Source organism: Sphaerotilus sp. (assembly GCF_034519685.1).
In the GTDB taxonomy this organism is placed as follows: domain Bacteria; phylum Pseudomonadota; class Gammaproteobacteria; order Burkholderiales; family Burkholderiaceae_C; genus Sphaerotilus.
This window is the reverse complement of the sequence record NZ_JAXHOF010000006.1, coordinates 2,222,619-2,334,680: the sequence shown is the minus strand read 5'-3', so window position 1 is coordinate 2,334,680 and position 112,062 is coordinate 2,222,619. Positions and strand designations below refer to the sequence as shown.

Genomic DNA, 112,062 nt, shown 5'->3' with positions numbered 1-112,062 from the left:
AGCAGCACTTCCTTGGCGGCGCGGCAGGCGTGGGTCAGCGCGCGCATCTGCCACGGGTCGAGCGTCTTGCCCTCGGCGGCGAGCTTGCGCGCGACGGTGTGCGCCAGCGCCAGGTCCATGTTGTCGCCGCCGAGCAGGATGTGGTCGCCGACGGCGACGCGGGTGAGTTCGAGATTGCCCTCGCGCTCCAGCACCGCCATCAGCGAGAAGTCGCTCGTGCCGCCGCCGACATCGACCACCAGGATCACGTCACCCGGCTTCACCGCCTTGCGCCACGCGCCCTGGCTGGTCTGGATCCAGCTGTAGAGCGCCGATTGCGGCTCCTCCAGCAGCGTGACCGCGCCGTAACCGGCCTCGCGGGCGGCCTCGGCGGTCAGCTCGCGGGCGGCGGGGTCGAACGAGGCGGGGATCGTCACGGTGACGGTCTGCGCATTGAACGGCGCCTCGGGATGGGCGTGGTTCCAGGCGTCGCGCAGGTGCGCGAGGTAGCGCCGCGACGCCTCCAGCGGCGACACGCGGGCGATCTCGGCCGGCGCCTCGGCGGGCAGGATCGCGCCCCGGCGGTCCACGCCGGGGTGGCACAGCCAGCTCTTGGCGCTCGACACCAGGCGGATCGGCGTCGTCGCCCCGCGCTGGCGGGCCATGGCGCCGACCGAGCCGCCCTGCTCCTCGCCCCAGGGCAGGCTCAGGTCGCCGGCGGCGAGTTCGTCGGCGTGCGGCAGGTAGAGGAAGGACGGCAGCAGGTCGCGCGACTCGACCGTGCCGGGCGCCGTGACCTGCGGCACCGTCAGCACGCCGTGGACGGTCTGGCCGTCGTCGCGGGCGTCACTGGCCTGCAGATCGACCCAGGCCAGGGCGCAGTGCGTGGTGCCCAGGTCGATGCCCAGGCTGTAGCGGGGAGCGTTGTTCGACAGATCGGCGCTCACAGCTCCACCTCCGCCTGCGCGACGATGGCGGCGTCGTGGTGTTCGGCGCGCTGCGGCAGCCGCACCTCGGTGACGCGCCAGCCGCGGTGGCTGAGCGTGCCAGTGAACGGGGCCTGGCCGACGACATTGCCGGTCAGGCGCACGGCGCTGGCGTCGAAGCCGGCGGGCAGCGTGATGCGGCGGCCCTCTTCCTCGGGGCGCACCGGGGCAAGCGTGAAATGCGCGGCCAGCACCTTGCGGCAGCCTTCGTGGACGAGGCGAGCGGCAGCGCCGACATCGGCGTCGGCGTGGCCGGCGAGGTCTTCCTGCACGAAGTCGATCAGGCGGGCCTCGCGCTGGAGCAGGCCGAGCAACTGCAGCGCGGCGTCGGGCGTCGCCTCCTTCAGCGTGATGATCTGGGGCGGCGGAGCGACGGGAGCGGGTGGCGGCACGGGCACCGGCGCAGGTGGGGGCACAGGTGCCGGTGGCGGAGCGACCGGCTCGGGCGCGGCCGCCAGGGGTTCGTCGGCCGCGAGGTAACGCTGTGCTCGCTCGCCGCTGAACAGCACGCCGAACGCCATCGAAAGGCGGCGCAGGAAGGATGGCGGCGGACTGGAGGAACGGTTCGGGTTCGGCATCGGGACAACGGGGAGCAAGGAATCGATCGATTCTATCGATGCGGGCCGACCGCACCGGACGCACAGGGCATCCCGGGAGATTCAAGTTCAAGCTCCGCGCGGCGATGCCGATAGCGCCAGATCGTCCCCACTACCCCAGACCCGCCATGACCCCGCACCAGCCCCAGCACCTTGCGCGACAGCGTCACCAACGGATCCACCGCCTCGCCCTGGCCAGCGCCGCCGTGCTCGCCCTTGCCGCGTGCGGTGGCGGTGGCGGTGGCAGCAGCGGCACCACCGAGACCGCCCTGGCCCCGAGCCCCTCACCCGCACAGGCGGTCACCACCGCGGTGACACTGTCCGGCACGGTCGCCACCGGCGCCGCCCTGGTCGGCGCCACGCTCACCGTCACCGACGCCACCGGCGCCGAAGTCGGCCGCATCGACTCGATCGGCGCCGATGGCCAGTTCAGCGTCACGCTGAGCACCGGGGCACAGGCGCCATTCGTGCTGGTGGCCAAGCGCGACGACGTGACGCTGGTGAGCGTGCAGGACCTGCCGTCCAGCGGCACGGTGAACGTGACGCCCATCACCACGCTGGTCGCCTCGCGCCTGAGCCCCTCGGGCGACCCCACCCAGCTGGGCAAGGAGATTGCCACCCGCGCCGTCACCGTGGACACCGCTGCGGTGAACCGCAAGGTCGAGGAGGTGCGGGCGATGCTCAAGCCGGTGCTGGACGCCACCGGCACCACCTCGGACGACCTGCTGCGCGGCCGCTTCGACGCCGACGGGCGAGGACACGACAAGCTGCTCGACAGCCTGAAGATCACCATCACACCCGACAGCGCCAGCAGCGCCAACATCCAGATCACAGTGCGCCAGCAGCGCGCCGAGGGCGAGGAGCCGGCCGAGATCCGCTTCAACAGCGCGGCGGCGACCGCCGCGCCCGTCCTGCCCGCGGTGGAGCGCGCCTCGCTGGTCGAGGACGGCACCTCGCCGCTGATCGCCGACCTGATGACGCGCCTGTCGGCCTGCTACGCCCTGCCCGTCGCCGAGCGTGTCAGCAGCACCGCCACCAGCGCCACCGGCAGCGCGATCACCGCCCCCGCCTGCACCGGCCTGTTCGTGGACAACAACCCGACCGGCTACCTGCACAGCGGCCTGCGTGTCGGCACCAGCGGGGCGTTCGGCGGGATATTCCGGGCCGGTGCCACCGGGGTCGTGTTCAGCCGCGGCAGCTACGAGTTCAGCCGCGAGAACGGCGACCTCGTGGTCGGTTTCACCACGACCAACCCGACCACGCAGGCCGTGGACAGCGGCATCCTGGTAGTGCGCAAGACCGACGACGACACGGGCCGTGCCACGCTGCGCCTGATCGGCAACCAGTACGCCTACGACGGCGGCGTCTCGGCCTACCACCAGCAGCGCCACTTCATCACGCTGAACCAGTCCGGCCTCGACTACGACAGCATCGGCTACACCCTCAACGTCAGCAACACCACCGACAGCAACGGCCAGCCAATCTTCGACCGTGTCGTCGTCACCACGCCCAGGGCGACGCACCGGCTCGTGCTGAAACCGCTGGCGGGCAGTTCCTACCTCGGTCTGCTCAAGGGCAGCACCACATCCAACACGAACTTCCTGCGACTGCGCAGCACATTCGCCGACGCCACCGTGCCTGGTCACCCGTCCAGCCGCGACACCAGCCTGTTCTTTGCCGACAACGACATCAGCGACAGCGATCTGGCGGGCATGTCCGCGCATTCGGTCTGGAAGTTCGAGTACTACCTCGCCAGCAACCCCGATGCCGTGGCGGCGACCCAGCACTTCAAGACCCGCGCCCGCCCGATGACGATCGCCGAGCTGCGCCAGCGGGGCCTGGCGCAGCTGGCCGACAGCGACCTGGCCAGCGTCACGGCCGAGGCGAGTCCGATCAACGGCCGGGTGCCGCTGCCTGCCACGGGCAGCGTGACGATGAACTGGACCGTGCCGGACACCGCGCTGGCACCGACCAACATCAAGCTGTGGGGCCGCGCGCCGACGAGTGGTGCGTTCAACGACCAGGAGTCCGTGCTCTCCACCGCCCGGACGGGCAGCATCCGCTGCTCGCGCCAGACCACGGCGGATGCCCATTGCGACACCAGCGTGGCGCCACCGAACTTCGTCGGCGGCGCCACGGCAGACGGTGTGCACCTGTGGGCGCGTGATGTGAATGGCCGGGAATTTGCGCGTTTCTACGCGATGTACAAGCTCGCGGCGGTATCGCAGCCCTGACGGATCAGCGACCGCTGGCGCGCCGCTCTGCCCCGAGGCAGGACGGCGCGCACACCAGCTGCTGCCGGCCCAGGATGGCCTTGCTGTGCAGCAGCTCCCGCAGCCGCAGCTTGCCGCACACGGAACAGGTCCACGCCTGCGGGTCGAACGCGCCGGCAGTCTCCAGCGTTTGTGGCGGCAGTTCGCGCTGGGGCGGCGCAGGCAGGACAACCGGGCGGCTCATCTGAAGCCCTTCCTGTCGCCACTGATGCGCGACATCGTCAAGTCGGGGTTCCACATACACAGCGCCCTCCAATTGGTGATTTATTTCACTCTTTATACATTCTTATGTCCAGATGTACCAGCACGTAACAGCCGAGGATCAGGGGAGATTCATGCGGCCTCGGCCGCCTTGCGCCAGCCGATCCGGCCCTGGGTGGCATCCGAGAGCCGGGCCACCAAGCCCGGCGCAACATGTTCCGGCACGCTGAAGTCGAATTGCACCTGACTGCCATGGTGCACCACCAGCTGCACGGCCCCCACCGCCGCGAGTTCCCGCCGCACCACCCCTTCCGCGGCATAGGGCACTTCGCAGGCCAGCGCCTGCATCCGACACAGTGGCACCTTGTCGGCCCCCAGCAGCGCCTGCGCCACGCTGTCGGTATAGGCCCGCACGAGTCCCCCGGCGCCCAGCTTGACGCCCCCGAAGTAGCGCACCACCGTGGCCAGCACGCCGTCCAGATCCTGGTGGCGCAGGACATCCAGCATCGGCCGGCCTGCCGTTCCGCCGGGCTCCCCATCGTCCACGGCCGCAGAGTGCCCGCCCGCCATCAGCGCCCAGCAGACATGGCGCGCGCCTGGGTGGCTGCGCCACAGGGCCTCGACCACGCACAGGGCATCCGCACGGTTCGCCACGGGCTGGACACAGCCGATGAAGCGGCTCTTCTTGATGATCAGTTCACTGTGAACGGGATGGGCCAGGGTGCTGGGCATGGGTGCAGGAGCGAAAGTGACGTGGCGGCATACGAAACAAGAATTACGGAGTACGGAGTTTCTCGATTTGAACAATTCATCCGGGCGCCGCACTGCAAACGGAAAAATCTCCCTCTGTGCTCTGCTGAAACTGCGCGGAACTCCACGGGAACACCGGCACTTGGCCAAAACCCGTGCGGAATTACCGCGCGGAAGGTGCAAGGACAGGCTGTGGTTGAACGGTCGGGCACCCGAATAGCCCCCCTCGGCCAAGGACTATAAATCTGCACGGCAGTCGATAGCATCAAGGCCAGTTTCAGTGTTGCAAGTCTTGCAGCAGTTGCGATTTATACAAGTGTTGCCAGCCAAGGCAAGTCCCACCGACACCATCAGATCCATCCGAAATTCCGCAGCTTCACCGCGGCAGTTTCCCTATACAAGAGACAGGTCCACCATGCTGCTGTCCGACACACCGTACCCACTTGACAAGCCCCTTCGACGCGAGCGGTCTGATCGCCCGGCGGCGCCGGCGGTTGAAACTCAGCCCAGCGTTCTGCGCAATGCCCCTTCGATTGCCGCGCGTGTCCGGATCGAACCGGCGGGTGTGCGCGACTGGTCGAGCATCTGCAAGATGGTGGCCCGCAATTTCCCGCTGGAAACCGAGCAGAACATGGGCTACTGGCTCTGCCACCAGCTGCCCTATTTTCGTGTCGCCCGGGTCGACGGCGAGGTGGCTGGATTCCTGCACGCACAGCCGCGGCATGACACCGACACGCTGTGGGTGAACCTGCTGGCCGTGGACGAGCGCTTTCGCCACCAGGGCATCGCCCATCGGATGGTCGAACACTTCGAGTCGATCTGCCGGGACTGGCAGTGCCAGCACATCGGTCTGCAGTGCCTGACGTCGAATGTCGCGGCACTCAACCTGTACGAGCGCCACGGCTATGCGCGTCTGCACGAAGCCACCACGGAGCTGGGCCTGCAGGTGGTGGTCCACCGCAAGACCCTGTCCGTCAGTGACGCCCCGGCCAGCTGCCCGCGCCCGCAGGTCATGCTCGACGGTCGACCGCTGCGCACGCTGTACCGCCTGGTCTACCTCGCCTGGTTCCGCAGCCGCTCGCCGATGCCGCGCTGAATTCGCTCCGTCCGAGCGCCCGCCTGGCCGGGGCAGACGCCTTTGTTGTGTAATCTTTCCATTCTTGGGTGAGATGGCAACAGTGGTCGGGGTCTTGGATGTCGAGTGTGCGGGGGCGAGGACAGGGGCTGGAACCGGGGCAGCCAGCGGGACGGCGGCTGCGCATCGCCGATGTCGTGGGCGCACGGATCGAGGCCACCACCCGCTTCAAGACCAGCGACCTCAAGGAACTGGCCGCGGACACCGACAGCAGCGCCGAGCTGCTGGTCACCACCCGCCAGCGTGCAGAGCTGGACATCGAGACCAGCACCCAGCCCGGACCGCTGTCGCCCGGCACCGCACGCTGCCCGGACTCTGCGGCGCTGGATGCCACGCTGCAGCAGCAACTGGCCACCGCGGAGTCGACCGTCGCCACCCGCATCCAGCAGTGGGCCACCGAAGAGCCCGGTCGCTACCGGCGGCTGTTGTCCGGTGCTGTGCTGTTCGGCGACCAGGTGGGCGAGACCCTGGGCACCGAGTGGGGCTGTCCCCGCTGCACACAGACCGGCCGCATCGTCTGCCAGACCTGTGAAGGCCGCGGCGCGAAGACCTGCCCGGACTGCCTGGGCCGCCAGCGCTGCACCTGCCGCGACTGCCGGGGACTGGGGCGCATCGCCTGCCGCGTCTGCGAAGGGCGGGCGGTGGTCCGGGGCGTCAAGGACACGCCACCCGACGCGCTGGTGCCCTGTGCTGCCTGCAGCCAGGGCTGGCTGGCCTGCACGGCCTGCGCGGGCCAAGGCGAAACAGACTGCACACGCTGCCACGCCTCGGGCAGCATCGCCTGCGCCGACTGCCACGGCCAGCAGACACAGGACTGCCCGGATTGCCGGTCCAGCGGCTGGATGCACCGCTGGGGGCGGCTGCGGGAGCGGCTTGACGCCGAAGACCTGCTGGAGATCCACCACCCCGATCCGGCCGTGGCAGCCGCGATCGCCGCCCGCTTCGCCGATGTGGGCATGCTGGACACGGTGTGCACACTGGACCAGGTGCGCTACACGACGGCACCGCTGGCAGTGCAGGCGATCCACCGGCTGAGGCTGCCGGTGCGCCAGGGTCGGCTGCAGGTGGCGGGACAGGCGATGCAGTTTGTCGCCATCGGCCCAGCGCTGGAGGTGGTCGACCTGCAAGGGATCGCTGCGGTGCTGCTGGCACACGACCTCGCCACGCTGGAAAAGAACGCCGCGGGCACCGGCCGGCATCTGGTCGAGGCGCTGCAGCGTTTCCTGCAGTCTCCACTGAACCGCGAGATCGCCGCACGCACGCTGCAGTCCGACATCGAGCGGCAACACCCGGGTCTGGTCGACGAGGCGTATCCGCCCCGCGCGCTGGAGGCCGTGCGGTACGCCATCGAGCGCCTCTGGCTGCAGCGGGTCTGGCGTCCACGCTGGCTGGGTCTGGTGGGTGTCGGGGTGGTCGCCGCGCTGGCGGCGGGACTGGGCAGCCCGCACATGGGGCTGGCGACGGCGGCGCTGCTGGCCGTGGGCCTCGGTGCCCTGGCCTGGACGCTGGCCGAGTGGCAGGTGCGTCAGCGCCTGGCCCGGTCGCTGCAGGTGCCCGAAGCCGACCGGCTGCTGCGCCCGCTGCGGCGCTCGGCTGCGGTGCGGCGGTGGCAGCTGCACACACTCGCCGCGGCGACGCTGGTGGCGCTGGCGAGTGCGGCTGCCGTGGGCCGCCTGCCGCAGATCCAGCACCAGACCGCACAGGCCCGGGCCACCAGCGCGCTGGTCCAGCAGCTCGACGCCTGGCTGCTCACCGAAGGCAAGGACTACCAGCTGCGGCAGTACCCCGACGCAAGCACCCTGGAGCAGGCCCTCGCGCAGACACCCGTCGACCCGCGCGCGCAGCTGGTCCGCGCCTGGCAGCGGCTGCTGGGCCTGGACGGCAAGGGCCCCGATCCCCGCGCAGCAGAGCGTCTGCTGGCCGGCCTGGAGCGTGACCCCCGCCTCGCCAGCGCGGCTGTGGTCGGGCGGGCGCGGGCCACGCTCGCGCTGAACAGCCGCTCGGCGACCGCCCTGCAGGCAGCGGCCTCGACACTCGATGCCCTGCCCGATCCGCACCAGCCCGAGGCGCTCTACACCCTGGCGCTGCTCCAGCTGCAGCCGGCGCTGTCGGCACGGCTGGGTGGCGTGCAAGCGGGCCTGGCCACGCTGCAGCACGCCGCCGACCTCGGCCACGCCAGCGCCTGCTTCGAGCTGGGCCGCCGGCTCGCCAGCGGCAACGGCCTGCGCCGCGATCTCGTCGCCGCACGCCGCTATCTGGGCTATGCGCAGGCCAAGGGAGTGCCGGGCGCGGCAGACCTTGCGACACGCCTGCGCTGAGGCGGCCGGCAGGTCGCCGCCTCAGAGCGCACGCGCGCTGGCCTGCGCCAGGTAGAACCACTCCTGCCCCACCTGGGCCCGCGGGTTCGGGAACACGATCCAGCCGTCCGTCTGCGCCAGCACCGCACGGCCGTCGTCGCGGTGGCCGATCACCTCGCCGGCCTGCACCGGGTCGAAGCTCGCCCACTCGCGGGTGAACCGGTCGCCCGCATGCTCGCAGTCGACCACGTCGAACAGGCACATCACGGTGTGCGCGGTATCTGGTGCTGCCGGCACCTGTGGCGCCGGCTCGGCCACCTCCGCATCGACCATGCCCAGCAGCCGCAGCGTGCGCATCACCGCCTGGTGCGCCACGGCGGGTGCCTGCGGATCGTCATGCTGCCCGCATTCGAGCGTGACCCCGTAGCCACCACAAGCGCGCATGTACTCGGTCGTGCCGACGCCGAACTGCGGGTCCGGCATGGCCTGCGCCGCGGTGACCGGGTGCGCGCGGCGGCGCTCGACCCCGCGCGCATAGGTCTCCAGCCAGCCCTCGACGATCAGCCGCGGCCCGAGCGACGCGGCCAGCGCCGCCTCGGCCTGTTCATGCGCGAAGGGTTCGAGCAGGCCGTCGTTGTCGCGTGGTCCGACCATCACGAACGGCTCGCCCGCCGTGTGGAACGAGTGCAGGTCGAGCAGCACCTCGTGCGCCCGCAGCAGCGGACACAGCACGCGCGCCACCCGGTCCTCGAAATCCTGCGGAATCGCCGGGGGCACCAGCTTGCGGTTCAGGTTGCGCTCGCCTTCGCGGGCATGGCGAGCATGGGCCAGCGCGTTGGTGACCGGCACCAGCGTGAGCTGGCCGCGCCGCAGCGTCAGCCGGCCTTGGTCGAACGCCTCGATCACCGCATGCAGCGCCGTGGTGCCGCAGGTCTCGTTGCCATGCACGGCGCCCAGCACGATCAGCCGCGGGCCGGGCTGCAGGCCAAGGTACTGGTGAACGCGCAGGCTGGTCGGGTGGGCGGTCGGGAGGCTCATGGCTGGGAGCATAGCCGCGCACGCCCCGGGGACGGGCTCCGCGTCTTCCCTTGGTCGGTTATCCCCGGAGTCTGTGGATAACCCTGGGGACAAGCTGTGCGGAGTGCAGCCAAGTGCCTGTCACAGCGTGACATTTTCTGGAATGCTCGCGGATTGAGCAGGGGCTGCGCACGGGGGTGGATCTGAACGACCGGAGCGATCTGCTGGGTGCATAGCAAACAGGGAGAATCGGCAGCACCCGATGTCCGGGTCGATTGCCGATGAAAGCCTGCACACCCATGAACACACCCATGAACACGCCCCTGAACGACGCCGCCCTCGACCAGCTCCTGCGCAGCGCGCGCACCTTCAACAAGTTCACCGACCGCCCCGTCGACGACGCCACGCTGCAGCAGCTCTACGACCTGTTCAAGTGGGGTCCGACCTCGATGAACTGCCAGCCAGCGCGCATCGTCTTCGTGCGCAGCGCCGAGGCCAAGGCGCTGCTCAAGGCGACGCTCGCCCCGGGCAACGTGGACAAGACGATGGGCGCGCCGGTCACGGCCATCATCGCCCAGGACACCGCCTTCTTCGACCACCTGCCGACGCAGTTCCCGGTGATGCCGGCCGCGCGCGACATGTTCGCCGGGAATGCCGGGCTGGCCGCGGACACCGCCTTCCGCAACAGCTCGCTGCAGGGCGCCTACCTGATCCTGGCGGCGCGTGCGCTCGGCCTGGACGCCGGCCCGATGAGCGGCTTCAACCCAGCCGCGGTCAACGAAGCGTTTTTCCCGGACGGCCGCTTCAAGGTCAACTTCATGGTCAACCTCGGCTGGGGCGACACGTCGGGCAACTACCCGCGCGGGCCGCGGCTGGCGTTCGAGGAGGTGGTGCGGATCGCCTGATCCGCACCACGCCGAGCCGCCTGGTCAGCGCACGACGCGGAAATCGCTCCAGTCGTAGCGCGTGATCCCATTCTGGACGGTCGTGGCCCGCAGGCGGTCCGGGCAGACGTTGCCCGCGAAATTCAGGTTGCTGGCAGAAACCCGGTATGAGCCGAACTGGAATCCCACCGGCTGCGGCAGACCGTCCAGCGGTGCGGCCGTGCAATTGACCGTGGCCAGAAGTTGCAGAGCGCCCGTCGACGTCTGCCCGTGCAATTGCACGGACACGTTGTTCGCACCCGGGCGAATCACGCAACCGCCGCGCACATCCAGTTCATCCCGGTTGGCCGTGTTGCGGTTGCGGCAGTTCGCACGGGTGATGCTGGGCCGTGGATCGGTGCGCAGCAAGGCATTGGTATTGACTTCGATGCTGTAGGCGTAGAAATCGGTGCCATTGCCTGCGTAATAGCCATCGAACGACCCCAGCGAACCCACGGTGACTTGCGACAGGTCCACCCCGAAGCCCAGTTCATTGCGCGCCACCTCCACGTTCAGGGACGGCGTCAGGAACGGACCCGTTCCCGCCGGGTGGGTGCCGTTCGCGTTCCAGTAACCTGTCGCGGGCTTGTATGCGCTGATGCGGCTGTCCACCAGCGGCTGGATCACCACGCCATTGACCGCCAGCGGATTCGCCCCGGTCACGGTACCCACGACCACGTTCTCGCTGACCTCGACATAGAGATCTGTCGCCAGATAACTGCCCGGTCGTGTCGTGTCATTCCCGTCGGCCACGCACATGGCCCCGACAAAACCGACACGGGGCGCACCGGTCATCGAATTGAAACCTGCATCAGGAAACGGCTCGGTGCTGGCCAGTTGCGCCAGCGTCAATGTTCCGACCGGAGAGGTGATTCTGGTCGAGGCATTCACGAAAACACTGTGGTTGCCACACACCACACGGTATTCACCACCGACCAGGGCCGTGATCGAGCGCACGGCGCCCTCCACGCTGAAAACCTCGGCGTGTGCAGCGCTTGCGCCCCACGCGCACAGCGTGGCGACGGCCACCTTGAGGAGCGAAAGATTCTTTTGTCGCGTGTTCAGCATGAAGTCTCCAAGGGAACAGTGTTTTGCGCGGATTTGCGCGGTTTTACTCACCAGCATGCAGACAACTTGGTTTTACTTTTTTAGTAAAAATTGTTTCTACATGTAAAAAATAGTAAGGCGGAAAACTTAAAGGCAAATTAAATTTCCCGCCAAGGAATCAAAGAACGTCGCATCGGCGCTGACGTTCTGCACCAGCCAACAAGGTTTATATTGTTGTCATACAGCCCATGCAACCCATGCAGCCGCCACGGCTGGCGGCCCCAGAACCCGGACCCTGACCATGCCCTTCGCCGATCGCCCCACGGATGCCTTCAGTGGCATGCCCGCCCTGAAGGTCGGCGCGCGGCTGTCCGAGCAACTGGCGGACGCGCTGGCGGTGGGCATCCGTGACGGACAACTCCAGCCGGGCCAGCGCCTGCCGACCGAAGCGGCGCTGGTCGAGCGCTTCGGCGTGAGCCGTACGGTGGTGCGCGAGGCGCTGTCGCGGCTGAAGACACTGGGGCTGGTCGAGTCACGCCAAGGCTCCGGCGCCTTTGTCCGCGCAGTGCCCAGAACGGCACTCGACCAGCTGGTGCTGGCCCCGGACGGCTCGGTCGACGCGGTGATCCAGATGGTCGAGGTGCGCCGCGCACTGGAGGCCGAGTGCGCCGCACTGGCCGCCGCGCGCCGCACGCCGCAGGCACTCAAGCAGATCAAGGTGGCGATGCAAGCCATCGACAAGGCGGTGGCCAGTGGCGGCGACGGCGTCACGGAGGATGTGGCCTTCCACGCCGCCGTCGCGCAGGCCGCGCGCAATCCCTTCCTGCTGGCAACGCTGGGCTACCTCAACCAGTTCCTGCTCGACGCCACCCGCGTCACACGGGCCAACGAAGCCCGTCGCCAGGACCAGGAACAGGCGGTGCGCAATGAACACGCCGCCATCGTGGCCGCGATCGAGGCGGGCGATGTGAACAGGGCCCGCGCGGCCGGGGCGCTGCACATGGTCCACGCCGCCGAGCGCATCGGGCAGGCCGACCCGGCGTTCTGGGCGGCGCAAGGACTGGCGCTGGCCGATCGGCTGCGCGCCGAACTGGGCACCGCGTCGCGTCAGCGCTGAGCGATGCCTCGGCCCACTGCGCGGGAAAACCCCGCTGCACATTGGGGGGCTGGACGCCCACAATTTGTATGACAACCAGATGACGTGACAAATAAAGACCGAACCGTCCTGTGGAGACCCCCTTGAGCCAGACAACCCCTGAAATGCACCCGACGCCCATCGGCGTCATCGGCCTCGGCGCAATGGGCCGAGGCATGGCGGCCTCGCTGCGCCGGGCGGGCTACCGGGTCCACGTCTGCGATGTGCGACCGGAGGCGGCGCAGGCGTTTGCGGCCGAAGGCGGTGTGGCCTGCGCCAGCCCGGCCGAGCTGGCGGCGCACTGCGACATCCTCGTGAGCGTGGTGGTGAACGCCGCGCAGACCGAGGCGGTGCTGTTCGGCGACGGCGGCGCGGCGGCGGCGATGCGGCCGGGCAGCGTGTTCGTCATGTGCTCGACGGTAGACCCGAACTGGTCCGTCCAGCTCGAAGGCCGGCTGGCCGAGCGGGGCCTGCTCTACCTCGACGCGCCCATCTCCGGCGGCGCCGCCAAGGCCGCCGCGGGCCAGATGACGATGATGACCGCCGGCCGCCCCGAGGCGTATGCCAAGGTCGGCGGCGCGCTCGACGCGATGGCGACCAAGGTCTACCGGCTCGGCGACCAGGCCGGCAACGGCAGCAAGGTGAAGATCATCAACCAGTTGCTGGCCGGCGTTCACATCGCCGCCGCCGCCGAGGCGATGGCGCTCGGCCTGCGCGAAGGGGTGGACGCCGCCGCACTCTACGAGGTCATCACGCACAGCGCCGGCAACAGCTGGATGTTCGAGAACCGCATGGCGCATGTGCTGGCGGCCGACTACACGCCGCTGTCGGCGGTGGACATCTTCGTCAAAGACCTCGGCCTCGTGCTCGACACGGCGCGGGCGACCAAGTTCCCGCTGCCGCTCTCGGCCACGGCGCACCAGATGTTCATGCAGGCCTCCAGCGCCGGCTTCGGGCGCGAGGACGACTCGGCGGTCATCAAGATCTTCCCCGGCATCACGCTGCCGCAACCTGAGTCCAAGCCATGAGCCGCCGCCCCCTGCTCGGCTGCATCGCCGACGACTTCACCGGCGCGACCGACCTCGCCAACAACCTCGTGCGCAGCGGGATGCGCACCGTGCAGACCATCGGCGTGCCCGCGGATGCCGACGCGCCGGTGGACGCCGACGCCCTCGTGGTCGCGCTGAAGTCGCGCACCATCCCCGCGGATGAGGCCGTCGCGCAGTCGCTGGCGGCGCTGCGCTGGCTGCAGGCGCAGGGCGTGGAGCAGGTGTATTTCAAGTACTGCTCCACCTTCGACTCGACCCCGGCCGGCAACATCGGCCCGGTCACCGACGCCCTGCTCGACGCGCTGCACGGCCCCGGCCAGGGCTTCACCATCGCCTGCCCCGCCTTCCCGGACAACCAGCGCACGGTGTTCAAGGGCCACCTCTTCGTCGGCGACGTGCTGCTGTCGGACAGCGGCATGCGCCACCACCCGCTGACGCCGATGACCGACGCCAACCTCGTGCGTGTGCTGCAGGCGCAGACGCGGCGGCGCGTCGGACTCGTCGATCAGGCGGTCGTTTCGCACGGCGCCGAGGCCATCGCGCAGCGGTTCCGCGATTTACAAGCCGACGGAGTGGGCATGGCCGTGGTGGACGCGGTGAGCAATGGCGACCTGTTCTTGATCGGGCAGGCGCTGGCCGGGATGCCGCTGGTGACCGCCGGCTCGGGCATCGCCATCGGCCTGCCGCGGAACTGGCAGGCCACCGGGGTGCTCCCGGCAAGCGACGTGGCGGACCGACTGCCCGCCGCCAGCGGCCTGCGCGCCGTGGTGTCGGGCAGTTGCTCGGTGGCGACCAACGCGCAGGTGCTGCATTTCCGCCAGCATGGCGGCGCAGCCTTCGCAGTGAACCCGCTGGACATCGCCGCCGGCGAGGACGTGGCCGCTCAAGCGCTGGCCTGGGCCACACCGCGGTTGGCGCAAGGCCCGGTGCTGGTCTACGCCACGGCCGAAGCGGAAGCCGTCCGCGCCGTGCAGGCTCGCCTGGGCGTCACCGAAGCGGGCGAGCTGGTGGAGCGCACGCTGTCGCACATTGCCGCAGGGCTGGTGCAGGCCGGCGTGCGGCAACTGGTGGTCGCGGGCGGGGAAACGTCCGGCGCGGTCGTGCAGGCGCTGGGCATCACGCAGATGGCGATCGGGCCGCAGATCGACCCGGGAGTGCCGTGGACCGCGGCGCGCTCGCCGGTCTGTCCGGGCGAGGTGCTGCAGGTGGCGCTGAAGTCGGGGAATTTCGGGGGGGTGGATTTTTTTGGCAGAGCGTTGTCGCGGCTTTCAGCACAGGACAGGCCACTTCAATCTGCAAGGCCTCTTCGGACTGACGCCGTGCTCCCTGGACCATGCACAAAGTGAGTGCCTGAATCAGTCGGTGGATGGGCTTGTTACGGATAGACACGGTGGTGCTATTGCCCTGCACGTCCACCCAGTCTTCTGCCCCGCTGGCCACCCCCGCCAGTGCCACCAGCAGCAGCTCCTGCAGCGGGTAGCGGCAGCGCACGCTGTCTCTCGGGTCTGCCAGATCGGCGAACGCCGACAGATGCCCCAGCCTGTCGTGTGGCTCAATCCAGGGTGTGTCGTCAGTGCGACCGGGTCGACAGGGTCCGTTCGATGTTTGCCGTGGTGCGGTACAGGACCACCATCGAGCGGTGAAGGCGGTTAATCCACAACTGGTGCTGGCGCGTCAACGGGCGTGTATGTACAACGCCCCAGCGGAGCATCGAGCGCAGAAGCCGCAGCATGGCTCTGTGCAGTTGCTGCAGATTGCTCGGTTCGGAGTGGCATTCGAGTGCGGCACGGCCCAGGCAGTGGGACAGTTGCGCTGCGCTGTCATCGTTCATCTCGATCCGGGAAATGCGAACCATGCCACGGGACGTCGAACTGAGGGTCAGCCAGAGTCGCCCCGTGCCCGCCAGGCGCTCCACCAGCCAAGTGTCAGGGCTGCTTCCATGCATCTCGCCTGCCAACACACGGGCCAGTCGCAAGGCCTCGGTCGGTGTCAGTTCGACCGAGGCGGAATGTCCGGCGTTGTCTCGCAACGTCAACAAAACACGTTCCCTGCGCAGACATGTTGCGTCCCAAGCCAGTTCTGCATCAACTTGCATTCTTCACCCCAGCGTGTGCCAAGAAAGTTCTGACGGGAATGGCCATGGAGGCCATTTTTTTCGAATCAGGATCCACCCATGTGGGTGGGTTTCATTATCCACGACCCTTTGAATGAAGGATTGCCTGATCGTTTAAAGATCGGAACGTTTTTCGGGAGCGTGAAGGGATGTTCTGGCAAGAAGACCCAGAAATGAGGGCAAAACATGCCATTGTTTGTTCTGAAAGCGAAATAGTTGCCAAAAACGCAATTCTGTCCTGGGGCGCTCCCTCGGTACTTTATCGATCCATGTGGGGCGCAGGGCTGGAGTCCGGTGGCATCGCCAGGGATACTGGATTGGCAGTCAGAGATATTGGTGGTTCACCTATTGACGCGCAGCAGATAAATCTTCAAATGAGCTGCCCTGCGGGGACGATCGGCGAATGCTGGGAAACCGTTGTCCACTGAAGTGGCCTGACCTCCGTGGACACTCACTTGACCCAGTGACACGACGGAAAAGACGATAAAGAGAACTAAGAGCGGCTAACACAACCTGCGCAGAGTCCGCAGACAGATGATGGAACAGGCCAGGGACAAAAGAGCCACATGGGTGGTGATGCTGCGCTCGAAGCGCACCCGGAGCTTGCCGAAGGCCGCCAGCCACGCATGCGTGCGCTCGACCACCCAGCGGTGACGGCCCAGACGCTCCTTGCTCTCGATGCCCTTGCGGGCGATGCGCACCCGGATGCCCCGCCGCCTGAGATGCTGGCGACAGCGTTTGCAGTCGTAGGCCTTGTCCGCATGGAGCTTGTCGGGCCAGCGCCGGGGCCTGCCGGGCTTGCCCTTGATCGCTGGCAGCGCATCGATCATCTCCTCGAACACCACCGAGTCATGCCGGTTCGCGCCCGTGACGCAGAACATCACCGGCGTGCCGTTGGCGTCAGTCAGCACATGGCGCTTGGAGCCGAGTTTGCCCCTGTCGGTCGGGTTCGGCCCAGTGTGCGGCCCCCCCGGGGGCTGGCCACGCTGGAGCCATCGATGCACATGCGGCTGTAGTCGAGCGCGTCGTTGCGCCTGAGATGCTCCAGCAGCAGCATGTGCAGCCCGTGCCACACACCCGCCTCGTGCCACTGCTGGAGTCGTCGCCAGCACGTCATGCCGCTGCCCCAGCCCAGCGCTTGAGGCAGCTCTTCCCATGGGATGCCCGTTCGCAGAACGTACACGATGCCGTTGAGCACGAGTTCGTCGGCAATACGGGGGCGCCCTCCGCGAGGACTGGCGGGCTTGGGCTCTGGCAGCAGCGGGCGGATGTGTGAGGTAGCCTGACTTCCGTGGACACCCACTTGACCCGGTGACACGACGAGAAAGACGATGAAGAAGAACCAAAGCTACACAGCAGAGTTCAAGGCGGAAGCGGTAAAGCTGGTGCTGGAACAGAAGCTGTCACACCAGGAAGCAGCCCAGAGAGTGGGCATTCCGAAGGGCTCGCTGAGCAACTGGGTGGCGAGCAGCCAGCGCCGGGGAGCGCAGGCGCTGAAGGCGGCCGAGCCTTCGGTGGCGGAACTGAAGGCCGAGGTCAGCCGGCTGCGCCGGGAACTGGCGCGGGTGGAGATGGAGCGCGAAATCTAAAAAAAAGCGGCCGCGTACTTTGCGAGGGAGTCGCTGCAAGGTACGCGGTCATGAAGGAGCTGCAGGCTCGACACGACTATCCGGTGGCGGTGCTGTGCTCGGCGCTGGGGGTCTCGCGCAGCGGGTACTACGCCTGGTGCGAGAGGCCAGCCTCGGCCCGTCAGCGCGACGACGAGCGGCTGAAGGTGGCCATCCGAGGGGTGCATGCGGCCAGCCGCCAGACCTACGGCACGCGCCGGGTGCTGGCGGAGTTGCGGGCGCAGGGCTTCGAGGCCGGGCGGGACCGTGTGGACCGACTGCGCCGCACGATGGCGCTGCGTTGCCGGCAGAAGCGCTGCTTTCGCGTCACCACGGACTCCGAGCACCTGCTGCCCGTGGCCGACAACCTGCTGCTGCAGGACTTCACCGCCAGCGCCCCTGATCGGATCTGGCTCACCGACATCACCTACATCCGCACCGACGAGGGCTGGCTCTACCTGGCCGGACTCAAGGACATGTGTACCCGAGAGATCGTCGGCTATGCGATGGACGAGCGCATGACCCAGCAGCTCTGCCTGCGCGCGCTGGGCCACGCCCATGCCCGGCGCCGACCCCCGCCCGGGCTGATCCACCACTCCGACCGGGGCAGCCAGTATTGCGCCCGCGACTACCGCCATGCACTCGATGCACTGGGCATGCGGGCGTCGATGTCACGTCGCGGCAACTGCTACGACAACGCCCCGATGGAGAGCTTCTGGGGCAGCCTGAAGAACGAACTCGTCCACCACCGGCGCTTTGCCACCCGCGCTCAGGCCATTGCCGAAATCACCGAGTGGATCGAGGTCTTCTACAACCGCCAGCGTCGCCACAGCGCCATCGGCAACCTCCCGCCTGCCGTCTTTGCTCGGCAGTTCTATCAACAACTGCGCTCTGCGCATTAACTTCGACTGTCCACGGTTGACAGGACACCTCAGTGTTCCCACAACTGCGCACTGATTTCTTGCTGTTTCATCCCCTCAGCATCGCTCGGATCTGACGTGACGGGTGTTTGGTTTTGTTAGCCGCTCTAAAGCTACACAGCAGAGTTCAAGGCAGAAGCGGTAAAGCTGGTGCGCTGACGACACAGAGATGGATGGCAAGACAGGCATCATGGCCTCATGACGCCAAACCCCATGCCCGACGACACCGCCCTGCGCACAGAGGTCTGCCGCGTCGGCGCCTCGCTGTTCAACCGAGGCTACGTCCACGCCAGCGCCGGCAACATCAGCGTGCGCACCGAGGACGGCGGCTTCCTCATCACGCCGACAGATGCCTGCCTCGGCACACTGTCGCCCGAGCGGCTGGCCTGCGTCAATGCCGACGGCGTGCAGACCGGCGGCGAGCGCGCCTCGAAGACACTCGCGCTGCACCGCCGCATCTACGCCGCCGACCCCGAGGCGCGCTGCGTGATCCACACGCACTCGACGCACCTCGTCGCGCTGACGCTGGCCGGCGTGGCGAACCCCGATGATCTCCTACCGCCCATCACGCCCTACTTCGTGATGAAGGTCGGCCATGTGCCGCTGATGCCCTACCACCGCCCTGGCGACCCGGCCGTCGCCGCTTTGGTGGCCGAGCGCATCGTGGCCGCCCGGGCCGCTGGCCGCCCGCTGCGCGCCGTCATGCTCGACCGCCTCGGCCCCAACGTCTGGCACCGCAGCCCGGCCGAGGCCAGCGCCGTGCTGGAAGAGCTGGAGGAGACTGCGCGGCTGTGGCTGCTGACCCGCCCTGCACCGCTGACCGAGGCGCAGATCGACGAGTTGCGGCAGCATTTCGGCGCCCGCTGGTGACATTCGCTGGTGACATTGACAGCACCAGCGCCAGCCATCCCCCCCCCAGAACCCGGACCTCCCATGCCCCGTTTCGCTGCCAATCTGACGATGCTATACAACGAGCACGCCTTCCTCGACCGCTTCGCCGCCGCCGCCGCGGACGGCTTCCAGGCGGTCGAGTACCTGTTCCCCTACGCCTTCGAAGCGGGTGAGATCGCCCGGCGTCTGAAGGACCACGGTCTGCAGCAGGTGCTGTTCAACGCGCCGCCCGGTGACTGGGACGCGGGTGACTGTGGCATCGCCTGCCTGCCGGGGCGCGAAGCCGAGTTCCGTGACGGCTTCGCGCGGGCGCTGGACTATGCCGAGGCGCTCAGCTGCCCGCGGGTCCACGTGATGGCAGGTCTCGCGCCGCAGGGCGCCGACCGCGGGCGGCTGCAGGCCACCTACGAAGGGAATATCGCCTGGGCGACCGAGCGTGCCGCTGCGGCCGGACGGAACGTGCTGATCGAGCCGATCAACCTGCGCGACATGCCCGGCTACTTCCTGAACCGCCAGGACGAGGCACACCGCATCGTGCAGGCCCTCGGCGCACCGAACCTGCAAGTGCAGTTCGACCTCTACCACTGCCAGATCGTCGAAGGCGACGTGGCGATGAAGCTGCGCCAGTACCTGCCGACCGGGCGGGTCGGGCACTTGCAGATCGCCGGCGTGCCGATGCGGCATGAGCCGGACCTGGGCGAGCTGAACTACGCCTACCTGTTCGACGTGATCGACGAGGTATCCGCCGCCTGCGGCTGGCAGGGCTGGATCGGCTGCGAATACCGGCCGGCGCGTGGCGCGGTCGCGGGGGGCACATCGGACGGGCTGGGCTGGCTGCGGCGCGCCACGGCCACCTGACATCCCGACGCCGTCATTCCCCCAGCCGCCCATCCCGGAAATCGCTCAGCGCCTGGTAGATCTCCTGCTGGCTGTTCATCACGAACGGCCCGTACTGCACGATCGGCTCCTTCAGCGGCTCGCCCGCGATCAGCAGCACACGCGCCTCGGCATCGGTTTCGATGACCACGCCATCGGTGTCCGCCTCGTTGGCGAGCAGGGCCATGCGCTGCACCGGCACCACCTGCCCGTTGATCGTCACCGCGCCGCGGTAGACATAGACAAACGCATTGCGGCTGGCCGGCAGCGGCTGCACGAAGCGCGAACCGGCGGCCAGGTGCAGGTCGAGGTAGAGCGGCGCCGTAGCGTCCCGCGTCACCGCACCGGTCACGCCGTGGCTCTCGCCGGCGATCACCGTCACGGCCACGCCGTCGGACGTCACGAACTTCGGCAGCTCGTCCGCCTTGAAGTCGCGGTACCACGGCGCGTTCATCTTGTCGCGACCCGGCAGGTTCAGCCAGAGCTGGAAGCCTTCCATCCGCCCATGTTCCTGCTGCGGGATCTCCGAGTGGATGACGCCGCGGCCGGCGGTCATCCACTGCACGCCGCCGTTCTCCAACAGCCCCTCGTGCCCGGCACTGTCGCGGTGGCGCATGCAGCCGGCGATCATGTAGGTCACCGTCTCGAAGCCGCGGTGCGGATGGTCGGGGAAGCCCGCGATGTAGTCGTCCGGCTGGTCGCTGCCGAAGGCGTCGAGCATCAGGAAGGGGTCGAGCCGGCGCTGCAGCGGCTGCGTCAGCACGCGGGTCAGCTTGACGCCCGCACCGTCGGAGGTGGCCATGCCGGTGACCAGCCGCTCCACGCGGCGCGGGTGGCGGATCGTGGCGGGGGTGGTCGTGTCGGTCATGGTCGTCTCCTTGGAAGGCTGACCGTGGTCAGCGGTGCGCCGCTCAGGCCAGTGCGGCGTTCAGATCGTCCTCGGCTTGCGCAAAGCCCTTGGCGGCGGCTTCGGGGCCCATTGCCAACCCTTCGGCATAGATGAACCGCACGTCGGTCAGACCCAGGAAGCCCAGCACGCTCTTCAGGTAGGGCACCTGCGAGTCGTTCGGAGTATCGCGGTAGAGACCGCCGCGGGCCAGTGCGACATACACCGTCTTGCCCTTGAGCAGGCCTTCCGGGCCGCTGGCGGTGTAGCGGAAGGTGACGCCGGCACGGGCGATCGCGTCGATCCAGCTCTTGAGCTGCACCGGCACGCCGAAGTTGTACATCGGCACGCCCAGCACGAGGGTGTCATGGGCCTGGATCTCGGCAATCAGCGCATCGTCGAGCGCAACGCGGGCGGCCTGCTCGGGGCTGCGGGCGTCGGCCGGGGTGAACAGCGCGCCGAGGGCGGCTTCGTCGAGCAGCGGATGCGGGGTCACGGCCAGGTCGCGCAGCGTCAGCGTGGCGCCGGGGTTGGCGGCCTGCAGGCGGGCAGCGATCTGGTTGGCCAGGCGGGTGGAGTTGGCGCCGTCGCGGCGGGCACTGGCATTGATCTGGAGGATGTGCATGGCGATGTCCTGGGCGTTTGCAGAGGTGGAAGGGATGACTGCACTGTAGACATCACCAATCAGCGCTGGAATCCCTCCGAATGGATATCATTGTTCTGCCCATGGAACAATCCGAACAATCGATCGACCCGAACGACCTGCTCATCTTCGCCCGCGTGGCGGAGCTGGGCAGCTTCAGCCGCGCGGCGGAACAGCTGCATCTGCCGAAGTCGACGGTCTCGCGCCGGCTGGCGGAACTCGAACAACAGGTCGGCGAACGCCTGCTGCTGCGCACGACGCGCCGACAGACGCTCACCGAGTTCGGCAAGCAACTGCTCGAACACGCCCGCCAGGTGGCGAGCGAGGTGGCCGCCGTCACCGCGCTGCGTGCGCACCGACAGGCCGAGCCCAGCGGCCGGCTGCGCGTGTCGATGCCAAGCGACTTCGCCAATCTGCTGCTGGTCGATGCGCTGGCAGCGTTCGTCGCCATGCACCCGGCGATCTCGCTGGAGATGGACCTCTCGCCACGGCGTGTGGACTTGCTGGGCGAGGGGTTCGACCTGGCGGTCCGCATCGGCGATCTGCCCGACGACAACCTGCTGGCGGCACGCCGGCTACAGGTGTTTCCGTCCGGGCTGTACGCCGCACCGGGCTACCTCGCGGAACGGGGTGAGCCGATGGTGCCGACCGATCTGGCCCGACACGACGCAGTGCGCAGCCTCGGCAGCAACGGCGAGCCGGCCCCGTGGACGCTGATGTGCGACACGCAGCGCTGGCAAGGTGTGCCCCCCGGCCGGGTCGGCGCGAACTCACCCGAGTTGCTGATCCGGCTGGCCCGTGCAGGGGCCGGCATCGCCGCAGTGCCCGACTACTTCGCCCAGGCTGACGTGCGCAGCGGCCGGCTGCGGCGGGTGCTGCCCGCGTGGTGCCTGCCGAGCCCGACGGCGTGGGCGGTGTTTCCGGGCCGGCGGCTGATGCCGGCGAAGACGCGGGCGTTTCTGGACATGCTGCTGTGCGCGCTGGGGAACTCCCCCGCCGCGTGGCCCGTCACTTCACCGGAATCGGCTTGCCCACCGGCACCGCGGTGATGCTGTTCTTGGGCGAACCGTCGAGCAGTTTCTCCGAGTAGGTCATGTAGACCAGCGACTGCCGCTTCGCATCGACCACGCGCACGATGCGCAGGCGCTTGAACAGGATCGACAGCCGCTCGCTGAAGACATCGTCCTGCTGGGGCAGTGGCGCCTTGATGCGGATCTCGCCGACCTGGCGGCAGGCGATCGAAGCATCCGACTTGTCGGTGGCCAGCCCGACTGCACCCGTGATGCCGCCGGTCTTGGCACGCGAGACGAAGCAGGTGACACCCTCGACCATCGGATCGTCGTAGGCCTCGATGACGATCTTGTGGTTCGGGCCGATCAGCTTGAAGACGGTGCTGACTTCGCCGAGCGTTTCGGCCTGAACCGGCAAAACGACCGAGGCGGTCAGCACCAGCCCGGACAGGACACCACGGACGAGGGAGGAAATGCGCAGGAGATTCTTCATGGGGCGAGATGATGAACGAAAATCGTGACGCCATGCACACCCTGCCCGAATCCCCGCCCCCGCCCGCCGCACAGACCGTCCTCATCAGCGAGGTCGGCCCCCGTGACGGACTGCAGAGCGTGCAGGCCGTGATGTCCACCGCTCACAAGCTGGCCTGGATGGACGCGCTGCACGCCAGCGGTCTGCGCGAGGTCGAGGTCGGCTCGTTCGTGCCCGCGCGCACGCTGCCACAGATGGCCGATGTGGCCGAGGTGGTGCGCCATGCCATCACCCTGCCGGGCTGGACCGTGATGGCGCTGGTGCCCAACCTGCGCGGGGCGGCGGCGGCACTGGAGGCCGGGGTCCACAAGCTGACGATCCCCGTTTCAGCCAGCGAGGCGCATTCACTGGCCAATGTGCGCCGCAGCCGGACCGAGATGGTCGCGGTGGTGCGCGAGGTCGTCGCGCTGCGGGACGCCACCGCGCCGGGCGTGCCGGTCGAGGTCGGCATGTCCACCGCGTTCGGCTGCACGCTCCAGGGTGCCGTGCCGGAAGACGAGGTGGTCTGGCTCGCCGAGCAGCTCGCCCAGGCGGGCGTGGACGAGATCGGCCTGTCGGACACCACCGGCATGGCGAACCCGGTGCAGGTGCGGCGGCTGTTCCAGCGGGTCCGCGTGGCCATCGGCGACAGGACCGGCTCGGCACACCTGCACAACACGCGCGGCCTTGGACTGGCGAACTGCCTGGCCGCGTGGGACGTGGGCGTGCGGACCTTCGATGCGTCGCTCGGCGGGCTGGGCGGCTGTCCCTACGCGCCGGGGGCGTCGGGGAATGTGGTGACCGAGGATCTGGTGTCCATGTTCGAGGCGATGGGCGTGGCCACCGGGGTGGACCACGGGCGGCTGATCGCCGCGCGGGCAGCGCTGCAAGCGGGGCTGCCGGATGAGCCGCTGTACGGCATGACGCCCCTGTGCCGCCCATGAGCCCCACCACCGTCGCCGAGGCGCTGTTGCGCTGGCTCTGGTGCGGGCTGCTGCTGGCCGGCATGGGCCTGGGCCTGTCCGCCGCTGCAGCCGCACCCGCTACAACGCCCGCCACACCGCCCACCACGCCACCCGTCGACCTCGCCACCACGGGCATGGAGCCCGTGCTGCTGGTGACCTCCATGCAGGTGCTCAAGCAGCTCCACGAGAACGACGACACCGGGGCTGCGGATGTCCTGCACCAGCCCGGCTGGCTGGCGGCCACCGACCGCAACCGCAACTCGGCGTGGAGGCCCGCCACCGTCTGGCTGACCGGAGTGGTCCGCAACAGCAGCGCCGAGCCGCTGACGCGCTGGATCGTGGTCAAGCCGCGGCGCATCCGGGAGGTGACGCTGGAGGTGTTCGAACCGGACTCACCCGTGGCGGCCCGACCCGACCGCATCACCCGGGCCGTCGAGCCCGCGTTCGCGGTGACGGTGCCGCCAGGCGGCTCGCTGCGCCTGGTGGTCCGCACACAGGACGTGACCATACCGACCGCCACGGTCGAGGCCTGGGTGCCGGAGGCGTACAGCGATGCGACGCGCTGGACGCTGGTGCGCGAAGCGATCTGGCTCACCGTCTGCCTGCTGATGGTCGGCCTGCTGCTGTGGACCAAGGATCCCGTCAATCGGCTGCTGGCGGGCTGGCTGGGGTCTGTCCAGTTCTTCCAGGCCAGCTTCCAGGGACTGCTGCTGCCCTCGGTCTGGCCGGGCATCGCGGACGACCTGGTCCCGGCGTTCGTGGTCGCGGGGGCGCTGAGCTTCTGCTTTTCCACCCTGGCATCGCGGACCCTGCTGAACATCGGCCGTGATGGCGTATGGGCCTGGGTGCTCGGTGGTCTCAATGTACTGGCCTTGCTGGCGGCCGGCGCGACCCTGATCGTCGAGCACAGCGTGCTGCCCCGGGCCGCCGTCACGGTGCTGGGACTGGCCATCGCCCTGGTCTGGCCCGTCGTGGCCTGGCACACCCCGCTGCCCCAGTTGCCAGGTGCACGGGCCCTGCGGTGGGCCTTCCTGCTGTGCTGGCTGAACCTGCTGGTGTCGGTGCTGATGATTCGGTACGGCCACTCGATGCGGTTCGCAGGCCTCACCTTGCTGGGCATCCTGGTCATCTACACCCGCGTGCGCGCCATGGCCGCAGCGACCGATCGCCAGCTCCATGAACACCTCGCCCTGCACGACGCCCTGACGCAGTTGCCCAACCGGGTGCGGGGCCGCCAGGTGCTGGAGCAGGCGATCCAGCGGGCGACGGCCAAGCCCTCGGAGGGCGTCGGGCTGCTCTGCCTCGACCTCGACCGGTTCAAGCATGTCAACGACACCTACGGCCACGCGGCGGGCGACGCCCTGCTGCGCGCGGTGGCCCAGCGGCTCCAGGCCTGCCTGGGCCCGGGCGACACCGCCTGCCGCCTGTCCGGCGACGAATTCATGGCGGTGCTGCCGGGAGTCACCTCGCACGCCCAGGTGATCGCGCGCTGCGAGGCGGTGCTGGCGCAGTTCGCCCAGCCCTTCGACATCGAAGGCGTGCACCTCTTCATCTCGTCGTCGGTCGGCGCGGCAGTGTTCCCCGAGCACGCGGCCGACGCCGAATCCCTGATGCGCCACGCCGACACGGCGCTGTTCGAGTGCAAGCGCGGGGGTGCGAACCAGCACCGCCTGTTCAGCCCGGACATGAACGCCCGCCTGACCGCCTACGTCAACACGCGCACCGCGCTGCACCTGGCGCTGGAGCAGCGGGAGTTCGAGCTGTACTACCAGCCGCAGATCCGGCTGGAGGATGGCGCGCTGGTCGGCGTCGAGGCGCTGGTGCGCTGGAACCGGCCGGGACAGGCGCTGAACCAGCCGGGCGAGTTCATCCCGGTGGCCGAGGAAAGCGGGCTCATCGCACCGATCGGCGCCTGGGTGCTCCACGAAGCCTGCCGACAGGCGGCGGACTGGCACCGGGACGGCCTGCACGGGCTGAAGGTGGCGGTCAACGTCTCGGCGCTGCAGTTCCGCTCAGGCACGCTGGTGCAGAACGTGACCGACGCACTCGCGGCCAGCGAACTGCCCGCGCATTGTCTGGAGCTGGAGGTGACCGAGACCGTGCTGATGGGCAAGGAGGCGGTGGCGCTGCACACCGTGCAGCAGCTCAAGGCACTCGGCGTGAGCCTGTCTATCGACGACTTCGGCACCGGCTACTCCAACCTCGCCTACCTGCACCGCTTCGGTTTCGACCGGCTCAAGATCGACCGTTCCTTCATCCGGCGCCTTGGCCACGGCACGGAAGACCAGGCCATCGTGCGCGCGATCCTGCAGATGGCGCGCCACCTGAACCTGCGCACCACGGCCGAAGGCGTCGAGAACGCCGAGACCGCGCAGCGGCTGGCGCACCTCGGCTGCGACGAGGCGCAGGGCTACCACTACACGCAGCCGCTGGCGGCGGCGGCGCTAGACCGGTGGCGCAAGGGCTTTCAGCAGTTGCCAGCCGCGGCCTGAATCCCTGCGTCAGCGGCCCAGTGCCCGCGCGTGGTGCGCCACATGGTCATCGACCATGCTGGCGATGAAGTAGTAGCCGTGGTCGTAGCCCGCATGCCGCCGCAGCGTCAGCGGCTGCCCGACCGCCGCACACGCCGCATCGAACGCCTCCGGGTGCAACTGCTCGGCGAGGAACTTGTCCGCCAGCCCCTGGTCGATCAGGATGCCGTCCGGGTACGGCGCGCCCTCCTGCCGCGCCATCAGCACGCTCGCGTCGTGGTCGCCCCAGACGGATTCGTCCTGACCGAAGTAGCCAGTGAACGCCTTGTGGCCCCACGGGCATTGCGACGGCGCGCAGATCGGCGCGAACGCCGACACGCTGGCGAACCGGCCGGGATGCCGCAGCGCCAGCGTCAGCGCGCCGTGCCCGCCCATCGAGTGCCCGGAGATGCCCAGCCGCGTGCCATCCAGCCCGAACTGCGCTGCCACCGCCGGGATCAGCTCGCGCAGCAGGTAGCTCTCCATGCGCCAGTGGCCCGCCCAAGGTGCGTGGGTCGCGTCGAGGTAGAAGCCGGCGCCGACACCGAAGTCCCAGTTGTGGTCCTCGCCGACGATGCCTGCACCACGCGGGCTGGTGTCGGGCATCAGCAGCGCCAGCCCGTGGGCTGCCGCGGCGCGCTGTGCCCCCGCCTTCATCGTGAAGGTCTCTTCCGTGCAGGTCAGCCCCGCCAGGAAGGTAAGCAGCGGCACGGCTTCCCCCGCGACCGCCTGCGCCGGCAGGAACACCGCGAAGCGCATCGGCAGGCCGATCTCGCGGGAAAAGTGCTTGTAGAACCGCTGCACGCCGCCAAAACAGCCGTGCTCGCTGACGAGTTCCAGTCGCTCGAAGGTCGTCTCGGCGCTCATGCTCAGAACTCCACCACCGAGCGGATCGACTCGCCGCTCTTCATCAGCTCGAAGCCGCGGTTGATGTCCTCCAGCTTCAGCTTGTGGGTGATCAGGTCGTCGATGTTGAGCTTGCCGTCCATGTACCAGTCGACGATCTTCGGCACGTCCGTGCGGCCCCGCGCGCCGCCGAAGGCCGAGCCTTCCCACTTGCGCCCGGTGACGAGCTGGAACGGCCGGGTCGAGATCTCGGCGCCCGCCTCGGCCACGCCGATGATGATGCTGCGGCCCCAGCCCTTGTGTGTGCACTCCAACGCCTGGCGCATCACCTTGGTGTTGCCGATGCACTCGAAGCTGTAGTCGGCGCCGCCGTCGGTGAGCTGCACGATGGCGTCCACCAGGTTGCCACCGGCCGCCTCGATGTCCTTCGGGTTCAGGAAATGCGTCATGCCGAACTTGCGCGCCATCGCCTCACGCGCCGGGTTCAGGTCCACGCCGATGATCTTGTCGGCGCCGACCATCTTGGCGCCCTGGATCACGTTCAGCCCGATGCCACCCAGCCCGAAGACGACGACGTTCGCGCCCGCCTCGACCTTGGCCGTGAAGAGCACCGCGCCGACGCCGGTCGTGACGCCGCAGCCGATGTAGCAGACCTTGTCGAAGGGCGCGTCCGGGCGGATCTTGGCCAGCGCGATCTCCGGAACGACGATGTAGTTGCTGAAGGTGGAGGTGCCCATGTAGTGCAGGATGGGCTTGCCGCCCAGCGAGAAGCGGCTGGTGGCGTCCGGCATCAGGCCCTTGCCCTGCGTGCCGCGGATGAGCTGGCACAGGTTGGTCTTGCGGCTCAGGCAGAACTTGCACTGGCGGCACTCGGGCGTGTAGAGCGGGATGACGTGGTCGTCCTTGCGCAGCGAGGTGATGCCGGGGCCGACATCGACGACGACGCCCGCGCCTTCATGGCCGAGGATCGCGGGGAACAGCCCTTCCGGGTCGGCGCCCGAGAGTGTGTAGTAGTCGGTGTGGCAGATGCCGGTGGCCTTGATCTCGACGAGCACTTCGCCGAACTTCGGCCCTTCGAGGTCCACGGTTTCGATGGTGAGGGGCTGGCCTGCTTGCCAGGCGACGGCGGCGCGGGTTTTCATGCTGTGGGACTCGTCGTGATGTAGAGGCTTCATGGTAAAGCCCCATACCGCCGCTGCGCGCGCCCCGGCAGCGCGTTCAGGCTCCGGAGTTGACCTGCCTCAACCTCCGATCGCAGAGGACACCGCGTGTCACACCCCTGCGCACGCAGGCCGGGACAATGGGCCGATGCACCCTGCTCCGCCGCCCCCCTCTTCGCCCGCCGCCAGTTCCGACGACCTGCAGGTGGTCCGCCAGGCGCTCGACCGCCACCGATCCCGCCCTGAACAACTGGTGCAGATCCTGCGCGAGGTGCAGGCCGAGATCTGTTGGCTGCCCCGCCCGGTGCTCGCGGCCATCGCGGCAGGGCTGGGCTGCACGCTGGCGCATGTCGAGGCGGTGGCCGGGTTCTACCGCTTCTTCCACCTGAAGCCGGTCGGCCGCTGGCACCTGCTGTGGAGCGATGCCGTCAGCGACCGAATGCTCGGCAGCCGAGATCTGGCGCACGAACTCTGCCGGCTGCTGCGGCTGGAGCCGGGCCGTGTCAGCGAGGACGGCCGGGTGTCGGTGGGCTTCGCCTCCTGCACCGGCTGGCCGGACCAGGGGCCGGCGCTGCTCGTCAACCACCATGCCGTCATCACGCGCATGGACGCAGCAAGGGTGGTGGCGCTGGCCGATCTGGTCCGCCGGGACGTGCCGCTGGCGCAGTGGCCGGCCGAGTGGTTCCGGCTGGATGTGAACATCCAGCGGCGCGGCGTGCTGCTCGACGAGGCGACGCCAGATGAGCCGGGCCGCGCAGTGCGGGCGGCGCTGGCGCGTGGTGCGGAGGGTGTGCTGGCTGAAGTAGCCGCGTCCCGGTTGCGTGGCCGCGGTGGAGCGGGATTTTCGACGGCGACCAAATGGCGCCTCGCCCGCGCCGCCGCCGTGCCGACCGGCGGCACCCGCGTGGTCGTCTGCAACGCCGACGAGGGCGAACCCGGCACGTTCAAGGACCGCGCGCTGCTGATGACCCAGGCCGAGGCCGTGTTCGACGGGATGACCGCCGCGGCGGTGACGCTCGGCGCCGGGCTGGGCTTCATTTACCTGCGGGGCGAGTACCGCGTGCTGCTCGACGATCTGGAGGCGCGGCTGGCGCAGCGCCGCGCGGCCGGGCTGCTCGGGCCGGGGCTGGCGGCGCTGGGCGGGCCAGCGTTCGACATCGCCATCCACCTCGGCGCCGGGGCCTACGTCTGCGGCGAGGAATCGGCGCTGCTCGAATCGCTCGAAGGCCAGCGCGGCACGCCCCGCATCCGTCCGCCCTTCCCGGTCGAGTCCGGCTACCTGCACCAGCCCACCGTGGTCAACAACGTCGAGACCTTCGTGGCCATCGCGCACATCGTCGTGCACGGCGGCGCGTGGTGGGCGAACCTGGGCACGGCCGAATCGAGCGGCACCAAGCTGCACTCGGTCGCCGGCGACTGCGCCCGACCCGGCGTCTACGAGTTTGCGTTCGGCGTGACAGTGCGCGAGGTGCTGCAAGCCTGCGGCGCCGAGCGCACGCAGGCGGTGCAGGTCGGTGGCCCGTCGGGCGTGTGTCTCGCGCCGCACGAATTCGACCGCCGCCTCGGCTTCGAGGACGTGCCGACCGCGGGCGCGTTCACGGTGTTCGACGACCGCCGCGACATGTTCGACGTGGCGCGCGGGTACTCGCAGTTCTTTGCACACGAGAGCTGCGGCCTGTGTACGCCGTGCCGGGTCGGGACCGAGCTGGTGCGGCGGCGCATGGACAAGCTGGCCGCCGGGCGCGGCGCGGTGCCGGACACGGACGAGCTGGCCGAGCTGGAGGCGCTGCTGCACGGCGCCACGCACTGCGGCCTGGGCGCCACCGCCACCAACCCGCTGCGCGACACGCTGCTGCGCTTCCGGCCGGCATATGAACGGCGCGTGCAGGGCCATGCGTTCGGCCCGGCCTTCGATCTGGACGCCGAACTCGCCCCCGCCCGCCAGGCCTCCGGCCGCGACGATGCCCATGCCCACCTGACGCAGCACCCTCTGGCGCACCCCCGCGAGGACCACCAGCCATGACCACCATTTCCCGCAGCGTCCTGCTCGACGGTGTCGAGCTGCCCTACGAAGACGGCGACACGCTGATGCAGGCATCCGTGCGCGCCGGCCGCGCCATTCCCCACCTGTGCTGGCACGAGGGGCTTGGCGCCCACGCCTCATGCCGGCTGTGCGTCGTGCGGGTCGATGGCCGCATGAACGCCGCCTGCGCGACCCGGGCCGCCGCGGGTCAGGTCGTCGAGAGCGAGGTGCCGGACCTGCAGGCGCGCCGGCGCTCGATGCTGCAGATGCTGTTCGTCGAAGGCAACCACTTCTGCCCGTCGTGCGAGAGAAGCGGTTCGTGCCACCTGCAGGGCACCGCCTACGACGCCGGCATGCTCGGCCCGCACTGGGAAGAGTTCTACCCGTCACGCGAGGTCGATGCGAGCCACCCGGAGGTGCTGCTCGACCGCAACCGCTGCATCCTGTGCGGCCTGTGCGTGCGCGCCAGCCACGAGGTCGACGGCAAGGGCGTGTTCGAGATCGGCGGCCACGGCATCGGCGCGCACCTGGTCGTGAACTCGCCCGACGGCCTGCTCGGCGGGAGCACGCTGCGGCGGGACGATCTGGCCGCGCGCATCTGCCCGGTCGGCGCGCTGATGCCCAAGCGCGTCGGCTTCAGCATCCCGATCGGGCAGCGGCCTCACGACGTGGCGCCCGAAGCCGTCGCCCCACCGCCGCAACCCGCCCCTGTGCCAGCCGCTCTGCCCGACGCACCGCCACCGCCACCGCGCAAACCCCGCATCGCCACCGTCTCGCTCGCCGGCTGCTTCGGCTGCCACATGTCGCTGCTGGACATCGACGAGCGGCTGCTCGCGCTGGTGGACGTGATCGAACTCGACCGCTCGCCGCTGACCGACCTGAAGCAGGTCGGCGACCTCGGCGACTGCGACATCGGCCTGATCGAAGGCGGGCTGTGCAACAGCGAGAACGTCGAGGTGCTGCGCGAGTTCCGGGCGCGCTGCAAGGTGCTGGTGGCCGTGGGCGCCTGCGCGGTGAACGGCGGCCTGCCGGCGCAGCGCAACGCGCTGGACGTGCAGGACGTGCTGCGCAGCGTCTACCTCACCGGTCCGGGGCTGTCGCCGGGCGCACGGATCCCGGATGACCCCGAGCTGCCGCTGCTGCTGGCACAGGTGCGCCCGCTGCACGAGGTGGTGCGCATCGACCATGTCCTGCCCGGCTGTCCGCCGACCGCGGACGCGATCTGGGCCTTGCTCACCGCGCTGCTCGACGGCCGCCCGCCGCAACTGGCCCGCGCCGAACTGCGCTACGACTGAACCGAGACCCGCCCCATGCGCCTGACCCCGAGCCTGGAAACTGCCCCCCACCCCGAAGGCCTGCGCCGCGTGGTCATCGACCCGGTCAGCCGCGTCGAAGGCCACGGCAAGGTCACGCTGCTGCTCGACGCACACGACCGCGTGCAGCAAGCCCGCCTGCACATCGTCGAGTTCCGCGGCTTCGAGCGTTTCATCGAAGGCCGGCCGTACTGGGAGGTGCCGGTGATGGTGCAGCGCCTGTGCGGCATCTGCCCGGTGTCGCACCACCTGGCCGCGTGCAAGGCGATCGACGCCGCGCTCGGCCTGCGCGCGCCGCCGCTGGCGGAGCTGCTGCGCCGGTTGATGCACCACGCGCAGGTGATGCAGTCGCACGCGCTGCATTTCTTCCACCTGTCGTCGCCCGACCTGCTGTTCGGCTTCGACGCGGAGCCGACGCGCCGGAACATCCTGGCCGTCGCCAAGGCACACCCGGACATCGCACGCCAGGGCGTGCTGCTGCGCCGCTTCGGCCAGCAGGTGATCGAGCTGACCGCAGGCAAGCGCATCCACGGCACCGGCGCCATCCCCGGCGGCATGAACCGTCGGCCGGAGCGCGCCGAACGCGCCGCGCTGCTGGCCGAAGTGCCGCAGATGCTGGCCTGGGCGGAGGGCGCGGTCGATCTGGTGCAGCGCCTGCACGAAAGCGACCCGGCGCTGTACGACCACTTCGGCGAGGTGCCGGCCGCGATGCTGTCGCTGGTGGCACCGGATGGCGCGCTCGACCTCTACGACGGCGCGCTGCGCTGGCGGGACGCGCACGGTGGGGGGATGCTCGACCAGGTGCCAGTCGGGCGCTACCTGGACGTGATCGCCGAGGAGGTGCGGCCGTGGACGTACATGAAGTTCCCGCACCTGCGCTCGCTCGGGGCCGAGGCCGGCTGGTACAGGGTCGGGCCGCTGGCGCGGGTGCAGAACGCGGACCGGCTGACGACGCCGCGCGCTGAACTGCGGCGCCAGGCGTTCCTGGCGCGCTGGTCGGGACAGGTCGTGCATGCGGTGCTGGCCACCCACTGGGCGCGGATGGTCGAGATGCTGCATGCGCTCGAAGTCGTCGCCGACCTGCTGCAGCGGCTGACCGACGACGAAGCGCTGCGCACCGGCCCGCTCGCCGTCCCGCTGCCGCGGGTCGAGCCGGGCACACCTGACCGCGAAGGCGTCGGCATCCTCGAGGCGCCGCGCGGCACGCTGATCCACCACTACCGCATCGGCGCAGACGACCTGATCACGCAGTGCAACCTGATCGTCTCGACCACGCACAACAACCAGGCGATGAACGAGGCGGTGCGCGCGGTCGCGGCCGAGTATTTCGACGGGCGCACGCTGACCGAGGGCCTGTTGAACCGCATCGAGGTGGCGATCCGCGCCTACGACCCCTGCCTGTCCTGCGCCACGCACGCGCTGGGTCAGATGCCGCTGGAGGTCGATCTGCAGGCGGCGGACGGCCAGCGGCGCGACCGGCTGCTGCGCCACGGCGACGGGCGCATCGAGCGGGCCGCGCCGGCGGCCAACCGGTGATGCGGCCCGCGCTGGTGATCGGGATCGGCAACCCGAGCCGCGGGGACGATGCACTCGGTCACTGCGTGCTGGAAGCGCTGGAGATGCTGGAGACACGGCCGGACACGGCGGTCGACTGCCTGCCAGTGTTCCAGTTGCAGCCCGAGCACGCGCTGGACCTCGTCGGGCGGCCGGGCGTGCTGATCGTCGACGCGGCCCGGGCGGAGCACGCACCCGGCGTCCAACTGAAGCGGCTGCAGCCGGGCCGGGACGCGAGCTGGACCAGCCACGCGCTCAGCCCGGCGGCGTTGCTGCAACTGTGCCTGGATCTGCACGCCGGAACGCCGCAGGCGGTGCCGCCGGTGTGGCTGCTGAGCGTGGCTGGGGATCGGTTTGAACTCGGGGAAGCCTTGACCGCCGGGGCCGAGGCTCGGCTGGTCGAGGCGGTGGAGCGGGCGCGGCAGTGGTGCCGGGACGTGTCTGCCGGGATACTGCACGGATGAACCCCGACACCCCCATCCCATCGTCGCCCGTCCTCCTCATCACCGGCGGCAGCCGCGGCATCGGCGCCTCGGTCGCCCGACTGGCCGCGCAGCAAGGCCACGCGGTCTGCATCAGCTACCGCCACCGCGGCGACCTGGCCGAAGCGCTGGTCGCCGAGATCCGCGCCGACGGCGGCCGGGCGCTGGCGGTGCAGGCCGATGTGGCGGTCGAGGCCGACGTGCTGCGGCTGTTCGAGCGGGTGGCCGCCGAACTCGGCCCCCTCACCGGGCTGGTCAACAACGCCGGCATGCTGGAAACCCAGATGCGCGTGGCCGACATGGGCGCCGAGCGGCTGCGGCGCGTGTTCGACACCAACATCGTCGGCAGTTTTCTCTGCGCCCGGGAAGCGGTGCGGCGCATGTCCACGGCGCGTGGCGGCACCGGGGGCGCGATCGTCAACCTGTCGTCACGCGCCGCGCGACTGGGCGCACCGGGCGAGTTCGTCGATTACGCGGCGTCCAAGGGCGCCATCGACAGCTTCACCATTGGCCTGTCACGCGAAGTCGCCGACGAAGGCATCCGCGTCAACGCGGTCGCGCCGGGACTGATCGAGACCGAGATCCACGCCAGCGCGGGCGAGCCGGGGCGGGTCGAGCGGCTCAAGGCCGGTGTGCCAATGCGCCGGGGCGGGCACCCGGACGAGGTGGCGCGGGCGGTGCTGTGGCTGCTGTCGGCGGAGGCCTCGTACATCACCGGGACGGTGGTGGACGTGTCTGGCGGGCGCTGACCGCGTCGCCTCAGGCATCCACGAGCTGCCGCACGATCAGCGCCTTGACCGGCGGCAGGCGCTCGGCGAGGTGCAGCGTGGCCTGCCGCACACGCCGTGCCACGGGGCGGTCGTCGGTGAACAGGCGCACGATGGCGTTGGTGCCGTGGAAGATCCAGCGGGCGGTGTCGCGGTGCTCGCGGTCGTAGGCGGCCAGCGCGACGGGGTCGGCCGGGTCCGGGACCACGCCGCCCTGCGCCCGCGCCTGGATCTGGCGGGCGAGCGTCTCGGCGCTGTAGAGGCCGAGGTTGAAGCCGTGCGCGGTGACCGGGTGCATGCCGACCGCCGCGTCGCCGACCAGCGCCACCCGGTCGCTGACCAGCCGCGGCGCCCAGGTCGCCACCAGCGGGTAGAGGTGGCGGCGCGAGGCGTCGCCTGGCGCGGGGACGAGGTCACCGAGCTGTCCGCCGAGCCAGCCGGCCACCGTGCGGGCGTAGTCCTCGATCGGCTGCGCCATCCACTGCCGCGCGAGTTCGCTCGGCGCGGTGACGACGAACGACGACTGGTGCCGCGGCTGGCCAGTGCCGTCGTCGGGCGCATCGACCAGCGGCAGCACCGCCAGCGTGTGGCCGAGGTGGAAGGCTTCGCGGGCCACGGCGCCGTGCGGCCGGGTGTGGCGCAGGCGGCCGACGATGGCGCTGCGGCCGAAGTCGTGCAGGTCGGCCACCAGCCCGGCCATGCGGCGCGCGCCGGACAGCCGGCCATCGGCGGCCACCAGCAGCGCGGCGCGGACCTGCTGCGGACCATCGGGGCCGACAAGCTGCACGGTCACGCCGTCCGCGTCGCGGCGGAAGTCTTCCAGGCGGGTGCGGTCGCTCACCGTGATGTGCCCGGGGAACTCGGCGCAGCGCTGCCACAGCGCGCGGCGCAGCGCGTTCTGCGACACCAGCGTGCCGAGCCGCTCGGCGCTGGCCGCACCTGGCGCGCCCGGGCCGATCAGGTCGCGCAGGATCGGCGGCACGGGCAGGCGCGGGAATGGCGGCAATGGCGGCAGCGGCGGCAGCGGCGGCAGCGGGAACGGGAATGGCCGCGGGGCGCGGGCATGCGAAGCGTCGAGGTGCAGCGACGCGGCCTGCCCGCCCGTGCTGACCGCGGCGGCGAGCAGCGGCGCACGGGCCGCGTCCGGCAAGCGCTCCCAGACGCCCCAGTCGCGCAGCAGCGCCTCGGTGCGGTGGGTCAGCGCAAGTTCACGCCCGTCCGGCGGGGGATCGGCCAGCGTCGCGGCGTCCTGCGGATCGACCAGCCGCACGCGCAAGCCCAGCGGCGCCAGCGCCAGCGCGGTGGACAGGCCGGTCGGGCCGGCGCCAGCGATCAGCACGTCGACGCAGTCGGGGGCGGAGGAAGCGGCGGGGTCGGAAGGGGTAGCGGCAGACACGGAGTGGGGGTGCAGCAGCGACCGGGGTCGGACGCTCGGCGGGGATGGGTGGAGATGCGAGGATGGTGCTGCGCCCCGCTGCGCGAGGGTTTGTGCAGCGTCAACGCTCATGCTCGACTGAGGTGTCCTGTCAACAGGGGACAGTCGAAGTTGATGCGCAGGGCGCTCCCAGGCTCTTGCGCATCTTCTGCCAGAAGCTGCCCGCGTCGATGAGCTGCACGAACCCCCGGCGGTCCGGCGGCTTCTTGTTCGGCGCCCGCCGTGGCCATCGTCGTTCAGCTCCTGCCCGAACATCGTCAGCCGCGCCTGCGGGTTGTGCTCCAGCAGGTACTCGCCCGCCACCGACAACATGCCGCCGGTCCCCGCCGTCGGGTCATAGACCGTGCGCACCACGGCGTTGCCGGGCGTGAGCACGTCGTCGTCCTCGATGGTTTGTAGTCCCCTCGCAGCAGGTCGGCGACCGACCAGAGGAAGGACGACAGGGCTTGGTGGTTCAAGATCATTTCTCCCGCGCACAGGTGGCATTGTTTTCAGCATTCTCGCGGACCGGCATCGGCGCTCGGTCGCGCACAATCGCCCGCCCGGAACGCTGTCCTCGCGCATGTCCACCCCCGACCCCTCACCTTCGCCCGCCCCCTCGCCGCTCGACTTCCTCGCCCACGCCGACCTGCCCGCGCGCTGGCGAGGCCGCGAGCGCCATGTCGTGCTGGACCTTGGCCTCGGCGCCCCCGCCCGGTTCGACGCGCTGCGGGCCACCTGGCGCGGCGACGCGCAACGCAGCGAGCGCCTGATCGTGCTGGCGCTGGACGGGCCGGACAGCACCGATGCCGAAGGCGGGCGGGTGCAGTGGATGCGGCTGGACAGCCAGGGGGATGACGTGGAATCGGCGCTGCGCCCGCTGCAGGCGCAGGTGGACACCTTCGTGCTCGACGCGCGGTGTGCGCTGACGCCGGACCTGCTGCGCCGCCTGAACCGCTTGGCCGCGCCGGAGGCGAGGCTGGTCATCACCCAGGCGACCGCCACGGCGGCGGTCGTGCGGGAGGCACTCGCCCGCCACGGGTTCGTGGTGTCGGCTGACCGCGAAGGCCCCCCTCCCGACCGCCCCCCGCTGGGGGGAGGAGAGAAAACCCCGGGCCGTCTGGTCTTGCTCCCTCCCCCAGCGGGGGAGGGTTGGGGTGGGGGTTCAGCCCGCTTCGCCCCGCGTTTCACCCTGCCGCCACCCGCCGCGTTCCGCCCGCCGCACCGGGGACCACGCGAGGCGCTGGTCATCGGCGCCGGACTGGCCGGGTGCGCGGCGGCCTGGGCGCTGGCCCGGCAAGGCTGGGCGACGACCGTGCTCGACCGCCAGCCCGCCCCGGCGCAGGAAACCTCCGGCAACCCCGGCGGCCTGATGCACGGCACCTTCAACGCCCCCGACAGCCTGCACGCCCGCTGGTTCCGCGCCGCTTCAAAGCTCACGGCGCGGCTGGCGCGACCGGCGATCGCCTCGGGCGCGGTGGCGGGCGACCTGCGCGGCTTCGTGCGGCTGGAGCACCGCCTGGACGCCGCGCAGGCGGCCGAGCAACTGGCGCGGGTCGGCTTGCCCGACGACTATGTGCGCTGGCTCTCGGCCGACGGGGCGCGGGCGCGCACGGGCCTGCCCGTGGCCATGGGCGGCTGGTTCTACGCGCAAGCGGGCTGGCTGTCGCCGGGCGACTGGTCGCGCTGGCTGCTGGCGCAGGCGGTGTCGGCTGGGCTGGCTCGGTTTCAGGGTGACACCGCGGTCGCGGCGCTGCACCGCGATGAGGCGGGCGGCTGGCAGGCGCTGGACCGCGACGGGCGGGTGCTGGCCGAGGCGCCCGTCGTCGTGCTGGCCAATGCCAATGCCGCCGATCACCTGCTGAACCCGCTCGGCACGGCGACCGGGATGCAGGCCGTGCGCGGCCAGACCACGCTGCTGGCCGCCAACACGCCGGGGCTGCGTCCACCGCGCGCGGCGTTGTCGGGTCAGGGTTACGGCCTGACGCTGCCGGATGGCCGGGTGCTGACCGGGGCGACGAGCCAGCCCGGTGACCTCGACGCAGCCGTGCGTCTGTCCGACCATCGGCGCAATCTGGAGCGCGCAGCCCGGCTTGGCCTGTGCCGGACGACGCTGGCGGAGGCGGAGGGAGATGCGTTGAACGTCACCGGCCGGGTCGGCTGGCGCGCCACCACGCCGGACCGGCTGCCGCTGATCGGCCCGCCGATCGACCGCGCTGCCTGCGACGCCGCACGCCAGAGCGGACGGCGGCGACTGGACGGGCTGCGCCACCTGCCCCGCTGCCATGGCGAAGGCCACGGGCTCTACCTGTTCACCGGCCTGGGTTCACGCGGCCTCACCAGTGCCGCGCTCGGGGCACAGGTGCTGGCCGCGTGGGTCACCGGGGCGCCGTTTCCGGTGGACGCCGCGCTGCGCGATGCGCTGGACGCGGGGCGCTAAAAAAAAGGCGACCCCGGGTGAGGAGCCGCCTTGTCAAGCAATGGAGTCTTCAGGACCAACTACCCCATCGAATGGAAATCGATGCCGCGAAACCGGGCGCGTAGTTGATTGGAAGCCTAAGCACTTTGCCGCGCAGCGAACAGGGCTCACCCCCCTGCAATCGGCGGTCACACCATTCATTCAGGGGGGATGGCCGGCGGGTTTTCCGGCAGGGTTTGCGGGTTCTCGACCGACTCGACCGACCGCAGCTGCCGCGCCATCGCCCGCGTGCGCACCTCGGCGGATTCGATGGTCTGGCTGGCCTCGTGCAGCTTCTTGCGGGTCTTTTCCAGCACCTCGCCGAAACGCGCAAATTCCGTCTTGACCGCGCCGAGGATCTTCCAGACCTCCGCGCTGCGCTGCTCCAGCGCCAGCGTGCGAAAGCCCATCTGCAGGCTGTTGAGCATCGCCAGCAGCGTGGTCGGCCCGGCCAGCGTGACACGGTGTTCGCGCTGCAGCCGCTCGTTCAGGCCAGGGCGGCGCAGCAGCTCGGCGTACAGCCCCTCGGTCGGCAGGAACAGCACGGCGAAGTCGGTCGTGTGCGGCGGCGCGAGGTATTTCGCGGCGATGGTGCGGGCCTCGTCGCGCACGCGCAGCTCCAGCGCACGGCCGGCCTGCTCGGCGGCGGCCTTGTCGGCGCGGTCCTGCGCGTCAAGCAGGCGCTCGTAGTCCTCACGCGGAAACTTCGCGTCGATCGGCAGCCACACCGGCGCCTCCACCCCCGCCATGCCCCGCCCCGGCAGCCGGATGGCGAACTCCACCCGGTCGTTGCTGCCCGGCACGGTGGCCACATTGGTCGCGTACTGCCCGACCGTGAACACCTGCTCCAGCAGCGCCGCGAGCTGCACCTCGCCCAGCAGCCCGCGGGTCTTCACATTGCCCAGCACCCGCTTCAGGTCGCCCACGCCCTGCGCCAGCGTCTGCATCTCGCCGAGGCCGCGGTGGACCTGCTCCAGCCGATCGGCGACCTGCTTGAAGCTCTCGCCGAGGCGGGCCTCCAGCGTGGCGTGCAGCTTCTCGTCCACGGTGGCGCGCATCTGGTCGAGCTTGCGCTCGTTGTCGGCCTGCAGACTCGCCAGCCGCTGCTCGACGCTGAGCTGCACGGCGTCGAGCCGCTGCTCCATCGACTGCTGCAGCCCGGCCAGGCGGCGGTCGTTGGCTTCGGTGAGCTGGCGCAGGTGGTCGGATTGGGTGCGGCTGGCCTCGCCGGTCTGGGTCAGCAGCAGGCGCTGAAGCTGCGACAACGCGGCGCTCAGCTCCTGGCGCGTGCCACGCGCGCTGCCCTGCACCTCGGTGCGCAGCTCGCGCTCGATGCGTTCGCTGTGGGCGTGGCCGGCGTCGATGATGGCGTCGGCGGTGGCCTGCAGGCGTTCGGTGTCGTCGGCTGGCGTGGTGACATCCATCAGCCGGCGCCAGACCAGCCACGCCAGCCCGACCGCCTGCAGCGCCACCAGCGCCAGCAGGCCGATCAGCAAGCTGTGGTCAGTCACCCGAGACCAGCGCCCACCAGCGTCCGAATGGCGTCTGGCAGCGGCACCGATTTCTGCGCGGGAAAGTCCACCCACACCGTCTTGGCCCCGCCGGCCGCGTAGACCACGCCCGGATCGTCGGTGCGGCCGAGCGTGATGTAGGTGTCGAAGCTGCTGCGCCCCGGGTTGCACACGTAGTGGCGCGCCACCACGTCGCCCGGGAACTCCAGCTGCTTGTAGAAGTTGCAGAAGGCGTTGACGATCACCGGGCCGGTGCCCCGCGGGTCTGGCTGCGAACCCAGGCGCTCGAACCAGTCGATCCGCACGATCTCCAGGTAGCGGAAGTAGATGGTGTTGTTGACATGGCCCATCGCGTCCATGTCGCCCCAGCGGATCGGGAACACCATCTCGTGGGTGAAGCGCATGCTGGCTTCGTCGGGAATCTCGAATCGCATCGTCACAGCTCCACGCCCAGCGCCGCGGCGAGTCGGCCGAGCTGCCCGCGCAGCTCGTGGACTTCGGCGCGCAGCACGGCCACTTCTTCCGCCAAGCCCGCATCGACCGCGCCGGCCGACGCCGACTCGGTAGACGCCGCCTCCAGCCCCGCGTCACCGCAGAGCAGGTGCGCCCAGCGCGACTCGCGCGCCCCCGGCGCCCGCGGCAGCTTGCGCACCCGCGGCGGCTGCTTCTCGGCCAGCTCGTCGAGGAAGCCTTCGACCGACGAGACATCGGCAAAGCGGTGCAGCCGCTCGCAGTGCAGGCGCAGCTCGGCCGCCGTCTGCGGACCACGCAGCACCAGCATCGTCAGCAGCGCCGCCGCCGCGCCCGGCACCCCGAGCACCCGCGCGAGGTTGTGTTCGTAGCGCACGACCCGTGTGCCGCTCACCTCGTTGACGAGGCTCAGGCTTTTCAGCTCCTCGATCGCGGTCAGCACCTCGGCCTCGCCGAGCGTCATCACCGGCTCGCGCGCCGTCTTCTGGTTGCAGCCGGCACACAGCGCGTTCAGCGACAGCGGGTAGGAGTCGCGCACCGTCGCCTCCTTCTCCACCAGCACCGCCACGATGCGCGCCTCCATCGGCGTCAGGTTCCGTCTCATTGGCGCCCCCTGCCGCTCAGAGGCCGAAGCCATCGTCGGCCTGGATGATGGCGCCGTTGATGAAGCGGCTCTCGTTGGCGCACAGCATCATCAGCACCGCGTCCAGGTCCGCCGGCGTGCCCAGGCGCTTGCGCGGCAGCATGTGGATCAGCTTCTGGCCGGCGTCGGTCTGCCAGTGGTGGTGGTTGATCTCGGTGTCGATGTAGCCGGGACAGATGGCGTTGACGTTGATGTCGAACCGGCCCCACTCCAGCGCCATCGCGCGGGTCATGTGGATCACCGCCGCCTTGCTCATGGCGTAAGGGCCGATCTGGCTCAGCACACGCAGGCCGGCCATCGAGGCGATGTTGACGATGCGCCCGCCGGTGTAGGTTCCCGGTGCGGCGCCACGGGCGCGGGCCACCATGCGCTTGCCGACTTCCTGCGCGACGAAGAACGCGCCGCGCACGTTGGTGTCGAACACGAAGTCGAAATCATCCGGGGTGACATCGACCAGCTTCTGGGTCGTGCTGACGCCGGAGTTGTTGATCAGAATGTCGAGCACACCGACTTCGGTCTCGGCGTGGGCGACCGCCGACTTGATGCTGTCGATGTCGGTCACGTCCAGCTCGACCACATGGGCGTCACCATCGGCGGCTTCGATTTCCGCGCGCAGGGCCTTCAGCCGGTCAGTGCGCCGGCCGGCCAGGACAACGGCCGCCCCGGCCCGGGCCAGCACGCGCGCGAATTGCGCACCCAGGCCGCTGGACGCACCGGTGACAAGGGCCACGCGGCCGGACAGATCGATGGGGTAGCTCATGGACTTGCTCCTCTTCAGGTGGGGGACAACGTGCTGGACAACGTGGCGTCCACGTGATGCCCAACGATTTCTTCACCTGAAGATAGCACGGCCCCTGCAGGCCTTCTGTCACGCCTGCGCCGTCCTTTCGGCCCTCTTCAGCGCATCCACTGGCGCACCTGGGTCAGTGCAGACCGGGTGCGGTGAAGACGCGACGCGGCCGATCCGCGCCCATAGCGGGCCAGGTCGGCCAGCAGACCGCGGACGAGGCATTCGGCAGCCGCGCGCTCACCGAACAGCAGCTCGATTTCCTCGACATCCGCCTCGTCGATGTCGTAGGAGCGCAGCACCACATCCTCGCCACTGGCGGCGATCTGGCCGAACAGATCGGCATGGCGGGCGAACACCTCGGGATTGACCAGCCGGATGCGGCTGACGATGCGCGCGGCCAGCCGCTGCAGCAGTGCATGCGGCGACTGCTCGACCCGCCGCGACAGCACCTCGACCAGCACCTGCAACTGCGCCGCCGGGTAGCGATCGAGCCGGTCCTCGTCGCCACCAGAGGGCAGATCGGTGCCGAACAGGATGGCGTCCGCCACCTGCACACCGTGGTGCGACTCGACCATGTTCACGAATTCGGAAACCAGCAGACCCAACATCGGACACCCCACCCCAGATGAACCAGCGCTGCGGACAAACCCGTCTGCAGGCCGACACGACCAGCATACGGCGGCCAGATTTGAACAAAACGGACAAATATCCGCTTTCTCCCCCCTATCTTTTCTGTCGGGCAAAGACTGCGAACAGGGGCTTTGTTGCACAACCCACCCCGCCGGCCGATGGTCGAGCGGTGAGGTAGGCTGACAGGATGAGCAAGCCAGCAAAGCAGAAGTACGTGACGAAGCGGGCGCCACCGGGCGCGAGGGCCGGGCCCACCACCGGGACACGCGGCGCGCCGGCAGCGCAACCGGCACCGCGAAAGCGACGCGGCGGGCGCCCACGCCCCACCCCAGACGCGCCAGAGCGGCGGGGCGCGGGCCGCCCCGGACACACACACCCGCAAAGCCACACCCCCCCCCCCACCCCCCGCACGGGCGACGCCAAACACGCGGGACCCACCGACCGCCCCCACCCCGCCACAACACGGGGACCCCCCCCCCCCCCCCCAACCCCTCCATTCCAACAAACCCCAACAACACAGCCACTTGTCACGACGACAAAAAAGAACGGTCGTTCTTTTTTGCGCGCGAAGACCGCTAGAATCTCGTCCGCCCGCAAGATCTGCGCCCCGATATCCCTCGCAGACCAAACACCACGACAAGGACGCCCATGAGCCCCCAGGAGATCCTCGACCAGTTCGGCCCCCGCGACGCGATGGAATACGACATCGTCATCGTCGGTGCCGGCCCTGCCGGACTGGCCGCGGCCATCCGCCTCAAGCAGCTCGCCACGGAGAAGAACCACGAGCTGTCGGTCGTCGTGATCGAGAAGGGCTCGGAGCCGGGCGCGCACATCCTCTCGGGCGCCGTGATGGACCCGATCGCGCTGAACGAGCTGCTGCCCGACTGGAAGGCACTTGGCGCCCCGCTGAACCAGCCGGTGACCGCCGACGAGGTGCTGTTCCTGACCGAGACCGGCGCGACGAAGACGCCGCAGGCGCTGATCCCGGACTGCTTCCACAACCACGGCAACTACGTCATCAGCCTGGGCAACGTCGTGCGCTGGATGGGCGAGCAGGCCGAAGCCCTTGGCGTCGAGATCTTCCCCGGCTTCACCGCCGCCGAAGTGCTCTACCACGCGGACGGCAGCGTCAAGGGCATCGCCACCGGCAACCAGGGCGTCGGCAAGGACGGCGAGCCGGGCGACAGCTTCCAGATCGGCATGGAGCTGCACGGCAAGTACACGCTGTTCGCCGAAGGTGCCCGCGGCCACCTCGGCAAGCAGCTCATCGCCAAGTTCAAGCTCGACGAGGGCAAGGATCCGCAGAGCTACGGCATCGGCATCAAGGAACTCTGGGAAATCGACCCCGCCAAGCACCAGCCCGGCCTGGTGGTCCACACCGCCGGCTGGCCGATGAACGCCGACACCTACGGCGGCGGCTTCCTCTACCACCTCGAAGACAACAAGGTCACGCTCGGCTTCGTCACCGGGCTGGACTACAAGAACCCGTGGCTGAGCCCCTTCGAGGAGATGCAGCGCTGGAAGACCCATCCGTCGATCCGCCAATACCTAGAAGGCGGCAAGCGCCTGGGCTACGGTGCGCGGGCGATCACCGCGGGCGGCCTGCTGAGCCTGCCGAAGACGGTGTTCCCGGGCGGCGCACTGATCGGCTGTGACGCAGGTTACCTGAATGCCGCGCGCATCAAGGGCAGCCACGCCGCGATCAAGACCGGCATGCTCGCCGCCGACGCCGCGTTCGAGGCGGTCGTCGCCGGCCGCCAGCAGGACGAGCTGAAGACCTACCCGGCCGCGTTCGAGTCGAGCTGGCTGCACGCCGAACTCGACAAGTCGCGCAACTTCAAGCAGTGGTTCAAGAAGGGCGTGTACGTCGGCTCGGTGATGACCGGCATCGAGCAGTGGCTGCTGCCCAAGCTCGGCTTTGCCGCGCCGCCGTGGACCGTCCACCGCGACAAGCCCGACCACGCCTACCTGCGCCCGGCCGCCGAGTGCGAGAAGATCGAGTACCCGAAGCCCGACGGCGTCATCACCTTCGACCGCCTCAGCTCGGTGTTCATCTCCAACACCAACCACGAGGAACACCAGCCCGCGCACCTGACGCTCAAGGATGCGCGCGTGCCAGTGGAGATCAACCTCGCCAAGTACGCCGGCCCCGAGACGCGCTACTGCCCGGCCGGGGTATACGAGTTCGTCAAGACCGACAACGGCCACGACAAGCTCGTCATCAACGCGCAGAACTGCGTCCACTGCAAGACCTGCGACATCAAGGATCCGACGCAGAACATCGTCTGGGTGACGCCGGAAGGTGGCGGCGGGCCGAACTACGCGGGCATGTAAGGCAGCGTCTCGACCTCGAACGCCGCGAGGTTGCGCGCCTCGCGGCTGAACTCGACGCCGATCAGGTGGATCGGCTCGCCTCGGTCGCGGTACTTCTCGGCGTAGCCCTTGGCCTGGATCTGCGCCAGCGCCTTCCCCTCCGGCACGAGTTCGACCACCTTGAACTCGAAGATCCACACCGCGCCGCAGGTCAACACGACCATGTCAATGCGGCCCTTGTTCGTCGTGTCTTCGACGCGGATATCCAGGCCCAGTGCGGCGAAGTGGCTGTAGAAGATGCTGGCCCAGTAGCCCTCGTACTGCGCGATCGGGCTGTTGCGGTACCAGTCGTTCGGAATCGACGCGAAGAAGGCGTGGAACAGCTCCCGCAGCGCCAGCGGGTCTCCCGCTTCCAGCAGATCCCACAGCCGGCTGATCTGCGGCCCCGGGGCGGACAGGTCGCCTGAGAGCGACTGCAGCAGCACATCGTTCAGGCTCGCCTGTACCTCCTGGTTCGGGTACTTCAACTGGAAGTCGGTCCGCCCCGGTCGGGCGCGTTCCGACGCGATCGTCAGGTAACCCGCCTGGAACATCAGCGCTTCCGTCGGGATCGTGTCCACGTCGAAGGTCGACAGCAGCGTCTCCGGCGCCATCAGCCGCCCCAGATCGGGCGTGAACTGCCGGCGCTCGGTCAGCAGTTTCACGAGGAAGGTGGGAGTGCCCGTCTCGAACCAGTACGGCTTGAAGCGACGCTTGCGGAACAGCAGCAGCACGTCGAACGGGTTGTAGACCGACTCGCCGAGCCAGTTGTAGCCGTTGTACCAGCGGCGGATCTCGTCGCGATCCAGCCCCGGCAGCTCAGGCGCGAACACGGTGTCCAGATCCTCGTCGGTGTAGCCGCACAAGGCGCTGTACTCTGGATCGAGCGTGATGTCGGTGAGGTGGTTCAGGCCGGAGAACAGGCTGACCTTGCTGAACTTGGACACGCCAGTCAGGAACACGAATTTCAGGTGCGCGTCGGCGTCCTTGAGTACCGAGTACAGGTTCTTCAGCCCTTCGCGCATCTCCCGCGCCATCTCAGGCCGGTCGATGTTGTCCAGGATCGGCTTGTCGTACTCGTCGATCAGCACGACGACGCGCTCGCCCGACTGCGCGTGCAGCAGGCGGATCAGCTCCTCGAAGCGACCGCTCAGGCTCTGCCGGGTCAGCGTCACGTCGTGCTGCGCGGCACACACGGCGAGCAGGTCGTCAATGCGCGGCCCCAGTTCCTCGGTCTGGCGCACCACGCCACCGCCGAAGCTGATGCGGATCACCGGGTACCGCTGCGACCAGTCCCAGCGCATCTCGGCTGCCAGCCCGGTGAACAGCGCCTGGTTGCCCTCGAACAGTTCCTTGAGCGTGTCCACCAGCAGGCTCTTGCCGAAGCGCCTCGGGCGGCTGAGGAAGAACGCCTTGCCCGGCGACTCGATCAGGTCGATCGCCAAGCCCGTCTTGTCCACGTAGTAGCAGCCGTCTTCCCGGATGTGGCGGAAGGTCTGGATGCCGATCGGGAGGCGGCGCTTTGGGGGCGGGGGCAATGGGGTCATGGGTAGATGGTAGGGCTTTGCGCTTGGGTCAGCCGTCTACCCCCTCCCAGCCTCCCCCGCTGGGGGAGGAGCCATACAGGGGAGCGGCGAGACACGGGGACGCTCGAACCAACCGCAACCCCAGGAGGTTGCTGCGGTTGACGGGAGCACGCCCGGAGCGATAGGACGCACGGCAGTTGACGGAGGGGTAGTCCCACACCCCGCCGCGCACAACCCGCCGGGCCGAGCCCGTCGGGTCGCTGTTTTGAGGGTTGTCGTACTCGTTCAGACACCACTCCCAGACATTGCCCGTCATGTCCTGGACGCTTTCAGGAGTCGCCCCATTCGGGTACAGGCCCACCACAGTGGTACGTCCGATACAACGTTCGGCATTCACCAGATCAAGGTTCCACTCGTTCCCCCACGCGAACTCCCGCCCCGACCCACCACACGCCGCCCACTCCCATTGCGCCTCGGTCGGCAGCATCACCACGGCTCCCAGCTTGACTGACAACCAGCGGCAATACGCCATCGCCTCGTACCAGCTCACCGTTTCACGCGGTGCGGTTGGCTCGGACCACCGGGCCGATTGCGGTGTCATGCGTTCAGCCAGCCCGACCCACCAACGGCCATCGCCATAGCCCCCATCGTCGATGAACGCCTGCCACTGCCTATTCGTCACCAGGTACCTGCCGATCTCGAAATCACCGATTCGCACCCAGTCGATGTCCGGCACCCCGTCTGGTCGAAGTCCCGTCCCCGGCCGATGATCCAGATCCAGTGCCCCAAGCCATTCCCCGATCGCAGCGCGAGACTCGGGCGCCGGTTCGGCCTGAACGTCGGTCAAGCGGGGACACCACTGTGCTGCAATCTCCTGCCGCACCTCGGCGGGCAAGACGGGACGGTTCAGGTGCTTCCACACATCCAACGCCACCTTCGGCGTTGACGCGGACAGCCACGCGATCAGCCTGTGCTGCGCGGTCACATCCACCCCGCAGGCTTCCCCCGCGATCTCCGCCACCACCTCCCAGCCCGTGCGCTTCCAGCCGCGCTGCTCGGGCCAGAAATCGCTCGCCGGACGCTGCCCGCTGCGGCTGGCGTCGAGCAGCACGTCCGCTGCCAGCGACTCCTGAAGCAACTGGTGCGTGAAGCGCAGGTCGCCATCCACCATTTGCAACACGCTGGCGTCAATCGAGAACACCCGCATCGCCTCGTCCAGCGCCGCCGGCCAGTCCGCACGCGCCAGCGCCGTGCGGGCCCCATCGTCACCGGCCTGCCCATCGACCCGCTGCAACGCTTCCGCCACCTGTACCAGCGCCGCCCTCCACGCTCAGAGCGTCGGCACGCTGGCGCCGTCGCCGCGCTGATCGCGGGTCTTGCGCTCACGCACGTGCAGCACTTTCAGGAACCCCGCGAACAGTTGCGCCCGGTTCGGTGGGATCGCGGGCAACTGCATCATCACCGTGAGCAGGAACGGGTTTTCGGCCAGCCGGATCAGACTGCGGGCATTGCACTGCCACGGCCAACACGGTTCCTGCGACCACCAGTAAATCGAGCGGTTCACATCGGGTTCTTTAGGTACGTCCTTGGCTGTCCAGAACTGCTCGAATGTCGTCCCCGCCCGCTTATGCATCCGCCAAACCTCGCGCATCGCCTCGCCGCCCGCGATCTGCCAGAACTTCTCTTCAGCCCGCCGCTCGCCTTCGCCCTCCCCCGCCACCAGCACCAGCGACTGCCGCAGAAAGTCCCGCACCTGCAGCGGTCGCAGCGGCAACAACCGCAGCGTGTCGAACGCCAGCCGGGACTTCAGCTCCGCCTCGAAATCCCGCTGCCGGCAACTGAGCACCAGCGCCGCGATCCGCTCGTCGCCCGCCAGTTCGGCGATCGCCTGTGCCTTGGTGGCGCGCTGCCCCGGCGGGATCTCGTTGACCGCGTCGAGCAGCAGCATCAGCCGACCCTCGCGGCGCAGCGCCTGCACGTCGTCGGCCTGCAACGGGGGACTGCGCCGGACGATGAAGGCGTCGAGCGTCTCGTTCGGGTCGGTCCACGATCCGAGCGCGACCAGCAACGGCACCGGCTGCCGCGCCTCCTCACGGGCCTTCCTCGCCAGCTCGCACGCGATGCGCCCGAGCGAAAACGTCTTGCCCGCCCCCGGCTCGCCCAGCACCGCCAGCCGCCGCACCGCGCCCCGCATCGGCAAGGCCCGGTACGCCTCCAGCACGTCCTGGTACACCACCGATCGAGCCGCTGGCCCGTGGTGACACCCGAACGTCGATTCGTCCACCCCGAAGGCATCGAACACGAAGTCCGACGGCATCACCAGATCCTTCAGCACCCGCTCCAGCCGCTGCTCGGGCGTCTCTTCACCGGACAGCGGAACGTAGCGCGGCTCGTGCTGCGACAGGTGGCCGATCAGGTGGTCGAGGTGGGCGAGTTCGCGCTGGCGCCGGGTGTCTGACGGGGGTGGAGCGTCGCTCTTGTGCGGACCAATGAACTCCCGATGCAGCCAGCCCCGCAAGCCTGATCGCAACCTGTCCGCCAGATCGTCGAGATCCTTGAACGGATTGAAGCCCTCACGCAGCGTGCCATCGGGCAGGTTGTGGCGAGCGATATACCGCTTCACGCCAAGCCACCTTTCGATTGCGTCGATGCTGGTGTCAGACGGATGCCTCTGATCCTGGAACACCCACACCGCCCGCCGGGCGATCAGCCCCTGCTCGACTTCCCACTCGGAGCAGAACCACGGCTCATCACGCCCCTCCGGCACCGGGAAGCGATCCACCGGCAGCCGGCCGCCCATCGTGTGCGCAAAGATCCCGATGACCAGCTCGCAGTCGCCGGGCGAGCCGATCTGCCGGACGATGTCCTGCTGCGGATTGCCCGCGCGGTCACAGACCACCGGCCGCGCCGGATCATCCCAGCGCCGCAGCTCCAGCCGCACATGCGGCGCGTACTGCGGATCCGCGCCGATCTCGTCGACCACCTGCGCCACGCGGGCCCGCGCCTCCAGCGTGTCTGCGCTTGGCGATGCCAGAAAGATCCGAACCGTCACGGTCTCCGCCATTCCATGTCCCCTGCCTGCGCTTCTCCATCGCGCAAGCATAGGCGACACGGCCCGTCACCGACGCGGCGGCACCGTCCCCACCGGCAGCGCCTCGAACCCCGGCCGCCCGAACAGGTAGCCCTGGAACAGCGTCACCCCTTCATCGGCCAGCCAACTGAACTCGTCCACCGTCTCCACGCCCTCGGCGATGGCGTCGATGCCGAGGTCGGTGCAGGCGCTCAGGATGGCGCGGACGATGGCCTGGCGCGGGCCACTGTGCTCGATGCCGCGCAGCAGCGCCATGTCGAGCTTGAGGATGTCGGGCTGGAACTCCGCCAGCAGGTTCAGCCCGCAATAACCCGCACCAAAGTCGTCGATCGCCAGCTTCAGCCCCTGCGCCCGGTAGCGCTTGATGAGCCGGGCGAAGCGCGTCACGTCGTCGATCACCTCGCCCTCCGTGACCTCCAGCACCAGCCGGTCGGTCGGCAGGCCGCTGGCGCGCGCAGCCTCCAGCATCGGGGTCAGGAAATCGTGGTCGCTGAACAGGCTTTGCGGCAGGAAGTTGAGGTTGAGCTGGGTGCGCAGGCCCAGCCGACCCGCCAGCGCGATGGCCGCCTCGCGGCCCTGCGCATCGAAGCCGTGCAAGGCGCCGTGCGGCACGCGGCTCAGCACGCTGTGCGCCGACTCGCCGCCCGGCCCGCGGATCAGCGCCTCGTACGACACCACCTCGCCGGTGAGCGCCTGCACGATCGGCTGGAAGGCAAACGAGAAGCGGGGCAGCATGGCGGTGTCGCTCACGTCAGGTCGGCTCGCTGCAGGCCTGCACACGCCGGTGCCAGCGCCCGGCGCTGAACGCCTGCAGCAGCTTCTTGGCCCGACCTCCGTCGATCTGCGCCAGCGTGTGGCCCGCCCCGAAGAAATCGTTCAGCCCCGGCATCTGCGCCCGGTCCACATCGTCCAGCCGGGCAAATCCCATCGTCCAGGCCGGAAAACTGCGCCGGGCGATCGGCTCGTGGATGATCTCGACCACGCGGTGGTGGCGTGGATCGGTGGCGATGTGGGCGTACAGCCGTGCCACCGCCGCCTCCGGGCCTTCCAGCACCTGAAAGAAGTTGCCCCGGTCATGCAGCAGCATGCCGGTCACGCCGAGCGCGGCGTTGCACACCCGCGCCCGCGCCAGCAATGTCACCAGATCGTCTGCGCTCAGGTCGCGCGTGGCCGTGCTGGCATAGATGCAATGAACCAGATCAGACATCTTCGGACCCCCACCGATGGACAGATATCGACCGCGCTGCAGCGGAATTGAGCCGCTCGCCCGCTCGTCCGCTCACCAGTTGGGAGGCCGCTTGTCGATGAAGGCCTGCACGCCTTCGAGCGCGCTGTCGTCCATCATGTTGCAGGCCATCGTCTGCACCGCCGTCTGGTAGGCCGCCTCGACGCCCATCTCCAGTTGGCGGTAGAACAGCGCCTTGCCCATCGCCACCGCCGCGCGCGGCTTGGCGACGATGCTGGCCACCAGCCGCTCGACCTCGGCGTCCAGCGCCTCGGGTGCCACGACACGGTTCACCAGCCCGCGGGCGCGGGCCTCGTCCGCCGACAGGAACTCGCCCGTCACCAGCATCTCGAACGCCGTCTTGCGCCCGACGTTGCGCGACAGCGCCACACTCGGCGTGGCACAGAACAGGCCGAGGTTGACGCCGCTGACCGCGAACCGCGCCGTGTTCACCGCCACCGCCAGGTCACAGGTCGCCACGAGCTGGCAACCCGCCGCCGTCGCCACGCCATGCACCCGCGCGATCACCGGCACCGGCAGCCGCTGGATCGCCAGCATCACCTTGCCGCAGCGGGTGAACAGGTCGCGGTAGTAGCCCAGGCTCGGCTCGGCGCGCATCTCCTTCAGGTCGTGTCCAGCGCAATACGCCCGCCCCGCCGCCGCCAGCACGACGCAGCGCACCGAGGGGTCGTCCGCCAGCGTGTCCAGTTCGGTCTGCAGCGCGGCGAGCATCGCCTCGGACAGCGAGTTGAAGGCCTGCGGCCGGTTGAGGGTCAGGGTCACGACGCCGCGTTCGTCGCGGGCGCTCAGCAGCAGGGCGTCATGGGAGGTGTCGGGGGTGTCGGTCATGGTCTGTCTCCGGGGGTGTTTTCCGGCAGTGTGCCAAAGCGGCGACAATCGGACCATGCCTGTCCTTCGATTACTGCGCGGAAGTCTGCTCGCCGTGCTGCTGCAATCCCTGCTCTGCACCGCCTCGGCTGCGCCCCGCGCGCCAGCACCGCCGCCTGCCTACGTTCCGCCGCCCGGCTACGAAGCCCGGGCCGACGTCGCCACCTTCATCCGCGAGCTGGTGCAGCGCAACCCCGAACTCGACGAGGAAGTGGTCGCCACCATCCTGTCCGAGGCACGCTACCAGCCCCAGGTCGCCAAGTTCATCATGCCGGCGGCCAACCCGGCGGCGAAGAACTGGAAGGTCTACCGCTCGCGCTTCCTCGACACGCTGCGGGTGCGCGAAGGCGTGCGGTTCTGGCGCGACAACGAAGCGTGGCTGCAGCAGGCCGAGGCGCGCTGGGGCGTGCCGGCGCGGGTGATCGTGGCCATCATTGGCGTCGAGACGATCTACGGGCGCCAGACCGGCGGCTTCCGCGCGGTGGACGCGCTGGCGACGCTGACCTTCGACTTCCCGCGCGGACGCAGCGACCGCAGCGCCTTCTTCCGCGGCGAGCTGGAGGCCCTGTTCGCCCTGGCCTCGCGCGACAAGGTCAATCCGCTCAGCCTGAAGGGCTCCTACGCCGGCGCCCTGGGCATGCCGCAGTTCATGCCCAGCACTTGGCTGAAGTTCGCCCTCGACTTCGACGGCGACGGCCGCATCGACCTGCACCGCAGCACGCCGGACGTGATCGGCAGCGTCGCCCGCTACCTGGCCGAACACGGCTGGGTCAAGGACATGGCCACGCACTACGACGTGCTGCCGCCCACCACGGACGCCGACCGCGAAGTGCTGCTCGCGCCCGACATCCTGCCCAGCTTCACCGCCACCGAATTTGCCGAACGCGGCGCCACCCTCAGCCCCGCCGGCCAGCAACACACCGGCAAGCTCGCGCTGGTGGAGCTGCGCAACGGCGTCGAGGCGCCGAGCTTCGTGGCCGGCACCGACAATTTCTGGGCCATCACCCGCTACAACTGGTCCGCGTACTACGCCATGGCCGTGATCGACCTCTCCGAATCGCTGGCCGCGCTCAAGACCGTCGCCGACAACCGTTAACCGCCCACCGCTGACCCGCCCCGCGCGGTCCCCCATGCTCCAGTTCAAGTCCATCACGCTGCGCCGCGGCGTCAAGATCGTTCTCCAGAACGCCTCCTTCACGCTGCAGCCCGGTGAAAAAGCCTCGCTCGTCGGCCGCAACGGCGCGGGCAAGTCCTCGCTGTTCTCGCTGCTGACCGGGCGGCTGCAGTCCGACCAGGGCGAGGTCGAGATGCCTCCCCGCTGGGAAATCGCCGAAGTCGCGCAGGACATGCCCGAAACCGAGACCGGTGCCACCGAGTTCGTGCTCGAAGGCGACCGGCCGCTGATGGCCGCCCGCGCCGCGCTGGCCGCCGCCGAGGAAGCCGACGACGGCCTCGCCATCGGCGAAGCGCACGCGCTGCTCGGCGAGGTCGGCGCCTTCGATGCACCGGCCCGGGCGCAGTCGCTGCTGCTCGGCCTGGGCTTCCGCGTCAGCCAGCTCGACGCGCCGGTCAACAGCTTCTCCGGCGGCTGGCGGATGCGGCTGCAACTGGCACGGGCGCTGATGTGCCCGGGTGACCTGCTGCTGCTGGACGAGCCGACGAACCACCTGGACCTGGACGCGCTCGTCTGGCTGGAGGCGTGGCTGCTGCGCTTCGACGGCACGATGCTGGTCATCAGCCACGACCGCGAATTCCTCGATGCGGTCACCAAGGTCACGCTGCACCTCGACGAGGCCCAGGTCACCCGCTACGGCAGCAACTACAGCGGCTTCGAGATGATGCGCGCCGAGCGCATGTCGCAGCAGCAAGCTGCCTTCGCCAAGCAGCAGGAGAAAGTCGCTCACCTGCAGCGCTTCATCGACCGCTTCAAGGCCAAGGCGAGCAAGGCCAAGCAGGCCCAGAGCCGTGTCAAGGCGCTCGACCGCATGACCAAGCTGGCGCCGATCCTGACCAGCGCCGACTTCGAGTTCGAGTTCCGCGAGCCGCAAAGCCTGCCGAACCCGATGCTGGTGATGGACGAGGTATCGGTCGGCTACGGCGACAACACCATCGTCTCGAACATCAGCAAGTCCGTGCTGCCGGGCCAGCGCATCGGCATCCTCGGCGCCAACGGCCAGGGCAAGTCCACCGTGGTGAAGACGCTCGCCGGGGCGATCCAGCGCCTGGGCGGCCACATCCAGGAGGGCAAGGGCCTGTCGATCGGCTACTTCGCGCAGCAGGAACTCGACGTGCTGCGGCTGGAGGAAGGCCCGCTGCAGCACATGGTCCGGCTGGCGCGCGACGTCGGCCCGGCCGCGCGCGAACAGGAGCTGCGCGACTTCCTCGGCCGCTTTCGCTTCACCGGCGAGATGGTCGGCCAGGAGGTCGGCTCGCTGTCGGGGGGCGAGAAGGCGCGGCTGGTGCTGGCGATGCTGGTGTGGCAGCGCCCCAACCTGCTGCTGATGGACGAGCCGACCAACCACCTGGACCTGACCACCCGCGAGGCGCTGAGCATGGCGCTCAACGAGTACGAGGGCACGGTGATGCTGGTCAGCCACGACCGGGCGCTGCTGCGCGAGGTCTGCGACGAGTTCTGGCTGGTGACGGGCGGCGAGGTGCGACCCTTCGATGGCGACCTGGACGACTACCAGAAGTGGCTGCTGGAGCAGAGCAAGGAGATGGCCAAGCGCGCCCGTGAGGAAGACCGGGCGATGCTGGGCAAGCCAGTGGCGGCGGCTGCGGCGCCGGTGGCCGCGCCCGTCGCCGCCCCGGTGGCCGCACCGCCGGCGGCCATCCCCAGCCGCGACGACCGCAAGGCCCAGACCGCCGCCCGGTTCAAGCTCGCCGAGCTGACCAAGCCGCTGAAGAAACAGCAGCAGCAGGCCGAGCAGGCGCTGGAGGCCGCGCAGCAGGACCACGCCCGCGTGCTCGCTGGACTCGGCGACGCCAACCTGTCCCCGGCCGCCCGCGCCGAACAGGGCCGCAAGCTCAAGGAACTCGACGATCGCATCGCTGAGCTGGAGATGCGCTGGCTGGAGCTGGGCGAGCAGATCGAGGCGATGGGCGCGGGCTGAACGCAGGTCACGGGGACCGGTCCGGCGAGCCGGTGCCAGCCCCGCCCCGCCGCGGCGTCAGTGCATCAGCGCGTCCACGCCCGACACCGCCAGCTCGTGAGACGGCAGGTGCTGCTCCAGCCACGCGAGGTCAAGGCCCAGGTGCACCACGAGTTCGCCCTGCGTCGACAGCAGCCCTTCGGTGACCGAGAGCCCGGCTTCCCGGCAATCGGCGACCACGCTCGCCAGCCGCAGCACGGCGGCGAGCCGCGAGAACGGTCGGGTCTCCAGCGGCTCGGACGCTGCACGGAAGGCCTCGACCAGCACGGTCGGGAAATGCCAGTGCCGCGCCAGCTCGGCCGTGACCTCCGGGTGGGCGACACCGAACAGCACGGTCTCGAAACCGATGCGGCTGTCCAGATCCTTCGCCTGCAGACCCGCCTGCCGGGCATGGTCAGGGTCCACCATCCACATCAGCAACTGCCCCGTGCGCAGCATCAGCCCCCCCAGATAGGCCATGTCCTCGTCCAGGTCCAGCGACCGGGCGATGGGCTGCGCGTAGGCCGCCACCGCCATCGTGCCGCGCCAGAAATTCAGCCGATCGAAACCCTGGATCGACGGGAAGGCGCCGACCATGCTCGCCGAGAGCGTCAGGTCGCGCAGCGTGCGCATGCCCAGCGAGGCGGATGCGTCCTTGAGCGAAGCGACCGTGTGCGAGGGCGAATAGCGCGAGGAATTCGCCAGCCGCAGCACCTTGGCGGCCAGCGCTTGATCCCGGGCAATCAGACCAGCGACTTCCGGCAAGGGCAGATTGTCGTCATCAAACGAACGCAGGAGCTTGTGGGCAACCTCGGGCATGGCAGGCAAGCTGCAGGCGCGTTGAACGAAGGGCTCGATTGGGGACGGGATGGAATGGGGCACGTTCAGTTTCCTGGAGCAGCGTTGGAATCTGGGTCTTCGACGCCGAAATCCCCGACTTGAGCCGGGGAGACTACTTAGAATCCGGCCAAGGTTCTTGATGTGTTCAAGAGATCAGCGAGATCATCCAGTGACATGCCCCGAAGTTTCCATCGTGCTGCCGACCTTCAACCGCGTCGATGTGATCGGCCGGGCCATCGCCAGCATCGTCCTGCAAAGCCACGGCGGAGTCAAGTCTGAAGTGCAACAGTTTTGGCGGCAAGCGCCTGCCGCTGGGCGAGTTTTGTCTGGACGAGTTCGGTGTAGACCTCGCGAGGAGTACGGAAGCCGAGGATCTTGCGAGGGCGGTCATTGAGCATGGACTCGATGTAGGCGAGCTTCTGCGGGGTGACGGTGGACAGGTCAGTGCCCTTGGGCAGGAACTGGCGCACCAGGCCATTCATGTTCTCGTTGGAGCCGCGCTGCCAGGGGCTGTAGGGCTCGCAGAAGAAGACCGGCATGCCGGTGGCCTCGGTCAGCTCCAGGTGGCGGGCCATCTCCGAACCGCGGTCGTAGGTGAAGCTCCTGCGCAGCTCGGGGATGACGCCGTTGAAGCGCCGGGTGAAGCCGTCGAGGGCGTGGGTGGCGGTGCAGCCATTCATCTGGGTCAGCAGCACGAAGCGGCTGTGGCGTTCCACGGCGGTGCCGATGGCGCTGGCGTTGCGAGCCCCCTTGATGAAGTCGCCCTCCCAGTGGCCGGGCACCAGCCGGGCGTCCACCTCTGCGGGGCGCTCGCTCAGCGGCACGAGGTTGGCGATGTTGCCGCCCTTGCGGCTGGTGCCCCGCGCACGCGGCATGCGCTTGGTGTGGCTGCGCCGCAGCTCCCCGATCAACTCGGTGCGCAGCTCGCCACGCGGCACCATGTAGATCGCCTGGTAGATTGTCTCGTGCGAGACGCGCTGCGTCGTGTCTTCGGGGTTCATCAGCTTGAGCCTGCCTGCGATCTGTTCGGGTGACAAGGCCCGCTCAAGCTCGTGGCGCACCCACTTGCCCAGCGGCGTGTCGAACTGCTGGCCGAGCTTGCGCACCCCGGCCTTGGCCTGCACCCGGCGCCGGGCGGCCTGTTGCTGCGCAGTCGCCACCAGGTAGCCCCGCTTCGGGTGTCGATTTCGCGCCAGCTCCCGGCTGATCGTCGAGGCCGAACGCCCCAGTTGCACGGCGATCTGTCGCTGCGTCAGCTTCTGCGTGACCAGCAGCCCAAGCTGCGTGCGCTCTTCCAGACTCAGGCTTGAATACTCTTGTCCCATTGGCTCAACCTGTTGTTTTCATTGCCGTGTTGCACTTCAGTTTAGAGCGTGCCCACCGGGACTGGGAGTTGCTTGTCATCGACGACGGCTCCACCGACGGCACCATCGAGCGCCTGACCGGCCTCGACCCGAGGATCCGCTTCATCCGCCAGGCCAATCAGGGCGTGGCCGCCGCGCGCAATACCGGCATCCAGCAGGCCAGAGGCCGCTTCATCGCCTTCATGGACTCCGATGACGAGTGGCGGCCGGGGTTTCTGGCGCTGACCACCGCCTTTTTGCGCGCACACCCCGATCAGCACTGGGTGGCCACGGAATCCCACGAAGACCTGGGCGACGGATCCACCCCGATTCACCACAGCCGCCACGACATTCGCCATATTTACCTGGGGTTTGCGCGCTCCATCGGCTCCCGCTCGCTGGAATTACCGGCTGACAGCGACGACGATTATTTGAGAATTTTCGAAAATGCCGAATTGGTCGACGACTGGGGCCGGGACATACTGGCCAGCCTGGGGCGGCCCAAGGCGCTGGTCTACCACGGCTCGGTGCTGCAGCACATGCGCTGGGGGTATCTCAACTGGTTGCCGGCAACGGTGTGCACTCGCCATGCGGTGGAGGTGGCCGGTCCGTTTCCGGTCCAGTACCGCAACGCCAGTGACCTGCGGTTCTTCTCGGCCCTGGCCCGGGCGTTTGCGTTCAACCTGATCGGTGTGCCGCTGGCCATCAAGTACGACCGCGCCGCCGGCAACCAGCCGCTGACCCAGGCCCACCTCGCCACTGGCGCGGGTGCCTACCGCTTCGAGCGCAGCAAGCTGGCCTGGTACGACGACACCTTCGGTCCGTCCGCCGCACACGATCCGGAAATCGCCCTGCTGCGCCGGCACTACTGTCTGGAGGTCGCCCACCGCGCACTGGCCGCTGGACACCGCGAGGTGGCCCGAGAGCACCTGCGCCAGGCGGCTGCCTGGCGCACGCGGCTGTGGCGGGCCTGGCCCATGCAGGCCTTGTGCGGGCTCATCCAGGACGACCAGCGCCTCGCGTCCGTGTATTCACGCAGCATCCGCCTGCTCGACATCGCGGCGCGTCTGCTGACGGGTCGCCTGTCGCCGCGCACGCTGCCCACCAAGGTCTGGCACCGCGCGCTCGGCGTTTCCACGGCCGCGCTGATGGTCGGCAGTGGCCTGTCGCTCACCGACATCGCGCTGGCCGATCTGGCCAGCCTCCTCGGTTCGACGGCGCCGCACCACGAGGACTGAACAGGCACCGGCGGCGCCAGGGCCAGCGGAGAATGCACCGCCCGTTGCGTCTTCAGTCCAGCGGCCGCAGCGCCGCCAGCTCCGGCCCGGTCAGCACCCGCAGGTGCAGCTCGCCGTCGTGCGTGGCAAGCCCGTGCAGCTCGATCGACCGCTGCGTCTGCAGCAAACGGACCAGGTAGCCGAGGATGGCCGCGTCGATCACCTGCCCCGGCACCAGCACCGGAATCCCCGGCGGGTACGGGGCACGATCTGGTCACAGCAGACGCGCCCGACCAGCGCCGCATTCGGCTGGCCCGCGTCGTCCAGCAGCGGCAGCCGCTCGCCCGCCTCGTAGAACGCATCGCGCGGCAGGCAAGCCAGGCGCGTGAAATGCGGGATCTTCGGCAGCCGCGTGGTCGGGCGCGGCGTGCGGCGCTCCTTCTGCGCCTGCTTGGCCAGGCGGAGCATCGCGTCGAACAGCCGCGACACCTTGCTGCGCGTCGTGCCGATGGTCAGCAGCAGCGTGATCGTGCTGTGCGTGTTCTTCTCGATCTGGAGGTTGAAGCGCTCGATCAGCTCGTCGCGCAGCTCGTCCGCGCCCCAGCCGGAGGCCGAGATGTCGATCGTCAGCTTGGTCGGGTCGAGCCGGATGCCATCGCCGCGCACCTCGTCGGACAGCAGCTCGTCCAGCCCCAGCACCCGGAATGCCCCCGTCGCGTTGATCTTCTCGCGCAGCTCGGCGGCGAACTTCAGCGAGCGATCGAGCAGCGTGTAGCCCTCCATCACCGCCTGCTTGCGCGCCACGTCGAGGCTGGCGATCAGGCCGTATTGCGGACTGGTGGACGCGTGCATGTTGAAGTTCTCGCGGAACAGGTGCTCGTCGAAGTCCGGGTCGTTCACATGGATCATGCTGGCCTGCGAGAACGCGGACAGCACCTTGTGGGTGCTCTGCGTCACGTAGTCGGCGCCGGCCTCCAGCGCCGTCGGGCGCAGCGTGGGGTGGAACCGGGCGTGGCCGTACCAGGCTTCATCGACGATGACCTTGATTCCGGCCGCGTGCGCCGCGGCGATGATCGGCGCCAGGTCGTAGCGCAGGCCGTCGTAGGTGCAGCTCGTCAGGATCAGCACCTTCGCGTCCGGGTGGTCGGCGATCGCCTGCAGCACGCGCGCCCGCGGCACCGGTCCGAACAGCCCGTGACGCGCGTTCACGGACGAGTCCAGGTAGACAGGCCGCGCGCCCGACAGGATGACGCCGTGGTGCACCGACTTGTGGCAGTTGCGGTCCAGCAGCAGCGTGTCGCCGGGGGCGAGCAGCGTCTGGAAGATGACCTTGTTCGAGGTGGAGGTGCCGTTGGTGGCGAAGTAGGTCTTGCGCGCACCGAAGGCCTGCGCGGCCAGCCGCTGCGCCTGCGCGATCACGCCGGTCGGGTGCAGCAGCGAGTCCAGCATCGGCACCGACACCGACAGGTCGGCGCGCAGCATCTGCTCGCCCACGAAGGCGTGGAAGTCGCCGACCCAGGGACTGGCCTTGTAGGAGTCGCCACCCGCATGGCCGGGGGTGTGCCAGCTGTCCTTGGCCTGCGCGACGTAGCGGCGGAGCTGGTCGTAGAACGGCGTGGCGGCGGTCTCGGCCACCTCGGCCGCGAGGATGCGCCGCCAGCCGGCGTGGTCGGTCTCGCTGCGGAAGAAATAGCCGTCCACCGCGTCGCCGGCCAGCTCCTCCACCAGCAGCTTGGTGTCGTCGTCCTCCAGCATCAGGTAGAGCGACAGCTCCGGGCGCAGGTGGGCGATGGCCTTGGCGAGCTGGACCGCGCCGCGGTCGGCGTCGTCGTGGTGGTCGATCAGCACGATGTGCAAGTCCCCGTCGCGGCGCACGGCGTCCAGCGCCGCCTCGCCCGGGTCGCTGGCGAAGGCGATCAGGGACACCGGATCGTCCGGCCGGGCGACGGCGTTCAGGTCCGCGACGATCTGGTCGCGCCGGGGGAGGTCGTCGCTGACGACGAGGATGTGGCTGGTGGGCGGCATGGCGGACAGATCCTCACGCGGCGCCCAGCATCTCCAGCAACGTCCGCGCCACCACCTTCGTCGCCCGCCGCAGATCCTCCAGCACCAGATGCTCATCCGCCCGCTTGGCGTTGGACTCGCGCACCGTGCGCGGCCCGGCGCCGTAGATCACCGCCGGGATGCCGCGCTCGCAGTACAGGCGCACGTCGGTGTAGAGCGGCGTGCCCGACACGGGGATCTCCTCGCCGAAGACCGCTGCGCCGTGTGTCGACAGCGCGTCCACCAGCGGCTGGTTGCCCGGCAGCGGCTGCAGCGCGTGCGCCATCAGCAGGCGGCGGATGTCCACCGACACACCCGGCCGGATCAAAGCCGCCTCGGTGATGACGCGGCGGATGTCGGCCTCGACCTCGGCCGAGTGTTCCTCGGGGATCATGCGGCGGTCGAGCTTGAGCACCACCTTGCCGGGGATGACGTTGGTGTTGGTGCCGCCCTGGATCAGGCCGACGTTGATGTACGGGTAGTCGATGCCCGGCACCTTCGAGCGGATCGTCGCCTTGTAGCGCGCGTTCTCGGCGTACAGCGCGTTCAGGATCGCCACCGCGCCCTGCAGCGCATCGACGCCGCTCTCGGGGATCGCCGCGTGCGCCATCACGCCGTGGACGGTGACCTCCATCTGCAGGCAGCCGTTGTGCGCCGTGACGATCTGGTAGCTGAAGCCGGCGGCGATCTCGTAGTCCGGTTTCGTCAGGCCGTGTTTCAGCAGCCAGCCCGGGCCGAGTTCCCCGCCGAATTCCTCGTCGTAGGTGAAATGCAGCTCCACGCCGCCTTTCAGCGCCACCTCGCCCTGCGCGCGCAGCGCCTCGATGGCGCGGGTGGCGAAGGTGAAGGTCGCGAAGTCGCACTTGCTCACCGCCGAGGCGCGGCCATAGAGCTTGCCGTCGACGATCTCGCCGCCGTAGGGGTCGTGGGTCCAGCCTTCGCCGGGTGGGACCACGTCGCCGTGGGCGTTCAGCGCGATGACAGGGCCGCCAGCGTCGTAGGCGCGGCGCACGATCAGGTTGGTGATCGACTCCAGCCCGTAGTCGCGGACCTCCTGCGCGGGGACCGCGTGCTTCTCGGCATCGAAGCCGAAGCCAGCGAGCAGCTCGGCGGTGCGCTCGGCGTGCGGGGCGTTGTTGCCGGGCGGGGTGTCGGTGGGCACCTGCACCAATGCCTGCAGGAAACGCACCTCGTCGTCGAAATGGGCGTCGACCCAGGCGTCAAGCTGGGCGAAGCGGTTGGGGGCGGTGGTCATGCGGAGTGCTCCGTGTTGAGTTGTTCGAGCAGGTCGGCGAAGGCGCGCACGGCCAGTTCGGTGTCGTCGTTGGTGGTGGATTCGAGGGGGTTGTGGCTGATGCCGGCGTTCAGGCCGCGCACGAACAGCATCGCCTGCGGCATGACCTCGTGGAGCTTCATGGCGTCGTGGCCAGCGCCGCTCGGCAGGCGGTGCACGGGCAGGCCGGTCGCCGCCACCGCCCGCTCCCAGCGCGCCTGCCACGCCGGATCGCTCGGCGCCGCCGAGGCGCGCATCGTCTCGTCGAGCGCCACGGCCACGCCGCGCCGCTGGCAGATCGCCGCCAGCTCGGTGCGCACGTCGTGCAGGCAGGCGTCCCGCGCCGCGTCGGTCGTGGCGCGCAGGTCGAGGCTGAAGCGGCAGCGGCCGGGCACGACGTTGATCGAGCCGTTGGGCACCTCCAGGATGCCGACCGTGCCGACCACATCGGGCACCGCCGCCGCGCGCCGCTCGACGAACAGCGCCAGCTCGGCCACCGCCAGCGCGGCGTCGCGGCGGCGGTTCATCGGCGTCGTGCCGGCGTGGCTGGCCATGCCGGTGACCTCGCCGACGAAGCGCACGCTGCCGTTGATCGAGGTGACCACACCCAGCGGCAGGTCCAGCTCGTTGAGCACCGGCCCCTGTTCGATGTGGACCTCCACGAAGCCGAGGTAACGCGCCGGGTCACGCCGCAGCGCCGGAATGTCATCGAGGCACAGCCCCGCGTGCTGCATCGCGGCGCGCATCGTCACCCCGTCCGCGTCCGTCTGGTCGAGCCACGCCGGGTCGAACTGCCCGACCAGCGCCCCCGAGCCGAGGAAGGTCGCCTTGTAGCGCTGGCCCTCTTCCTCCGCGAAGCCGACCACCTCGATGCCAAACGGCAGCCGCCGCCCGGCGCGGTGCAGTTCCGCCACCACGGCCATCGGCACCAGGATGCCCAGGCGGCCGTCGTACTTGCCACCGTTGCGCACCGTGTCGTAGTGGCTGCCAGTGAGCAGGCGCGGTGCGGCGCTATCGGTGCCGTGGTAGACGCCGACGACATTGCCCACCGCGTCGATCTCCACGTCGTCGAAGCCGCAGTCGGCCTTCATCCAGTGCGACAGCCGCTGCGCACAGGCCCGGTGCGCGTCGGTCAGGTAGGTGACGGTCAGCTCGCCGCGCTCGGCGTAGCCGGGGTCGCTGTGCTGCGCGAGCTTCTCGGCCCAGTCCCACACCCGGTTGCCGAGGTCGGGCGACACGCCGAACTTGTCGTTCAGGCGGATCTCGGCGATGCGGTGGATGTTGCGCAGGCACTCGTCGCGCTCGACATCCACCGGGTTGCCCAGGCGACGGGCGAAAGTGGCGATGATCTCGTGCCGTCCCAGCCCCAGGCCACGCGGCCCGCGCACGGCCAGGATGAAGGGGAAGCCGAACTTCGCGTTGTAGTCGGCGTTGAGCTGCAGGAGCTGCGCGAACTCGGCCGGCGTGCAGTCGGTCAGGCCCGCCTTGCCCTGTTCGTTGGTGGACTCGGCGGTGAGCGTCTTCGACACCATCGCCTTGCCGGCCAGCTCCGGGTGGGCGCGGATCAGCGCGAGCTGCGGCTCGGTGCCCGCCTCGCGCACGACGCGGACCAGCGCATGTTTCAGGTGCGCGAGGCCCGTGAACGGGCGCAGCGCGGCGGCCCGTTCGGCGATCCACGGCGAGTGCTCGTAGGTGCCGTCCAGCAGCGCGACGAAGTCGGCGGGGGTGGCGGCGTTGAGTTGTTCGATCGTCAAGGACATGGCGTCATTCCCACACGAAGGCGGTGTCGGCGTTGAAGGGATGCACCTGCTGCCAGTGGCGAGCGATGTCGATGCGGCGGCAGACCCAGACGCGGTCATGCGCCTGCACATGGTCGAGGAAACGCTGCAGCGCCCGCATCCGCCCCGGCCGGCCGAGCAGCCGGCAGTGCATGCCGATGCTCATCATCGATGGCCGCTCGTCGCCTTCGGCGTAATGGACATCGAAGGCGTCGCGCAGGTACTGGAAGAACTCGTCGCCGTGGCTGTAGCCCTGCGGCAGCGCGAAGCGCATGTCGTTGCAGTCGAGCGTGTACGGCACCACCAGGTGCGGCGCCAGCGTGCCGTCGGTCTTCTTCACCTGCAGCCAGAACGGCAGGTCATCGCCGTAGTAGTCGCTGTCGTAGGCGAAGCCACCGAAGTCGGCCACCAGGCGGCGGGTGTTGGGGCTGTCGCGGCCGGTGTACCAGCCGAGCGCGCGCTCGCCGGTCAGCCGCTCGATGATCGCCATCGCCTCGTCCAGGTGGGCGCGCTCGGCGTCGGCGTCGATGTTCTGGTAGTGGATCCACTTCAGGCCGTGGCAGGCGATCTCGTGGCCCAGCTCGCGGAACGCCGCCGTCACCTCGGGCGAGCGCTGCAGCGCGCTCGACACGCCGAAGATGGTCAGCGGCAGGCCGCGCCGCTCGAACTCGCGCAGGATGCGCCAGACGCCGACGCGCGCCCCGTATTCGTAGATGCCCTCCATGCTCAGGTGACGCGCCGCGAAGGCAGGCGGGTTGAACATCTCGGAGAGGAACTGCTCGCTGCCGGCGTCGCCGTGCAGCACCGAGTTCTCGCCGCCCTCCTCGTAGTTCAGCACGAACTGCACGGCGACCCGGGCCTGGCCGGGCCACTGGGCGTGTGGCGGGTGGCGGCCATGGCCGAGCAGGTCGCGGGGATACCGGGGAAGAGGAAGCGGTGTGGTGGTCATGTCAGCGGGTTGGTTGACGTGTATGCCAAAGTGTATACACTTTGTCCGCCACTGCAAATACCCTCGCCGACTCCCTTGGCAACACCCTCGAAAGGACACGAATGGGCCACCTCAGCACCCACGTACTCGACACGATGAACGGCTGCCCTGCCGCGGGCATGGCCGTCCGCCTGGAGCGCATCCACGCTGACCGTGTCGAGATCATCAAGACTTTGCACCTGAACCACGACGGCCGCAATGATGGCGGGCCGCTGCTGAACGCACAGGAGATGGCGGTCGGGCGCTACCGGCTGGTGTTCGCGGTGGCAGCGTACTTCCGGGCGCGCGGCGTGGTGCTGCCGGAGCCGGCCTTCCTCGACGAGGTGCCGCTCGACTTTGGCATCGCCGATGCGGCGGGGCATTACCACGTGCCGCTGCTGGCGAGCCCGTGGGCGTATTCGACCTACCGAGGCTCCTGATCCAGCCTGGCGGCTCGGGCTTCCGGGCACGGGAAATCCCGCATCTTTTTGGTGCACAGAACTGTATACACTTTGAACACGTCGCCGCGGAGCCCCGCTTTCATGCGCGGTTGCGACGTCTGCTCCTCACAGAGCCCGCTGTGGTGAGGGGATGGCACGATGCCTGCACCGGCACTGTGTCGTCCGCCTGCTGAGGAAATCCATGGATACCACCTACCTGTTCGACTGGCTCAACCTGCTGCTGCGCTGGGCCCATGTCATCACCGCCATCGCCTGGATCGGCGCGTCGTTCTACTTCGTGATGCTGGACAACAGCCTCTCGCCGCCCACCCATGACGACCTGAAGAAGAAGGGGGTCGACGGCGAGATGTGGGCGGTCCACGGCGGCGGCTTCTACCACTCCAACAAATACATGGTGGCGCCGCGCTGGCTGCCGCTGCCACAGAACCTGCACTGGTCCTACTGGGAAAGCTATTCCACCTGGCTGACCGGCTTCGGGCTGTTCACCACGCTCTATCTCTACAACGCCGGCACCTTCCTGGTCGACAAGACGGTGTTCGACTGGACGCCGGGTGCGGCCATCGGCGCGGCGCTGGGTTTCCTGGCAGCGTTCTGGCTGATCTACGACGGCATCTGCCGCACGCTCGGCCAGAGGAAGAACGGCGACATCGTCGTCGGCACCTGCGTCTTCGTCTTCGTGGTGTTCGCGTCCTGGCTGGCCTGCCAGCTCTTCGCGGGCCGTGCGGCCTTCCTGCTGGTCGGCGCGATGCTGGCCACCGCGATGAGCGCCAACGTGTTCTTCTGGATCATCCCCGGCCAGCGCAAGGTGGTGGCCTCGCTGCGTGCCGGCGAGACGCCGGACCCGGTCCACGGCAAGCGCGGCAAGCAGCGCAGCGTGCACAACACCTATTTCACGCTGCCGGTGCTGATCGCGATGATCTCCAACCACTACGGCTGGCTCTACCAGGGTCCGAACAACTGGCTGGTGCTGGTGCTGCTGATGCTGGCCGGCGCGCTGATCCGCCACAGCTTCGTCGCGCGCCACAAGGCGCATGTGCTGGGCAAGCGCACGCCGTGGGAACACGCGGTCGCCGGCACGCTGGTGCTGCTGGGTCTGGCGATCTGGCTGGCGCCGCCGCCGCCGAGTGCCGCTGCACAGGCCGCTGCCGCCAAGCCGGTCTCCTTCGCCGAGGTCAAGGCGGTCATCGACCAGCGCTGCACGATGTGCCACAACGCGCAGGTGCAGAGCAAGAACGTCGCGCTGCACACGCCGGAGCTGATCCGGCAGCATGCCCAGGCGGTCTTCCAGCAGGCCTCGGTGCTCAAGCTGATGCCGATGAACAACGCCACCCAGATCACCGAGGACGAGCGTGCGCTGATCAAGCGCTGGTTCGAGGCCGGCGCCCCCACGGCACCCTGAACCGCACGAACGCCCCTTTCTCCGCTTCCCCCTGAATTTCCCTGACCTGCCGGGCCTCGGGCGCCCGGTGCGGCCGCCGCATGCCCGAACGACACGAGGAGACAAACACCATGTCAACAACCACAGTCCACCCGGTGGACGAGAAACTGCCCACCGGCCGTCTGGCCGCCCTGGGCCTGCAGCATGTGCTGGTGATGTATGCCGGCGCGGTCGCCGTGCCACTCATCATCGGGCGCGCCCTCAAGCTCACGCCCGAGCAGGTCGCGCTGCTGATCTCGGCCGACCTGTTCTGCTGCGGTCTGGTGACGCTGATCCAGTCGCTGGGCTTCGGGCGCCATTTCGGCATCAAGCTGCCGGTGATGATGGGCGTGACCTTCGCGGCCGTCGGGCCGATGGTGGCGATGGCCAATGCCGGCGGCGGGGTCGACGGGGCGCGGGCGATCTTCGGCGCCATCATCGGTGCGGGGCTGATCTCGCTGCTGATCGCGCCGCTGATGAGCCGGCTGCTGCGCTTTTTCCCGCCCGTGGTCACCGGCACCATCATCGCCATCATCGGCATCAGCCTGATGCGGGTCGGCGTGGGCTGGGCGCTGGGCGGGCCGGCCAACCTGGCGCAGAGCGTGGACGTGCCCAAGCTGGTGGCGATGGTCGATGTGGCCAAGGCCACGGCGGAGGCGGCCTCCGCCCCGATCAAGCTCGGCCCGATCCCGATGGCCGACAACCCGAAGTACGGCGCGCTCGACAACCTCGCCATCGCCGCCTTCGTGCTGGCGGTGATCCTGGCGCTGGCCAAGTTCGCCCGCGGCTTCATCGGCAACATCTCGGTCCTGCTGGGCATCGTCGCCGGCTGCGTCGTCGCGGTGGCAATGGGCAAGATGGGCTTCGACAAGGTCGCCAAGGCGAGCTGGTTCGAGTTCGTCACGCCCTTTGCCTTCGGCATGCCGACGTTTGATCTGGTGATGGTGCTGACCATGACGCTGGTGATGATCGTCGTGATGATCGAAAGCACGGGCATGTTCCTGGCGCTGGGTGACATCACCGGCAAGCGGGTCAGCCAGCAGGAACTGTCGGCCGGTCTGCGCGTCGACGGCCTGGGTACCGTCATCGGCGGCATCTTCAACACCTTCCCCTACACCAGCTTCTCGCAGAACGTCGGGCTGGTGGGCGTGACGGGCGTGAAGAGCCGCTGGGTTTGCGTGGCCGCGGGCGTGATCATGCTGGTGCTGGGGATGCTGCCGAAGATGGCCGCGCTGGTCGAGTCGGTGCCGACCTTCGTGCTCGGCGGCGCCGGGCTGGTGATGTTCGGCATGGTCGCCGCCACCGGCATCCGCATCCTCTCGAACGTCGATTTCAAGCGCAACCAGCACAACCTCTACATCGTGGCCATCTCGATCGGCTTCGGTCTGGTGCCGCTGGTCGCGCCGCGCTGGACGCAGCAGATGGCGCACGGCCTGCACCCGCTGCTGGAGTCCGGCATCCTGCTGACCTCGATCTCGGCGGTGGTGCTGAACCTGTACTTCAACGGCGGCCGGGGGGACACGACGGCGGAGTCGGTGGAGGCCTCGAAGTCGTTCTCGGGCGGGCATTGATGTCCGAACTGAAACACTGACCCACGCGATGCCACGCCACCACCCACCCAAGCGGGCATGAAGCCGATCGGCTGGACAACTCGTTACCATGCGGGGCCCATGTCCAGCCATCCCCCATCCGTCCCACCGGCCGCTCCCGACCATTACCAGACCTTGGGCCTGGCACGCCATGCCGAGCCCGTGGTCGTCAAGGCCGCCTACCGGGCGCTGGCGTCGCTGTACCACCCTGACCGCAACCCGGCCCCGGACGCCATCGAGCGGATCCAGCGCATCAACATCGCCCACGATGTGCTGTCCGACCCCGTGCGCCGGCAGGCCTACGACGCCACGCTGCTCGGGCACCACACGCCTGTCCCAGCCCCTGCCACACCAGACGACGACAGCCCCGATCCGCTGGCGGAACGCTGGAAACTCGCCGCCGGCTTCTTTCCCGAGATCCGCAGTCTCCATGCACGGCTGGAGCGGCTGTCGGGGCAGATGGGCGACGAGTTCCGGCTCCACCTGTTGCAGCACCAGCAGTTCGCGGAGGCCCCGGTCTTGGCCGAACGCCTGCGCACCGAGTTCATGGGCCGCCATTTCGGGACGGACGTGGCGCTGCTCGACTACGCTGAGCAGCTGCTGCTGGCCCGCGAGATCGACGCGGCGCGGTTTGTCAGCCAGGTCGTCTCGGTGCTGGGCAGCAGCGTCACGGTGGACAGCGTGCGCGAGAAGATCGAGCAGCGCTTTCCGCGCTCGGTCCAGAGCCTGCAGAAGCGGGCGCTCTACGCCCGGATCGCCCACACCACCCACACCACCCACAAGGCCGACGGCACCCCGCCCCTGCGGGAAGCCATCCAGCAACTGGTGGGCTTGTGCGGCGGTGTGGTGCAACGCCCCTTGCTGCGCGCCGGCGGCACGCTGCTGCTGGGCGTGCACGATCTGAAGTTCGAGGACGACGAGGAGCTGCGCCAGCTCGTGGTGCGCCGCCTCGCGGCCGAGTGCGGCTGAGCCAGACATGGTGGGCGGCGCATGCCGATGCGCCCGTTGCGCCACTCAACCCGGGAAGCGGAACCTGGACACCTGTTCAGCCAACAGCAGGGCCTGCACCTTCAAGGCATCGGCGGCCGTGCTCGTCTCCCGGACCAGACGGTGGTCCTGCTGGGTCACCCGGTCGAGTTCGATCACGGACTGACCGACATCCATGACGCTCTGCGCCTGCGCGCGGGTGCCGACGGCAATCCCTTCCAGCAGGGTGTTCACCCGCCGGGAGGCCTCGACGATGTCGCCCATCGCGCTACCGGCATGCTGCACCACACCGGCACCGGCATTGACCCGCTCCACGCTCTGGCCGACCAGCGTCTTGATTTCCCGTGCCGCACCCGCGCTGCGCTGGGCCAGCGAGCGCACCTCGGAGGCCACCACGGCAAACCCTCGGCCCGCCTCACCGGCGCGGGCAGCCTCCACCGCCGCGTTGAGCGCCAGGATGTTGGTCTGGAAGGCGATGCCGTCGATCACGCCGATGATTTCACCGATCTGTCTCGACGACGCATGGATGTCGTGCATCGTCGAGACCACCTGCTCGATCACACGCCCGCCCCGCTCGGCAGCCTCGACATTCAGACGCCCGATGTCGGTCGCCTGCAGCGCATGGTCGGCCGTTTCGCGCACGGTGCGCCCGATCTGGTCCATGGCACTGGCCGATCGCTGTAGCGATGCACCGGTCTGCTCGACATGGCCCGTCAACTCCGCTGCGCGGGTCGCGATCCGCTGACCATCGCTCACGATGCCTTCTGACGATTGGCGAACCTGCTGGACGATCGCGCGCAGGGCGCTCTGCATTTCGCTCAAGGTTCCCATCAGCGAAGCCGCTTCGTCCTTGCCCCAAGGACGCGGAACGGTGGTCAAGTCCCCGTCGGTCATGGCGCGCAGGTGCCGCCGCACCTCGCCCAGCCCGCCTTGGACCACAAAGGAAAATGCAACGAACATGTAGGCCACCAGCAGCAGGCTCACCGCCGTCACGGCCAGGATCAGCGTGCGCTCGACCACCATGCTGCGGACACGCGCCTGGATCAGCGCATCGAGTTCCGCCTGGACGGCGGTCTGCAGCGCGGCAGAGCGATCGGACACGGTCTGCCGTGCGGCCAGCAATGCCGACTGCTGGTCAGCCGTCCAACCCGCTTCGCCCGCGGCGGCCACCAGGTTCTGCAGCTTGTCCAGACTTTCCTGGACCGGGGCATAGGCCAGGCGCTGCACGAGCGGCGGATGCAGGGCGCCGATGTTGTCGAGCGCCTGCCGAACCTGGGCATCCAGCTGCACGCCGACGGCACGCTGGGGCAACACCATCGGGGTGGCGCCCGACGGACTTCCCTCGCGGACCGCCATGGCGAGGGCCAGGTCGGCCAGCGCCAGCGAGGACTCGACCATCCGCGGCAAATCGATCAGCCCCACCGCGATCAGGTAGTGCGGCACCAGTTCAGGGTCCATCGCGAGACCGCCACCATCCACGGCACGCGCCAGCAGGTTCAGCGCGGCCTCGACCGCCTGTGTCTGGCGCTTGTGGATCGCCAGCGGGTTCATGCCCGCTTTCGGTGCGGCCTTGTCGAGGTTGGCCTGCAGCACCCCCAGGGCTTCCGTGGAGCGCAACTGCTCGCCGTGCACGGCGTCCAGGGCGGCGATGCGCTCCCGCTGACGGGCAATGCCCTCGCCCACGGCCTTGACCTCCTCGCCCAGCGCATCGGAACCCGCCAGCGCAATGCGCTGTCGCCGCTGCTGTTGCATCAACGGCAGCAGCGCGAGCACCTCGCGCGCGTAGGCCAGCCCGATCCGTTCCCGCTCGGTCAAGGACATCTTGTCCGCCACCTGGCGCAGATAGACCGTGCTCAGCAGCACCAGCGGAATCAGGAACAGCACCGAAATCAGGATCGACTTGGAGCGAAAGCTCAACACCCGAAACAGCCGCACACCGGGCGCCCAGAGACCGTGGTGAGCGAAGAAACCGTCCCGACGACCTGCAGACCGTGCTGCCAGACGATCTGCCGTTGAGGCGAAATGCATGTCTTGTTTTCCGTAGGGTATTCAGAAGCAGCTGTACCTGCACCAGACCTGCGTGCGTAGCGCACTGGCCATCGCCATCGCTGACATTGCCATCGCTGATATCGACATCGCCGGGCAGGAATGTAGGCACGCACAGCACCTTGACGCCGCCATCAATTGCCTAAGAGCGGCTAACAAAACCAAACACCCGTCACGTCAGATCCGAGCGATGCTGAGGGGATGAAACAGCAAGAAATCAGTGCGGAGTTGTGGGAACACATCCGCCCGCTGCTGCCAGAGCCCAAGCCCGCCAGTCCTCGCGGAGGGCGCCCCCGTATTGCCGACGAACTCGCGCTCAACGGCATCGTGTACGTCCTGCGAACGGGCATCCCATGGGAAGAGCTGCCTCAAGCGCTGGGCTGGGGCAGCGGCATGACGTGCTGGCGACGACTCCAGCAGTGGCACGAGGCGGGTGTGTGGCACGGGCTGCACATGCTGCTGCTGGAGCATCTCAGGCGCAACGACGCGCTCGACTACAGCCGCATGTGCATCGATGGCTCCAGCGTGGCCAGCCCCCGGGGGGGCCGCACACTGGGCCGAACCCGACCGACAGGGGCAAACTCGGCTCCAAGCGCCATGTGCTGACTGACGCCAACGGCACGCCGGTGATGTTCTGCGTCACGGGCGCGAACCGGCATGACTCGGTGGTGTTCGAGGAGATGATCGATGCGCTGCCAGCGATCAAGGGCAAGCCCGGCAGGCCCCGGCGCTGGCCCGACAAGCTCCATGCGGACAAGGCCTACGACTGCAAACGCTGTCGCCAGCATCTCAGGCGGCGGGGCATCCGGGTGCGCATCGCCCGCAAGGGCATCGAGAGCAAGGAGCGTCTGGGCCGTCACCGCTGGGTGGTCGAGCGCACGCATGCGTGGCTGGCGGCCTTCGGCAAGCTCCGGGTGCGCTTCGAGCGCAGCATCACCACCCATGTGGCTCTTTTGTCCCTGGCCTGTTCCATCATCTGTCTGCGGACTCTGCGCAGGTTGTGTTAGCCGCTCTAAAGCTGGTGGCTTATTGACCGATAGGCACCTCAGTTGCGCCGATGCGCACCCTCACACCACCAGACAACGACATCCATGCTCCTGCGCCGCAAGCCCTCCACCGGACCCGTCAACTCCACACCGCTGCTGCGCATGGTCAGCCTGGTCAGTCTGGTCAGTTTCGCGGCCATTGCCAGCGACCAGACCTTGCCGGCCGCCACCGACGCCGACAAGGCATGGCTTCTGCCGCCCCTGCCCATCGTCGCCGGCAACCCCATCACCCCGGCCAAGGCCGAACTGGGCAAGATCCTGTTCTTCGACCCGCGTCTGTCGGCCAACGGCACCATCTCCTGTGCCTCGTGCCACAACCCCTCGCTGGGCTGGTCGGATGGCCTGAAGACCGGCATTGGCATCAATGGCACCGTGCTCAACCGTGCAACGCCCACCATCGTCAACATGGCCTACAACACCCAGTTCATGTGGGATGGCCGCAAGAGGTCACTGGAAGAGCAGGCCCTCGGTCCGATGAAGACCCCTGAAGAGATGAAGACCGATCTGAAGGAGATGGTCCGCATGATGGAATCGGTGCCGGGCTATCGGGAGATGTTCGACAAGGCCTTCCCTGGCGAACCCATCAGCGAGGACATCGTCGCCAAGGCGCTGGCGACATTCCAGCGGACAGTCGTCTCGACCAATTCGCGCTTCGACCGCTGGCTCGAAGGGGATCGACAGGCGCTGACGGTGCAGGAATGGCGTGGCTACCAGGTGTTCAAGGATCCGGCGCGTGGCAACTGTGCGGTCTGCCACTCTGGTGCCAACTTCACCGACAACGGCTTCCACAACATCGGCATAACCCAGGCGGAAGGCTCGCCGGACACGGGCCGCTTCAAGGTGCGTGCCCTGGCCGTCCTGAAAGGTGCGTTCAAGACGCCGACGCTGCGGGACGTGGCACTGACAGCGCCTTACTTCCATGACGGCTCGGCCCCCACGCTGATGGATGTGGTGGAGCACTACGACCGAGGGGGCGATGACAAGCGCAACCTCTCGAAGGACATCCGGCCGCTGCACCTGAGTCCGTTGGAAAAAGAGGATCTCGTGGCCTTCATGACCGCCCTGAACGGCCAGGGGCCGCATGTCACCCTGCCACGCCTGCCCCAGGCACTCCCCCTGCCGCACAAGGCAGCCCCCACCACGAAGACCCTCGCCCATGTGCGAACCGGAGACTGAGCATGCCTCGACATGATTTGACCCCCCCTCGCCACATCAGCACCCTGGGCCTCTGCCTGCTGGCCGCAGTGCTGGCCTCGGCACACGGCACCGCCCTGGCCGCCGAGCAGACCGTCTCCCAGAAAGGCAAGGCGTTCAGCGTCAAGAAGCTCAAGGTCAAGGTCGGGGATTCCGTGAAATTCCTCAACGAAGACCCCTTTTCGCACAACGTGTTCTCCCTGTCGGATGCGAAGAATTTCGACCTGGGCAGCTACCCGCAAGGCGGCGCCAAGAGTGTCACCTTCGACAAGGCGGGCACGATCGAGGTGGAATGCGCCATCCACCCTGACATGGCCATGGTGATCGAGGTTGAAAAATGAGCGGCGCACCACGCCGTGCACCGTGCTGGATCGGGTCGGTCATGGCCCTGATCGCCTGCGCGGGATGGCCCATGGCCGTCTCGGCCTCACCAGAGCCCATCACCCTCGGAGCCGCGAGTCCGAAGAACTCCCCTGACACCGCGATCTTCCGCGGCGGGCTGGTCTATGCCAACTACTGCGTCACCTGCCACGGCATCAACGCTGACGGCAACGGGCGGACGGCGCGCCTGTACAACCCCCGACCCGCCAATCTGCGCGCCACGGACAAGAACGCGGACTACGTCGAACTCATCGTGCGCAAAGGCGGCGAAGCCATCGGCCGTTCGGACAAGATGCCGCCGTGGGGCGAGGAATTGACGGACGAACAAATCCGGGACGTCGTGTTCTTCGTCAAGTCTTTTTCTGTCAAATCATGACCGTGGCGCCAAGCGGAGGCCCGGGCGGGCGACTGGGCCGGCGGTCAGTCCTGTTCGCCCTGGGGGGCAGCACGTTCTCCGGCCTCGGTCTTGGCAGTCCGACACCTGCACCACGTGGACTGGTGGTGCCACGGCAACCCCCACCGGACTGGCTGCTGACCGACCACCGTGGCCGGCGCGCCCGCCTGACAACCCGGCTCCAGGGGCAGGTCACCGCGGTGCAGCTCATGTTCACCGGCTGCTCCAGCACCTGCCCGGTCCAGGGTGCGGTGTTCGCCGATGTGGCCGGTCGGATCCGCGCCAAGGACATCAGACTGCTGTCGCTGAGCGTCGACCCGCTGGGGGATGACCCGAAAGCCCTGGACGCCTGGCTCGACCGATTCGGCCGGCCGCAGTGCTGGTCGGCCGCCGCTCCGGGGCTTGACGATGTGGAGCCGCTGGCGAGCTTCCTGCGCGGACAGGCCCGCCCGAACAGCAGCCACTCGACCCAGGTATTCCTGTTCGACCGCCAGGCGCGGCTGGCGTTCCGCACGGTGGACCTTCCGTCAGCCGAACATGTCGCGGACCTGCTGGCACAACTGGCCCGGGCTTGATCGCGGGCAAGCCGATCACGCCGTCGGTCTCGTCGCTGGACCGCGGCGACCTGGGCCGCTACCCTGCGCACTTCCACATGAACAGCGGCAGGCGGTGATGCGATGACAGACCAGCGCAACGATTTTGGCCTCATCGGCCTGGCGGTAATGGGCCAGAACCTGGTGCTCAACGTGGAGAGCCGCGGCTTCCATGTCAGCGTCTACAACCGCACCAACGCCGTCACCAACGAGTTCGTGGCGCAGCACCCGGGCAAGCGCCTGACGGCCACCCACTCCCTGGCCGAGTTCGTACAAAGCCTCGCGCGGCCGCGCAAGGTGATGGTCATGGTCAAGGCCGGCGCGGCGGTGGACGCGGTCATCGAACAACTGATCCCGCTGCTGGAGACCGACGACATCGTCATCGACGGCGGCAACAGCCTCTACACCGACACCGAGCGCCGCGATGCGTGGCTGACGCCGCTGGGGCTGCGCTTCATCGGCGCGGGGGTCTCGGGCGGCGAGGAAGGCGCGCGCAAGGGGCCGGCGATCATGCCGGGCGGGCCGGCGTCCACCTGGGCGGTGATGCAGCCGATCTTCGAGAGCATCGCCGCGGTCGCCGAAGGCCAGCCCTGCGTGCGCCACATCGGGCCGGGCGGCGCGGGCCACTACGTCAAGATGATCCACAACGGCATCGAGTACGGCGACATGCAGCTCATCTGCGAGGCCTACCACCTGATGCAGTCGGCGGGCATGGCGACGCTGGAGATCGCCGAGGTCTTCAACCGCTGGAACGAAGGCGAGCTGCAGAGCTACCTGATCCAGATCACCGGCCGGGCACTGGAGCAGATCGACCCCGACACCGGCCGTCCCATCGTCGAACGCATCCTCGACAAGGCCGGCCAGAAGGGCACAGGCCAGTGGACGATCGTCAACGGCGCCGAGCAGGCGGTCGTGATCAGCACCATCAACGCGGCGGTGGAGGCGCGTGTGCTGTCGTCGCAGAAGGCGCAGCGCGTGGCGGCCAGCCAGATCCTGCACGGCCCGACCACGGCGTGGAGCGGCGACCGGGCCGCCCGCGACGCGCTCGTGGCCAAGATCCACGACGCGCTCTACGCCGCCAAGGTCATCAGCTACGCGCAGGGCCTCGACCTCGTGCGCACGATGAGCCGGCACAAGGGCTGGGACATCGACCTCGGCGGGCTGGCGTCGATCTGGCGCGGCGGCTGCATCATCCGGGCGCGTTTCCTGAACCACATCACCGACGCCTACCGCACGCAGCCGGACCTCGCGCACCTGATGCTGGCGCCCTACTTCGCCGAGCTGCTCAACCGCACGCAGCAGGCGTGGCGCGAGGTGGTGGCGCACGCGGTGACGCAGGGCATTCCGGTGCCGGCGATGAGCGCCTCGCTCGGCTACTACGACAGCCTGCGCACGGCGCGCCTGCCCGCCAACCTGCTGCAGGCGCAGCGCGACTTCTTCGGCGCGCACACCTATGAGCGCACCGACCGGCCGGCGGGCGAGTGGTTCCACACCGTGTGGCCGGATGTGGTGGGCTGAGCAGCACTGGGCGTTGGCCGCGCTCAGGCGCCCGGCGCGGCCCACCACGCGCCGTCCAGCGCCTGCTGCAGGTACGCGATGAAGCTCGTCACCTTCGACGGCACGAACTTCGGCGACGGGAACACGGCATGCACCTCCTGCGCCGGCAGGCCGTGGTCGGTCATCACCGGCTGCACCGCGCCCGCCGCCACCGACGGGTGCGCGACATACCACGGCAGCACCGCCAGCCCCATCCCCGCCCGCGCCGCCGCCAGCACCGCCGAGAGGTTGTTCGAGCGCAGCGCGCCCTGCACCGGCACCGACACCTCGCGCCCGTCCGGTGCGGTCAGGCTCCAGCGGTCGTCGCCCTGCACGCTGCTGTAGACGAGGCAGGCGTGCGCCGGCAGGTCGGCCGTGGTCTGCGGCGTGCCCCGCTCGCGCAGGTAATCGGGTGAGGCCACCATCACCCACGGGTTCGTGCCGAGGTAACGCGCCCCGAGCGACGAGTCCGCCAGCCGGCCCATGCGGATCGCGAGGTCCACGCCCTGCGCGACCAGATCGACATAGCGGTCGTCGAAGCTCAGGTCGATCGTCACCTCCGGATGTGCCCGCATGTAGCGCAGCACCAGCGGCACCAGCACCCGCCGCCCGAACGCCACCGAGGTGCTGATGCGCAGCGTGCCGCCCACCGTGCTCTGCAGCAGCGTGGCGAGGTGGTCGGCGGCGTCCATCTCGCGGGCGATGAGCTTGCATTTTTCGTAGTACAGCGCGCCGACCTCGGTGGGCGTCACGCCGCGTGTCGAGCGGTGCAGCAGCCGCGCGCCCAGCCGCTGCTCGGTGGCGGCGACCGACTTGGTGGCGGTGGGCTGGGTGATGCCGAGGTCGGCAGCGGCCTTGCTGAAGCTGCCGGTCTCGACGATGCGGAGGAAGAGCTGCACGCCCGTGATGCGGTCCATGCACCGACTGTAGCGAGCCCGCAGGCCGGGCGGGGTATTCCGCCAGGGAATAGGCGTTATCGGCACGCTGGGATTCTCGCCAGGACAGGCCGCCACGACCATGCAGCCATCGCAACACAGTCCCCCGAGGAGTCCCCGATGCCCAAGATGAAGGCCGCCATGGCCGCCGTGCTGGTGATGGAAAAGGAAGGCGTGACGCAGGCGTTCGGCGTGCCGGGTGCGGCGATCAACCCGCTGTACGGTGCAATGCGCGAACACGGCGGCATCGGGCACATCCTGGCCCGCCATGTCGAAGGTGCTTCGCACATGGCCGAGGGCTACACCCGCGCCGTGGCCGGCAACATCGGCGTGTGCATCGGCACCAGCGGCCCGGCCGGCACCGACATGATCACCGGCCTGTATTCGGCGCAGGCGGACTCGATCCCCATTCTCTGCATCACTGGCCAGGCGCCGCGGGCGCGGCTGCACAAGGAAGACTTCCAGGCGGTGGACATCGCCTCCATCGCCAAGCCGGTGACCAAGTGGGCGACCACCGTGATGGAGCCGGCGCAGGTGCCGCGCGCCTTCCAGCAGGCCTTCCACCTGATGCGCTCGGGGCGGCCGGGCCCCGTGCTGATCGACCTGCCGTTCGACGTGCAGATGGCCGAGATCGAGTTCGACATCGACACCTACGAGCCGCTGCCGGTCTACAAGCCCGCCGCGCACCGGCACCAGATCGAGCGCGTGCTGGAGATGCTCGATGGCGCCGAGCGCCCGCTGATCGTGGCCGGCGGCGGGATCCTCAACGCGGACGCGGCCGACCTGCTGGTCGCGTTCGCCGAGCTGACCGGCATCCCCGTGATCCCGACGCTGATGGGCTGGGGCGCGATCCCCGACGACCACCCGCTGATGGCCGGCATGGTCGGCCTGCAGACCAGCCACCGCTACGGCAACGCCACGATGCTCGCCAGCGACTTCGTGCTCGGCATCGGCAACCGCTGGGCGAACCGCCACACCGGCTCGCCGGAGGTCTACTGCAAGGGTCGCCAGTTCATCCACATCGACATCGAGCCGACCCAGATCGGCCGCGTCTTCGCCCCCGACTACGGCATCGTCTCGGACGCCAAGGCTGCGCTCGCCCTGCTGGTCGAGGTGGCGCGCGACTGGCGGGACAGCGGCCGGCTGCGCGACCGCAGCGGCTGGGCGCTCGAATGCCTGGGGCGCAAGTCGGACGTGCGCTACCTGCGCAAGACCAACTTCGACAGCGTGCCGATGAAGCCGCAGCGGGTCTACCAGTGCATGACCCGCGCCTTCGGGCGGGATGTCTGCTACGTCTCGACCATCGGCCTGAGCCAGATCGCCGGGGCGCAGTTCCTGCACGTCCACCACCCACGCCACTGGATCAACTGCGGACAGGCGGGGCCGCTCGGCTGGACGGTGCCGGCCGCGCTCGGCGTGCGCGCCGCAGACCCGACGCGCCGCATCGTCGCGCTGTCCGGCGACTACGACTTCCAGTTCATGCTGGAAGAACTCGCGGTGGGCGCGCAGTTCAAGCTGCCGTATCTGCACGTCGTCGTGAACAACAGCTACCTCGGCCTGATCCGCCAGAGCCAGCGCGGCTTCTCGATGGACTACTGCGTGCAGCTCGGTTTCGACAACATCAACACGCCGACGGATGCGCCCTCGCACGGCTACGGCGTCGACCACCTGAAGGTGGTGGAAGGTCTCGGCTGCAAGGCGATCCGCGTCCACCGCCAGGAAGAACTGGCGCCCGCCATCGCGCAGGCCGAGGCCTGGATGGCCGAGTTCCGCGTGCCGGTGGTGATCGAGGTGATCCTGGAGCGGGTCACCAACATCGCCATGGGCACCGAGATCGACAACATCACCGAGTTCGAGGAACTCGCCCACGACCTGCAGGACGCACCGACCGCCATCGCGTCGATGCTCGACTGAGCCGCCCCGGAGATCCCGCCATGCCCCGCTTTTCCGCCAACCTCTCGATGCTCTTCACGGAGGTGCCCTTCCTCGACCGTTTCATCCGCGCCCGCCGCGCAGGGTTCGAGGCGGTGGAGTTCCTTTTCCCCTATGACCACCCGGCCCACCATATCCGCGAGCGGCTGGACGATGCCGGCCTGCAACTGGTGCTGCACAACCTGCCAGCCGGCGACTGGGAGGCCGGCGAGCGCGGCATCGCCTGCCACCCGGACCGGGTGGACGAGTTCCGCGCCGGGGTCGGGCGGGCGATCGAGTACGCGACCGCGCTCGGCGTGCCGCGCCTGAACTGCCTGGCGGGCAAGGCGCCGGCCGGGGTGCCGGACGCGGTGCTGCGCCAGACCTTCGTCGACAACCTGCGCTACGCCGCCGCCGAGCTGAAGGCGGCCGGGCTGACACTGCTGATCGAGCCGATCAACACCTTCGACATCCCCGGCTTCTGGCTGAGTCGCACAGCGCAGGCGCTCGGCGTGATGGACGAGGTGGACGTCGGCAACCTGCTGCTGCAGTTCGACCTTTACCACGCCCAGCGCATGGACGGCGAACTCGCCGGCACGCTGACCCGCCACCTGCACCGCATCGGCCACCTCCAACTGGCCGACAACCCCGGCCGCCACGAGCCCGGCACCGGCGAGATCCACTACCCCTTCCTGTTCCAGCACCTCGACCGCCTCGGCTGGAACGGCTGGGTCGGCTGCGAATACAAGCCCGCGACCACGACCGAGATGGGCCTGGGCTGGTTCCGTCCCTTTGCCAAGGAAACCGCATGACCTCCGACACCCTGACGACCGCCGACACCGGCTCGACCGTCCAGCCACTGCGCCTGGGCTTCATCGGCCTGGGCATCATGGGCGCACCGATGGCCGGCCACCTGGTCGCCGCTGGCCACACCGTGTTCGTCCACACCCGTGGCCGCGTGCCGCCCGCGATCGGCGACAGCCGCGCCACGCTCTGCACCACCGCCCGCGGCGTGGCCGAGCGCGCCGACATCGTCTTCACGATGGTGCCGGACACGCCGGACGTGGAGGCCGCGCTGTTCGGCCCGGACGGCGTCGCGGCAGGCCTGAGCGCGGGCAAGACCGTCGTGGACATGAGTTCCATCTCCCCGATCGCCACCAAGGCGTTCGCCGAGCGCATCGCCGCGCTCGGCTGCGACTACCTCGATGCGCCCGTGTCCGGCGGCGAGGTCGGCGCGAAGAACGCCACGCTGTCGATCATGGTCGGCGGCAGCGCAGCGGCCTTCGAGCGTGTGCGGCCGCTGTTCGCGCTGATGGGCAAGAACATCACCCACGTCGGCAGCGTCGGCGACGGCCAGACCGCCAAGGTCGCCAACCAGATCATCGTCGCGCTGAACATCGAGGCCGTCGCCGAAGCGCTGGTCTTCGCGGCCAAGGCGGGTGCCGATCCGGCGCGGGTGCGGGCGGCGCTGATGGGCGGCTTCGCGTCGTCGAAGATCCTCGAAGTCCACGGCCAGCGCATGATCGACCGGACGTTCAACCCCGGCTTCCGCATCGAGCTGCACCAGAAAGACCTGAACCTGGCGCTGTCCACCGCGCGCAGCCTCGGCGTCGCGCTGCCGAACACCGCCACGGCGCAGGAGCTGTTCAACACCTGCGTGGCCCACGGCGGCCGGGCCTGGGACCACTCGGCGATGGTGCGGGCGCTGGAGACGCTGTCCAATGTCGAGATCGGCCCGCCCGCCACCTGACCGGACCGGACCAGGCCCCGCACACCCCCCGTCATTCCCGCGCAAGCGGGAACCCACGCACACCACCATGCCCCTGCCAGACGCCCCCGCCTTCCTGCGCCGCCTCTTCGACGCCGCCATCGCCAGCGCACAGCCCGCCCTGTGCATCCCACCGCACCTGCCCGACCCGGCCACGGTGCGCGGCCGGCTGGTCGTCATCGGCGCGGGCAAGGCGTCCGCCGCGATGGCGCAGGCGGTCGAGCAGCACTGGCCCGGCCCGCTCACCGGCCTGGTCGTCACGCGCTACGGCTACGGCGCGCCCTGCGCGCGCATCGAGATCGTCGAGGCGGCGCACCCAGTCCCGGACGAGGCCGGCCTGCGCGCCGCCCAGCGCCTGCTGGCCTTCGTCGCCGGCCTGACGGCGGACGACGTGGTGCTGTGCCTGATCTCGGGCGGCGGCTCGTCGCTGCTGCCGCTGCCGCTCGACGGCATCACGCTGGCGGACAAGCAGGCGATCAACCGCGCCCTGCTCGCCTCGGGCGCCACGATCACCGAGATGAACTGCGTGCGCCGCCACCTCTCGGCGGTCAAGGGCGGGCGCCTGGCCGCCGCCTGCCACCCGGCGCGGGTGCGGACGCTGCTGATCTCGGATGTGCCGGGGGATGACCCGATCGACATTGCCTCCGGCCCAACGGTGGCGGACCCGACGACCTGTGCCGACGCGCTCGACATCGTGCGCCGCTACGGCATCGCGCTGCCGCCCGCGGCCCGCGACGTACTCGAAAGCGGCCGGGGCGAATCGGTCAAGCCGGGTGACCCGCGCCTGGCGGGCATCGAGACACGCATCGTCGCCGCGCCGCAGCAGGCACTCGAAGCCGCCGCCGCCGTGGCCCGCGAGGCCGGCGTCACGGCGCACATCCTCGGCGATGCGATCGAGGGCGAGGCGCGCGATGTGGGCAAGGTGCTCGCCGGGCTGGCGCTGCAGGTGGCCGGGCGCGGGCAGCCGTTCACGGCGCCGTGCGTGCTGCTGTCCGGCGGCGAGACGACGGTCACCGTGCGCGGCACCGGGCGCGGTGGGCGCAACGTCGAGTGCCTGCTGTCGCTGGGCATCGCGCTGGGCGGCCATCCGCGCATCCACGCGCTGGCTGGCGACACGGACGGTGTGGACGGGCAGGAGGAGATCGCCGGCGCCGTCTGGACGCCGGACACGCTGCGCCGCGCCTGGGCGCTCGGCCTGCGCCCGAAGGACCGACTCGCCGACAACGACGGCCACGGCTTCTTCGAGGCGCTGGGCGATCAGGTCATCACCGGGCCGACGCGCACGAATGTCAACGACTTCCGGGCGGTGCTGGTCGGCGGCGGTTGAACGCAGCGCGCTGGCCGGGTCGACAGGGCCAGGCATTCAAGTCGGCCCAGTGGACGTCGAAAACGACGGCAACCACCTCGTCGGAGACCCCCATGGCCAGCCCCACCCGTCCGCATCCCCTGAAACTCGCCGCACTGGCATCCGCCATGCTGCTCAGCCCATGGGCTGTCGCCGCCGATGGCCATGCAGCGCCTGCGGCGGCGGCACCCGCCAAGCCCGCAGTCATCAAGCCGGCCCCGGTTGCCGCACCCGCGGCCCACGCGGCGGCCCCTGCAGCACCGGCCAAGCCGATGGCCGAAGCGCCGACCGCCCTGCCGGCGGACGAGCTGGCGCGCCGACTGCAGGAGCGCATCGCACGGGTGCGCGCCGCCCAGGCACAGGCGCAGAAGGCCAAGCCGGCGGGCGGACACCACGGCAGCAAACCCGCGCACGCCGCCGCACCGGCCGTGAAGATGGGCATCGTCAGCACCGCAGCCCATGCGCCGGATGGACACGGTGCCTCCGATGTGGAGCCCACCGCACACGCCGCCCATGTGGCGCACTGGTCCTACGGCGGCGAAGGCGGCCCGGCCGAGTGGGGCAAGCTGCGCCCGGACTTCTCGACCTGCGCCAAGGGCCAGCGCCAGAGCCCGATCGACATCCGCGGCGGCGTCAAGGTCGATCTGGAGCCGATCAAGTTCAACTACCGCTCGACCGGCTTCAACGTGCTGGACAACGGCCACACCGTGCAGGCCAACCTGGGCTACGGCAACAGCATCGAGGTCGCCGGCCGCCGCTACGACCTGGTGCAGTTCCACTTCCACCGCCCGTCGGAAGAGCGCATCAACGGCCGGCAGTTCGACATGGTCGCGCACCTGGTCCACAAGGATCCGGAGGGCCGGCTCGCCGTGGTCGCCGTGCTGATGGACCAGGGCAAGCAGCACCCGATGGTGCAGCTGGTGTGGAACAGCCTGCCGCTGGAGAAGAACGACGAGCTGCAGTCGCCGGTGCCGCTCGACATGAACCTGATGCTGCCGGAAGACCGCCGCTACTACACCTACATGGGCTCGCTGACCACGCCGCCGTGCAGCGAGGGCGTGCTGTGGCTGGTGCTGAAGCAGCCGGCGCAGCTCTCGGCCGACCAGCTCGCGGTGTTCACCAAGCTCTACCCGATGAACGCCCGCCCGATCCAGCAGGCCAGCGGCCGGATGGTCAAGGAATCGAACTGACCCCGCGCGTGCGCTCGGCGATCTCGGTCGCCAGCGCCTGCAGCGCGGCTTCGTCCAGCGCAGCCGCCTCGACCTGCACCGCAGACCGCAGCCGCTGGTAGTGGCCGTTCTGCGAGCGCAGGTAGAGCGGGTCGTAGTGCAGCGCCATCAGCTCCGCGAACAGCGGGCGCAGTGCCCCGGCCACAGCCCAGGCCTGCCAGCGGGTGATCGTCTCGTTCGCCTGCAGGCCGTGCAGCTGGCCAAGCGTCTGCGCCAGCCGCGGGCCGTCATCCCCCAGGTAGGCATAGTCGCGCAGCAGGTAGTCCAGCCGCGCCTCGGGTGACGCGACGATCTCGATGCAGGGACTTGCGCGCAGCCGCTCCAGCAGCGGCGTGGGCAGCGAGATCTGGCCGATCTTGCGGCTCTCCGCTTCGACAAACACCGGCCGGGTCAGGTCAAAGGCCTCCAGCTGCAGCGCCAGCTGGGTCTCGAAGCGTTTCTGTGACGGCTGCGCCGCCCCAGGCACCTTGCCCAGCACGGAGCCCTTGTGCACCGCCAGCCCCTCCAGATCGAGCACCTGCGCGCCCTGCGCGGCCAGCGCCTGCAGCAGTGCGGTCTTGGCGCTGCCGGTCGGCCCGCACAGCACCTGCAGCGGCAGCTGCGGCGAGATCGCCTCGATCTGCGCGATGACATGGCCCCTGAACCGCTTGTAGCCGCCCGCCAGCTGCTGCGCATCCCAGCCGACCAGGCGCAGCCACTGCACCATCGAGCCGCTGCGCATGCCACCGCGCCAGCAGTAGACCAGCGGGCGCCAGCTCGCCGGCCGGTCATGGAAACACTCGCGCAGGTGCCGCGCCAGGTTGGCCGCGACCATCGCGCCACCCACGCGCCGGGCTTCGAAGGCGCCTTGCTGCTTGTAGAGGGTACCGACGATGCGGCGCTCCTCGTCGTCCAGCACGGGGCAGTTGATGGCGCCGGGCAGGTGGTCGAGTGCGTACTCGGATGGGGAACGGGCGTCGATGACGGTGTCGAACGCGGCGATCTGGTCGACGCCGACGGGGCGGTTGTGGCTCATGGGGGACAGGGGTCTCGGCAGTCGCAGGCAAAATCGGCGGGTTCGGCCAGATGGTCACGTCCGGCCCCCGAGTCCCCGATTGTCTCGCCTTCTCCACCGACCCTGCCCATGACCCTCCCGGCCACCTCCTCGCCCGCCCTGACCCAGCTCGCCCACGGCGGCGGCTGCGGCTGCAAGATCGCCCCGGGCGTGCTCAGCGACATCCTGGCGCGCAACACGCCGGGCCTGATCCCGCCCGAGCTGATGGTCGGCATCGAGACCAGCGACGACGCCGCCGTCTGGCGCCTGAACGACGAGCAGGCGCTGGTCGCGACCACCGACTTCTTCACGCCGATCGTCGACGACCCGTTCGACTTCGGCCGCATCGCGGCAACCAACGCGCTGTCGGATGTCTACGCCATGGGCGGCCGGCCGATCATGGCGCTGGCCATCGTCGGCATGCCGATCGGCAAGCTCTCGCCCGAGGTGATCGGGCGCATCCTCGAAGGCGGCGCCAGCGTCTGCCGCGAGGCCGGCATCCCGATCGCGGGCGGGCACTCGATCGACGTGGTCGAGCCGATCTACGGGCTGGTGGCGATAGGGCTGGTCCACCCGAAGCGCGTGCGGCGCAATGCGGATGCGCAGGCCGGAGATGTGCTGGTGCTGGGCAAACCGCTGGGGGTGGGCGTGCTGTCGGCGGCGCTGAAGAAGGGCCTGCTGGACGCCGACGGCTATGCCAAGATGCTGCGCCACACGACCCAGCTGAACCGCGTCGGCGCCGACCTGGCCGGACTGGACGCGGTGCATGCGATCACCGACGTGACCGGCTTCGGGCTGGCCGGGCACCTGCTGGAGATCTGCCGTGGCTCGAAGCTCGCGGCCGAGGTGCGCTGGGACGCGCTGCCGCTGATCGCCAGCGCGGTCGGGCATGCACAGCGCGGCGTCTGGACCGGCGCCTCGACGCGCAACTGGGCCAGCTACGGCCATGACGTGACATTGCCCGAAGGCTTCGCGGACTGGCAGCGGGCACTGGTGACCGATCCGCAGACGAGCGGCGGCTTGCTGGTCAGCGTCGCGCCGGACGGTGTGGACGCGGTGCTGGCGATGTTCCGCGAGGCGGGGTTCGGCGAGGCGGCGATCGTCGGCGCGCTGACCGCCGGCACGCCGCGTGTCACCGTGGCCTGAACCTCTTCCATTTCTGCCCAACGCATCGAATCGAGTCCCCGCATGTTCACCGGCATCGTCCAATCCATCGCCACCGTCGCGGCCATCACCGACCGCCCCGGCCTGCGCAGCTTCACGCTCGAATTCCCGCCCGGCTTCCTCGACGGCCAGGAGATCGGCGCCAGCGTCGCCTGTGACGGCACTTGCCTGACCGTCACGGCGCACCGCGACGCCTGCCACGCCGACTTCGACGTCATGCAGCAGAGCCTGAACCTGACCACGCTCGGCACGCTGCAGGTCGGCAGCCGGCTCAACGTCGAGCGCGCCGCCCGCGATGGCGTGGAGATCGGCGGCCATCCGCTGTCGGGCCACATCGACTTCCAGGCGACGATTGCCGAGATCCGCCAGCCCGAGAACAACCATGTGCTGCGCATCAGCGTGCCGGCGCCGTGGATGCGCTATGTGTTCCCGAAGGGCTACATCGCCGTCAACGGCGCCAGCCTGACCATCGCCGAAGCCGACCGGCGCGCCGGCTGGTTCGAGGTCTGGCTGATCCCGGAGACGCTGCGCCAGACGACATTCGGCGACAAGCAGGTCGGTGATGCGCTGAACATCGAGATCGAGCGGCAGACGCAGGTCATGGTCGACACCGTGCGCGACACGCTGGAAGAACGCCTCGGGCCCTTGCTGCCCGCCCTGAAAGACCTGCTGCGCGAGCGCGGCGTGGAGATCGATGCATGAACCAGAACACCAACCCCACCGCCCCGACCGACACCCAGGTGATCGCTGACACGGTGGAGTGGCTCGAAAAAGCCGTCATCGGTCTGAACCTGTGCCCCTTCGCCAAGGCGGTGCATGTGAAGCAGCAGATCCGCTACGTGGTCAGCGCAGCCACCACGCCGGAAGCCCTGCTGCAAGACCTGGTGCAGGAGCTGGAGCTGCTGGCCGAAGCCTCGCCCGAGAAGATCGAGACCACGCTGCTGATCCACCCACAGGTGCTGGGTGACTTCATGGACTACAACGATTTCCTCGATGTCGCCGACGCGGCGGTGGAGGAATTGCAGCTCGACGGCGTCCTGCAGGTGGCCAGCTTCCACCCCGACTACCAGTTCGACGAGACCCACATCGACGACATCGAGAACTTCAGCAACCGCGCGCCCTACCCCACGCTGCACCTGCTGCGCGAGGACAGCATCGACGCCGCGGTGGCCGCGTTTCCGGATGCGGGCGACATCTATGAGCGCAACATCGAGACGCTGAAGGCCCTCGGACACGCCGGCTGGAAGCGCCTGTTCACGGCCTGATCCGACCCGCGCGCGGTGCGTCCAGGCCATGCAAGTGCGCGCCGCGATTGAATAATTCGATTGGTACCCGCGCTTATCCCTGTTTCACGCTGCTTGCAGATGCCGTTAGACTGCGCTCCCAATTGCACCCCGGACGGAGATCTACATTGATTGCACGCACCGTGAAAGTCCACCTGCATGGCCTGAGCCTCGCCCTCGCGCTGACCACTTTTGTGTGCACCAGCCACGCCGCTGAGGAACAAGCCACCAGCGAGGCTCCACGGGCACCGGCCGCAGCATCCGCAGCCGCAGCGGAGCTGCCCGAGCGTGCGGCCTCCGCTGTGACGTCGTTCGAGCGCCTGGTCGAGCGACCCATCGGACGTGTCACCAGCGCTGCCGGCGCGGTGGTCACGGGCGCGGCGACCGCGGCCACGAATGTCGCCACCACCGCGGCCAGCACGGCCAGCACGGCCGCCATGGACGCCGCCACCGCGGCCACGGCAGCCGTGTTCAGCGTCGCCAACGTCGCCACCACCACGGCCGTGAGCGCCGCGACGGCCGCCGCCACGCTGTTCCAGACCGGGCGCATCTCGTTCTACGCCGACAAGTTCCACGGTCGCCCCACCGCCAGCGGCGCGCTCTACGACGCGGGCGAGATGACCATGGCGCACCGCACGCTGCCGATCGGCACCAAGGTGATGATCACCAACACGGCCAACCAGCAAAGCGTGGTCGTGACGGTCAATGACCGCGGCCCCTTCATCGGCGGACGTGTGGCCGATCTCTCGCGTGCCGCGGCGGAGAAGCTCAACATGATCCGCTCCGGCATCGTCGAGGCCACGCTGCATGTGCTGCCGAACGCCAGCCACAAGCAGGACAGCAAGGCAAAGCCCAAGACCCGCTGACACCGCAGGCGACAGCTGCTGCGGCCCCCTGCGGCGATCTTGCCCCTAGCGCCGGGCCAGCAACGCGCGCGCAGCCCGCGAACCCGAGGCCCGCCCCAGCTCCGCGCTGATCCAGGCGCCACAGTCGACCAGCGCCTCCAGGTCCACGCCCGTGCGCGCACCCAGCCCGTGCAGCAGCCACACGATGTCCTCGGTGGCGACATTGCCGGTGGCGCCCTTCGCATACGGACAGCCGCCGAGCCCGGCGATCGAGCTGTCGAACACCCGCACACCCATCGCGTAGCTCGCGTAGACATTGGCCGCACCCATGCCGTAGGTGTCGTGGAAATGCCCGGCCAGCAAGCCCATGGGTACCCGCGCGGCCACGGCATCGAGCATCCGGCCCACGCTCGCCGGGTTGCCCACACCGATCGTGTCGCCCAGCGAGACCTCGTAGCACCCCAGATCGCGCAGCCGCCACGCCACGTCGGCAACGGCCTGTGGCGCAACCGCTCCCTCGTAGGGACAGCCGACCACACAGGAGATATAGCCCCGCACGCGCACGCCTGCGGCCTGCGCCGCCGCCAGGATCGGCTCGAAGCGGGTGATGGACTCGGCAATCGAGCAGTTGATGTTCTTCTGCGAGAACGCCTCGGAGGCCGCGGCAAACACCGCCACCTCCTTCGCGCCAGCCGCCACCGCCGCCTCGAAGCCCTTCAGGTTCGGCGTGAGGACCGGGTAGTTCACGCCCGGGAACTCGGCCTCGGACGGCAACCCCGCCATCACCTCGGCATGGTCGGCCATCTGCGGCACCCATTTCGGCGAGACGAAGGAAGTCGCCTCGATGTCGCACAGGCCGGCGGCGGCCAGGCGGCGGATCAGCGCCAGCTTGGTCGCCGTCGGGATGGGCTGCTTCTCGTTCTGCAGGCCGTCACGCGGGCCGACTTCGACGATGCGAACCGTCTCGACGGGGTTCATGGCTGCACCTCGACTTCAAAGTCCACCAGCTCGACCCCGTCCGTGACCTGGTCGCCGGCCGCGAAGTGGAAGGCCTTCACCAGCCCCTTGGCGGGGGCGCTGATGGTGTGCTCCATCTTCATGGCTTCGAGCACCAGCAGCGGCGCGCCCTTCTCGACCACGCTGCCGACCGCCGCGATCAATGCGATCACCTTGCCCGGCATCGGCGCCTTCAGGCCACCGGCGTGGTCCTCGCCCCCGCCGCCCGCGCTGAGCGCCCCGACCACGGTGATCGGCCACGAGCGGCCCTCGAAGAACACCTGGCGCCGCTCGCCGCTGGTGACGACCGCCGCGCTGACGCGGCGCTCACCGAGCTGCGCATGGACCGTGCCGCTCGGGCCGAACTGGCCGCGCACGGTCAGCGACTGGCCGCCGACCGTCAGCACATGGCCCCCACCGACGCAGGCCACGCCGACCGGCTGCACCGCGTCGCCGCAGCGCAGCGTCAGCGTGCGCTGCGCGGTCGAGTTCAGGCGCCAGCCGTCGAGCACCGACCACGGCGAGTCGTCGCGCACACCGGCCACCTCGCGCTGCAACTCGGCCAGCGCCGCCAGCGCCCAGACCGCCTGCGGCACCGGCTGCGGCGCGGGGAACAGCACGGCGTGCTCGCGCTCGATCAGCGCGGTGTCCAGATCGGCCTGGGCAAAGGCCGGCGCGTTGACCAGCCGCTGCAGGAACTCGACGTTGTTCGACACGCCCACCACGCGGTACTGCGCCAGCGCCGCCCGCATGCGTGCCAGCGCCCGCGGCCGGTCGCGGTCCCAGACGATGAGCTTGGCGATCATCGGGTCGTAGTGCGGCGTGATCTCGTCGCCCTGCTCGACGCCGGTGTCGACGCGCACATGGTCGCTCTCGGCCGGCGGCACGAGGTGGACCAGCCGCCCGGTCGACGGCAGGAAACCGCGGTCCGGGTCTTCGGCGTAGATGCGGGCCTCCAGCGCGTGGCCGTCCAGCGTGAGCTGCGCCTGTGTCAGCGGCAGCGGCTCGCCGGAGGCGACACGCAGTTGCCACTCGACCAGATCGAGGCCGGTGATCATCTCGGTGACCGGGTGCTCGACCTGCAGCCGGGTGTTCATCTCCATGAAGTAGAACGAGCCGTCCTGGTTGGCGATGAACTCGACCGTGCCGGCGCCGACGTAGCCGACCGCCTTGGCCGCCTCCACCGCCGCCCGGCCCATCGCGGCGCGGCGCTCGGGCGTCATGCCGGGCGCGGGGGCCTCTTCGAGCACCTTCTGGTGGCGGCGCTGCACCGAGCAGTCGCGCTCGAACAGGTAGACGCAGTCGCCCTGCGTGTCGCCGAAGACCTGGATCTCGATGTGGCGCGGCCGGAGCACGTACTTCTCGACCAGCACATGGTCGTCGCCGAAGGCGTTGATCGCCTCGCGCTTGCACGAGGCCAGCGCGGCTTCGAACTCGGCAGGCGCATCGACGCGGCGCATGCCCTTGCCGCCACCGCCCGCGCTGGCCTTGATGAGCACGGGATAGCCGATGCGTTCGGCCTGCTCGGCGAGGAAGGCCGGAGCCTGCTCGTCGCCGTGGTAGCCGGGGGTCAGCGGCACGCCGGCTTTTTCCATCAGCGCCTTGGCGGCGGACTTGCTGCCCATCGCCCGGATCGCCGAAGCCGGCGGGCCGATGAAGACGATGCCCGCTTCGGCGCAGGCGTCGGCGAAGGCGTCGTTCTCGGACAGGAAGCCGTAGCCGGGGTGGACCGCCTGCGCGCCGGTGGCGCGGGCGACGTCGAGGATCTTGTCGGCGCGCAGGTAGCTCTCGCGCGCCGCGGCCGGGCCGATCAGCACCGCCTCGTCGGCCAGCCGGACATGGCGGGCGTTGGCGTCGGCTTCGGAATACACCGCGACGGTCGCGATGCCCATGCGCCGCGCCGTCTTGATGACGCGGCAGGCGATCTCGCCGCGGTTGGCGATCAGGATCTTGGTGAACATGTCAGTGTCCCGTCGTGGGGTTCGGTGCGGGCGCGGAAACCATCCACGCAGCCTGTCGTTTGTCGAGGAAAGCGCTCAAGCCCTCACGCGCTTCCGGCGTGGCGCGCAGCGTGGCGATGCGGCGGGCGGTGTCGTCCACCACGTCATCGGTCACCGGCTTGTTTGCCACTGCCCGGATCAGATCGGTCGCCGCCGCCTGCGCGTTCGGGCCACCGGCGAGCAAGGCCTCGACGATCGTCTCGATCTGCGGGTCCAGCCCGCCTTCGCTGTCGGTGACCTCGTGGACGAGGCCGATCTCGCGGGCGCGCGCCGCCGTGATGCGCTCGGCGGTCTGGAAGTAGCGATACGCCTGCCGCTCGCCGATGGCGCGGATCACATAGGGGCTGATGGCGGACGGGATGATCCCGAACTTGACCTCGGAGGTGGCGAACACCGCCCGGTCGCTCGCCACGCAGATGTCGCAGGCCGCCGCCAGCCCCATGCCGCCGCCAAGCGCCGCGCCGTGGACACGGGCGATCGTCGGCTTGGCCAAGGTGGACAGTGTGCGGAACAGCTCGGCGAGTCGGCGTGCGTCGGCGAGGTTCTCTTCGACGGACGCCGCGCCCTGGCGCTGCATCCACGTCAGGTCGGCGCCCGCCGAGAAGCTCTTGCCCTCGCCCGCCAGCACGATCACGCGCACGGCGGGGTCAGCATCCAGCGCCAGCAGCGTGGCGGTCAGCTCGGCGATCAGCGTTTCGTCGAAGGCGTTGTGGACGGCGGGCTTGGCCATCCAGACCCAGGCGACCGCGCGGCCGGGTTCGCCTCGGTGTTCGAGGCGCAAGGTGTGCAGGGTGTCGGTCATGGTGTCCCCCGGCTCACATGCGGAACAGGCCGAACTTCGTCGGCGCGATCGGCGCGTTCAGCGCCGCCGACAGCGACAGCCCGAGCGTGCGCCGCGTCTGCGCCGGATCGAGCACGCCGTCGTCCCACAGGCGGGCCGTCGCGTAGTAGGGATGGCCCTGATCCTCGTACTGCTGGCGGATCGGCGACTTGAACGCCGCTTCGTCGTCCGCCGACCACGCGCCGCCCTTGGCCTCGATGCCGTCGCGCTTGACAGTGGCGAGCACGCTGGCGGCCTGCTCGCCGCCCATCACGCTGATGCGCGAGTTCGGCCACATCCACAGGAAGCGCGGCGAATACGCCCGGCCGCACATGCCGTAGTTGCCGGCGCCGAACGAGCCGCCGATCAGCACCGTGAGCTTGGGCACCTGGGCGGTGGCGACGGCGGTGACCATCTTGGCGCCGTCCTTGGCGATGCCGGCGCTCTCGACCTTGCGGCCGACCATGAAGCCGGTGATGTTCTGCAGGAAGACCAGCGGGATGCCGCGCTGCGCGCACAGCTCGATGAAGTGCGCGCCCTTCTGGGCCGACTCGCCGAACAGGATGCCATTGTTGGCGATGATGCCGACCGGCATGCCGTGCAGGTAGGCGAAGCCGGTGATGAGCGTCGTGCCGTAGCGGGCCTTGAACTCGTCGAAGCGCGAGCCGTCCACCACGCGGGCGATGATCTCGCGCACGTCGTAGGGCTTGCGCGGATCGGCCGAGACGATGCCGTAGATCTCCTCGGGGTCGTAGAGCGGCGCCTCGCTCGGCGCCAGCACGACCGTGCTGGGCTTGCGGCGGTTCAGGTTGGCGACGATGCGGCGGCAGATGAACAGCGCGTGGCTGTCGTTCTCGGCCAGGTGGTCGGCCACGCCGGAGACGCGGGTGTGGACATCGCCGCCGCCGAGGTCTTCCGCGCTGACGACTTCGCCGGTGGCGGCCTTCACCAGCGGCGGGCCGCCCAGAAAGATCGTGCCCTGGTTCTTGACGATGATGGTCTCGTCGCTCATCGCCGGCACATACGCGCCGCCCGCCGTGCAGGAGCCCATGACGACGGCGATCTGCGCGATGCCCATCGCCGACATCGTGGCCTGGTTGAAGAAGATGCGGCCGAAGTGGTCACGGTCCGGGAAGACCTCGTCCTGCTTGGGCAGGAAGGCGCCGCCCGAATCGACGAGGTAGATGCACGGCAGGTGGTTCTGCATCGCGATCTCCTGCGCGCGCAGGTGCTTCTTGACCGTCATCGGGTAGTAGGTGCCGCCCTTCACCGTCGCGTCGTTGGCGACGATCATGCATTCCACGCCCTGCACCCGGCCGATGCCGGCGATCATCCCCGCCGCCGGCGCGTCGTTGTCGTACAGGCCGAGCGCGGCGAGCTGGCCGATTTCGAGGAAGGGCGTGCCGGGGTCGAGCAACTGGTCGACACGCTCACGCGGCAGCAGCTTGCCGCGCGCCGTGTGCTTGGCGCGGGCGGACTCGCCGCCGCCGAGGGCGACCCGGGCCGCCTGCACGCGCAGATCCTCGACCAGGGCTTTCATGTGGGCCGCGTTGGCGCGGAAGTCGTCCGAGCGCGGGTTGATCTTGCTTTGTAGGGCTTGCATGGTGTCGCTCGGTTCGGGCTCAGCAGGTCTCGCTGAACAGCTCGCGCCCGATCAGCATCCGGCGAATCTCGCTGGTGCCGGCGCCGATCTCGTAGAGCTTGGCGTCACGCCAGAGGCGGCCGGTGGGGTACTCGTTGGTGTAGCCGACGCCGCCGAGCGCCTGGATCGCCTCGCCCGCCATCCACGTCGCCTTCTCGGCGGTGTAGAGGATGACGCCGGCCGCGTCCTTGCGCAGCGTGCGGCTGTGGTCGCCGCGGTCGCAGGCGCCGGCCACCGCGTAGCCGTAGGCGCGGCAGGCCTGGAACGTGGAGTACATGTCGGCCAGCTTGCCCTGCATGAGCTGGAATTCGCCGATCGACTGGCCGAACTGCTTGCGCTCATGGACAAACGGCACCACCACGTCCAGACACGCCGCCATGATCCCCAGCGGCCCGCCCGACAGCACGATGCGCTCGTAGTCGAGGCCCGACATCAGCACCTTGGCGCCGTTGCCCTCGCCGCCGAGCACGTTTTCCTCGGGTACTTCGCAGTTGTCGAAGAACAGCGGCCAGGTGTTCGAGCCGCGCATGCCGAGCTTGTCGAGGTGGTGGCCGTGGGTGAAGCCGGCCATGCCCTTCTCGACGATGAAGGCCGTCATGCCGCGCGCGCCCATCTCCGGCTCGGTCTTGGCGTAGACGACCAGCGTGTCGGCGTCGCCGCCGTTGGTGATCCACATCTTCGAGCCGTTGAGCACGTAGCGGTCGCCGCGCTTCTCCGCCTTGAGCTTCATGCTCACCACGTCCGAGCCCGCGCCCGGCTCGCTCATCGCCAGCGCGCCGATGTGCTCGCCGCTGATGAGCTTGGGCAGGTATTTCTGCTTCTGGGCTTCGCTGCCGTTGCGCTTGAGCTGGTTGATGCACAGGTTCGAGTGCGCGCCGTAGCTCAAGCCCACCGAGGCGCTGGCGCGGCTGATCTCCTCCATCGCCACCATGTGGGCGACGTAGCCCATGCTCATGCCGCCGTATTCCTCTGCGACCGTCAGGCCGTGGACACCGAGGTCGCCGAGCTTCTTCCACAGCGCGTGCGGGAACAGGTTGTCGCGGTCGATGTCGGCGGCGCGCGGGGCGATCTCGTGCTGCGCGAAGTCGCGCACGGCTTCGCGCAGGGCGGCCACGTCGTCGCCGAGGGGGAACTGGAAGGTGGATTCGAACATGGGGGATTCCTGGGCTGGAAAGGGTTCAGACGGTCGGGTTCAGGCGGTCTTGTCTTCGGCACGCTGCAGGGCGTCGGCCATGGCGCGGCGCATCAGGTACTTCTGCACCTTGCCGGTGATGGTCATGGGCATCTCGGCGGCGTCCACGAAGCGGATGTGCCGGGGCACCTTGTAATGGGCGATCTGGTCGCGGCAGAACGCCTGGACCTCCTCGGCGGTGCAGGTCTCGCCCGGGCGCAGCACGATCCAGGCGCAGACCTCTTCGCCGTACTTCTTGTCCGGCACGCCGAAGACCTGCACCGACTGCACCTTCGGGTGGCGGAACAGGAACTCCTCGATCTCACGCGGGTAGACGTTCTCGCCGCCGCGGATCAGCATGTCCTTCACGCGGCCGACGATGTTGCAGTAGCCCTCGGCATCGAGCGTGGCAAGGTCGCCGGTGCGCATCCAGCCGCCGTCGACGATCGCCTCGCGGGTCTTGGCCTCGTCGCCCCAGTAGCCTTGCATCACGAGGTAGCCGCGGGTCCACAGCTCGCCGGGCGTGCCGACCGGGACGGTGTTGAACTCGGCATCGACCACCTTGGCCTCGACGTGCGGCTGGACCCGGCCGACGGTGGTCACGCGGCGGTCGAGCGGGTCATCAAAGCTGCTCTGGAACGACACCGGGCTGGTCTCGGTCATGCCGTAGGCGATGGTGATCTCGGCGAGGTGCATCTGTGCGACGACCTTCTTCATCGTCTCGATCGGGCACGGCGAGCCAGCCATGATCCCGGTACGCAGCCGGCTCAGGTCGAAGCAGGCGAACTCGGGATGGTCCAGCTCGGCGATGAACATCGTCGGCACGCCGTGCAGTGCGGTGCAGCCCTCGTCCGACACCGCCGACAGCGTCGCGCCCGCATCGAACACCTCACCCGGGAACACCATCGCCGCCCCCGTCGCCACGCAGGCCAGCACCGCCAGCACCATGCCGAAGCAGTGGTACAGCGGCACGGGGATGCAGAGCTTGTCGGCTTCGGTCAGGCGCATCGCCGCCGCGACCGCGATGGCGTTGTTGACGACGTTGTGGTGGGTGAGCGTGGCGCCCTTGGGGTGGCCGGTGGTGCCGCTGGTGAACTGGATGTTGATCGGGTCATGGCAGCCGAGCGTGGCCTCGATGGTGTCCAGCGCTGCGACATCGACCGCCTCCGGTGCGGCCAGCACGTCGGCGTAGCGCAGCATGCCCGCCGTCTCGCCCTCGCCCATGCGGAGGATGAAGTCGAGCGCCGGCAGCTTCGACGCCACCGTCTGCAGCATCGCCAGGTAGTCCGCCGTGCGCAGCCGCTCGGCGGCGATCACCGCCCGACAGCCGGCGAGCTGCAGCGCGTATTCCAGCTCCGAGAGCCGGTACGCCGGGTTGATGTTGACCAGCACGATCCCGATGCGCGCGGAGGCGAACTGCGTGACGAGCCACTCGACGCGGTTCGGTGACCAGATGCCCAAGCGGTCACCGCGGCGCAGCCCCAGCGCCAGCAGCCCCGCCGCCAGCCGATCGACCTCGACCGAGAACTGGCGCCACGTCCAGCGCACGCCCTGTTCGCGGAACACGACGGCCTCGCGGTCGCCGAAGCGTGTCACCGTCTCACGGAGCAAACCAGGAATGGTGCGCACGGACAGGGGCGGCTGCGCCGACCCACGGACATGGCTGAGGCCATGCAGCGGAAGCACTCCCAGATCTTGAGGCGTCATGTGTGTCTCCAGTCGGAACCGGTGACAATTATTGAGCTTTACTCAAAACTAGGGTTGCGGGTAAACCCTGGATGGCCTTGCATTCGTTGGTTGACCCAGCACAACCAGGAACCGTTCCAGCTACACGCTGAAGGCTATCCATCAAATTTGAGCATTACTCAATTCAATGCCGCCACAGCCCGTGCCAAGTCGTTCACCAGGTCCTCGACCGCCTCCAGACCCACAGCCAGACGCACCCACCCGCCTCGTCCCGCCAACCCAGGAAAGGTCAGCGCCCGGCTCACTGGACCGCCCCAGCCGTCATCCAGCCGGAAGGTCTTCAGCGCTGCGGCGAAGGTGTCGAGTCGGTCCGAGCCGCCGCCAGCATCGAACTGGAGCGTGACCAGACCGGCCGCCGATCCGCAGAGAGTCGCCCAGTGTGCATGGCCCAGCGAGTCCGGACTGGCCGGATGCCCCACGCTGGCAATCGCTGGCTGCGCTCGGCACCACTGCGCAATCTGCCGTGCCGCAGCGTCCTGCGCGGCATGGCGCAAGGCCAGCGAGGGCAAGGCCCGCAGCGCCGACTCGACCTCGTTCATGCCGACGCCCAGCCCCAGCCGCGTGTGGCCCCACAGCAGGCGCCGGTACAGCGCCTCATCGCGACAGGCCACCGATCCCAGACACGCCTGGCCGTCCGACACCTGCGGGCCCAGATCCTGGACCGACAGATCGACCGCCAGCCCCTCCCCGAGATCGAAGGCACAGAACGCAACTCCGGCGCCCCAGGTGTTGTCGAGCGCGACCAAGGCCCCCGGTGCCCGCTCGCGCACAGCATGCACCAATCCGCGCAGGTCCGGGAAGGCCAGCGTCATCGGATCGGGCGCGACCAGCCAGACCAGGCGCGTGGCCGGCGTCACCGCCTCGGCCAGCGAGGCGACGGACATCGGGTCATAGCCCCGGACGCCGACGCCCCAGCGAACCAGATCCTCCCGCGCAAACGCATGGCCGGCGGCGCCCAGACCCACAGAGGGAAGCACCACGGCATCCCCGGTCTGGAGCGCGACCACCTCGACCAGCGTGACCGCCGCCCGACCGCTCGGCGCGAGCAACACCCGGCGCGCACCTTCGAGCGTGGCCAGTCGCTCCTCCAGCACAAAGCTGGTCGGCGTGCCCTGCAGCCCGTAGGTGTAGCTGGTCTTGTCGATCCACCCGTCCGTGCGCGAAGCCGCCACGTTCGGGAAATACACCGTTGCCGCCTTGAATACCCCGGGCAACACACCGTCGAACCCCTCCGGTGGCCGGTAGGGGTGGTGGATCAGACGGGTGGTCAGCGCATCAGGCATGTTCAGCAGCAGCGCGCAGCAGGGCCATTTGGGTTTCTATTGCGAAATTGACCTGATCATTCAATGGTCTTCGATTTGCATGGCATGGCGTGCTGGCGCATTGTCAGCAGGTGTTCAAGTCGATTGGCTGGGAACAGCAGGCTCAGATTGGTGGATCTGACATCATGGGTACCGAACACCTTGTCCCAGAATCCCTGAATGCCATAGTTGACCCGGAAGCGGGTATGGTGGCGATCATGGAAATCAGACCCGATATAAAAAATCGACAAGGCGCTGTGCCCCTCGATGTTGTAGGCATTGCCTATCACCGACCATGCGCACAACTGCGTGATGTCGCGACCAAATACCAGGAACCAGGCCAGGTCTGTCAGAGACGTCAGCACATATTCCGACAAGCTCTTGTGCGAACTGACAAAGCTCGACGTGTCTCGAAACTCGTGGTGTTTCCTGTGGATCTTGAAAAGATTTTTTCGGTGCAGCCATCGATGCTGGACGTAAAACAGCAGGTCTGCCCTGCCGACAGGATGGCCCCCAGAAACCAGAAGAAATTGCGCCAAAAATCATTCCCATGATCAACCTGTCGGGTGACGGCGATCACCACCACGGCCGACAGAACAGCCTTGCATTCACCCAGGAGGATGCCGGAAAAGCTGAACGCAGGGTAAGGCTGATGCGGCACGGAATCCTTGCGGATACAGAACCTGTCGAACCAGTTCGGCCGGCTCTTGATGCCGCGCTCGACCAGCCACCCAAAAAGATAATGACTGGAGGATGTCAGGATCCAGTACACCAGAACCTGCTCCATGAAAGAAAGTTTTCGGCCCGCCAGCAGATATATAAAAACCTGCTGCAGCAAGGCGCAGGATAATGCGACCTTGCAGAAAAACTCAAGGTCCACCAGCAGAGACGCCAACTTCTTCAAGTTCATGCCAAGTTCTGTCTGCTATCTGGTGCGAAGGAGGTGAACGCTGAAATACTTCCGCTCATCAAGCCAGACCTTCTCGCCCGCCCAGCCAGCGTCCCAGGCGAGCTGGCGAAACTCGTCCGGCGTGTATTTGTAGGAATTCTCGGTGTGGATGGACTCGCCGGCCTGGAAGTCGAAGCTGTTGCCGTTGACGCGCACACGTTGGTCCTCGCGGCTGACCAGGTGCATCTCGATGCGGCCGAGCCGCTCGTTGTAGAAGGCGCGGTGCTCGAAGCGGTCCAGATCGATGTCGGAGGCCAGCTCCTTGCGCAGCCGCTCCAGCAGGTTCAGGTTGAAGGCGGCCGTGACGCCGGCGGGGTCGTTGTATGCGAGGTTCAGCACTTCAGCCGGCTTCTTCGTGTCGATGCCGATCAGCAGCCGACCGTCATCGCCCGCCTTGGTGCGCAGATCGCGCAGGAAGCGGATCGCCTCGCCGGGATCAAAGTTGCCCAGGCTGGAGCCCGGGTAGAAGAAGACGCGCCGCGGCATCGGGATCTCGGCCGGGAGCGTGTACGGCTGCGTGTGATCGACACAGACCGCATGCACCGTGAGCGCGGGGTACTCGCGCGCCAGCCGCTGCGCCGAGGCACGCAGGTGCTCGGCCGAGATGTCCATCGGCACATACATCGCCGGGCGTGCCCGGTCGAGCACGAAGCGCACCTTGACGCTGCTGCCGGCGCCGGGCTCGATCAGGTGGCAGCCATCTGCACCGATGCTGGCGAGGATGTCGTCCGCGTGGGTCTCGTAGATGCTGCGCTCCACTGTCGGCACGTAGTACTCGGGCTGGTCGCAGATCGCATCGAAGATCTTCGAGCCGACCTCGTCGTAGAAGAACTTCGGTGCGATCTGTTTCGGATGGGCCGACAGGCCGTCGAGGACGCTGTGGTGAAAATCAGCGAAGACGGGAGCGCAGTCGTGGAAGTGCAGAGGCATCGGAGGGATCCTTGAGCGTGGTGGATGGAAGGGCGAAGCGAAACCAGGCGAAACGAAGCGCGCAGTGCCTCAGGGCGTGCGGGCCAGGCGGATACCGGTGTAGGCCCAGCGATCCGGTGGGCAGAAGAAATTGCGGTAACTCGCACGCATGTGGTCGATGGAAGTGGCGCAGCAGCCCCCGCGCAGCACCATCTGGTTGCACATGAACTTGCCGTTGTATTCACCGGCCGAGCCTTCGAGGGGACGGAAACCCGGGTACGGCAGGTAGGCCGAGCCTGTCCAGGTCCACAGGTCACCCCACCACTGGCCATCGGGGCCTGCGGGCATCGGCTGCAGGAAACCCTGGTCGAAGAAGTTGCCCCGCAGTGGCTGGCGGGCTTGCACGACCTCGATCTCCGCCTCGGTGGGCAAACGGGCACCAGCCCAGCGGGCAAAGGCCTCGGCTTCGTAGTAGCTGACATGGCACACGGGCGCATGCACGTCCAGCTTGCGCCAGCCACCCAGCGTCATCTCCAGCCAACCGCCCTCGCCGTCGCGCACCCAATACAGCGGGTGCTGCCAGCCATGGCGGCGAATGTGCGCCCAGCCGTCGGACAACCACCAGCGGGCCTGGCTGTAACCCCCGGCCTCGATGAAGGCCAGGTACTCGCCGTTGGTCACCAGGCGATCGGCGAGCTGGTAGCCGTCCAGCCAGACGCGGTGACGCGGCGACTCGTTGTCGAAGGCGAACCCGCTGCCCGGCGCGTGGCCGATCTCGTGCAGACCCTCGCCCTGTTCGACCCAGCGCATCGGGACCGTGGCCTCGACCGTGTGCCGTGGCAGGTCCGCGCGGTAAACCGGGCGCAGCGGGTTGGCGGCGAAGTGCGCCTTGATGTCCATGCACAGCAGTTCCTGGTGCTGCTGCTCGTGGTGCAGACCGAGTTCGATGAAGCCTTCGATCGTGGTGTCGGGCTCGCGGTCGAGCCGGTCGAACAACGCCTCCATGCCCGCGTCGATGGCCCGGCGGTAACGGTAGACCTCCTCGACGGACGGACGCGCCAGCAGGCCGCGCTGGTCGCGCGGGTGGAACTGGCCGATCGACTCGTAGTAGGAGTTGAACAGCACGTCAAAGCCGGCGAAGCGGAGTTCGTGTCCCGGCAGGTGCGTGCGCAGCAGGAAGGTCTCGAAGAACCACGTCACGTGCGCGATGTGCCATTTCGGCGGACTGGCCTCCAGGCGGGACTGCGTCTGGTAGTCCTCGGTCAGCAACGGTGCACAGAGCGACTCGGTGACTGCACGGACCGCACGGTAGCGTCGGCGCAGTTCGGACGGGGTGAGGGCAAGACTGGGCATGGCTCAGGCCGGTCGAAGCCGCGACGGCGTCGGACGAATAGCCACGCGCGTGGCCGCCGGGACGTGACGCCCATCCAGCGGCAGCGCCATGCGCAGGCCCGCGCACATCAACCACTGTCTCAGCGGATTCCCAAAGTCAGTTGCATCCATGTGCCTCACCCAAAACGCCAAGAATTCCTGCTGTTCGTGACAATGATCATAGTCAAGTGTGTATTTTTAGCATTACGGGTACTATTTATTACAATCCACCCAGGTGAGTCCGCACGCTCCACCTCGAAACACTGCAGCCTGCCGGGCCACTAAGAGCGGCTAACACAACCTGCGCAGAGTCCGCAGACAGATGATGGAACAGGCCAGGGACAAAAGAGCCACATGGGTGGTGATGCTGCGCTCGAAGCGCACCCGGAGCTTGCCGAAGGCCGCCAGCCACGCATGCGTGCGCTCGACCACCCAGCGGTGACGGCCCAGACGCTCCTTGCTCTCGATGCCCTTGCGGGCGATGCGCACCCGGATGCCCCGCCGCCTGAGATGCTGGCGACAGCGTTTGCAGTCGTAGGCCTTGTCCGCATGGAGCTTGTCGGGCCAGCGCCGGGGCCTGCCGGGCTTGCCCTTGATCGCTGGCAGCGCATCGATCATCTCCTCGAACACCACCGAGTCATGCCGGTTCGCGCCCGTGACGCAGAACATCACCGGCGTGCCGTTGGCGTCAGTCAGCACATGGCGCTTGGAGCCGAGTTTGCCCCTGTCGGTCGGGTTCGGCCCAGTGTGCGGCCCCCCCGGGGGCTGGCCACGCTGGAGCCATCGATGCACATGCGGCTGTAGTCGAGCGCGTCGTTGCGCCTGAGATGCTCCAGCAGCAGCATGTGCAGCCCGTGCCACACACCCGCCTCGTGCCACTGCTGGAGTCGTCGCCAGCACGTCATGCCGCTGCCCCAGCCCAGCGCTTGAGGCAGCTCTTCCCATGGGATGCCCGTTCGCAGGACGTACACGATGCCGTTGAGCGCGAGTTCGTCGGCAATACGGGGGCGCCCTCCGCGAGGACTGGCGGGCTTGGGCTCTGGCAGCAGCGGGCGGATGTGTTCCCACAACTCCGCACTGATTTCTTGCTGTTTCATCCCCTCAGCATCGCTCGGATCTGACGTGACGGGTGTTTGGTTTTGTTAGCCGCTCTAAGATCGCCCCATGCGCAGCAGCCCCTCCCCCGACTCCAACGACTCCCGCAGCCCCCGGCGCCGCGCCCCGGCCAGCGCCAAGTCCGAGCAACGCATTCGCGACCTGCTGCGCGTGGGCCGCGAGGTGTTCGCGGAAAAAGGCTACGAGCACGCCACCACCACCGAGATCGCCCAGCGCCTGGGCATCAGCGAGGCCACCGTCTTCACCTACTTCCGCGGCAAGCGGGAGCTGTGCGTGCGGGTCATCAGCGACTGGTACGACGAGATCATCGCGACGATGGAAGCCGGCCTGCCGCGCGAGCAACCCATCCGGGCTCAGCTGCATTACCTGATCCAGACGCACCTGCGGCTGTTCCTGGTGCAGGGCACCGGGCTGTGTGCGCTGGTGCTGTCGGAGGGGCGATCGAAGGGGCAGGCGCTGGGCGAGAGCTTCCTGCCGCTGCAGCGCCGCTACACCGCGCCGCTGATGGACCTGCTGGCGCGCGGGCAGGCCTCGGGCGAGCTGCGGCGCGACGTGCCGCTGCGGCTGCTGCGCTCGATGGTGCTCGGGCCGATGGAGCACATCCTGTGGGAGGTCATCGCGCAGGACAAGCCGACCGACATCGACGCGGTCTCGGCCGATCTGGTGGCGCTGCTGTGGTCGGCGCTGCAGGCGCCGAGCGAGGAGCTGGCGGGGCTGCGCCGGCTGCGGGCGGAGGTCGCGGATGCCCTCCAGCGCACGCCAGGCTGAGCGCACGGCGCGGCGCCGGCTGCGCCGGGGGCTGGCTTATGCGTGGGTCGCGCCGGTGACGCTGGTCGGGCTGGTGCTCGCGCTGGTGGCGCTGCTGGGCGGCGCGCGGGCGCACTGGGTGGAGGCACAGCTCGAAGTCGCCGGCGCGCACCGGCTGCGGGCGGTCGGGCGCTGGCCGCACATCCGCCACTTCGGCGCGATCACGCTCGGCCACGTCATCCTCGGCCGCGACGATGCCACGCTGCGGCGCTGGCGGCGCCACGAGCAGGTGCATGTGCGGCAGTACGAGCGCTGGGGCCTGCTGTTCTGGCCGCTCTATCTGGCGGCCAGCGGCTGGTGCTGGCTGCGAGGCCGGGACGCCTACCTCGACAACCCGTTCGAGATCGAGGCCCGCCAGACGGACGGCTCCTGAACGGTGGACCGCCGCCGAGGACCACCGGGCGAGGCCAGCAGCCGCTCCAGCCCCCACCCGGTCAGCAGCGCCAGCCCCCACGCCACCAGCAAGCCGACAAGGTGCATCGCCGGCGAGGCCGGCCACAGGCGGTAGACCAGCGCGCCCACCACCAGCATCACCGGGTAGTGGAGCAGGAAGACGGTGTAGGAAATCCGGGACAGGAAGGCCAGCAGCCGCTGCAGCGGCCCCACACAGAGCCAGCGCCAGGTGCGGCCGAGATCCAGCGCCAGCACCAGCGCCACGGTGCCCGCCAGTGCCAGCCGGCTGCGCCACTCCACCAGCAGCGCCAGCCCGGTCAGCCCCACGATGAGCGCGGACCACCACACGCGGTGGGCGGTTGCCTGCGCCCACTGCGCCAGGATGCCCAGACCGTAGGCGCCGAAAAAATAGAGGGCCCAGACGTCGAGTGTCCGGTCACGGTTGAACACCAGCAGCGCACCCGCGGTCAGCAGCAGCACGGCCAGCGCCGTGGCAGCCCCCCGCCATGCCCCGCCGCCCGCCAGGACGGCCCGCCCCGCACACAGCAGCGCCAGCATCGTGTAGAGCTGCAGGTCGATCGCGACATACCAGAACCCGGCCGACAGCGCCTGCTCGCCCAGCACGTCCTGCAGCATCAGCGCGTTGGCGATGAACTGCCCGGCGGTCGGTGCTTCGGGGATGCCCGGGGACGCGCCCAGCTGCCGCGCGAACAGCGCACAGGCCACCGCCGCCAGCAAGGCCACCGCATAGGGCGGCACCAGGCGCTGCAACCGGCGCATCAGCGCGCCGGGCAAGGCCGCGGGAAAGCGACCAGCCGGGGCATCCGGGGTGGGCAGCAGGCCCCGGGCGGCGAGAAATCCGCCGATCACCAGGAAGACCTGCACGGCCAGCCGGGCCTGGTCGACCAGCCATTCCTGCAGGTCGCCCGCGCGCACGCCAACGACATCGGACATCGGCCAATAGAGCGCCAAGTGGTGCAGGACGATGAGTTGGGAGGCGACTGCCTTGCCCAGATCGACCATCGGCAGCGATGGTCCGGGACGGTTCCGAGGAGAAAACTGCATCGCCGGCATCCTAGCCGGCGACGCTTGTGCGGAGGTTATCTCAGGCGAACGAGCGGACCGGCCGCGTGTGGCGGGGCCGGCGGCGCAGACCAGCGCACAGGCTCCAGCGGGCACGACCGTGGCGGGCCCGGGTGTCGACACGTTCGGCCGTGCAGGTGATCAGCCAGGCGTTGGCCCCGATGGTCCGGACGGGGACCACGGGGCGTTCGCGGGCGGATGATGGGAATGCGGACATGCACTGACTCCTGTAGCAGAACCGAACGCGATGCAGACAACTGCTTGCGACTTCTTTCAGTTCAGGCCAGGAAGTCTGCCGGAGCCGAGCGGCGAACACCACCACGCGCGCCCCCTCGGTCACGGGCCGAGGGGACAGGTCAACGTGCAGATGACGCGCTTTGAAGCGTGTAGATGACACGATCCCCCCGGTTCCCTGGATAAGCGATTCACGCCCGCCGGTTGCGCCTCCCAGAATGAATTTCAGCAAAGAGGCCACCACACATGACCCGCAAGAACAGCACCCACCCCTTCCGCATTTGTAACTTCGCCCGCTGGATCGGCGCCACGCTGCTGCTGGGCCTGTTGAGCGCCTGCAACCTGGGTGGCGACGAGGATTCCGTCCAGGCCACCACCAGCGTGCTGCTCGCCACCAGCAGCGCCAGCCCTGCGCCGACGGCCACCTCGGTGGCAACGAGCACCCAGACACCCGCCACCACCTGCAGCATCACCGCCTTCCAGGCCGCGGTCGTGGCGGAGGTCAACCGCCGCCGCGCCAGCGCCCAGTCCTGCGGCAGCCGGGGCGGCTTCGCGGCCACGGGCAGCCTGCGCTGGAGCGACCCCCTGTTCCGCGCCGCGGCGGGCCACGCCAAGGACATGGTGGCGAACCAGTTCTTCGCGCACACCGGCAGCGACGGCAGCAGCGTCAGCGCCCGGATCAACGCGATCGGCTATGCCTGGGCCAGCGTCGGCGAGAACATCGCCGCCGGCCAGCCCACGGTGGCCCGTGTCGTCGAGGCCTGGATGGCCAGCGACGGCCACTGCGCGAACCTGATGAACCCGGCGATGGAGGAGTTCGCCGTGGCCTGCGTCTACAACACGGCCAACCGTTCGAACTACTGGGTGATGGAGCTGGCGAAGCCGCGGTGAACGGCTGCGCACGGAGGTTCGATGTTCGGATGGGCATCGAATGCCGGCACGTGGGACGCTCGGGGCGCTGCGCTGGCAACCCGTACGCACCGAACTGCATCGGTGCGCAGGATTCGTTTCCGCGACGATTGCCTCGGATCTGGTCACGCCAGTGTGCAGAATGCCCGCCTGGAAACCGCGCACTTCGCGGCGATGGGCAACGGGCGATCACGCCTCCCATGACCACCCAGGCCGCCTCGAAGCGGCCGACCACAAGGGACTTCCCACATGATCACTGGCGAACTTCGCAACCAGGTCGATTCGATCTGGAACGCTTTCTGGTCCGGCGGCATCGCCAACCCGATCGAGGTGCTCGAACAGATCACCTACCTGCTGTTCATGCGCCGACTGGACGACGCCCAAACGGCCGAGGAGAACAAGGCGATTCGCACGGGCAAGCCGATCGAGCGGCCGATCTTTCCGTTTGGCAAGGATGCGCTCGGGCGAGACAACGGCGCGCTGCGCTGGTCGCGCTTCAAGCACTTCGCCCCGGCCGAGATGTTCAGCGTGGTCGGCGAGCGGGTGTTTCCCTTCCTGCGCAACCTGGGCGGGGAAGGCTCGACGCTGGCGCACCACATGAAGGACGCGCGGTTCACGATCCCGACACCGGCGCTGCTGGCCAAGGTGGTGGACCTGCTCGACGGGGTGCCGATGGACGACCGGGACACCAAGGGCGACCTGTACGAGTACATGCTCGGCAAGATCGCCAGCGCGGGGCAGAACGGCCAGTTCCGCACGCCGCGGCACCTGATCCGGCTGATGGTGGAGATGAGCCGGCCGACGCCGAAGGACGTGGTCTGTGACCCGGCGAGCGGGAGTTGCGGGTTTCTGGTGGTGGCGGGCGAGGTGCTGCGGGAGCGGCATCCGGAGATCTTCCGAGATGCGGCGCTGCGGCGGCATTTTCACCACGGCATGTTCCACGGCTACGACTTCGACAACACGATGCTGCGGATCGGCAGCATGAACATGGCGCTGCACGGGGTGGACAACCCGGACATTCGCTACAAGGATTCGCTGGCGCAGGACCATGCGGGGGACGAGGAGGCGTATTCGCTGATCCTGGCGAATCCGCCGTTCGCGGGGTCGCTGGACTACGAGAATACGGCCAAGGATCTGCTGGACATCGTCAAGACGAAGAAGACGGAGCTGCTGTTTCTGGCGCTGTTCCTGCGGTTGCTGAAGCCGGGGGGGCGGGCGGCGGTGATCGTGCCGGATGGGGTGTTGTTCGGGTCGAGCAAGGCGCACAAGGAGTTGCGGGCGTTGCTGGTGGAGGGGCACAAGCTGGACGGGGTGGTGTCGCTGCCGTCGGGGGTGTTCAAGCCGTATGCGGGGGTGAGCACGGCGATCCTGTTCTTCACGAAGACGAATTCGGGCGGGACGGATCGGGTCTGGTTCTATGACATGCAGGCCGATGGCTGGAGCCTGGACGACAAGCGCCAGCCGCTGCTGGCCGAGGACCGGCTGGGGACGGCGCCGGTGGTGGCGCTGACCGAGGCCGAGCACGCGAAGAACAACCTGCCCGACGTGCTGACCCGCTGGGCGCAGCGCGACGGCACGGAACGCACTCGGCCACGCACGGCGCAGAGTTTCTGTGTGCCGAAGGCGGAGATTGCGGCGCAGGGTTATGACTTGTCGATCAATCGGTACAAGGAAGTGGTTCATGCGGCGGTGACGCATGACACGCCGAAGGAAATATTGGCAAGGCTATCGAATTTGGAGTCTGAAATTCAGAATGGGATGAAGGCGCTGGAGGCAATGTTTTGAATTCGCCGACCATGACTAACGTTGGTGCCGTCCTCAAGGCAATAATATCTGGCAAGAGCGTCAAAACACTTGAGCGGCCAGTTTCTGGTACAGAGTTTGGAATATTGAAAGTCAGCGCGGTCACTTGGGGGGAATTTCGTCCCAATGAAAACAAGGCAATGCCGCCCGAATACGATCCAGGTGACTGCCCGCGTGCGATGAACGGGGACATCCTGATTTCCCGAGCGAATACTCGTGAGCTGGTCGGTGCGCCTGTGATGGTCAAAGGCGATCATCCACACCTTCTTTTGTCCGACAAGTTACTAAAACTGATTCCTGACGAGTCGGTCATTTCACGTCGATACCTTGTATTGGCCCTTCGCTCACCCGCAGCCAAACAGCATTTTTCTCAATGTGCTGGCGGGTCAAGCGGCTCGATGACCAACATCACGCAGTCAGACATCCGTTCGACGCCAATTCCTCTCCCGTTGCTCACAGAACAACGCCGCATCGCCGCCATCCTCGACCAAGCCGATGCGCTCAGAGCCAAGCGCCGGGAAGCCTTGGCGGAGTTGGAGGGGCTGGCGCAGGCGATCTTTGTGGAGATGTTTGGGGATCCGCACAAAAACCCGAAGGGCTGGGACTGCCTCCCCATTGAAGAGATCGCCAATGTGGTAACAGGGAACACGCCACCACGCGATCGCCCCGAATATTATGGGTTCGATATTGATTGGATAAAGTCGGACAATATCAATAACCCATCCTATTACTTGACGAGATCCAGCGAAAAATTATCCGAACTAGGAAAAAAGGTCGGGCGGGTTGTTCCTGCCGGATCTGTCTTGGTAACCTGCATCGCAGGCAGCCCAGAATGCATTGGAAATTCCGGGATGGCGAACAGAGAAGTTGCATTCAACCAGCAAATCAATGCACTGGTACCGAAGACGATTGATCCTCATTTTCTTTACGGTTTAGTTCGCGCAAGCAAGAAGTTAATTCAAGCCGCATCAACGAACGGCATGAAGGGGATGGTCAGCAAATCAAAACTTGAAGCCGTTCGCCTAATAGTTCCGCCAATGGACTTACAGAAATCGTTTTCGATCCGTACCCAAGCCCTCGAATCCCTCAAGGCCACCCACCGCGCCGCCCTGACCGAACTCGACGCCCTGTTCGCCTCGCTCCAGCACCGCGCCTTTCGCGGCGAACTCTGACCCACGAGAAGAGACCACCGCCATGCTGCAACGCTTCTACGTCCACAACTACCGCTGCCTGGAGAACTTCGAGTTCAAGCCGGGTGAAGTCTCTTCGGCGCTGCTGATCGGCAAGAACGGGGCGGGCAAATCGACAGTGGCCCAAGCCCTGGGGGTGCTGCAGCGCATCGGACGAGGAGTCACGCGAACCGGAGAACTTGTTAAACCAGCGGACTGTACACGCGGGCGTACAGATGTGCCGGTGCGTTTCATCATCGAGGTAAGTCTGGAGGGTCAGTCCTATGCCTACGAACTGGCCTTGGAACTGCCCGAGCGATTCAAGGAATTTCGTGTTCTCAAAGAGTCACTTCAAGTTGATGGGCAGATCATTTACACCCGCGAGCAAGCTCAAGTGAACATGCCTCAGCGTGGGCAGAGAGCCGAGGCCCGGTTCAGCATCGACTGGCATGTCATTGCGCTGAACGTGATTCAAGACGGCACTGTTTCTGCTGCTTTATCTGGGTTTCGCCAATGGCTGGGACGCATGGTGATACTGGCCCCGGTTCCCTCCGTCATGAGAGGGGAGTCTCATGGTGAATCACTGGAGCCTGCCGCAGATGCGGGCAACTTCGTCGATTGGCTGGCGGGCTTGCTGGCTCAGCATCCGGCCGCATACACGGAGATCATGAAAAATCTGAACGACGTCATGCCTGATCTGCACCAGTTCCGCAATGTGCCGACAGGGCGTGAGGCCAAAGCCTTGATGGTCGATTTCCGTGCGTCACCATCAGGTCGGCTGGAGTTGCCGTTCGATGTGCTTTCTGATGGCGAGAAGTGTTTTTTCCTTGGCGCGGTCTTGCCGGCTGCAAACAAGGCCTACGGGCCTCTGCTGGCGTTCTGGGACGAGCCTGACAGCCATCTGTCGATGTCGGAAGTGCGGCAGTTCGCAATGGCATTGCGGCGGGCTTTCAGCGATGGCGGGCAGGTCATCATCACTTCGCACAACGCCGAGACGATCCGCAGTTTCTCCGACGACAACACCTGGGTGCTGGAACGCCAGAATCATCTGGAACCCACCGTGCTGCGACCGCTGGCCGATGTCCGCCCCAGGGGCGATCTGGTGCAGGCCATCCTGACCGGAGAGTTGGCGTCATGAGCAACAAGTTCACCTTGCATCTGCAGGTGCTGCCGGAAGACGATGCCAACCGCCAGTTCATCAACGGCCTGGAGCTCAACCCCAGGGTGCGTGCCCGCCAGTTGCAGGTGCTGCCACCGGCTGGTGGCTGGCTGGAGGTGCTGAACCGGTTGTCTGATCCGGGCACGGTTCAGGCTCTGGAGCGCCACGACAAGCGTCACCTGCTGTTGCTGATCGACTTCGACGAAAGCTACCCGGCACGCTGGCAGATTTACCAGGACAAGAAGGCATCGCTGCCCCCGGGCGTGGCTGACCGCATCTATCTGCTGGGCTGCCGCGACGAGCCGGAGAAGTTCAGGGCCGCCTGCCCGCCACGCCGATCCCTTGAAAGGCTGGGGCGAGATCTGTCGGACGACTGCGACCCGCCCCCGGCCACCAACCTCTGGCAACACGACCACCTGCAGCACAACGCCGGGGAACTGGCCCGGCTGGTGGCGCAGGTCAAGCCGTTCCTGTTCTCCCCCTGAAGAAAAAGCCCACGCCATGCTGAAGTCCATTCGTCTGAAAAACGTCGGCCTCGCGCCCGAGCTGCGGGTGGACTGGGCCGAGCGCATCAACCTCATCGCCGGGGACAACGGGCTGGGCAAGAGCTTCCTGCTCGACCTCGCCTGGTGGGCGCTGACCCGCACCTGGGCCGGCCCGCCCGCGCTGCCCGTCCCCGGCCGCCAGAAGGCCACCATCGAATACGCCGTTCAAGGCGTGCGCAACGAAACCAGGATCGAATCGACGTACCGCCGCAACGACAGCACCTGGCCCCTGGAGGCCAAGCGCCCACCGATGCCCGGCATCGTGGTCTACATCCGCATCGACGGCGGCTTCTCCGTCTGGGATCCCGCCCGCAACGACTGGCGCACCGACCCCGGCCGCCCCTCTGCCTACCACTTCCAGGCCGCGCAGGTCTGGGACGGCCTCGACCTCGACGGCCGCCGCGTCTGCGAAGGGCTGGAACGCGACTGGGTGAACTGGCAGGAAGGCCGCAAGCCGCAGTTCGAGGTGCTGGAAGCCGTGCTGCAAGTCCTCTCGCCGCCGGGCGAACGCCTGCGCGCCGGCCCGCCACAGCGCCTCTCCATCGGCGAAGGCCGCGACCGCCCCACCATGCTGATCGGCGCACAGACCGTCCCGGTGGCGCTCGCCTCCGCCGGCATCCGCCGCATCCTCGCGCTGGCCTACTTCCTCGTCTGGGCCTGGCACGAGCACCACGTCGCCGCCAAGCTGCTCGGCAAGAAGGCCGAGGAGCGCGTCGTGCTGCTGTTCGACGAGCCGGAAACCCACCTGCACCCGCGCTGGCAACGCACCGTGCTGCCCAGCCTGCTGCGCGCCATCGACACGCTGCGTGGCAGCACCACGGCCAAGACCACACGCAAGGCGCCGCTGCCCCAGTTGATCGTGGCCACCCACGCGCCGCTGGTGGCCGCCTCCCTGGAGCCGTACTTCGACCCCCAGACCGACGACCTGATCCACCTGAGCCTGCAAGACGGCCGCGTGCAGATCGACCAAGGCGGCTGGGCCAAACAGGGCGACGCCACCAACTGGCTGGTGTCGGAAACCTTCGGTCTGGAACAGGCCCGCTCGATCGAAGCCGAACAAGCCATCGAGGCCGCCGAAGCCTTCATGCGCGACGAGAAACCCGCCCGCCTCCCCGCAGGGCTGAAGACCAAGGCCGCCATCCACCAGCAGCTTCAGCGCCTGCTGCCCGCTGGCGACGTGTTCTGGCCGCGCTGGCTGGTCGCCACCAAAGCGATCGAGGGCGCTCGCCCTGCCGGTCGTCGGGGAGCCGATGCATGATCCCGGTGAAACGTGTTCGCAAGCCCAGCGGCTACGACACCAAGGTCAAGATACCCGGTGACGCCTGGCTGAAAGCCAACCCAGGGGCGCAACGACCACCCGCCCTGTGGTCGTCCTATACCGCCAAGCTCGCCGACGGCTTCGACAACCTGTGCGGCTACGCCGCGATGCACGACCCGACTGGCGGCACCGTCGATCATTTCCTCAGCTACAAGAACCACCCGCACCTGACCTATGAGTGGAGCAACTTCCGCTTCGCCTCGGGCACGCTGAACTCGTCCAAGAAGACCGCCGACGACACGGTGCTCGACCCGCACGAGGTCGGCGAAGGCTGGTTCGAGATCCTGCTGCCCTCGCTGCAGATGCGGCTGACCGACAAGGTGCCGCCCGCCCAGCGCGCCAAGGCCGAGTTCACGCTCACCCGGCTCAAGCTGCGCGACGGCGAGCGCATCCTGCGCTGGCGACAGTCGTGGTTCACCCTGTATGAGCAAGGGCAACTCACCTTGGACGGATTGCGCCAATTGGCACCGCTGATCGCCGCAGCCGTGGAGGCCCGCGACCGGATTTGATGCATGCCTGTCATACACTTGATCGTGCCGTATTACATCAGCGCGTACAGAAAGCAGAGGCCCCTCACATGCTGTCCGTCCGACTCCCCGAAGACTTGGAAGCCCAGTTCAGCGCCTACTGCGCAGCCCGGCACCTGCGCAAATCCCAGGTGGTGCAGACCGCCTTGCGGCGCTTGCTGAGCGAAGAAACCGCACAAGCGGAGGCAGACCCCTTCCTCGCCCTGGTCGGCAGCGGCAACGGCCGCTACAGCACCGAAGACATCATGCACATGTCCCGTGGCGAGGACTGGAACCAGCCATGATCCTCGTGGACACGAATGTCTGGATCGACCTGATCGAGCGCGATCCGGTGTGGCTGGACTGGTCGCTGGCGCAGGTGATGCGACTGCGCGCCGAACAGCAGCCCGTGGCCATCAACCCCGTCATCTACGCCGAACTCGCGCCGACCTACGACAGCCCGGAATCCCTGGCCCACTTCGTCCGGCTGAGCGGCGCACAGATGATGCCGTTGTCCGCCGCCAGCGCCTGGGCAGCGGGTCGGGCCTTCCTGAGCTACCGCCAGCGCAAGGGCGGCAAAACCGGCGTGTTGCCCGATTTCTTCATCGGTGCGCAGGCCCAGGCCGAAGGCTGGACGCTGCTGACCCGCGACGCCACCCGCTACCGCACCTACTTTCCCTCCGTCTCGCTGATCTGCCCGGACACCTCAGTCTAGACACCACGCCACCCGATGCACGACCACAGCAACTTCACCTTCCTGCAAGCCGAATGGCCCGCCGTCCACGAAGCGGCCAGCAAGGCGGAAACGCTGGTCCACACCGACGCCCGCGCCGCCTGCTTCTACACGCGGCGGGCGCTGGAGCTGGCGGTGAACTGGCTCTACCAGCACGACAGCGCCCTGA

At 68.6% G+C, this 112,062-nt stretch carries 104 protein-coding genes and 1 pseudogene (2 of these 105 running past the window's edge); 55 read left to right on the top strand and 50 right to left on the bottom strand.

The window, feature by feature from the left end; translation table 11 throughout:
- Nucleotides 1-926, bottom strand: the beginning of a protein-coding gene (locus U5O44_RS21550) for an Hsp70 family protein (RefSeq protein ID WP_322590422.1). Its footprint begins 952 nt before the window's first position; the window shows 926 of its 1,878 coding nt (coding positions 1-926); its start codon is at nt 924-926; the stop codon falls past the left edge of the window.
- Nucleotides 923-1,543, bottom strand: coding sequence for a DUF2760 domain-containing protein (locus U5O44_RS21545; RefSeq protein WP_322590553.1), 621 nt, complete (start codon nt 1,541-1,543; stop codon nt 923-925). The genes U5O44_RS21550 and U5O44_RS21545 overlap by 4 nt, the downstream gene beginning before the upstream one ends.
- Nucleotides 1,544-1,689: 146 nt before the next feature.
- Here U5O44_RS21545 and U5O44_RS21540 point away from each other — a divergent pair, with 146 nt between their 5' ends.
- Complete coding sequence (locus U5O44_RS21540) at nt 1,690-3,795, top strand: Ig-like domain-containing protein (protein ID WP_322590421.1); 2,106 nt, start codon at nt 1,690-1,692, stop codon at nt 3,793-3,795.
- A gap of 4 nt (nt 3,796-3,799) precedes the next feature.
- Here U5O44_RS21540 and U5O44_RS21535 read toward each other — a convergent pair whose 3' ends face one another.
- The gene (locus tag U5O44_RS21535) at nt 3,800-4,018 is read right to left on the bottom strand and encodes a hypothetical protein (RefSeq protein WP_322590420.1); all 219 of its coding nucleotides are present in this window, start codon (nt 4,016-4,018) and stop codon (nt 3,800-3,802) included.
- 149 nt (nt 4,019-4,167) lie between these two features.
- A complete protein-coding gene (locus tag U5O44_RS21530) occupies nt 4,168-4,767 on the bottom strand; it encodes an IMPACT family protein (RefSeq protein WP_322590419.1) in 600 nt (199 codons plus the stop codon).
- 610 nt (nt 4,768-5,377) lie between these two features.
- Here U5O44_RS21530 and U5O44_RS21525 point away from each other — a divergent pair.
- Entirely contained in the window at nt 5,378-5,881 is a 504-nt protein-coding gene (locus tag U5O44_RS21525; protein ID WP_322590418.1) for a GNAT family N-acetyltransferase, read from the top strand.
- A gap of 98 nt (nt 5,882-5,979) precedes the next feature.
- On the top strand, nt 5,980-8,238 hold the full coding sequence (locus tag U5O44_RS21520; protein ID WP_322590417.1) for a hypothetical protein: 2,259 nt from the start codon (nt 5,980-5,982) through the stop codon (nt 8,236-8,238).
- 21 nt (nt 8,239-8,259) lie between these two features.
- Here U5O44_RS21520 and U5O44_RS21515 read toward each other — a convergent pair whose 3' ends face one another.
- Nucleotides 8,260-9,255, bottom strand: coding sequence for a succinylglutamate desuccinylase/aspartoacylase family protein (locus U5O44_RS21515; RefSeq protein ID WP_322590416.1), 996 nt, complete (start codon nt 9,253-9,255; stop codon nt 8,260-8,262).
- 290 nt (nt 9,256-9,545) lie between these two features.
- Between U5O44_RS21515 and U5O44_RS21510 the strand changes: the two genes are divergently transcribed.
- Nucleotides 9,546-10,139 (top strand): malonic semialdehyde reductase, encoded by a 594-nt coding sequence (locus U5O44_RS21510; RefSeq protein WP_322590415.1) that lies wholly within the window; start codon nt 9,546-9,548, stop codon nt 10,137-10,139.
- Between the two features lie 24 nt (nt 10,140-10,163).
- Here the strand turns inward: U5O44_RS21510 and U5O44_RS21505 are convergent, their stop codons facing one another.
- Nucleotides 10,164-11,225, bottom strand: a complete 1,062-nt coding sequence (locus U5O44_RS21505) for a hypothetical protein (RefSeq protein WP_322590414.1) — start codon at nt 11,223-11,225, stop codon at nt 10,164-10,166.
- Nucleotides 11,226-11,505: 280 nt separating this feature from the next.
- Between U5O44_RS21505 and U5O44_RS21500 the strand changes: the two genes are divergently transcribed.
- The 3 genes from U5O44_RS21500 (at nt 11,506) to otnK (ending at nt 14,734) form a co-directional block, all read left to right on the top strand.
- Complete coding sequence (locus tag U5O44_RS21500) at nt 11,506-12,321, top strand: FadR/GntR family transcriptional regulator (RefSeq protein WP_322590413.1); 816 nt, start codon at nt 11,506-11,508, stop codon at nt 12,319-12,321.
- Between the two features lie 143 nt (nt 12,322-12,464).
- Nucleotides 12,465-13,367 carry an L-threonate dehydrogenase gene (gene ltnD / locus U5O44_RS21495; protein WP_322590552.1) on the top strand — a complete coding sequence of 301 codons (903 nt, stop codon included), beginning with the start codon at nt 12,465-12,467 and terminating at the stop codon, nt 13,365-13,367.
- Nucleotides 13,364-14,734 (top strand): 3-oxo-tetronate kinase, encoded by a 1,371-nt coding sequence (gene otnK / locus U5O44_RS21490; protein ID WP_322590412.1) that lies wholly within the window; start codon nt 13,364-13,366, stop codon nt 14,732-14,734. Before ltnD ends, otnK begins: the two co-directional genes overlap by 4 nt.
- A 70-nt stretch (nt 14,735-14,804) precedes the next feature.
- Here the strand turns inward: otnK and U5O44_RS23090 are convergent.
- Both U5O44_RS23090 and U5O44_RS21485 read right to left on the bottom strand, forming a co-directional pair.
- Nucleotides 14,805-14,918, bottom strand: a pseudogene (locus U5O44_RS23090) (transposase family protein); the annotation flags it as partial.
- A gap of 40 nt (nt 14,919-14,958) precedes the next feature.
- The gene (locus tag U5O44_RS21485) at nt 14,959-15,483 is read right to left on the bottom strand and encodes a hypothetical protein (RefSeq protein WP_322590411.1); all 525 of its coding nucleotides are present in this window, start codon (nt 15,481-15,483) and stop codon (nt 14,959-14,961) included.
- Nucleotides 15,484-15,650: 167 nt separating this feature from the next.
- Here U5O44_RS21485 and U5O44_RS21480 point away from each other — a divergent pair, with 167 nt between their 5' ends.
- Entirely contained in the window at nt 15,651-15,929 is a 279-nt protein-coding gene (locus U5O44_RS21480) for a hypothetical protein (protein WP_322590410.1), read from the top strand.
- A 75-nt stretch (nt 15,930-16,004) separates the two neighbouring features.
- Here the strand turns inward: U5O44_RS21480 and U5O44_RS21475 are convergent.
- Nucleotides 16,005-16,804, bottom strand: a protein-coding gene (locus tag U5O44_RS21475; protein WP_416222209.1) for an IS5 family transposase whose coding sequence is annotated in 2 segments (ribosomal slippage) — nt 16,005-16,462 and nt 16,462-16,804 — 801 coding nt in all. Because the reading frame shifts where the segments join, the coding sequence is not laid out codon by codon here.
- Nucleotides 16,805-16,832: 28 nt separating this feature from the next.
- Between U5O44_RS21475 and U5O44_RS21470 the strand changes: the two genes are divergently transcribed.
- The 3 genes from U5O44_RS21470 (at nt 16,833) to otnI (ending at nt 19,777) form a co-directional block, all read left to right on the top strand.
- Nucleotides 16,833-18,010, top strand: a protein-coding gene (locus U5O44_RS21470) for an IS3 family transposase (RefSeq protein WP_322590408.1) whose coding sequence is annotated in 2 segments (ribosomal slippage) — nt 16,833-17,088 and nt 17,088-18,010 — 1,179 coding nt in all. Because the reading frame shifts where the segments join, the coding sequence is not laid out codon by codon here.
- Between the two features lie 231 nt (nt 18,011-18,241).
- Nucleotides 18,242-18,898, top strand: coding sequence for a class II aldolase/adducin family protein (locus U5O44_RS21465; protein WP_322590407.1), 657 nt, complete (start codon nt 18,242-18,244; stop codon nt 18,896-18,898).
- 63 nt (nt 18,899-18,961) lie between these two features.
- On the top strand, nt 18,962-19,777 hold the full coding sequence (otnI, locus tag U5O44_RS21460; protein WP_322590406.1) for a 2-oxo-tetronate isomerase: 816 nt from the start codon (nt 18,962-18,964) through the stop codon (nt 19,775-19,777).
- Between the two features lie 13 nt (nt 19,778-19,790).
- Here otnI and U5O44_RS21455 read toward each other — a convergent pair whose 3' ends face one another.
- Entirely contained in the window at nt 19,791-20,663 is an 873-nt protein-coding gene (locus tag U5O44_RS21455) for a pirin family protein (RefSeq protein WP_322590405.1), read from the bottom strand.
- A 43-nt stretch (nt 20,664-20,706) separates the two neighbouring features.
- Nucleotides 20,707-21,306, bottom strand: a complete 600-nt coding sequence (locus U5O44_RS21450; RefSeq protein WP_322590404.1) for an FMN-dependent NADH-azoreductase — start codon at nt 21,304-21,306, stop codon at nt 20,707-20,709.
- Nucleotides 21,307-21,407: 101 nt separating this feature from the next.
- Between U5O44_RS21450 and U5O44_RS21445 the strand changes: the two genes are divergently transcribed.
- Nucleotides 21,408-22,373: a LysR family transcriptional regulator gene (locus U5O44_RS21445; RefSeq protein WP_322590403.1), complete on the top strand. Its 966-nt coding sequence runs from the start codon at nt 21,408-21,410 to the stop codon at nt 22,371-22,373.
- Here the strand turns inward: U5O44_RS21445 and U5O44_RS21440 are convergent.
- Entirely contained in the window at nt 22,333-22,827 is a 495-nt protein-coding gene (locus U5O44_RS21440; protein ID WP_322590402.1) for a CreA family protein, read from the bottom strand. The genes U5O44_RS21445 and U5O44_RS21440 overlap by 41 nt on opposite strands.
- Before the next feature lie 32 nt (nt 22,828-22,859).
- Here U5O44_RS21440 and U5O44_RS21435 point away from each other — a divergent pair, with 32 nt between their 5' ends.
- Nucleotides 22,860-23,789 (top strand): hydroxymethylglutaryl-CoA lyase, encoded by a 930-nt coding sequence (locus U5O44_RS21435; protein WP_322590401.1) that lies wholly within the window; start codon nt 22,860-22,862, stop codon nt 23,787-23,789.
- Nucleotides 23,786-26,302 (top strand): putative bifunctional diguanylate cyclase/phosphodiesterase, encoded by a 2,517-nt coding sequence (locus U5O44_RS21430; protein WP_322590400.1) that lies wholly within the window; start codon nt 23,786-23,788, stop codon nt 26,300-26,302. Before U5O44_RS21435 ends, U5O44_RS21430 begins: the two co-directional genes overlap by 4 nt.
- Before the next feature lie 9 nt (nt 26,303-26,311).
- On the opposite strand, the gene fghA is transcribed toward U5O44_RS21430, so the two are convergent.
- Together fghA and U5O44_RS21420 are read right to left on the bottom strand one after the other, a co-directional pair.
- Nucleotides 26,312-27,187: an S-formylglutathione hydrolase gene (fghA, locus tag U5O44_RS21425; RefSeq protein ID WP_322590399.1), complete on the bottom strand. Its 876-nt coding sequence runs from the start codon at nt 27,185-27,187 to the stop codon at nt 26,312-26,314.
- A gap of 2 nt (nt 27,188-27,189) precedes the next feature.
- A complete protein-coding gene (locus U5O44_RS21420; protein ID WP_322590398.1) occupies nt 27,190-28,308 on the bottom strand; it encodes an S-(hydroxymethyl)glutathione dehydrogenase/class III alcohol dehydrogenase in 1,119 nt (372 codons plus the stop codon).
- A gap of 166 nt (nt 28,309-28,474) precedes the next feature.
- On the opposite strand from U5O44_RS21420, the gene U5O44_RS21415 reads away from it, so the two are divergent.
- The 5 genes from U5O44_RS21415 to U5O44_RS21395 are packed head-to-tail and all read left to right on the top strand — an operon-like array spanning nt 28,475 to nt 34,447.
- On the top strand, nt 28,475-30,349 hold the full coding sequence (locus tag U5O44_RS21415; RefSeq protein WP_322590397.1) for an NAD(P)H-dependent oxidoreductase subunit E: 1,875 nt from the start codon (nt 28,475-28,477) through the stop codon (nt 30,347-30,349).
- Nucleotides 30,346-31,644 (top strand): NADH-quinone oxidoreductase subunit B family protein, encoded by a 1,299-nt coding sequence (locus tag U5O44_RS21410; RefSeq protein WP_322590396.1) that lies wholly within the window; start codon nt 30,346-30,348, stop codon nt 31,642-31,644. Before U5O44_RS21415 ends, U5O44_RS21410 begins: the two co-directional genes overlap by 4 nt.
- 15 nt (nt 31,645-31,659) lie before the next feature.
- Nucleotides 31,660-33,198 (top strand): Ni/Fe hydrogenase subunit alpha, encoded by a 1,539-nt coding sequence (locus U5O44_RS21405; RefSeq protein WP_322590395.1) that lies wholly within the window; start codon nt 31,660-31,662, stop codon nt 33,196-33,198.
- A complete protein-coding gene (locus tag U5O44_RS21400) occupies nt 33,198-33,680 on the top strand; it encodes a hydrogenase maturation protease (RefSeq protein WP_322590394.1) in 483 nt (160 codons plus the stop codon). Before U5O44_RS21405 ends, U5O44_RS21400 begins: the two co-directional genes overlap by 1 nt.
- On the top strand, nt 33,677-34,447 hold the full coding sequence (locus tag U5O44_RS21395; RefSeq protein ID WP_322590393.1) for an SDR family oxidoreductase: 771 nt from the start codon (nt 33,677-33,679) through the stop codon (nt 34,445-34,447). Before U5O44_RS21400 ends, U5O44_RS21395 begins: the two co-directional genes overlap by 4 nt.
- A 10-nt stretch (nt 34,448-34,457) precedes the next feature.
- On the opposite strand, the gene U5O44_RS21390 is transcribed toward U5O44_RS21395, so the two are convergent.
- On the bottom strand, nt 34,458-35,861 hold the full coding sequence (locus U5O44_RS21390; RefSeq protein WP_322590392.1) for an FAD-dependent monooxygenase: 1,404 nt from the start codon (nt 35,859-35,861) through the stop codon (nt 34,458-34,460).
- Nucleotides 35,862-36,462: 601 nt separating this feature from the next.
- On the opposite strand from U5O44_RS21390, the gene mnmC1 reads away from it, so the two are divergent.
- Nucleotides 36,463-38,319 carry an FAD-dependent 5-carboxymethylaminomethyl-2-thiouridine(34) oxidoreductase MnmC1 gene (mnmC1, locus tag U5O44_RS21385; RefSeq protein ID WP_322590391.1) on the top strand — a complete coding sequence of 619 codons (1,857 nt, stop codon included), beginning with the start codon at nt 36,463-36,465 and terminating at the stop codon, nt 38,317-38,319.
- A 176-nt stretch (nt 38,320-38,495) separates the two neighbouring features.
- Here the strand turns inward: mnmC1 and U5O44_RS21380 are convergent, their stop codons facing one another.
- The 5 genes from U5O44_RS21380 to U5O44_RS21360 all read right to left on the bottom strand — a co-directional run bounded on the left by U5O44_RS21380 (nt 38,496) and on the right by U5O44_RS21360 (nt 42,360).
- Entirely contained in the window at nt 38,496-39,848 is a 1,353-nt protein-coding gene (locus tag U5O44_RS21380) for a DNA recombination protein RmuC (protein ID WP_322590390.1), read from the bottom strand.
- Nucleotides 39,845-40,282: an acyl-CoA thioesterase gene (locus tag U5O44_RS21375; RefSeq protein WP_322590389.1), complete on the bottom strand. Its 438-nt coding sequence runs from the start codon at nt 40,280-40,282 to the stop codon at nt 39,845-39,847. The genes U5O44_RS21380 and U5O44_RS21375 overlap by 4 nt, the downstream gene beginning before the upstream one ends.
- Before the next feature lie 2 nt (nt 40,283-40,284).
- Complete coding sequence (locus tag U5O44_RS21370; RefSeq protein ID WP_416222208.1) at nt 40,285-40,956, bottom strand: YceH family protein; 672 nt, start codon at nt 40,954-40,956, stop codon at nt 40,285-40,287.
- Nucleotides 40,940-41,722: an SDR family oxidoreductase gene (locus tag U5O44_RS21365; protein ID WP_322590387.1), complete on the bottom strand. Its 783-nt coding sequence runs from the start codon at nt 41,720-41,722 to the stop codon at nt 40,940-40,942. Before U5O44_RS21365 ends, U5O44_RS21370 begins: the two co-directional genes overlap by 17 nt.
- 137 nt (nt 41,723-41,859) lie before the next feature.
- Nucleotides 41,860-42,360, bottom strand: a complete 501-nt coding sequence (locus tag U5O44_RS21360; RefSeq protein ID WP_322590386.1) for a hypothetical protein — start codon at nt 42,358-42,360, stop codon at nt 41,860-41,862.
- 670 nt (nt 42,361-43,030) lie between these two features.
- On the opposite strand from U5O44_RS21360, the gene U5O44_RS21355 reads away from it, so the two are divergent.
- Nucleotides 43,031-44,716 (top strand): electron transfer flavoprotein-ubiquinone oxidoreductase, encoded by a 1,686-nt coding sequence (locus U5O44_RS21355; RefSeq protein ID WP_322590385.1) that lies wholly within the window; start codon nt 43,031-43,033, stop codon nt 44,714-44,716.
- Here U5O44_RS21355 and U5O44_RS21350 read toward each other — a convergent pair.
- The 6 genes from U5O44_RS21350 to U5O44_RS21325 form a co-directional block, all read right to left on the bottom strand.
- Nucleotides 44,701-46,281, bottom strand: coding sequence for an ATP-binding protein (locus U5O44_RS21350; RefSeq protein WP_322590384.1), 1,581 nt, complete (start codon nt 46,279-46,281; stop codon nt 44,701-44,703). The genes U5O44_RS21355 and U5O44_RS21350 overlap by 16 nt on opposite strands.
- A gap of 28 nt (nt 46,282-46,309) precedes the next feature.
- Nucleotides 46,310-47,566, bottom strand: coding sequence for a formylglycine-generating enzyme family protein (locus U5O44_RS21345; protein ID WP_322590383.1), 1,257 nt, complete (start codon nt 47,564-47,566; stop codon nt 46,310-46,312).
- A gap of 24 nt (nt 47,567-47,590) precedes the next feature.
- A complete protein-coding gene (locus tag U5O44_RS21340; RefSeq protein WP_322590382.1) occupies nt 47,591-49,312 on the bottom strand; it encodes an NACHT domain-containing protein in 1,722 nt (573 codons plus the stop codon).
- Nucleotides 49,313-49,378: 66 nt separating this feature from the next.
- Nucleotides 49,379-50,101 (bottom strand): EAL domain-containing protein, encoded by a 723-nt coding sequence (locus U5O44_RS21335; protein WP_322590381.1) that lies wholly within the window; start codon nt 50,099-50,101, stop codon nt 49,379-49,381.
- Nucleotide 50,102: 1 nt separating this feature from the next.
- Nucleotides 50,103-50,558, bottom strand: coding sequence for a BLUF domain-containing protein (locus tag U5O44_RS21330; RefSeq protein ID WP_322590380.1), 456 nt, complete (start codon nt 50,556-50,558; stop codon nt 50,103-50,105).
- A 72-nt stretch (nt 50,559-50,630) separates the two neighbouring features.
- Nucleotides 50,631-51,425 carry an enoyl-CoA hydratase gene (locus tag U5O44_RS21325; protein ID WP_322590379.1) on the bottom strand — a complete coding sequence of 265 codons (795 nt, stop codon included), beginning with the start codon at nt 51,423-51,425 and terminating at the stop codon, nt 50,631-50,633.
- A 94-nt stretch (nt 51,426-51,519) separates the two neighbouring features.
- On the opposite strand from U5O44_RS21325, the gene mltB reads away from it, so the two are divergent.
- Both mltB and U5O44_RS21315 read left to right on the top strand, forming a co-directional pair.
- The gene (mltB, locus tag U5O44_RS21320) at nt 51,520-52,560 is read left to right on the top strand and encodes a lytic murein transglycosylase B (protein WP_322590378.1); all 1,041 of its coding nucleotides are present in this window, start codon (nt 51,520-51,522) and stop codon (nt 52,558-52,560) included.
- Nucleotides 52,561-52,594: 34 nt separating this feature from the next.
- The gene (locus U5O44_RS21315) at nt 52,595-54,577 is read left to right on the top strand and encodes an ABC-F family ATP-binding cassette domain-containing protein (RefSeq protein WP_322590377.1); all 1,983 of its coding nucleotides are present in this window, start codon (nt 52,595-52,597) and stop codon (nt 54,575-54,577) included.
- A 57-nt stretch (nt 54,578-54,634) separates the two neighbouring features.
- On the opposite strand, the gene U5O44_RS21310 is transcribed toward U5O44_RS21315, so the two are convergent.
- Together U5O44_RS21310 and U5O44_RS21305 are read right to left on the bottom strand one after the other, a co-directional pair.
- Nucleotides 54,635-55,414: an HDOD domain-containing protein gene (locus U5O44_RS21310; RefSeq protein WP_322590376.1), complete on the bottom strand. Its 780-nt coding sequence runs from the start codon at nt 55,412-55,414 to the stop codon at nt 54,635-54,637.
- A 290-nt stretch (nt 55,415-55,704) separates the two neighbouring features.
- Nucleotides 55,705-56,760, bottom strand: coding sequence for an IS30 family transposase (locus U5O44_RS21305; protein ID WP_322588856.1), 1,056 nt, complete (start codon nt 56,758-56,760; stop codon nt 55,705-55,707).
- Between the two features lie 26 nt (nt 56,761-56,786).
- On the opposite strand from U5O44_RS21305, the gene U5O44_RS21300 reads away from it, so the two are divergent.
- A complete protein-coding gene (locus U5O44_RS21300; RefSeq protein ID WP_322590375.1) occupies nt 56,787-58,016 on the top strand; it encodes a glycosyltransferase family 2 protein in 1,230 nt (409 codons plus the stop codon).
- Between the two features lie 52 nt (nt 58,017-58,068).
- Here U5O44_RS21300 and U5O44_RS21295 read toward each other — a convergent pair whose 3' ends face one another.
- The 5 genes from U5O44_RS21295 to puuE are packed head-to-tail and all read right to left on the bottom strand — an operon-like array spanning nt 58,069 to nt 64,038.
- Nucleotides 58,069-58,236, bottom strand: a complete 168-nt coding sequence (locus tag U5O44_RS21295; protein WP_322590374.1) for a hypothetical protein — start codon at nt 58,234-58,236, stop codon at nt 58,069-58,071.
- Nucleotides 58,215-60,020, bottom strand: coding sequence for an aminotransferase class I/II-fold pyridoxal phosphate-dependent enzyme (locus U5O44_RS21290; protein ID WP_322590373.1), 1,806 nt, complete (start codon nt 60,018-60,020; stop codon nt 58,215-58,217). Before U5O44_RS21290 ends, U5O44_RS21295 begins: the two co-directional genes overlap by 22 nt.
- 13 nt (nt 60,021-60,033) lie before the next feature.
- Nucleotides 60,034-61,293, bottom strand: coding sequence for a M20/M25/M40 family metallo-hydrolase (locus tag U5O44_RS21285; protein ID WP_322590372.1), 1,260 nt, complete (start codon nt 61,291-61,293; stop codon nt 60,034-60,036).
- Nucleotides 61,290-63,071: a 2-oxo-4-hydroxy-4-carboxy-5-ureidoimidazoline decarboxylase gene (gene uraD, locus U5O44_RS21280; RefSeq protein ID WP_322590371.1), complete on the bottom strand. Its 1,782-nt coding sequence runs from the start codon at nt 63,069-63,071 to the stop codon at nt 61,290-61,292. Before uraD ends, U5O44_RS21285 begins: the two co-directional genes overlap by 4 nt.
- 4 nt (nt 63,072-63,075) lie before the next feature.
- Nucleotides 63,076-64,038, bottom strand: coding sequence for an allantoinase PuuE (puuE, locus tag U5O44_RS21275; protein WP_322590370.1), 963 nt, complete (start codon nt 64,036-64,038; stop codon nt 63,076-63,078).
- Nucleotides 64,039-64,139: 101 nt separating this feature from the next.
- Here puuE and uraH point away from each other — a divergent pair, with 101 nt between their 5' ends.
- The 4 genes from uraH (at nt 64,140) to U5O44_RS21255 (ending at nt 68,492) form a co-directional block, all read left to right on the top strand.
- A complete protein-coding gene (gene uraH / locus U5O44_RS21270) occupies nt 64,140-64,496 on the top strand; it encodes a hydroxyisourate hydrolase (RefSeq protein ID WP_322590369.1) in 357 nt (118 codons plus the stop codon).
- Between the two features lie 202 nt (nt 64,497-64,698).
- On the top strand, nt 64,699-65,916 hold the full coding sequence (locus U5O44_RS21265) for a urate hydroxylase PuuD (protein ID WP_322590368.1): 1,218 nt from the start codon (nt 64,699-64,701) through the stop codon (nt 65,914-65,916).
- Nucleotides 65,917-66,026: 110 nt separating this feature from the next.
- Nucleotides 66,027-67,505, top strand: coding sequence for a nucleobase:cation symporter-2 family protein (locus U5O44_RS21260; RefSeq protein ID WP_322590367.1), 1,479 nt, complete (start codon nt 66,027-66,029; stop codon nt 67,503-67,505).
- Between the two features lie 99 nt (nt 67,506-67,604).
- A complete protein-coding gene (locus U5O44_RS21255; protein ID WP_322590366.1) occupies nt 67,605-68,492 on the top strand; it encodes a J domain-containing protein in 888 nt (295 codons plus the stop codon).
- Nucleotides 68,493-68,537: 45 nt separating this feature from the next.
- Here the strand turns inward: U5O44_RS21255 and U5O44_RS21250 are convergent, their stop codons facing one another.
- Entirely contained in the window at nt 68,538-70,430 is a 1,893-nt protein-coding gene (locus U5O44_RS21250) for a methyl-accepting chemotaxis protein (RefSeq protein ID WP_322590365.1), read from the bottom strand.
- Nucleotides 70,431-70,757: 327 nt separating this feature from the next.
- Here U5O44_RS21250 and U5O44_RS21245 point away from each other — a divergent pair.
- The 6 genes from U5O44_RS21245 to gnd all read left to right on the top strand — a co-directional run bounded on the left by U5O44_RS21245 (nt 70,758) and on the right by gnd (nt 75,682).
- A protein-coding gene (locus U5O44_RS21245; RefSeq protein ID WP_322587122.1) for an IS5 family transposase occupies nt 70,758-71,563 on the top strand; the annotation gives its coding sequence in 2 pieces (ribosomal slippage) (nt 70,758-71,088 and nt 71,088-71,563; 807 coding nt in all).
- A gap of 84 nt (nt 71,564-71,647) precedes the next feature.
- Nucleotides 71,648-72,778: a cytochrome-c peroxidase gene (locus U5O44_RS21240; protein WP_322590364.1), complete on the top strand. Its 1,131-nt coding sequence runs from the start codon at nt 71,648-71,650 to the stop codon at nt 72,776-72,778.
- A gap of 2 nt (nt 72,779-72,780) precedes the next feature.
- Nucleotides 72,781-73,137, top strand: coding sequence for a cupredoxin domain-containing protein (locus U5O44_RS21235; RefSeq protein ID WP_322590363.1), 357 nt, complete (start codon nt 72,781-72,783; stop codon nt 73,135-73,137).
- Between the two features lie 41 nt (nt 73,138-73,178).
- Nucleotides 73,179-73,553: a c-type cytochrome gene (locus U5O44_RS21230; protein WP_322590362.1), complete on the top strand. Its 375-nt coding sequence runs from the start codon at nt 73,179-73,181 to the stop codon at nt 73,551-73,553.
- A gap of 125 nt (nt 73,554-73,678) precedes the next feature.
- On the top strand, nt 73,679-74,146 hold the full coding sequence (locus U5O44_RS21225) for an SCO family protein (protein WP_322590361.1): 468 nt from the start codon (nt 73,679-73,681) through the stop codon (nt 74,144-74,146).
- 102 nt (nt 74,147-74,248) lie between these two features.
- Nucleotides 74,249-75,682, top strand: a complete 1,434-nt coding sequence (gnd, locus tag U5O44_RS21220) for a decarboxylating NADP(+)-dependent phosphogluconate dehydrogenase (protein WP_322590360.1) — start codon at nt 74,249-74,251, stop codon at nt 75,680-75,682.
- A 23-nt stretch (nt 75,683-75,705) separates the two neighbouring features.
- Here the strand turns inward: gnd and U5O44_RS21215 are convergent, their stop codons facing one another.
- Nucleotides 75,706-76,617 (bottom strand): LysR family transcriptional regulator, encoded by a 912-nt coding sequence (locus tag U5O44_RS21215; RefSeq protein ID WP_322590359.1) that lies wholly within the window; start codon nt 76,615-76,617, stop codon nt 75,706-75,708.
- Nucleotides 76,618-76,755: 138 nt separating this feature from the next.
- Here U5O44_RS21215 and gcl point away from each other — a divergent pair, with 138 nt between their 5' ends.
- The 5 genes from gcl to U5O44_RS21190 all read left to right on the top strand — a co-directional run bounded on the left by gcl (nt 76,756) and on the right by U5O44_RS21190 (nt 82,849).
- The gene (gene gcl, locus U5O44_RS21210) at nt 76,756-78,549 is read left to right on the top strand and encodes a glyoxylate carboligase (RefSeq protein ID WP_322590358.1); all 1,794 of its coding nucleotides are present in this window, start codon (nt 76,756-76,758) and stop codon (nt 78,547-78,549) included.
- A gap of 20 nt (nt 78,550-78,569) precedes the next feature.
- Nucleotides 78,570-79,358, top strand: coding sequence for a hydroxypyruvate isomerase (gene hyi, locus U5O44_RS21205; protein ID WP_322590357.1), 789 nt, complete (start codon nt 78,570-78,572; stop codon nt 79,356-79,358).
- Entirely contained in the window at nt 79,355-80,296 is a 942-nt protein-coding gene (locus tag U5O44_RS21200) for a 2-hydroxy-3-oxopropionate reductase (protein WP_322590356.1), read from the top strand. The genes hyi and U5O44_RS21200 overlap by 4 nt, the downstream gene beginning before the upstream one ends.
- A gap of 67 nt (nt 80,297-80,363) precedes the next feature.
- On the top strand, nt 80,364-81,641 hold the full coding sequence (locus U5O44_RS21195) for a glycerate kinase type-2 family protein (RefSeq protein WP_322590355.1): 1,278 nt from the start codon (nt 80,364-80,366) through the stop codon (nt 81,639-81,641).
- Between the two features lie 92 nt (nt 81,642-81,733).
- Entirely contained in the window at nt 81,734-82,849 is a 1,116-nt protein-coding gene (locus tag U5O44_RS21190; RefSeq protein ID WP_322590354.1) for a carbonic anhydrase, read from the top strand.
- Here U5O44_RS21190 and mnmH read toward each other — a convergent pair.
- A complete protein-coding gene (gene mnmH, locus U5O44_RS21185) occupies nt 82,833-83,903 on the bottom strand; it encodes a tRNA 2-selenouridine(34) synthase MnmH (RefSeq protein WP_322590353.1) in 1,071 nt (356 codons plus the stop codon). The two genes, U5O44_RS21190 and mnmH, sit on opposite strands and share 17 nt — an antisense overlap.
- 108 nt (nt 83,904-84,011) lie before the next feature.
- Between mnmH and selD the strand changes: the two genes are divergently transcribed.
- From selD to U5O44_RS21165, 4 genes are all read left to right on the top strand, one after another.
- Nucleotides 84,012-85,067 carry a selenide, water dikinase SelD gene (gene selD, locus U5O44_RS21180; RefSeq protein ID WP_322590352.1) on the top strand — a complete coding sequence of 352 codons (1,056 nt, stop codon included), beginning with the start codon at nt 84,012-84,014 and terminating at the stop codon, nt 85,065-85,067.
- Nucleotides 85,068-85,109: 42 nt separating this feature from the next.
- Entirely contained in the window at nt 85,110-85,787 is a 678-nt protein-coding gene (locus U5O44_RS21175; RefSeq protein WP_322590351.1) for a riboflavin synthase subunit alpha, read from the top strand.
- Complete coding sequence (locus U5O44_RS21170; protein WP_322590350.1) at nt 85,784-86,350, top strand: DUF1415 domain-containing protein; 567 nt, start codon at nt 85,784-85,786, stop codon at nt 86,348-86,350. The genes U5O44_RS21175 and U5O44_RS21170 overlap by 4 nt, the downstream gene beginning before the upstream one ends.
- Nucleotides 86,351-86,496: 146 nt before the next feature.
- Nucleotides 86,497-87,234: a septal ring lytic transglycosylase RlpA family protein gene (locus U5O44_RS21165; protein WP_322590349.1), complete on the top strand. Its 738-nt coding sequence runs from the start codon at nt 86,497-86,499 to the stop codon at nt 87,232-87,234.
- Nucleotides 87,235-87,279: 45 nt separating this feature from the next.
- Here the strand turns inward: U5O44_RS21165 and U5O44_RS21160 are convergent, their stop codons facing one another.
- The 12 genes from U5O44_RS21160 to U5O44_RS21105 all read right to left on the bottom strand — a co-directional run bounded on the left by U5O44_RS21160 (nt 87,280) and on the right by U5O44_RS21105 (nt 101,215).
- Nucleotides 87,280-88,191, bottom strand: a complete 912-nt coding sequence (locus U5O44_RS21160; protein ID WP_322590348.1) for a hydroxymethylglutaryl-CoA lyase — start codon at nt 88,189-88,191, stop codon at nt 87,280-87,282.
- Nucleotides 88,188-90,170: an acetyl/propionyl/methylcrotonyl-CoA carboxylase subunit alpha gene (locus U5O44_RS21155; protein ID WP_322590347.1), complete on the bottom strand. Its 1,983-nt coding sequence runs from the start codon at nt 90,168-90,170 to the stop codon at nt 88,188-88,190. Before U5O44_RS21155 ends, U5O44_RS21160 begins: the two co-directional genes overlap by 4 nt.
- A 1-nt stretch (nt 90,171) precedes the next feature.
- Entirely contained in the window at nt 90,172-91,011 is an 840-nt protein-coding gene (locus tag U5O44_RS21150) for an enoyl-CoA hydratase/isomerase family protein (RefSeq protein WP_322590346.1), read from the bottom strand.
- Nucleotides 91,012-91,024: 13 nt separating this feature from the next.
- Nucleotides 91,025-92,632 carry a carboxyl transferase domain-containing protein gene (locus U5O44_RS21145; protein WP_322590345.1) on the bottom strand — a complete coding sequence of 536 codons (1,608 nt, stop codon included), beginning with the start codon at nt 92,630-92,632 and terminating at the stop codon, nt 91,025-91,027.
- Nucleotides 92,633-92,651: 19 nt separating this feature from the next.
- Nucleotides 92,652-93,824: an isovaleryl-CoA dehydrogenase gene (locus tag U5O44_RS21140; RefSeq protein ID WP_322590344.1), complete on the bottom strand. Its 1,173-nt coding sequence runs from the start codon at nt 93,822-93,824 to the stop codon at nt 92,652-92,654.
- Nucleotides 93,825-93,863: 39 nt separating this feature from the next.
- Complete coding sequence (locus U5O44_RS21135; RefSeq protein WP_416222227.1) at nt 93,864-95,561, bottom strand: AMP-binding protein; 1,698 nt, start codon at nt 95,559-95,561, stop codon at nt 93,864-93,866.
- A 146-nt stretch (nt 95,562-95,707) separates the two neighbouring features.
- Complete coding sequence (locus tag U5O44_RS21130) at nt 95,708-96,871, bottom strand: PLP-dependent transferase (protein ID WP_322590342.1); 1,164 nt, start codon at nt 96,869-96,871, stop codon at nt 95,708-95,710.
- Between the two features lie 56 nt (nt 96,872-96,927).
- Entirely contained in the window at nt 96,928-97,326 is a 399-nt protein-coding gene (locus U5O44_RS21125) for a sterol desaturase family protein (RefSeq protein ID WP_322590551.1), read from the bottom strand.
- Nucleotides 97,248-97,799, bottom strand: coding sequence for a hypothetical protein (locus tag U5O44_RS21120; RefSeq protein WP_322590555.1), 552 nt, complete (start codon nt 97,797-97,799; stop codon nt 97,248-97,250). Before U5O44_RS21120 ends, U5O44_RS21125 begins: the two co-directional genes overlap by 79 nt.
- Before the next feature lie 15 nt (nt 97,800-97,814).
- Nucleotides 97,815-98,768, bottom strand: coding sequence for an L-histidine N(alpha)-methyltransferase (egtD, locus tag U5O44_RS21115; protein WP_322590341.1), 954 nt, complete (start codon nt 98,766-98,768; stop codon nt 97,815-97,817).
- Nucleotides 98,769-98,837: 69 nt separating this feature from the next.
- The gene (egtB, locus tag U5O44_RS21110; RefSeq protein ID WP_322590340.1) at nt 98,838-100,100 is read right to left on the bottom strand and encodes an ergothioneine biosynthesis protein EgtB; all 1,263 of its coding nucleotides are present in this window, start codon (nt 100,098-100,100) and stop codon (nt 98,838-98,840) included.
- 309 nt (nt 100,101-100,409) lie between these two features.
- A protein-coding gene (locus tag U5O44_RS21105; RefSeq protein WP_322587122.1) for an IS5 family transposase occupies nt 100,410-101,215 on the bottom strand; the annotation gives its coding sequence in 2 pieces (ribosomal slippage) (nt 100,410-100,885 and nt 100,885-101,215; 807 coding nt in all).
- 67 nt (nt 101,216-101,282) lie between these two features.
- Between U5O44_RS21105 and U5O44_RS21100 the strand changes: the two genes are divergently transcribed.
- Nucleotides 101,283-102,002 (top strand): TetR/AcrR family transcriptional regulator, encoded by a 720-nt coding sequence (locus tag U5O44_RS21100; protein ID WP_322590339.1) that lies wholly within the window; start codon nt 101,283-101,285, stop codon nt 102,000-102,002.
- Nucleotides 101,977-102,414 (top strand): signal peptide prediction, encoded by a 438-nt coding sequence (locus tag U5O44_RS21095; protein ID WP_322590338.1) that lies wholly within the window; start codon nt 101,977-101,979, stop codon nt 102,412-102,414. The genes U5O44_RS21100 and U5O44_RS21095 overlap by 26 nt, the downstream gene beginning before the upstream one ends.
- Here the strand turns inward: U5O44_RS21095 and U5O44_RS21090 are convergent.
- Nucleotides 102,363-103,499, bottom strand: a complete 1,137-nt coding sequence (locus U5O44_RS21090) for an acyltransferase family protein (RefSeq protein WP_322590337.1) — start codon at nt 103,497-103,499, stop codon at nt 102,363-102,365. The two genes, U5O44_RS21095 and U5O44_RS21090, sit on opposite strands and share 52 nt — an antisense overlap.
- A gap of 40 nt (nt 103,500-103,539) precedes the next feature.
- Complete coding sequence (locus tag U5O44_RS21085) at nt 103,540-103,734, bottom strand: hypothetical protein (protein WP_322590336.1); 195 nt, start codon at nt 103,732-103,734, stop codon at nt 103,540-103,542.
- Nucleotides 103,735-103,997: 263 nt separating this feature from the next.
- Between U5O44_RS21085 and U5O44_RS21080 the strand changes: the two genes are divergently transcribed.
- The 10 genes from U5O44_RS21080 to U5O44_RS21035 form a co-directional block, all read left to right on the top strand.
- On the top strand, nt 103,998-104,642 hold the full coding sequence (locus tag U5O44_RS21080; protein ID WP_322590335.1) for a CAP domain-containing protein: 645 nt from the start codon (nt 103,998-104,000) through the stop codon (nt 104,640-104,642).
- Nucleotides 104,643-104,909: 267 nt separating this feature from the next.
- On the top strand, nt 104,910-106,445 hold the full coding sequence (locus U5O44_RS21075; protein ID WP_322590334.1) for a type I restriction-modification system subunit M: 1,536 nt from the start codon (nt 104,910-104,912) through the stop codon (nt 106,443-106,445).
- Between the two features lie 11 nt (nt 106,446-106,456).
- Nucleotides 106,457-107,635, top strand: a complete 1,179-nt coding sequence (locus tag U5O44_RS21070; protein ID WP_322590333.1) for a restriction endonuclease subunit S — start codon at nt 106,457-106,459, stop codon at nt 107,633-107,635.
- 22 nt (nt 107,636-107,657) lie between these two features.
- Nucleotides 107,658-108,770 carry an AAA family ATPase gene (locus U5O44_RS21065; protein WP_322590332.1) on the top strand — a complete coding sequence of 371 codons (1,113 nt, stop codon included), beginning with the start codon at nt 107,658-107,660 and terminating at the stop codon, nt 108,768-108,770.
- Complete coding sequence (locus U5O44_RS21060; protein WP_322590331.1) at nt 108,767-109,276, top strand: hypothetical protein; 510 nt, start codon at nt 108,767-108,769, stop codon at nt 109,274-109,276. Before U5O44_RS21065 ends, U5O44_RS21060 begins: the two co-directional genes overlap by 4 nt.
- 16 nt (nt 109,277-109,292) lie before the next feature.
- Nucleotides 109,293-110,594 carry an AAA family ATPase gene (locus tag U5O44_RS21055; RefSeq protein ID WP_322590330.1) on the top strand — a complete coding sequence of 434 codons (1,302 nt, stop codon included), beginning with the start codon at nt 109,293-109,295 and terminating at the stop codon, nt 110,592-110,594.
- A 5-nt stretch (nt 110,595-110,599) separates the two neighbouring features.
- Nucleotides 110,600-111,163 carry an HNH endonuclease family protein gene (locus U5O44_RS21050; RefSeq protein ID WP_322590329.1) on the top strand — a complete coding sequence of 188 codons (564 nt, stop codon included), beginning with the start codon at nt 110,600-110,602 and terminating at the stop codon, nt 111,161-111,163.
- Nucleotides 111,164-111,231: 68 nt separating this feature from the next.
- Nucleotides 111,232-111,465 carry a hypothetical protein gene (locus U5O44_RS21045; RefSeq protein WP_322590328.1) on the top strand — a complete coding sequence of 78 codons (234 nt, stop codon included), beginning with the start codon at nt 111,232-111,234 and terminating at the stop codon, nt 111,463-111,465.
- On the top strand, nt 111,462-111,875 hold the full coding sequence (locus tag U5O44_RS21040; protein ID WP_322590327.1) for a type II toxin-antitoxin system VapC family toxin: 414 nt from the start codon (nt 111,462-111,464) through the stop codon (nt 111,873-111,875). The genes U5O44_RS21045 and U5O44_RS21040 overlap by 4 nt, the downstream gene beginning before the upstream one ends.
- Nucleotides 111,876-111,890: 15 nt before the next feature.
- Nucleotides 111,891-112,062: the 5' end (the start) of a DEAD/DEAH box helicase family protein gene (locus U5O44_RS21035; protein WP_322590326.1), read on the top strand. The gene runs 1,898 nt beyond the window's last position; only the first 172 of its 2,070 coding nucleotides appear in the window; the start codon lies at nt 111,891-111,893; its stop codon lies beyond the right edge, outside the window.

What these genes read in the sequence shown, in the direction of transcription:
- U5O44_RS21545 (WP_322590553.1), bottom strand. Translation starts at nt 1,543, where the DNA reads ATGCCGAACCCGAACCGTTCCTCCAGTCCGCCGCCATCCTTCCTGCGC.
- U5O44_RS21540 (WP_322590421.1), top strand. Translation starts at nt 1,690, where the DNA reads ATGACCCCGCACCAGCCCCAGCACCTTGCGCGACAGCGTCACCAACGG.
- U5O44_RS21535 (WP_322590420.1), bottom strand. Translation starts at nt 4,018, where the DNA reads ATGAGCCGCCCGGTTGTCCTGCCTGCGCCGCCCCAGCGCGAACTGCCG.
- U5O44_RS21530 (WP_322590419.1), bottom strand. Translation starts at nt 4,767, where the DNA reads ATGCCCAGCACCCTGGCCCATCCCGTTCACAGTGAACTGATCATCAAG.
- U5O44_RS21525 (WP_322590418.1), top strand. Translation starts at nt 5,378, where the DNA reads ATGGTGGCCCGCAATTTCCCGCTGGAAACCGAGCAGAACATGGGCTAC.
- U5O44_RS21520 (WP_322590417.1), top strand. Translation starts at nt 5,980, where the DNA reads ATGTCGAGTGTGCGGGGGCGAGGACAGGGGCTGGAACCGGGGCAGCCA.
- U5O44_RS21515 (WP_322590416.1), bottom strand. Translation starts at nt 9,255, where the DNA reads ATGAGCCTCCCGACCGCCCACCCGACCAGCCTGCGCGTTCACCAGTAC.
- U5O44_RS21510 (WP_322590415.1), top strand. Translation starts at nt 9,546, where the DNA reads ATGAACACGCCCCTGAACGACGCCGCCCTCGACCAGCTCCTGCGCAGC.
- U5O44_RS21505 (WP_322590414.1), bottom strand. Translation starts at nt 11,225, where the DNA reads ATGCTGAACACGCGACAAAAGAATCTTTCGCTCCTCAAGGTGGCCGTC.
- U5O44_RS21500 (WP_322590413.1), top strand. Translation starts at nt 11,506, where the DNA reads ATGCCCTTCGCCGATCGCCCCACGGATGCCTTCAGTGGCATGCCCGCC.
- ltnD (WP_322590552.1), top strand. Translation starts at nt 12,465, where the DNA reads ATGCACCCGACGCCCATCGGCGTCATCGGCCTCGGCGCAATGGGCCGA.
- otnK (WP_322590412.1), top strand. Translation starts at nt 13,364, where the DNA reads ATGAGCCGCCGCCCCCTGCTCGGCTGCATCGCCGACGACTTCACCGGC.
- U5O44_RS21485 (WP_322590411.1), bottom strand. Translation starts at nt 15,483, where the DNA reads ATGCAAGTTGATGCAGAACTGGCTTGGGACGCAACATGTCTGCGCAGG.
- U5O44_RS21480 (WP_322590410.1), top strand. Translation starts at nt 15,651, where the DNA reads ATGTTCTGGCAAGAAGACCCAGAAATGAGGGCAAAACATGCCATTGTT.
- U5O44_RS21465 (WP_322590407.1), top strand. Translation starts at nt 18,242, where the DNA reads ATGCCCGACGACACCGCCCTGCGCACAGAGGTCTGCCGCGTCGGCGCC.
- otnI (WP_322590406.1), top strand. Translation starts at nt 18,962, where the DNA reads ATGCCCCGTTTCGCTGCCAATCTGACGATGCTATACAACGAGCACGCC.
- U5O44_RS21455 (WP_322590405.1), bottom strand. Translation starts at nt 20,663, where the DNA reads ATGACCGACACGACCACCCCCGCCACGATCCGCCACCCGCGCCGCGTG.
- U5O44_RS21450 (WP_322590404.1), bottom strand. Translation starts at nt 21,306, where the DNA reads ATGCACATCCTCCAGATCAATGCCAGTGCCCGCCGCGACGGCGCCAAC.
- U5O44_RS21445 (WP_322590403.1), top strand. Translation starts at nt 21,408, where the DNA reads ATGGAACAATCCGAACAATCGATCGACCCGAACGACCTGCTCATCTTC.
- U5O44_RS21440 (WP_322590402.1), bottom strand. Translation starts at nt 22,827, where the DNA reads ATGAAGAATCTCCTGCGCATTTCCTCCCTCGTCCGTGGTGTCCTGTCC.
- U5O44_RS21435 (WP_322590401.1), top strand. Translation starts at nt 22,860, where the DNA reads ATGCACACCCTGCCCGAATCCCCGCCCCCGCCCGCCGCACAGACCGTC.
- U5O44_RS21430 (WP_322590400.1), top strand. Translation starts at nt 23,786, where the DNA reads ATGAGCCCCACCACCGTCGCCGAGGCGCTGTTGCGCTGGCTCTGGTGC.
- fghA (WP_322590399.1), bottom strand. Translation starts at nt 27,187, where the DNA reads ATGAGCGCCGAGACGACCTTCGAGCGACTGGAACTCGTCAGCGAGCAC.
- U5O44_RS21420 (WP_322590398.1), bottom strand. Translation starts at nt 28,308, where the DNA reads ATGAAAACCCGCGCCGCCGTCGCCTGGCAAGCAGGCCAGCCCCTCACC.
- U5O44_RS21415 (WP_322590397.1), top strand. Translation starts at nt 28,475, where the DNA reads ATGCACCCTGCTCCGCCGCCCCCCTCTTCGCCCGCCGCCAGTTCCGAC.
- U5O44_RS21410 (WP_322590396.1), top strand. Translation starts at nt 30,346, where the DNA reads ATGACCACCATTTCCCGCAGCGTCCTGCTCGACGGTGTCGAGCTGCCC.
- U5O44_RS21405 (WP_322590395.1), top strand. Translation starts at nt 31,660, where the DNA reads ATGCGCCTGACCCCGAGCCTGGAAACTGCCCCCCACCCCGAAGGCCTG.
- U5O44_RS21400 (WP_322590394.1), top strand. Translation starts at nt 33,198, where the DNA reads ATGCGGCCCGCGCTGGTGATCGGGATCGGCAACCCGAGCCGCGGGGAC.
- U5O44_RS21395 (WP_322590393.1), top strand. Translation starts at nt 33,677, where the DNA reads ATGAACCCCGACACCCCCATCCCATCGTCGCCCGTCCTCCTCATCACC.
- mnmC1 (WP_322590391.1), top strand. Translation starts at nt 36,463, where the DNA reads ATGTCCACCCCCGACCCCTCACCTTCGCCCGCCCCCTCGCCGCTCGAC.
- U5O44_RS21375 (WP_322590389.1), bottom strand. Translation starts at nt 40,282, where the DNA reads ATGCGATTCGAGATTCCCGACGAAGCCAGCATGCGCTTCACCCACGAG.
- U5O44_RS21370 (WP_416222208.1), bottom strand. Translation starts at nt 40,956, where the DNA reads ATGGCTTCGGCCTCTGAGCGGCAGGGGGCGCCAATGAGACGGAACCTG.
- U5O44_RS21365 (WP_322590387.1), bottom strand. Translation starts at nt 41,722, where the DNA reads ATGAGCTACCCCATCGATCTGTCCGGCCGCGTGGCCCTTGTCACCGGT.
- U5O44_RS21360 (WP_322590386.1), bottom strand. Translation starts at nt 42,360, where the DNA reads ATGTTGGGTCTGCTGGTTTCCGAATTCGTGAACATGGTCGAGTCGCAC.
- U5O44_RS21355 (WP_322590385.1), top strand. Translation starts at nt 43,031, where the DNA reads ATGAGCCCCCAGGAGATCCTCGACCAGTTCGGCCCCCGCGACGCGATG.
- U5O44_RS21350 (WP_322590384.1), bottom strand. Translation starts at nt 46,281, where the DNA reads ATGACCCCATTGCCCCCGCCCCCAAAGCGCCGCCTCCCGATCGGCATC.
- U5O44_RS21330 (WP_322590380.1), bottom strand. Translation starts at nt 50,558, where the DNA reads ATGTCTGATCTGGTTCATTGCATCTATGCCAGCACGGCCACGCGCGAC.
- U5O44_RS21325 (WP_322590379.1), bottom strand. Translation starts at nt 51,425, where the DNA reads ATGACCGACACCCCCGACACCTCCCATGACGCCCTGCTGCTGAGCGCC.
- U5O44_RS21315 (WP_322590377.1), top strand. Translation starts at nt 52,595, where the DNA reads ATGCTCCAGTTCAAGTCCATCACGCTGCGCCGCGGCGTCAAGATCGTT.
- U5O44_RS21310 (WP_322590376.1), bottom strand. Translation starts at nt 55,414, where the DNA reads ATGCCCGAGGTTGCCCACAAGCTCCTGCGTTCGTTTGATGACGACAAT.
- U5O44_RS21305 (WP_322588856.1), bottom strand. Translation starts at nt 56,760, where the DNA reads ATGGGACAAGAGTATTCAAGCCTGAGTCTGGAAGAGCGCACGCAGCTT.
- U5O44_RS21290 (WP_322590373.1), bottom strand. Translation starts at nt 60,020, where the DNA reads ATGCCGCCCACCAGCCACATCCTCGTCGTCAGCGACGACCTCCCCCGG.
- U5O44_RS21285 (WP_322590372.1), bottom strand. Translation starts at nt 61,293, where the DNA reads ATGACCACCGCCCCCAACCGCTTCGCCCAGCTTGACGCCTGGGTCGAC.
- uraD (WP_322590371.1), bottom strand. Translation starts at nt 63,071, where the DNA reads ATGTCCTTGACGATCGAACAACTCAACGCCGCCACCCCCGCCGACTTC.
- puuE (WP_322590370.1), bottom strand. Translation starts at nt 64,038, where the DNA reads ATGACCACCACACCGCTTCCTCTTCCCCGGTATCCCCGCGACCTGCTC.
- uraH (WP_322590369.1), top strand. Translation starts at nt 64,140, where the DNA reads ATGGGCCACCTCAGCACCCACGTACTCGACACGATGAACGGCTGCCCT.
- U5O44_RS21265 (WP_322590368.1), top strand. Translation starts at nt 64,699, where the DNA reads ATGGATACCACCTACCTGTTCGACTGGCTCAACCTGCTGCTGCGCTGG.
- U5O44_RS21260 (WP_322590367.1), top strand. Translation starts at nt 66,027, where the DNA reads ATGTCAACAACCACAGTCCACCCGGTGGACGAGAAACTGCCCACCGGC.
- U5O44_RS21255 (WP_322590366.1), top strand. Translation starts at nt 67,605, where the DNA reads ATGTCCAGCCATCCCCCATCCGTCCCACCGGCCGCTCCCGACCATTAC.
- U5O44_RS21240 (WP_322590364.1), top strand. Translation starts at nt 71,648, where the DNA reads ATGCTCCTGCGCCGCAAGCCCTCCACCGGACCCGTCAACTCCACACCG.
- U5O44_RS21235 (WP_322590363.1), top strand. Translation starts at nt 72,781, where the DNA reads ATGCCTCGACATGATTTGACCCCCCCTCGCCACATCAGCACCCTGGGC.
- U5O44_RS21230 (WP_322590362.1), top strand. Translation starts at nt 73,179, where the DNA reads ATGGCCCTGATCGCCTGCGCGGGATGGCCCATGGCCGTCTCGGCCTCA.
- gnd (WP_322590360.1), top strand. Translation starts at nt 74,249, where the DNA reads ATGACAGACCAGCGCAACGATTTTGGCCTCATCGGCCTGGCGGTAATG.
- U5O44_RS21215 (WP_322590359.1), bottom strand. Translation starts at nt 76,617, where the DNA reads ATGGACCGCATCACGGGCGTGCAGCTCTTCCTCCGCATCGTCGAGACC.
- gcl (WP_322590358.1), top strand. Translation starts at nt 76,756, where the DNA reads ATGCCCAAGATGAAGGCCGCCATGGCCGCCGTGCTGGTGATGGAAAAG.
- hyi (WP_322590357.1), top strand. Translation starts at nt 78,570, where the DNA reads ATGCCCCGCTTTTCCGCCAACCTCTCGATGCTCTTCACGGAGGTGCCC.
- U5O44_RS21200 (WP_322590356.1), top strand. Translation starts at nt 79,355, where the DNA reads ATGACCTCCGACACCCTGACGACCGCCGACACCGGCTCGACCGTCCAG.
- U5O44_RS21195 (WP_322590355.1), top strand. Translation starts at nt 80,364, where the DNA reads ATGCCCCTGCCAGACGCCCCCGCCTTCCTGCGCCGCCTCTTCGACGCC.
- U5O44_RS21190 (WP_322590354.1), top strand. Translation starts at nt 81,734, where the DNA reads ATGGCCAGCCCCACCCGTCCGCATCCCCTGAAACTCGCCGCACTGGCA.
- mnmH (WP_322590353.1), bottom strand. Translation starts at nt 83,903, where the DNA reads ATGAGCCACAACCGCCCCGTCGGCGTCGACCAGATCGCCGCGTTCGAC.
- selD (WP_322590352.1), top strand. Translation starts at nt 84,012, where the DNA reads ATGACCCTCCCGGCCACCTCCTCGCCCGCCCTGACCCAGCTCGCCCAC.
- U5O44_RS21175 (WP_322590351.1), top strand. Translation starts at nt 85,110, where the DNA reads ATGTTCACCGGCATCGTCCAATCCATCGCCACCGTCGCGGCCATCACC.
- U5O44_RS21170 (WP_322590350.1), top strand. Translation starts at nt 85,784, where the DNA reads ATGAACCAGAACACCAACCCCACCGCCCCGACCGACACCCAGGTGATC.
- U5O44_RS21160 (WP_322590348.1), bottom strand. Translation starts at nt 88,191, where the DNA reads ATGAACCCCGTCGAGACGGTTCGCATCGTCGAAGTCGGCCCGCGTGAC.
- U5O44_RS21155 (WP_322590347.1), bottom strand. Translation starts at nt 90,170, where the DNA reads ATGTTCACCAAGATCCTGATCGCCAACCGCGGCGAGATCGCCTGCCGC.
- U5O44_RS21150 (WP_322590346.1), bottom strand. Translation starts at nt 91,011, where the DNA reads ATGACCGACACCCTGCACACCTTGCGCCTCGAACACCGAGGCGAACCC.
- U5O44_RS21145 (WP_322590345.1), bottom strand. Translation starts at nt 92,632, where the DNA reads ATGCAAGCCCTACAAAGCAAGATCAACCCGCGCTCGGACGACTTCCGC.
- U5O44_RS21140 (WP_322590344.1), bottom strand. Translation starts at nt 93,824, where the DNA reads ATGTTCGAATCCACCTTCCAGTTCCCCCTCGGCGACGACGTGGCCGCC.
- U5O44_RS21130 (WP_322590342.1), bottom strand. Translation starts at nt 96,871, where the DNA reads ATGCCTGATGCGCTGACCACCCGTCTGATCCACCACCCCTACCGGCCA.
- U5O44_RS21120 (WP_322590555.1), bottom strand. Translation starts at nt 97,799, where the DNA reads ATGAACTTGAAGAAGTTGGCGTCTCTGCTGGTGGACCTTGAGTTTTTC.
- egtD (WP_322590341.1), bottom strand. Translation starts at nt 98,768, where the DNA reads ATGCCTCTGCACTTCCACGACTGCGCTCCCGTCTTCGCTGATTTTCAC.
- egtB (WP_322590340.1), bottom strand. Translation starts at nt 100,100, where the DNA reads ATGCCCAGTCTTGCCCTCACCCCGTCCGAACTGCGCCGACGCTACCGT.
- U5O44_RS21100 (WP_322590339.1), top strand. Translation starts at nt 101,283, where the DNA reads ATGCGCAGCAGCCCCTCCCCCGACTCCAACGACTCCCGCAGCCCCCGG.
- U5O44_RS21095 (WP_322590338.1), top strand. Translation starts at nt 101,977, where the DNA reads ATGCCCTCCAGCGCACGCCAGGCTGAGCGCACGGCGCGGCGCCGGCTG.
- U5O44_RS21090 (WP_322590337.1), bottom strand. Translation starts at nt 103,499, where the DNA reads ATGCAGTTTTCTCCTCGGAACCGTCCCGGACCATCGCTGCCGATGGTC.
- U5O44_RS21085 (WP_322590336.1), bottom strand. Translation starts at nt 103,734, where the DNA reads ATGTCCGCATTCCCATCATCCGCCCGCGAACGCCCCGTGGTCCCCGTC.
- U5O44_RS21080 (WP_322590335.1), top strand. Translation starts at nt 103,998, where the DNA reads ATGACCCGCAAGAACAGCACCCACCCCTTCCGCATTTGTAACTTCGCC.
- U5O44_RS21075 (WP_322590334.1), top strand. Translation starts at nt 104,910, where the DNA reads ATGATCACTGGCGAACTTCGCAACCAGGTCGATTCGATCTGGAACGCT.
- U5O44_RS21070 (WP_322590333.1), top strand. Translation starts at nt 106,457, where the DNA reads ATGACTAACGTTGGTGCCGTCCTCAAGGCAATAATATCTGGCAAGAGC.
- U5O44_RS21065 (WP_322590332.1), top strand. Translation starts at nt 107,658, where the DNA reads ATGCTGCAACGCTTCTACGTCCACAACTACCGCTGCCTGGAGAACTTC.
- U5O44_RS21060 (WP_322590331.1), top strand. Translation starts at nt 108,767, where the DNA reads ATGAGCAACAAGTTCACCTTGCATCTGCAGGTGCTGCCGGAAGACGAT.
- U5O44_RS21055 (WP_322590330.1), top strand. Translation starts at nt 109,293, where the DNA reads ATGCTGAAGTCCATTCGTCTGAAAAACGTCGGCCTCGCGCCCGAGCTG.
- U5O44_RS21045 (WP_322590328.1), top strand. Translation starts at nt 111,232, where the DNA reads ATGCTGTCCGTCCGACTCCCCGAAGACTTGGAAGCCCAGTTCAGCGCC.
- U5O44_RS21040 (WP_322590327.1), top strand. Translation starts at nt 111,462, where the DNA reads ATGATCCTCGTGGACACGAATGTCTGGATCGACCTGATCGAGCGCGAT.